At 43.8% G+C, this 115,343-nt stretch carries 98 protein-coding genes, 1 pseudogene and 1 riboswitch (2 of these 100 cut by a window edge); of the genes and pseudogenes, 62 read left to right on the forward strand and 37 right to left on the reverse strand.

Going from position 1 to position 115,343, the window contains the following annotated elements; translation table 11 throughout:
* On the reverse strand, positions 1–379 hold the 5' portion of the coding sequence (locus AC3CKG_RS21745; RefSeq protein WP_102313847.1) for a response regulator transcription factor. Its footprint begins 416 nt before the window's first position; the window shows 379 of its 795 coding nt (coding positions 1–379); it begins with the start codon at positions 377–379; its stop codon lies beyond the left edge, outside the window.
* A gap of 304 nt (positions 380–683) precedes the next feature.
* Here AC3CKG_RS21745 and AC3CKG_RS21750 point away from each other — a divergent pair, with 304 nt between their 5' ends.
* The 3 genes from AC3CKG_RS21750 to AC3CKG_RS21760 all read left to right on the forward strand — a co-directional run bounded on the left by AC3CKG_RS21750 (position 684) and on the right by AC3CKG_RS21760 (position 3,212).
* Positions 684–1,556, forward strand: coding sequence for a DUF3187 family protein (locus tag AC3CKG_RS21750; RefSeq protein WP_065104552.1), 873 nt, complete (start codon positions 684–686; stop codon positions 1,554–1,556).
* A gap of 158 nt (positions 1,557–1,714) precedes the next feature.
* Positions 1,715–2,755: a porin family protein gene (locus AC3CKG_RS21755; protein WP_099165751.1), complete on the forward strand. Its 1,041-nt coding sequence runs from the start codon at positions 1,715–1,717 to the stop codon at positions 2,753–2,755.
* 145 nt (positions 2,756–2,900) lie between these two features.
* Positions 2,901–3,212: a hypothetical protein gene (locus AC3CKG_RS21760; protein ID WP_102280590.1), complete on the forward strand. Its 312-nt coding sequence runs from the start codon at positions 2,901–2,903 to the stop codon at positions 3,210–3,212.
* A 121-nt stretch (positions 3,213–3,333) separates the two neighbouring features.
* On the opposite strand, the gene AC3CKG_RS21765 is transcribed toward AC3CKG_RS21760, so the two are convergent.
* Positions 3,334–5,181 carry a M3 family metallopeptidase gene (locus tag AC3CKG_RS21765; RefSeq protein ID WP_372205174.1) on the reverse strand — a complete coding sequence of 616 codons (1,848 nt, stop codon included), beginning with the start codon at positions 5,179–5,181 and terminating at the stop codon, positions 3,334–3,336.
* Positions 5,182–5,435: 254 nt separating this feature from the next.
* Between AC3CKG_RS21765 and AC3CKG_RS21770 the strand changes: the two genes are divergently transcribed.
* The 9 genes from AC3CKG_RS21770 to dbpA all read left to right on the forward strand — a co-directional run bounded on the left by AC3CKG_RS21770 (position 5,436) and on the right by dbpA (position 26,640).
* Positions 5,436–16,739, forward strand: a complete 11,304-nt coding sequence (locus AC3CKG_RS21770) for a T1SS-143 repeat domain-containing protein (protein WP_488529338.1) — start codon at positions 5,436–5,438, stop codon at positions 16,737–16,739.
* A gap of 33 nt (positions 16,740–16,772) precedes the next feature.
* A complete protein-coding gene (locus AC3CKG_RS21775; protein WP_488529339.1) occupies positions 16,773–18,932 on the forward strand; it encodes a type I secretion system permease/ATPase in 2,160 nt (719 codons plus the stop codon).
* Complete coding sequence (locus tag AC3CKG_RS21780) at positions 18,925–20,250, forward strand: HlyD family type I secretion periplasmic adaptor subunit (protein ID WP_488529340.1); 1,326 nt, start codon at positions 18,925–18,927, stop codon at positions 20,248–20,250. Before AC3CKG_RS21775 ends, AC3CKG_RS21780 begins: the two co-directional genes overlap by 8 nt.
* Positions 20,251–20,283: 33 nt before the next feature.
* On the forward strand, positions 20,284–21,597 hold the full coding sequence (locus tag AC3CKG_RS21785; protein WP_065104559.1) for a TolC family outer membrane protein: 1,314 nt from the start codon (positions 20,284–20,286) through the stop codon (positions 21,595–21,597).
* Positions 21,597–22,235: an OmpA family protein gene (locus AC3CKG_RS21790; protein ID WP_488529341.1), complete on the forward strand. Its 639-nt coding sequence runs from the start codon at positions 21,597–21,599 to the stop codon at positions 22,233–22,235. Before AC3CKG_RS21785 ends, AC3CKG_RS21790 begins: the two co-directional genes overlap by 1 nt.
* A complete protein-coding gene (locus AC3CKG_RS21795) occupies positions 22,235–23,179 on the forward strand; it encodes a PstS family phosphate ABC transporter substrate-binding protein (protein ID WP_488529342.1) in 945 nt (314 codons plus the stop codon). The genes AC3CKG_RS21790 and AC3CKG_RS21795 overlap by 1 nt, the downstream gene beginning before the upstream one ends.
* A 212-nt stretch (positions 23,180–23,391) precedes the next feature.
* The gene (locus AC3CKG_RS21800; protein WP_488529343.1) at positions 23,392–23,985 is read left to right on the forward strand and encodes a hypothetical protein; all 594 of its coding nucleotides are present in this window, start codon (positions 23,392–23,394) and stop codon (positions 23,983–23,985) included.
* Positions 23,986–24,202: 217 nt separating this feature from the next.
* Entirely contained in the window at positions 24,203–25,111 is a 909-nt protein-coding gene (locus AC3CKG_RS21805; RefSeq protein WP_065104563.1) for an aldo/keto reductase, read from the forward strand.
* A gap of 149 nt (positions 25,112–25,260) precedes the next feature.
* On the forward strand, positions 25,261–26,640 hold the full coding sequence (gene dbpA, locus AC3CKG_RS21810) for an ATP-dependent RNA helicase DbpA (RefSeq protein ID WP_017109063.1): 1,380 nt from the start codon (positions 25,261–25,263) through the stop codon (positions 26,638–26,640).
* 83 nt (positions 26,641–26,723) lie between these two features.
* Here dbpA and AC3CKG_RS21815 read toward each other — a convergent pair whose 3' ends face one another.
* On the reverse strand, positions 26,724–26,897 hold the full coding sequence (locus AC3CKG_RS21815; protein ID WP_016798853.1) for a hypothetical protein: 174 nt from the start codon (positions 26,895–26,897) through the stop codon (positions 26,724–26,726).
* A 304-nt stretch (positions 26,898–27,201) separates the two neighbouring features.
* Here AC3CKG_RS21815 and AC3CKG_RS21820 point away from each other — a divergent pair, with 304 nt between their 5' ends.
* Positions 27,202–28,038 (forward strand): DUF6279 family lipoprotein, encoded by an 837-nt coding sequence (locus tag AC3CKG_RS21820; RefSeq protein ID WP_065111391.1) that lies wholly within the window; start codon positions 27,202–27,204, stop codon positions 28,036–28,038.
* Between the two features lie 90 nt (positions 28,039–28,128).
* Here AC3CKG_RS21820 and AC3CKG_RS21825 read toward each other — a convergent pair whose 3' ends face one another.
* From AC3CKG_RS21825 to AC3CKG_RS21835, 3 genes are all read right to left on the reverse strand, one after another.
* On the reverse strand, positions 28,129–28,752 hold the full coding sequence (locus AC3CKG_RS21825; protein ID WP_099165743.1) for a 3'-5' exonuclease: 624 nt from the start codon (positions 28,750–28,752) through the stop codon (positions 28,129–28,131).
* A gap of 84 nt (positions 28,753–28,836) precedes the next feature.
* Positions 28,837–29,241, reverse strand: a complete 405-nt coding sequence (locus AC3CKG_RS21830) for a PPC domain-containing DNA-binding protein (RefSeq protein ID WP_102487069.1) — start codon at positions 29,239–29,241, stop codon at positions 28,837–28,839.
* Between the two features lie 113 nt (positions 29,242–29,354).
* Complete coding sequence (locus AC3CKG_RS21835) at positions 29,355–30,551, reverse strand: DEAD/DEAH box helicase (protein ID WP_102487070.1); 1,197 nt, start codon at positions 30,549–30,551, stop codon at positions 29,355–29,357.
* 167 nt (positions 30,552–30,718) lie between these two features.
* On the opposite strand from AC3CKG_RS21835, the gene bluB reads away from it, so the two are divergent.
* The gene (bluB, locus tag AC3CKG_RS21840) at positions 30,719–31,387 is read left to right on the forward strand and encodes a 5,6-dimethylbenzimidazole synthase (RefSeq protein WP_065104568.1); all 669 of its coding nucleotides are present in this window, start codon (positions 30,719–30,721) and stop codon (positions 31,385–31,387) included.
* 132 nt (positions 31,388–31,519) lie between these two features.
* On the opposite strand, the gene AC3CKG_RS21845 is transcribed toward bluB, so the two are convergent.
* A complete protein-coding gene (locus tag AC3CKG_RS21845; protein ID WP_017098685.1) occupies positions 31,520–33,151 on the reverse strand; it encodes an NAD(P)/FAD-dependent oxidoreductase in 1,632 nt (543 codons plus the stop codon).
* 254 nt (positions 33,152–33,405) lie between these two features.
* On the opposite strand from AC3CKG_RS21845, the gene fdxA reads away from it, so the two are divergent.
* Complete coding sequence (fdxA, locus tag AC3CKG_RS21850) at positions 33,406–33,729, forward strand: ferredoxin FdxA (RefSeq protein WP_050650887.1); 324 nt, start codon at positions 33,406–33,408, stop codon at positions 33,727–33,729.
* A gap of 97 nt (positions 33,730–33,826) precedes the next feature.
* Here fdxA and AC3CKG_RS21855 read toward each other — a convergent pair whose 3' ends face one another.
* The 3 genes from AC3CKG_RS21855 to AC3CKG_RS21865 all read right to left on the reverse strand — a co-directional run bounded on the left by AC3CKG_RS21855 (position 33,827) and on the right by AC3CKG_RS21865 (position 36,302).
* Entirely contained in the window at positions 33,827–34,561 is a 735-nt protein-coding gene (locus AC3CKG_RS21855) for an RNA methyltransferase (protein WP_017099786.1), read from the reverse strand.
* 193 nt (positions 34,562–34,754) lie between these two features.
* Positions 34,755–35,807 (reverse strand): aldo/keto reductase, encoded by a 1,053-nt coding sequence (locus AC3CKG_RS21860; RefSeq protein WP_017099787.1) that lies wholly within the window; start codon positions 35,805–35,807, stop codon positions 34,755–34,757.
* 348 nt (positions 35,808–36,155) lie between these two features.
* A complete protein-coding gene (locus tag AC3CKG_RS21865) occupies positions 36,156–36,302 on the reverse strand; it encodes a hypothetical protein (protein ID WP_004731758.1) in 147 nt (48 codons plus the stop codon).
* Between the two features lie 350 nt (positions 36,303–36,652).
* On the opposite strand from AC3CKG_RS21865, the gene pepT reads away from it, so the two are divergent.
* From pepT to AC3CKG_RS21880, 3 genes are all read left to right on the forward strand, one after another.
* Positions 36,653–37,885, forward strand: a complete 1,233-nt coding sequence (gene pepT, locus AC3CKG_RS21870) for a peptidase T (RefSeq protein ID WP_488529344.1) — start codon at positions 36,653–36,655, stop codon at positions 37,883–37,885.
* A 76-nt stretch (positions 37,886–37,961) separates the two neighbouring features.
* On the forward strand, positions 37,962–38,429 hold the full coding sequence (locus tag AC3CKG_RS21875) for a DM13 domain-containing protein (protein ID WP_372149285.1): 468 nt from the start codon (positions 37,962–37,964) through the stop codon (positions 38,427–38,429).
* A 182-nt stretch (positions 38,430–38,611) separates the two neighbouring features.
* Positions 38,612–39,454, forward strand: coding sequence for a mechanosensitive ion channel family protein (locus AC3CKG_RS21880; protein WP_017109072.1), 843 nt, complete (start codon positions 38,612–38,614; stop codon positions 39,452–39,454).
* Between the two features lie 155 nt (positions 39,455–39,609).
* Here the strand turns inward: AC3CKG_RS21880 and AC3CKG_RS21885 are convergent, their stop codons facing one another.
* On the reverse strand, positions 39,610–40,053 hold the full coding sequence (locus AC3CKG_RS21885; protein ID WP_004731749.1) for a dCMP deaminase family protein: 444 nt from the start codon (positions 40,051–40,053) through the stop codon (positions 39,610–39,612).
* Positions 40,054–40,312: 259 nt separating this feature from the next.
* On the opposite strand from AC3CKG_RS21885, the gene AC3CKG_RS21890 reads away from it, so the two are divergent.
* From AC3CKG_RS21890 to AC3CKG_RS21900, 3 genes are all read left to right on the forward strand, one after another.
* A complete protein-coding gene (locus AC3CKG_RS21890; RefSeq protein ID WP_102340556.1) occupies positions 40,313–41,440 on the forward strand; it encodes an efflux RND transporter periplasmic adaptor subunit in 1,128 nt (375 codons plus the stop codon).
* An 11-nt stretch (positions 41,441–41,451) separates the two neighbouring features.
* Positions 41,452–44,604, forward strand: a complete 3,153-nt coding sequence (locus AC3CKG_RS21895; RefSeq protein ID WP_065111384.1) for an efflux RND transporter permease subunit — start codon at positions 41,452–41,454, stop codon at positions 44,602–44,604.
* Positions 44,605–44,942: 338 nt separating this feature from the next.
* On the forward strand, positions 44,943–45,629 hold the full coding sequence (locus AC3CKG_RS21900) for a MaoC family dehydratase (protein ID WP_065111383.1): 687 nt from the start codon (positions 44,943–44,945) through the stop codon (positions 45,627–45,629).
* A gap of 182 nt (positions 45,630–45,811) precedes the next feature.
* Here AC3CKG_RS21900 and AC3CKG_RS21905 read toward each other — a convergent pair whose 3' ends face one another.
* Complete coding sequence (locus AC3CKG_RS21905) at positions 45,812–46,627, reverse strand: phosphate ABC transporter substrate-binding protein (RefSeq protein WP_065104576.1); 816 nt, start codon at positions 46,625–46,627, stop codon at positions 45,812–45,814.
* A 266-nt stretch (positions 46,628–46,893) separates the two neighbouring features.
* Here AC3CKG_RS21905 and AC3CKG_RS21910 point away from each other — a divergent pair, with 266 nt between their 5' ends.
* A complete protein-coding gene (locus AC3CKG_RS21910; RefSeq protein ID WP_065111382.1) occupies positions 46,894–47,256 on the forward strand; it encodes a DUF3024 domain-containing protein in 363 nt (120 codons plus the stop codon).
* A gap of 97 nt (positions 47,257–47,353) precedes the next feature.
* On the opposite strand, the gene AC3CKG_RS21915 is transcribed toward AC3CKG_RS21910, so the two are convergent.
* Both AC3CKG_RS21915 and rnb read right to left on the reverse strand, forming a co-directional pair.
* Positions 47,354–48,184, reverse strand: a complete 831-nt coding sequence (locus AC3CKG_RS21915; protein WP_065104577.1) for a helix-turn-helix domain-containing protein — start codon at positions 48,182–48,184, stop codon at positions 47,354–47,356.
* 118 nt (positions 48,185–48,302) lie between these two features.
* Complete coding sequence (gene rnb / locus AC3CKG_RS21920; RefSeq protein ID WP_488529345.1) at positions 48,303–50,309, reverse strand: exoribonuclease II; 2,007 nt, start codon at positions 50,307–50,309, stop codon at positions 48,303–48,305.
* 392 nt (positions 50,310–50,701) lie between these two features.
* Between rnb and AC3CKG_RS21925 the strand changes: the two genes are divergently transcribed.
* The gene (locus tag AC3CKG_RS21925; RefSeq protein ID WP_479241551.1) at positions 50,702–52,702 is read left to right on the forward strand and encodes a DEAD/DEAH box helicase; all 2,001 of its coding nucleotides are present in this window, start codon (positions 50,702–50,704) and stop codon (positions 52,700–52,702) included.
* Positions 52,703–53,459: 757 nt separating this feature from the next.
* Positions 53,460–54,653 (forward strand): acetate/propionate family kinase, encoded by a 1,194-nt coding sequence (locus AC3CKG_RS21930; RefSeq protein ID WP_065111379.1) that lies wholly within the window; start codon positions 53,460–53,462, stop codon positions 54,651–54,653.
* A 189-nt stretch (positions 54,654–54,842) separates the two neighbouring features.
* Here the strand turns inward: AC3CKG_RS21930 and AC3CKG_RS21935 are convergent, their stop codons facing one another.
* The gene (locus AC3CKG_RS21935; RefSeq protein WP_017109081.1) at positions 54,843–55,058 is read right to left on the reverse strand and encodes a hypothetical protein; all 216 of its coding nucleotides are present in this window, start codon (positions 55,056–55,058) and stop codon (positions 54,843–54,845) included.
* A gap of 170 nt (positions 55,059–55,228) precedes the next feature.
* Between AC3CKG_RS21935 and AC3CKG_RS21940 the strand changes: the two genes are divergently transcribed.
* Positions 55,229–56,278, forward strand: a complete 1,050-nt coding sequence (locus tag AC3CKG_RS21940) for a cysteine synthase A (RefSeq protein ID WP_372201324.1) — start codon at positions 55,229–55,231, stop codon at positions 56,276–56,278.
* A 95-nt stretch (positions 56,279–56,373) separates the two neighbouring features.
* On the opposite strand, the gene AC3CKG_RS21945 is transcribed toward AC3CKG_RS21940, so the two are convergent.
* Positions 56,374–56,940: a helix-turn-helix domain-containing protein gene (locus AC3CKG_RS21945; RefSeq protein ID WP_488529346.1), complete on the reverse strand. Its 567-nt coding sequence runs from the start codon at positions 56,938–56,940 to the stop codon at positions 56,374–56,376.
* Positions 56,941–57,041: 101 nt separating this feature from the next.
* Here AC3CKG_RS21945 and AC3CKG_RS21950 point away from each other — a divergent pair, with 101 nt between their 5' ends.
* Positions 57,042–58,235: a benzoate/H(+) symporter BenE family transporter gene (locus tag AC3CKG_RS21950; RefSeq protein ID WP_488529347.1), complete on the forward strand. Its 1,194-nt coding sequence runs from the start codon at positions 57,042–57,044 to the stop codon at positions 58,233–58,235.
* Positions 58,236–58,405: 170 nt separating this feature from the next.
* Positions 58,406–58,795: a hypothetical protein gene (locus AC3CKG_RS21955; protein ID WP_017107843.1), complete on the forward strand. Its 390-nt coding sequence runs from the start codon at positions 58,406–58,408 to the stop codon at positions 58,793–58,795.
* Positions 58,796–58,971: 176 nt separating this feature from the next.
* On the opposite strand, the gene AC3CKG_RS21960 is transcribed toward AC3CKG_RS21955, so the two are convergent.
* Complete coding sequence (locus tag AC3CKG_RS21960) at positions 58,972–59,862, reverse strand: LysR family transcriptional regulator (protein ID WP_488529348.1); 891 nt, start codon at positions 59,860–59,862, stop codon at positions 58,972–58,974.
* Between the two features lie 143 nt (positions 59,863–60,005).
* On the opposite strand from AC3CKG_RS21960, the gene AC3CKG_RS21965 reads away from it, so the two are divergent.
* Positions 60,006–61,133, forward strand: coding sequence for an alkene reductase (locus tag AC3CKG_RS21965; RefSeq protein WP_065104584.1), 1,128 nt, complete (start codon positions 60,006–60,008; stop codon positions 61,131–61,133).
* A gap of 144 nt (positions 61,134–61,277) precedes the next feature.
* Here AC3CKG_RS21965 and AC3CKG_RS21970 read toward each other — a convergent pair whose 3' ends face one another.
* On the reverse strand, positions 61,278–62,210 hold the full coding sequence (locus AC3CKG_RS21970) for a LysR family transcriptional regulator (protein ID WP_488529349.1): 933 nt from the start codon (positions 62,208–62,210) through the stop codon (positions 61,278–61,280).
* 269 nt (positions 62,211–62,479) lie between these two features.
* On the opposite strand from AC3CKG_RS21970, the gene AC3CKG_RS21975 reads away from it, so the two are divergent.
* Both AC3CKG_RS21975 and AC3CKG_RS21980 read left to right on the forward strand, forming a co-directional pair.
* Positions 62,480–63,247, forward strand: a complete 768-nt coding sequence (locus AC3CKG_RS21975; RefSeq protein ID WP_488529969.1) for a glycine betaine ABC transporter substrate-binding protein — start codon at positions 62,480–62,482, stop codon at positions 63,245–63,247.
* A 156-nt stretch (positions 63,248–63,403) separates the two neighbouring features.
* Entirely contained in the window at positions 63,404–64,429 is a 1,026-nt protein-coding gene (locus tag AC3CKG_RS21980; protein ID WP_102487080.1) for a zinc-binding alcohol dehydrogenase family protein, read from the forward strand.
* A gap of 113 nt (positions 64,430–64,542) precedes the next feature.
* Here the strand turns inward: AC3CKG_RS21980 and AC3CKG_RS21985 are convergent, their stop codons facing one another.
* The gene (locus tag AC3CKG_RS21985) at positions 64,543–65,151 is read right to left on the reverse strand and encodes a CIA30 family protein (protein ID WP_488529350.1); all 609 of its coding nucleotides are present in this window, start codon (positions 65,149–65,151) and stop codon (positions 64,543–64,545) included.
* Between the two features lie 37 nt (positions 65,152–65,188).
* Positions 65,189–65,455, reverse strand: a complete 267-nt coding sequence (locus tag AC3CKG_RS21990) for a DUF3081 domain-containing protein (RefSeq protein ID WP_488529351.1) — start codon at positions 65,453–65,455, stop codon at positions 65,189–65,191.
* A 379-nt stretch (positions 65,456–65,834) separates the two neighbouring features.
* Between AC3CKG_RS21990 and AC3CKG_RS21995 the strand changes: the two genes are divergently transcribed.
* Complete coding sequence (locus tag AC3CKG_RS21995) at positions 65,835–66,251, forward strand: VOC family protein (protein ID WP_488529352.1); 417 nt, start codon at positions 65,835–65,837, stop codon at positions 66,249–66,251.
* A gap of 192 nt (positions 66,252–66,443) precedes the next feature.
* Here AC3CKG_RS21995 and AC3CKG_RS22000 read toward each other — a convergent pair whose 3' ends face one another.
* Positions 66,444–67,343 (reverse strand): DMT family transporter, encoded by a 900-nt coding sequence (locus AC3CKG_RS22000; RefSeq protein ID WP_065104591.1) that lies wholly within the window; start codon positions 67,341–67,343, stop codon positions 66,444–66,446.
* Between the two features lie 267 nt (positions 67,344–67,610).
* Between AC3CKG_RS22000 and AC3CKG_RS22005 the strand changes: the two genes are divergently transcribed.
* Positions 67,611–69,011, forward strand: a complete 1,401-nt coding sequence (locus tag AC3CKG_RS22005) for an alpha-amylase family protein (protein ID WP_102291384.1) — start codon at positions 67,611–67,613, stop codon at positions 69,009–69,011.
* 98 nt (positions 69,012–69,109) lie between these two features.
* Here AC3CKG_RS22005 and AC3CKG_RS22010 read toward each other — a convergent pair whose 3' ends face one another.
* Positions 69,110–70,231, reverse strand: a complete 1,122-nt coding sequence (locus tag AC3CKG_RS22010; protein WP_488529353.1) for an FAD-dependent oxidoreductase — start codon at positions 70,229–70,231, stop codon at positions 69,110–69,112.
* Between the two features lie 133 nt (positions 70,232–70,364).
* Positions 70,365–71,336, reverse strand: coding sequence for a LysR family transcriptional regulator (locus tag AC3CKG_RS22015; RefSeq protein WP_488529354.1), 972 nt, complete (start codon positions 71,334–71,336; stop codon positions 70,365–70,367).
* Between the two features lie 100 nt (positions 71,337–71,436).
* Here AC3CKG_RS22015 and AC3CKG_RS22020 point away from each other — a divergent pair, with 100 nt between their 5' ends.
* Positions 71,437–72,789, forward strand: a complete 1,353-nt coding sequence (locus AC3CKG_RS22020) for an MATE family efflux transporter (RefSeq protein ID WP_488529355.1) — start codon at positions 71,437–71,439, stop codon at positions 72,787–72,789.
* Positions 72,790–72,975: 186 nt separating this feature from the next.
* Here AC3CKG_RS22020 and AC3CKG_RS22025 read toward each other — a convergent pair whose 3' ends face one another.
* Complete coding sequence (locus tag AC3CKG_RS22025; protein WP_017107831.1) at positions 72,976–73,413, reverse strand: Spy/CpxP family protein refolding chaperone; 438 nt, start codon at positions 73,411–73,413, stop codon at positions 72,976–72,978.
* Between the two features lie 225 nt (positions 73,414–73,638).
* On the opposite strand from AC3CKG_RS22025, the gene AC3CKG_RS22030 reads away from it, so the two are divergent.
* Positions 73,639–73,884, forward strand: a complete 246-nt coding sequence (locus AC3CKG_RS22030) for a hypothetical protein (protein ID WP_488529356.1) — start codon at positions 73,639–73,641, stop codon at positions 73,882–73,884.
* A 28-nt stretch (positions 73,885–73,912) separates the two neighbouring features.
* Here AC3CKG_RS22030 and AC3CKG_RS22035 read toward each other — a convergent pair whose 3' ends face one another.
* Positions 73,913–74,140, reverse strand: a complete 228-nt coding sequence (locus AC3CKG_RS22035) for a hypothetical protein (protein ID WP_488529357.1) — start codon at positions 74,138–74,140, stop codon at positions 73,913–73,915.
* A gap of 81 nt (positions 74,141–74,221) precedes the next feature.
* Between AC3CKG_RS22035 and AC3CKG_RS22040 the strand changes: the two genes are divergently transcribed.
* From AC3CKG_RS22040 to AC3CKG_RS22055, 4 genes are all read left to right on the forward strand, one after another.
* Positions 74,222–75,226: a response regulator gene (locus AC3CKG_RS22040; RefSeq protein WP_017074861.1), complete on the forward strand. Its 1,005-nt coding sequence runs from the start codon at positions 74,222–74,224 to the stop codon at positions 75,224–75,226.
* 1 nt (position 75,227) lies between these two features.
* Positions 75,228–75,665 carry a PAS domain-containing protein gene (locus AC3CKG_RS22045; RefSeq protein ID WP_004731659.1) on the forward strand — a complete coding sequence of 146 codons (438 nt, stop codon included), beginning with the start codon at positions 75,228–75,230 and terminating at the stop codon, positions 75,663–75,665.
* Between the two features lie 865 nt (positions 75,666–76,530).
* The gene (locus AC3CKG_RS22050) at positions 76,531–77,574 is read left to right on the forward strand and encodes a GMP reductase (protein WP_061038094.1); all 1,044 of its coding nucleotides are present in this window, start codon (positions 76,531–76,533) and stop codon (positions 77,572–77,574) included.
* Positions 77,575–77,770: 196 nt separating this feature from the next.
* On the forward strand, positions 77,771–78,949 hold the full coding sequence (locus AC3CKG_RS22055; RefSeq protein ID WP_488529358.1) for a DNA cytosine methyltransferase: 1,179 nt from the start codon (positions 77,771–77,773) through the stop codon (positions 78,947–78,949).
* A gap of 15 nt (positions 78,950–78,964) precedes the next feature.
* Here AC3CKG_RS22055 and AC3CKG_RS22060 read toward each other — a convergent pair whose 3' ends face one another.
* From AC3CKG_RS22060 to AC3CKG_RS22080, 5 genes and pseudogenes are all read right to left on the reverse strand, one after another.
* Positions 78,965–80,830, reverse strand: coding sequence for an ATP-binding protein (locus tag AC3CKG_RS22060; RefSeq protein ID WP_488529359.1), 1,866 nt, complete (start codon positions 80,828–80,830; stop codon positions 78,965–78,967).
* Positions 80,831–81,091: 261 nt separating this feature from the next.
* A complete protein-coding gene (locus AC3CKG_RS22065) occupies positions 81,092–82,039 on the reverse strand; it encodes a pentapeptide repeat-containing protein (protein WP_488529360.1) in 948 nt (315 codons plus the stop codon).
* Positions 82,040–82,120: 81 nt separating this feature from the next.
* Positions 82,121–82,252 carry an HNH endonuclease gene (locus tag AC3CKG_RS22070; protein WP_488529361.1) on the reverse strand — a complete coding sequence of 44 codons (132 nt, stop codon included), beginning with the start codon at positions 82,250–82,252 and terminating at the stop codon, positions 82,121–82,123.
* Between the two features lie 398 nt (positions 82,253–82,650).
* Positions 82,651–82,887 (reverse strand): annotated as a pseudogene (locus AC3CKG_RS22075) (S24/S26 family peptidase); the annotation flags it as partial.
* A 293-nt stretch (positions 82,888–83,180) separates the two neighbouring features.
* Positions 83,181–83,855, reverse strand: coding sequence for a glutathione S-transferase family protein (locus AC3CKG_RS22080; RefSeq protein WP_237288739.1), 675 nt, complete (start codon positions 83,853–83,855; stop codon positions 83,181–83,183).
* Positions 83,856–84,352: 497 nt separating this feature from the next.
* Here AC3CKG_RS22080 and AC3CKG_RS22085 point away from each other — a divergent pair, with 497 nt between their 5' ends.
* From AC3CKG_RS22085 to thiM, 10 genes are all read left to right on the forward strand, one after another.
* Positions 84,353–85,450 (forward strand): YdcF family protein, encoded by a 1,098-nt coding sequence (locus AC3CKG_RS22085; protein WP_017090565.1) that lies wholly within the window; start codon positions 84,353–84,355, stop codon positions 85,448–85,450.
* Positions 85,451–85,580: 130 nt separating this feature from the next.
* Entirely contained in the window at positions 85,581–85,832 is a 252-nt protein-coding gene (locus AC3CKG_RS22090; RefSeq protein WP_009844829.1) for a DUF2999 family protein, read from the forward strand.
* Between the two features lie 244 nt (positions 85,833–86,076).
* Entirely contained in the window at positions 86,077–86,817 is a 741-nt protein-coding gene (locus AC3CKG_RS22095) for a helix-turn-helix domain-containing protein (RefSeq protein WP_488529362.1), read from the forward strand.
* A gap of 73 nt (positions 86,818–86,890) precedes the next feature.
* Positions 86,891–87,808 (forward strand): DMT family transporter, encoded by a 918-nt coding sequence (locus AC3CKG_RS22100; protein ID WP_488529363.1) that lies wholly within the window; start codon positions 86,891–86,893, stop codon positions 87,806–87,808.
* Positions 87,809–87,906: 98 nt separating this feature from the next.
* Positions 87,907–88,018, forward strand: a riboswitch (TPP riboswitch).
* Positions 88,019–88,114: 96 nt separating this feature from the next.
* Positions 88,115–89,008, forward strand: coding sequence for a bifunctional hydroxymethylpyrimidine kinase/phosphomethylpyrimidine kinase (gene thiD, locus AC3CKG_RS22105; RefSeq protein ID WP_488529364.1), 894 nt, complete (start codon positions 88,115–88,117; stop codon positions 89,006–89,008).
* On the forward strand, positions 88,998–89,756 hold the full coding sequence (locus AC3CKG_RS22110; protein WP_488529365.1) for an ABC transporter ATP-binding protein: 759 nt from the start codon (positions 88,998–89,000) through the stop codon (positions 89,754–89,756). The genes thiD and AC3CKG_RS22110 overlap by 11 nt, the downstream gene beginning before the upstream one ends.
* Positions 89,749–90,564, forward strand: a complete 816-nt coding sequence (locus AC3CKG_RS22115) for an ABC transporter permease (RefSeq protein WP_488529366.1) — start codon at positions 89,749–89,751, stop codon at positions 90,562–90,564. Before AC3CKG_RS22110 ends, AC3CKG_RS22115 begins: the two co-directional genes overlap by 8 nt.
* A gap of 119 nt (positions 90,565–90,683) precedes the next feature.
* Positions 90,684–91,640 carry an ABC transporter substrate-binding protein gene (locus AC3CKG_RS22120; RefSeq protein WP_065104608.1) on the forward strand — a complete coding sequence of 319 codons (957 nt, stop codon included), beginning with the start codon at positions 90,684–90,686 and terminating at the stop codon, positions 91,638–91,640.
* An 8-nt stretch (positions 91,641–91,648) separates the two neighbouring features.
* Positions 91,649–92,329 (forward strand): thiaminase II, encoded by a 681-nt coding sequence (gene tenA / locus AC3CKG_RS22125; protein WP_488529367.1) that lies wholly within the window; start codon positions 91,649–91,651, stop codon positions 92,327–92,329.
* 28 nt (positions 92,330–92,357) lie between these two features.
* Positions 92,358–93,143, forward strand: a complete 786-nt coding sequence (thiM, locus tag AC3CKG_RS22130) for a hydroxyethylthiazole kinase (RefSeq protein ID WP_488529368.1) — start codon at positions 92,358–92,360, stop codon at positions 93,141–93,143.
* 137 nt (positions 93,144–93,280) lie between these two features.
* Here the strand turns inward: thiM and AC3CKG_RS22135 are convergent, their stop codons facing one another.
* On the reverse strand, positions 93,281–95,224 hold the full coding sequence (locus AC3CKG_RS22135; protein WP_289888153.1) for a methyl-accepting chemotaxis protein: 1,944 nt from the start codon (positions 95,222–95,224) through the stop codon (positions 93,281–93,283).
* Positions 95,225–95,484: 260 nt separating this feature from the next.
* Here AC3CKG_RS22135 and thiE point away from each other — a divergent pair, with 260 nt between their 5' ends.
* Entirely contained in the window at positions 95,485–96,102 is a 618-nt protein-coding gene (gene thiE / locus AC3CKG_RS22140; protein WP_488529369.1) for a thiamine phosphate synthase, read from the forward strand.
* A gap of 128 nt (positions 96,103–96,230) precedes the next feature.
* Here thiE and AC3CKG_RS22145 read toward each other — a convergent pair whose 3' ends face one another.
* Together AC3CKG_RS22145 and AC3CKG_RS22150 are read right to left on the reverse strand one after the other, a co-directional pair.
* Positions 96,231–96,575 carry a hypothetical protein gene (locus tag AC3CKG_RS22145; RefSeq protein ID WP_009844840.1) on the reverse strand — a complete coding sequence of 115 codons (345 nt, stop codon included), beginning with the start codon at positions 96,573–96,575 and terminating at the stop codon, positions 96,231–96,233.
* 417 nt (positions 96,576–96,992) lie between these two features.
* The gene (locus AC3CKG_RS22150) at positions 96,993–97,895 is read right to left on the reverse strand and encodes a LysR family transcriptional regulator (RefSeq protein ID WP_488529370.1); all 903 of its coding nucleotides are present in this window, start codon (positions 97,893–97,895) and stop codon (positions 96,993–96,995) included.
* Between the two features lie 138 nt (positions 97,896–98,033).
* Between AC3CKG_RS22150 and AC3CKG_RS22155 the strand changes: the two genes are divergently transcribed.
* From AC3CKG_RS22155 to AC3CKG_RS22175, 5 genes are all read left to right on the forward strand, one after another.
* On the forward strand, positions 98,034–98,462 hold the full coding sequence (locus AC3CKG_RS22155; RefSeq protein ID WP_488529371.1) for a PACE efflux transporter: 429 nt from the start codon (positions 98,034–98,036) through the stop codon (positions 98,460–98,462).
* A 179-nt stretch (positions 98,463–98,641) separates the two neighbouring features.
* Complete coding sequence (locus AC3CKG_RS22160; RefSeq protein WP_488529372.1) at positions 98,642–99,664, forward strand: helix-turn-helix domain-containing protein; 1,023 nt, start codon at positions 98,642–98,644, stop codon at positions 99,662–99,664.
* 233 nt (positions 99,665–99,897) lie between these two features.
* Positions 99,898–101,277 carry a metal-dependent hydrolase family protein gene (locus AC3CKG_RS22165; protein WP_102308491.1) on the forward strand — a complete coding sequence of 460 codons (1,380 nt, stop codon included), beginning with the start codon at positions 99,898–99,900 and terminating at the stop codon, positions 101,275–101,277.
* Positions 101,278–101,331: 54 nt separating this feature from the next.
* A complete protein-coding gene (locus tag AC3CKG_RS22170; protein WP_102487104.1) occupies positions 101,332–101,991 on the forward strand; it encodes a DUF3299 domain-containing protein in 660 nt (219 codons plus the stop codon).
* A 76-nt stretch (positions 101,992–102,067) separates the two neighbouring features.
* Positions 102,068–103,315 (forward strand): carbohydrate porin, encoded by a 1,248-nt coding sequence (locus tag AC3CKG_RS22175; protein ID WP_488529373.1) that lies wholly within the window; start codon positions 102,068–102,070, stop codon positions 103,313–103,315.
* 108 nt (positions 103,316–103,423) lie between these two features.
* Here AC3CKG_RS22175 and AC3CKG_RS22180 read toward each other — a convergent pair whose 3' ends face one another.
* Positions 103,424–103,891, reverse strand: coding sequence for a hypothetical protein (locus AC3CKG_RS22180; protein WP_017105127.1), 468 nt, complete (start codon positions 103,889–103,891; stop codon positions 103,424–103,426).
* A gap of 343 nt (positions 103,892–104,234) precedes the next feature.
* Between AC3CKG_RS22180 and AC3CKG_RS22185 the strand changes: the two genes are divergently transcribed.
* Both AC3CKG_RS22185 and AC3CKG_RS22190 read left to right on the forward strand, forming a co-directional pair.
* Complete coding sequence (locus AC3CKG_RS22185; RefSeq protein WP_102343964.1) at positions 104,235–105,239, forward strand: Solitary outer membrane autotransporter beta-barrel domain; 1,005 nt, start codon at positions 104,235–104,237, stop codon at positions 105,237–105,239.
* 118 nt (positions 105,240–105,357) lie between these two features.
* On the forward strand, positions 105,358–106,425 hold the full coding sequence (locus AC3CKG_RS22190; RefSeq protein ID WP_488529374.1) for a sensor domain-containing diguanylate cyclase: 1,068 nt from the start codon (positions 105,358–105,360) through the stop codon (positions 106,423–106,425).
* Positions 106,426–106,461: 36 nt separating this feature from the next.
* Here AC3CKG_RS22190 and AC3CKG_RS22195 read toward each other — a convergent pair whose 3' ends face one another.
* Complete coding sequence (locus AC3CKG_RS22195; RefSeq protein WP_488529375.1) at positions 106,462–107,457, reverse strand: helix-turn-helix domain-containing protein; 996 nt, start codon at positions 107,455–107,457, stop codon at positions 106,462–106,464.
* Between the two features lie 159 nt (positions 107,458–107,616).
* On the opposite strand from AC3CKG_RS22195, the gene AC3CKG_RS22200 reads away from it, so the two are divergent.
* From AC3CKG_RS22200 to AC3CKG_RS22215, 4 genes are read left to right on the forward strand one after another with little or no spacing between them, the layout of a single operon-like run.
* Positions 107,617–108,738 carry an HlyD family secretion protein gene (locus AC3CKG_RS22200; protein ID WP_017109123.1) on the forward strand — a complete coding sequence of 374 codons (1,122 nt, stop codon included), beginning with the start codon at positions 107,617–107,619 and terminating at the stop codon, positions 108,736–108,738.
* On the forward strand, positions 108,728–109,747 hold the full coding sequence (locus AC3CKG_RS22205; protein ID WP_488529376.1) for a DUF2955 domain-containing protein: 1,020 nt from the start codon (positions 108,728–108,730) through the stop codon (positions 109,745–109,747). The genes AC3CKG_RS22200 and AC3CKG_RS22205 overlap by 11 nt, the downstream gene beginning before the upstream one ends.
* A 23-nt stretch (positions 109,748–109,770) precedes the next feature.
* Positions 109,771–110,871, forward strand: a complete 1,101-nt coding sequence (locus tag AC3CKG_RS22210) for an AI-2E family transporter (RefSeq protein ID WP_102340571.1) — start codon at positions 109,771–109,773, stop codon at positions 110,869–110,871.
* The gene (locus AC3CKG_RS22215; RefSeq protein WP_017109126.1) at positions 110,872–111,531 is read left to right on the forward strand and encodes a potassium channel family protein; all 660 of its coding nucleotides are present in this window, start codon (positions 110,872–110,874) and stop codon (positions 111,529–111,531) included.
* Between the two features lie 102 nt (positions 111,532–111,633).
* Here AC3CKG_RS22215 and AC3CKG_RS22220 read toward each other — a convergent pair whose 3' ends face one another.
* Positions 111,634–112,173, reverse strand: a complete 540-nt coding sequence (locus tag AC3CKG_RS22220) for a DUF3332 domain-containing protein (RefSeq protein ID WP_102291365.1) — start codon at positions 112,171–112,173, stop codon at positions 111,634–111,636.
* 638 nt (positions 112,174–112,811) lie between these two features.
* Between AC3CKG_RS22220 and AC3CKG_RS22225 the strand changes: the two genes are divergently transcribed.
* Complete coding sequence (locus tag AC3CKG_RS22225; RefSeq protein ID WP_488529377.1) at positions 112,812–113,405, forward strand: hypothetical protein; 594 nt, start codon at positions 112,812–112,814, stop codon at positions 113,403–113,405.
* A 240-nt stretch (positions 113,406–113,645) separates the two neighbouring features.
* Here AC3CKG_RS22225 and AC3CKG_RS22230 read toward each other — a convergent pair whose 3' ends face one another.
* Positions 113,646–113,855 (reverse strand): hypothetical protein, encoded by a 210-nt coding sequence (locus tag AC3CKG_RS22230; protein WP_004731601.1) that lies wholly within the window; start codon positions 113,853–113,855, stop codon positions 113,646–113,648.
* A gap of 997 nt (positions 113,856–114,852) precedes the next feature.
* Between AC3CKG_RS22230 and AC3CKG_RS22235 the strand changes: the two genes are divergently transcribed.
* Positions 114,853–115,343: the 5' portion of a siderophore ABC transporter substrate-binding protein gene (locus AC3CKG_RS22235; RefSeq protein ID WP_488529378.1), read on the forward strand. The gene runs 442 nt beyond the window's last position; 491 of the gene's 933 nt are visible here — the first part of the coding sequence; it begins with the start codon at positions 114,853–114,855; the stop codon falls past the right edge of the window.

The raw sequence follows: 115,343 nt of genomic DNA on the forward strand, positions 1-115,343 counted from the left end.
GTATGATGCAGTGCCATCGGCCGCCTTCTTTATACAGTTGCTTTAATACGTAATTCTGAGTGTTCTTAAGCTCGTCTTTCGAGAATGCGAGATAAGTTTCGTTGGTCTTTAGCAACTTCAAATAATCAAGATAGTTGCCACCAATGAGGCTCTGTTTATTGACTGGTGGGATGTGTTTTTTGGATACGGAGAATGTTTTGCCATCTTCGACCAAAACCATTGAATTTGGGTAAAGTGTCAAACGATCAATGCCAAACCAATCAAGCACATCAAAGCTCGCTTCTGACCAAGTGGCTTGAAAACACTTAGGATCACTATTGATGAGGGTCGAGGATTGCTTCATCAATAACTGTTCAAAACTTAGGTTAGTAGCAGACACATCTTTCCTTTAGCAATATATTCATCAGATTAATATCCCGAAGACTATGCGTTCGTAAAGCACAGTGCAAGATAAGATGTTTACATTTTCGAGTGGTTCTAATTTTCGTTTTTTTATAACTCTTTAATCTAAATATTAGGATGATAAGCGGTAGATCTACTGCATTAATTGAACAGTGTTTTTTAATAAAATCGGGCATTTATACAACCGAGTAAACACTGTGATAAGTTTAAGGGCGTTACTGAGTATTTCAGTCTCGATACTGACTTTTTTTCATCCTACTGCAAGCGCGAACGCATCCCCAATGTTTGTGTATGCGCAGTCACCTATTCATTCAAATGTGCTTTCAACACAACTTCGTTCTGCTCAGCCCAAAAGGGTGGGGACTATTGAGTTCAAGTCCTCTTATACCCAAGCCAGTATATGGGCACACACGAGTGCGTATTCGCTCGACTATTATCAAAACCAGTCAAATATTGCGATTGAGTGGCAAGCATCTCCAATTTGGAAAACCGAGCTGGATTATCGAGTTGTGACTGCAAAAGATAATGGTTTAGACAGCTTTGTGATGGGTTTTCACGATCTGTTTGGTATTGGGCAAAATGGCCGTGATGAAGTGGCGGAAGATCAGTTCACCATGGGTTTTCATAATGCAGGTGTGCATGTGTCTGACTTTGAGGGTGATGATTTGACCAATGCGCTGACTTTTTACAATGAGCTTCTGTTGCATTCTAGAGGGCCGATGTCGCTCTCTGCTGGTGGCTCTTTATTTTACAACAACGTAAAAAGTGGCCAGTTTGCCAGAACTAGCTTCGAACAAGGCGTCCAACTTAACTACAGCTTTATCACTTTAAGACATAACTTTTTTTCAACGGTAGGTTTGGTTCACCGTAACGGTGATGACTACCTAGTTAGTTTAGAGGGTTTCAGCGCAAGTTGGGCATTAGGGTATGAGTATATGTTTAATGCTCGGCACAGTTTGTTAGTTGAGTCTTTAAATTATCAAGGGTGGGCAACGGATGAACCAGATTTCTCAGAACCTTCCAATGAAGTGGTTGTTGGTTATCGATATCGTTTTAATCAACTCGCCATTGAAGCTTTAATGATCGAAAACATCCGTAATATGGACAACAGCACCGACATTGGGTTTACGCTCGGCTTGCGCTTCTCTATATAAAAGCCATATCAACATATCATTATGTAATTTAATTCACCAAAACTATAAAATTTTCAGTAATTTTACGGTATATCAATATACGAAATTTTTGAACAATAGCACCACTCCAAAAGGCCGGATTAACAAGGCCAAATCAATATAGACAGGTAGTGGTTATCATGAAAAAGACATTAGTAGCACTTGCGATTGCGAGCATCTCAAGTTCAGCTTTTGCTGTAAACACAAGCAGCCAGAACAGCCAAAACGAAGACATGTTTGCATTCGATTCAATGCACAAAGATCAATTCTCAGTATCAGGCTCTTTCGGTGTTGGTGGTTACTACGACACGGGTTCTAAAGCGTTCTACGATGACTGGGCAACGGGTCTTACTCTTGCCGTAAACTACCGTAACAACCGTATTGTTGGTTACTTCGAAACTGACATGATGGTGAACTACACGACAGACAATAACGTTTCAGCGAATGATTCAGCTAACTACAAGTGGACAAACGGTATCGATACGGGCCCTGCAACAGATGTAGATAAAGCGTGGCTTGGTTTTGACACTGGTTTCGGTATCGCTTCATTCGGTTGGGAAAACGATACAGCACTAGATAAAGTTGATGGCGCAGGTGACAACACTTACGAGTTTGGCGCTTCTGCTGGTGATGCTTCTGACGGCTTTAACGTTGTTAAATTCCAAGGTGCAACAAGCGGCATTGCTTACGGTATCTCTTACTTCGAAACGAAAGACTCTCGCAACGATGAAGGCTTCGACAAAGGCGTGAACGGTTACATCGGTCTAGAGCAAGAAGTGTTCAACCTATACGCAGGTTACGAAAACCGTGATTACGAAGCTGATTATGAAGTTTACACGGTAACAGGTAACTTGAAAGTCGGCGCTCTTAAGTTAGGTGTGAACTCTTGGATTGAAGAGAGTGACTCTGTTAAGAACACAGGTTACTACGTTTCAGGTGGCTACACAGTTTCTGAAGACCTAACAATCGCAGCGGGTTACGCATCAAGCAACAACGAACTTGACGGCCAAGCGGATGTAGACGCTTCTTACATCAACATCGCTGCAATGTACCGTATCTCTGATAACGCTGACATGGGTATCGATATCAAGCAAGATCTAGACGGTTACCGTATAGGCGAAACTAGCGCGCAATACGACGAAGAAACACACGTATTCGCAGCAGCTTATTACTACTTCTAAGAGCTTTGAATTTGATTGCTATGGTGTAATCGCTTGCCCGGTCGTTACGCCATATTCTCTTCTTTATGCAGTTTAAGCATCCACAAATCGACATGTGGTATGCCACTCAAGTGTTATGAGTGGAATTATTATTTGGAGAAATGTAATGGTTAAGAACATTACTGCCAAGGGTGTTATTTACGGAAATGATACCCTGTTTACATGTAAACCGAATCGAAACGGACTATTTGAATTGGCACGTAAACATGGAAGAGTTGCAGGTACTCGCCCACAAGATCTCAAGAACAAGGTTTATGCTGAATCTCTTGATGAAGCTTGGAAATTACTCAAAACAGAGAAGTTTTATATTGTTTTGACGGGGCAGGTATTTGGCATTCATCGAAAATCACTAAGAAGCGCTGATTCTGTTGATGTTGAGTTTGATACTGAAACTCGCTCGGCATGTGTCACGGTATAGATCCAAAGCTGAATAAAAAAGGACGATAGATTATCGTCCTTTTTCCGTTTCAGTCTTGAGCTCAACCTTGCTTACAGAGGCTCAAACACATTCTATCGACTGTTATTGTTGACTATTGTTATTATCGACCGTATTGCCCAACGATAAATTGCTCAAACTCATCACACATCTTGTTGTTTGATTCATCATTATTCGCCAACTCTGTCGCCCCATCCACGATCGATATCTTTGCATTTAAATCGGCGACTGGCGCGCGTTTTCTTGTCGACAGCTGTTTAATCTTTTGCTCTTCAATAGCCCAAGCTTCTTGCGGTGATAAGTTACACTCGTCAGCGAGATATTTGGCATTAAAACCTTCCCCAGTCAGGCTTTCGATTGTACCGTTATGGTTCACGCTATTGCCTTTATGCCAATAGTGTTTCGCCAACAAAGGCCCGATCTCTGGGTTATCTGTTAAGTAACCAAACTTGTCGGTGAAATAAGCACGTGTTTGATACACCGCCATGTGAGCCAATAGATAACCTTGGTATGAGCAAGATGCTTCATCAGACAATAAGTGAGGGATCGCCATCAGTGGACGAGGGCTGCAAGCCAATCCAAGAATTGCCTTTTCACTGCTACGAGCAAGTGTCGTGATTTTTTCCGGCGTGAGGTCTTCATCAGCTAATTCGTACAGCGCTCGCTCGAAATATGGAACCACAAGAATGCTGCGCTCTTGGTAAGCTCGAAAGGGCTGTTTGTTGTCGATGATGGCTTTAATTAGATCATCTGGCACAGGTTGCCCGTCCGCATTTAGCGCGTACTGTTTTAGCCAATCAGCGTCATTTAACAAGCTGTCGCAGAACATGGATTGTGTTTCAGCATAAGCCATTGAAGTCGGCGCGAACTCTTGAGAGAAACAAGGTGCGTTCATTTTTACGTTAGCAAAATGCGCGGCGTGACCACCTTCGTGAAATAGCGTGTTAATCCCATCATAGCCACTGCCTATTTGATCAGGCTTAGCGTTGCTAGTGAAATTAACTTGAGCCGCAACCCAAGCATCTTGGTCATAGAAAGAAGGGATAGGGCCATGACAGAAACCGTTAGGGTATTTTCCTTTGCGATCAAGCAAATCGAGTTTCAATGTCGCTTGAGAGTATTCAATGTTGAGGCGACCAAAAGACTCTATCCAGCGTCTCAGTGATTTTGAGAAGGGAACATACGGGTCTAAGTCATTCATAACATCACCAGCAAAAGAGTAGGTGAAATTATGAGCTTCGAGTGCACTTTTTCCTTTCTGCTTAGCTAAATTCGCTAGGCTTTGTTGATGGCTGTCACGCGTACGTGCGTCGAAGTCGTCTAAGATCGTAAACAGTTGCTCTGTTGTCATCTGTTCAGTTTTAACTACTGAGTAATCAAAAAAGGTGTTGAAACCCAGTGACTGAGCAAATTGGTTACGCTTTTTGATGAGCTCAATGAAACCATTCACCAATAGCCACTGTTCTAAATCGAGCAATGTTTGGTGTGCAGAAAGCCTGACCTTTTCATTACTATTGGTTCTAACTGTTGAACCTAGAACGGGCAACGAGCCTTCTGTTTCTTCACCCGCCTCATTGACGTAAGTCATTACGTGATTTTGTTTTTTCTCAAACAGATCGGCTTCGAATTTGATGAGGTCGGCTTTCAGTTTCTGAGATTGTTGAGACTCGATCGCGTGAGATTTAAAGGTTGCTAACCAGCCATTTAGTCCAGTCAATGTGCTCTCTTTTTCTTCCACGTCTTGAATTTCGTCAATGGCAGAAATGTGCTTTTCGATAGTGGTTATCTGTTCAGCCGCGCTAAGAAATTCGGTCCACTGAGTTTGCGCTTGTGTTGACCCATTATGGTCGTCACTTATCCCCATGTAAGTATCCCAAAAGAAGTCTTCTTTGGCTTTATGAGTTGCAAGATACTTTAGATTTAATTCGTTGAGATAGTTCGTAGCAGTCATGATATTCCTTGAAAATAACGCTTGAATTTCAAGATTATGACACATTCATAAGGTGTATTGTGTGACAAAACATATAACTGAATGCAAGTCACAGCATATCGGTTTACTTTACGGCGTATCAGTGATAATTAATTAACTGTTAAAGATTTGTTTTTTGCTAGTATTGTTTAGGGGATGTTCGCTGACTTTTCTCCCCTTTTATTGAGTAAATTGATGTTCTCAATGTCAGCGTTTTTGTAAGGAAGAGGTTTAGGATGGATCCTATTTTATATATCGAAGTTGGTGGCGTTGTTTGGCAGGTGCTTGCAGATGGTACTTGGCTTCAAGTGCCCGCATCACAACCCAAAGTTGAAGGTGTGCAAGTTGTGAGCATTGAGCCTCAGAATTTGGATCAAACTCAACCTCTCACTGAGCCGCAAATAGCCGCTGTTGAGCAACAGTTGGAAGAGGTGGTCTCCCAACTCGTTAACAATATTGAAAGCGCACCTCAACAACAGAACTCTGCCAGCGATCAGCCCAGCTCCAGCGCTTCTTTTATTGCTTATGTTCGCTCCACATTAGACGAAACACTCGCAGACGCGGGCTTTGATACTCGTCCCACAGAATATGAAGAAGAAGACACCACTTCAAACGATGGCAACCTAGATGCGCTGTCACCTAGCGCAATATTAACCGTCGATATATTAGATGGCGGTGACGGTTACGAAAACCAGTTCGAAGTACCAGGTGTCACGATTACGGGCACGGCTGTGGATGTTCGAGACGGGCGTACCGTTGTTCTGACCATCACCGATGTTAATGGCAACACAGTCACCACTTCCGCAATCACAAATGACGAAGCTTATGTCGTCGATGGCGTCGATCTTTCTTCGCTCGCGGAAGGTGACCTAAAGGTTGACGCGATTATTGCAGATGACTTTGGAAATAGCATTACCGCTAACGATTCCACAATCAAAGACACCCTAGCCACAATCGATGTCGACTTTGATGGCTTTGGTGACGAATTTTATAACCAATTTGAAATTTCCAACGGAGTGCTAGTCGGTACTGTTGCCAATGTCGAAGATGGCCAGACGATAAGCATTTCTATTACCGACAGCCAAGGTCTCACACAAGAATACACAACCACCGTTTCAGGCGGCACGTGGACACTAGTTTCTCAAGATTATTCTAGCTTTGCCGAAGGTGATCTCACTGTCGTTGCTAGTACCGTCGATATTGCAGGAAACCCTACAACAGCGACCGATACCATCGTTAAGGACACGCTTGCGAGTATTGATGTTGACTTCGATGGCTTTGGTGATGAGTTTTATAATGAATTAGAAGTAAACAATGGTGCTTTGGTTGGTACTGTTTCAAATGTCGAAGATGGGCAAACTATCTCGATCACAATAACGGATAGTGAAGGCTTATCCGTAAATTATTCGACAGTTGTGTCTGGCAACAGTTGGACATTAGTCAATCAAGATTACTCAAACTTCGCAGAAGGTGAACTTACTGTAGTCGCAAGTACCATTGATATAGCGGGAAACCCTACCACCGCTACCGATACCATTGTTAAAGATACTCTGGATAGAATTCTAGTTCGGTTCGATGGTTTCGGTGACAACTATTACAACCAAAGTGAAGTGAATAAAGGAGCCCTTGTCGGTGCCACCTTCAATATTGAAGATGGTCAGACGATAAATATAACGATTACTGATAGTAATGGACTGTCTGTCGACTACACCTCGGTTGTTTCTGGCAATTTATGGAGCCTAAAAGAACAAGATTATTCAGCCTTCGCTGAAGGTGAATTGACTGTTGTCGCAAGTATTACAGATATAGCGGGTAATACTATTTCGTCCACGGATACCATTATAAAAGATACGCTAGTGGAGATTGGAGTTGAGTTCTCTGGATCTGACGATGAGGTTTATAACCAAACAGAAGTCCTAAATGGAGTGTTGGTTGGTACTGTTGGTTATGTTGAAGATGGTCAAACAATCTCAATTACCATCACCGATAGTGCAGGCACATCGTTAGATTATTCAACAACGGTTTCAGGCGGTACGTGGACGCTTACTAATCAAGATTATTCAGCCTTCGCTGAAGGTGAATTAACTGTTGAAGCCAGTGTCACTGATATCGCAGGAAACACGGCGACTTCAACGGATACAATATTAAAAGACACGCTGGCGACTATTGATGTCGATTTTGATGGTTTTAGTGATGAGTTTTACAACTCTGCTGAGGTTAATAATGGTGCATTGGTTGGCACGGTTGCTAATGTTGAAGACGGTCAAATAATTTCAATTACCATCACTGATAGTGCAGGCACATCAGTAGACTACTCAACAACTGTGGCGGGTGGCACGTGGACTCTTACCAATCAAGATTATTCCGCTTTTGCAGAAGGTACCTTGACAGTAGAAGCGACGGTAACCGATATCGCAGGTAACGTAGCGACATCCAGTGGCACCATAGTTAAAGATACATTAGCGGACATCAATGTCGATTTTGATGGCTTTGGTGATGAGTATTACAACTCCGCCGAGGTAAATAGTGGCGCTTTGGTTGGCACGGTGACCAATGTTGAAGATGGCCAAGAAGTTACCATCACCATCACGGATGTTAATGGCAAGTCAGAAAACTATACCGCTACAGTCACTGCTGGTGAATGGACATTAGTCGATCAAGACTATTCCACTTTTGCTGAAGGCACTTTAACGGTAGAAGCTACGGTTACGGACGTTGCAGGCAATACTGCTACTTCTAGCGATACCATCGTCAAAGATACGTTAGCGGACATCAGTGTCGATTTTGATGGCTTTGGTGATGAGTATTACAACTCTGCCGAGGTCAACAAGGGCGCATTGGTTGGCACCGTGACCAATGTTGAAGATGGTCAAGAAGTTACCATCACCATCACGGATATTGATGGCAAGTCAGAAAACTATACCGCTACAGTCACCGCTGGTGAATGGACATTAGTCGGTCAAGACTATTCGGATTTTGCAGAAGGTATTTTGACCGTTGAAGCAAGTGTTACGGACGTTGCAGGCAATACTGCTACTTCTAGAGACACCATCGTCAAAGATACATTAGCGGACATCAGTGTCGATTTTGATGGCTTTGGTGATGAGTATTACAACTCTGCCGAGGTCAATAATGGCACATTGATTGGCACGGTGACCAATGTTGAAGATGGTCAAGAAGTTACCATCACCATCACCGATGTTGATGGTAAGGCAGAAAATTATACGGCGATAGTTTCTGGCGGAAACTGGACACTGACAGGCCAAGACTATTCGAATTTTGCAGAAGGTATTTTGACCGTTGAAGCAAGTGTTACGGATGTTGCGGGAAATACGGTCACTTCTAGCGATACGATCGTTAAGGATACGCTGGCTAGCATCACCGCAGAATTTGATGATGCCGATAACATACTCAATACTGAAGAAGTGAAATCTGTTCGTCTACAGGGTGTGGTTCAAAACGTCGAAGACGGTCAAACCGTAGATGTCACTGTCACTGATAGTAATAATCAATCTATAACGTTACAAACCGTGGTTGTTGCGGGTGCTTGGAGCATCGATGATGTCGATCTGTCTGCATTTGCGGATGGCAACATTACCGTAGAAGCAGTTACCATTGATATTGCAGGTAATGAAACAACGGGCACTGACTCGACAGGGCAAATTGATACCGCCCCACCTGTTATCGATATTGATACCTTATCTGGTTTCAACATCTTAGATTTTCGTAGTGGTGATTTAACCACCATGCAGGGAACGACCGATGTTTCCGAAGGTTTGCCTGTCTATATTGAAGTTAACGATGGCACTCAAACGCTGACTTTTGTTGGAGTCGTGGATGCGTCAGGTGGCTGGCTAGTCGAGAATATTGATGTTTCTAGTCTAGATCCGTCTTCAGAATGGGTCATTGATGCAAGAGTTGCCAATTCAATTGGTAATGAAGCCAGTGATGATATGCCAAGTATTATACTGCCTGGTTCCGTCTCATTTTCTGAAAGTACCGTTGGAATCTTCGGAGATCAAACCCAAGCCACTGACATTAATATTCAGTTCGCTGATGAATTTGCTTTTAGCGCAAGTCAAGCCTCTGCTGAAGCAGTGACATCTCAAGGTTTATCTCTTGCGATAACATTAGAATCTGAAGGGCAAGTACTTAAAGCCATTCGAACTGATGGGAAACTGGTTTTCGAAGCGAAGATCGTTGGAGATACCGTTGAAATCACTTTCTACCAAGCGGTTGACCAACAAGCTGGGGAAGAGTTGCTGCAAACGTCGCTCATTATTGAAGGGCTTCAAATCGATGATGATGGTACCGAAGAGCTCGTTTTAGGCGAATTACCGATCACAATTCTAGATTCCGAACCTGTGCTGTTCGGTGAATCTTACTCGATGGTTGAAGGTGAAACATCGTCTGGCAACGTTCTCAGCAATGACATTGACCTTGATACCGCACTAACCATTAGTAGCGTCGAAGTCGGTGGAGTCAGCAAAGATGTTTCAGGTGCAACACCTGCAGTGTTCAATACCGGGGATGGTGTATTAACCGTATTTGCCAATGGCCAGTGGACCTTTGAAGCAAATCGAAATCTAGACCATAACCAAGACCACACCGTTACCTTCAATTACGTTGCCGCTGACTCTAGTGGTGATTTTGGCTCTGCGACGGCGACCATTGATATTACGGACGGCGCAGCCGGGCAGATAACAGATAGCTCTAAAACGGTAGCAGAAGTTGACGTTACATCCGGCGCACAAACTATCAATGCTCAATTTACTGTATTAGGCGGTTCGGATAACCCTGACCCCGACTCTATAACATTCAGCGCAGAGACCGTAGCGCAACTAGAAGCGTTAGGTATTACTTCAGGTGGTGATTCCACGGCACTTACTTATACGCTCAGCGCAGATGGTCGTACTATTACAGCTAAGCAAGGTGATGATGATGTGTTCTCGTTTTCAATGACGACAACCGTCGACGGGAATAATGTGCTTGCCGATATTGTGTTGGTTATTGAGCGCCCATTAGATCATGTACTCACTAGCGACTTACTCACGATTCCATTAAATATTGTTGGTACCGATACCGATGGTACTGCTTTAGAAAGCGGCCAGATTTCATGGGTAATCGAAGACGGTGATGATCCGAGCTTAGTTCTTGGTTCGAATGCGGCTGTCAACGAATCGGATTTAAATAATACTCCTGTCGGTGAAGTGAGCAGCACGGGCTCATTCAGTGTTGGGATTGGTAGTGACTACCTAGACAGTGTGTACTTTGATTTAGCAGATCAACCTCAGCTCTTCAGCGGCGGTGAACAGATTTATTACACTGTCTCTGATGATGGCACCGTTTTGACTGGCTATGCAGGGCCAGTAGTGGGTGGAGATGTGGCTTTTACAGTGAGTTTCACTGCCCCCGGTTCTGGTGATGTAGACAGTAGCGTGGATTATGTATTCACACTTTATAAAGGTTTAGACCAAACCAATGGTACGGATTCGCTTCCTTTTACTGTTACTGCTCGTGATTCTGATAATGATAAAACCAAACTGGATCTTGATGTCACTATTACAGATGGTGGTGAGCCTTCCATTGGGAGTGGCACGGTTGAATTGTCCGAAAACCCTATCGCAAATACCACTCCTGACGGCGTAAAACAAAGCGCAGTGGTGAACTTAGATATAACAGCTTCTCATGACCCGATCGTCTATCTTGGTATTGATGTGACAAACGGTCAGGCTGTTTTGGATGGTGATGGTGAAGCGGTTACGCACAATGGTGAGGCTTTATCCTGGAGAGATAACGGCAATGGTAGTTTTGATGCGATATTGAGTAACGGCGATGTCATTCTTCAGATTCGCCTACCTTCTGATTATTTCCTCGAAGCAAATGCCTCCGGAACGGTTGCTGTTGAGATTGATCTATATCGCTCCATTGACCACGGTACAGGGCTAAAAGATACTGAATTAAATATACCGACCACAGTTGTTGTTATTGATTCTGATGGTTCGCGTTCAACTCAAGAATCCGACATCAAAATATACGACGGTAAGGACCCTGCATTCTCAATTGTAGGTAGTATATCTGTCGATGAAGACGGCCTCATTGGTGACAATGAACAACCTGGTACTGAAGAGCCAAGTCCGTCGATATCAATTATCCAAGGCTCAGATGATATCGCATCAGTCTCAATTAATACCGCTGCTTTTGATGCGCTTGGTTACAGCAGTGGTGGACGAGCGATATCCTTGCAAGAAGTGAATGCCGATGGTTGGTATTACGCTCAAGATTCGTCGGGTAACGATATCTTCCGAATTCGTTTTAACAACGATGGTACTACAGAGTTCAATCTGTATGCGCCGCTCGATCATGCAACTGGTGGTGGTGAAAACAACCTAGCTGTGAATTTTGAATTGGTTGTCACTGATGTCGATGGTGACAGCTCTGATCCTGCTATTTATTCAGTCAACGTTACGGATGCGGTTCCGACCTCTCGAAGCGGCTCGATTGAAATGGTTGAGGGCGATGATCTCAATGGACAGTTCTTAACGGAAGAGTTTGCAGGGGCAGATGGTGCGGAAATCATTAGCTTCACCTATCGAAATGTCACGTATACCTTTGATGATGTCGGTACTCCTATCACGATCAATCTTATCAACGACTATGATAGTGGATCTACTTATGGTCAGTTTACTCTTTCACCAGATGGTAGTTACCAACTAACCACGAATCCAAACGTATCGACAGATCCTACTAACCCTAAAATAATCGATGATATTGACTATTTGGTACGAGATGCAGACGGTGATGAAGTAATAAGTAACGCTGAGCTTGTGTTAGATGATAACGAAGGTTTTATTCGTTATGAAGATTCAGAAACCACAGAAGACAACGATGCGATTATCGTCGTGAGTGTGGCAACCGGAGATGTGGACCAAAGCGAAACCGTTACTGCTATTGAGTTCTCTGAAGCTTCTTTGCAAGGCGGTAGCTTGTACTTAGATGGCGTATTGCTTCAAGTGGTTGATGGCAAGGTGACGCTTTCAGGTAATCAGTTAACGGCGATTGACAATCAGTTTACCGGCCCTAATGGTCAGTTGACTTATCGACCTGCACTCCATGAATCGAATACGACCTCAACGGTTATTTTAGCGATCAACGCCATCATTAGTACTGACACGGTTCCAAAAGAGCTGACCGCTGATGTATCGGTTTCTGTTTTACCCGTAGCGGATGCCCCGGATTGGTCAGATTCTGTATTTACCTACCAATCCGTAGAAGATGACGCAGACCCAATTAAATTAGATATCACCGCTCAGTTGGTTGACCAAGACACATCTGAAGAATTGTCTTACACCATTAGTGGCATTCCAGATGGGCTGAATATCACCTTGAACGGTAACGCGGTTAAAGAGGGCAAAGAGTACACCCAAGCTCAAATCGATAAGATGGAAATCAGAGCCGATGAAAATCTTGCGGGTCGATTCGAGTTTGAGATTACTGCGATTGCAACCGAAGCGGGAAACACCTTCGCTGACCCCGATGATAAAACGGCCGATATTGTTAATACTGTCGTTGTCGAGATTTCGCCGGATGCTGATACTCCACATGTATCCGTTAAAGACTACAAAGGCTTAGAAGATGAAACCATCTTCCTTAAGAATGTGATTGATGGTGCGCTAACGGATACTGACGGTTCTGAATCATTGAGCTACCAAATCGAAGTGCAAGATGGTTGGTCTCTTCAAGGCGGACTCTTTGACCTAATTGGTCCCAACACTTACCTTGTGTCGGCGGAGGCCATTGAGAATAACGTGGCTTACCTCATACCAAAAGAAGATATCAGTTCGTTTACTGAAGACCTGTTTATCAAGGTAACTGCGGTAGCCACAGAATCGACGGTTGATTCACTTGACCCTGTTAATATCACCGCACTTAGCGACACCAAGACCATCAATATTTTCCTTAAAGGGGTAGTGGACGAGCCTATCGTTGTGGATGGCGGTAATGCTCACTGGGAATATGACAGCGATACTAAAGTCATCAGCAACCAATCTGTTCTCAATGAAGATGGTCTGATTCGACTTGATTTTGTGGTTCAAACTTCTGATGACGACGTTTCAGAAGAGATCAATATACTTCTGACCAATATCCCTGACGGCACCTTGCTAGTGGATTCGTTGGGTGAGCCAGTGTCGCTGACGATCGCGTATGTTGATGATGTGACAGGGCCTGTATTCCAAGTCTCTAACGCTCAACTGAATGACCTATACCTCAAGCCTGTTACTGATTTCAGTGGCGAGTTAGAGCTAACTGTTATTGCTATTTCAACAGAGCCTGATGGTGATTCGGGTGAGTTCCCGATGACGTTAAAAGTAGAGTTAGCGCCTGTTGTTGATCAAGAAGATGGTCAAACAGTCAGCACTCAAGGTATTGAAGACAGCCAAATTGGATTGAACCTAGAGCCATCAGTGAATCAAGATGTTGATGGAAGTGAGTCTTTAACTGGTTATGTGATTGACAGTCTTCCTGCTGATCTGACTCTTTATTTTGATGGTAGTGTTATTGATGTGCCGGTTTCCGGGTTAGATTTAGAAAGTTTATTAGACTCTACGACGCCAACACTGTCCGAGCTTTTAAGTAGCGGAAGACTGTCCGTCACCGCTACTGAAGATTTGAGCGGTACATTTTCGATCCCAATTACCTATGAAGTTACCGATACTTCGCCGACAGGCGCGACGGATGTAAAGGATATTTCAGGATCAATCAGTGTCACCGTAGATGCAAGGGTCGAGTCAGATACTCGTTTGGAAAGTTCTGGTCAGCTATACCTCAGTGATGACGGTTCTCCAGTCAACGTGTCGGATGCGGTTACTTTTGTTGATGCAGATATGGATGGTTCAGAGTACTTGGATTATATCCTGATCGATGTGCCTGATGGTTATTCGCTGATTATCGATCACCCCAACGGAGCCGCTCAAGATGTTTCAGGAAACTGGATTATCTCTGCCAATGGCCTGACGAGTGACTCTATTCAAGAGTTGGCGCAAGAGATCTTGAGCGGTATGACGATCTCCAGCCCAAGCGACACACCTGTGTTAGATATTGTGGTGCGTGCTCGTGTTATCGATGGAGAAGATTCAAAGTATATAGATACTTCATTCCAAATTCAGATCATTGGCCATGACGGCGGTGGCGGTACTTGTGATCCTGTAGGTCCACCAAGCCCGATTCAACCGGATGGTGAGATTAAGACACCAGAAGGGGAAGATATCGATCTTACGGGCTTGCTCAATACCAATGTAGCCAGTGACCCAGACAATACGATCTCTTTCTATATTCCTGCCGATTCTCTTCCTGAGGGCGTCGAGATTTCTGGTGATGGCGTTATTGCTGAATATGACGCATCTGGCGAAGTAGTCGGTTACTCGATTACTGCCGATGGTCTCTCGAAACTGACGTTAACTGGATTGGATGAGGATTTCGCTGGATGTATTGATTTCACGATAGAGACAGTCGAAACCTCACCGTGTAACGGCGACACAGTAACAACACAACAGACGATTAGTATTCAGGTGTTACCAGTCGTGGATGACATTACCGTGGCCACAGATTCGACAACAATCCAAGAAGATATCGCGACAGACCTTAATCTCGAACTCGTTCTTGGCGATAGCGTTGAAGATGGTCAGCTAATCACGGGTGAAGGCAATAGCGCTACTGGTAAAGAAACCGTTAACTCTCTGACGATTACGGTATCAAATGGTGGCACTCTATCAGAGAGCCCTGCTGATACTGGCTTGTTGGTTGATAACGGCAATGGTACTTGGACCGTAACCGATCCTAGCCGACTGAGTGATGTGTTGGTAACACCACCTGAGCATTACAGCGGCGAAATCACCTTAACAGTAACCGCCAATATTACCGATGAAGCGGATTGCGTGACTGAAACGGATACGCAAGATAAAACGACCGTGGTGACGATCACCGTTGAACCTGTTGCTGATGCAGCAAACTTGGTAACGCAAGATATTGTCGGCGACGAAGATAACTACATTTCATTGTCATCGCTGAGCGCGGAATTGATTGACCAAGATGGCTCTGAAAATATGTCCTTGGCATTGAAAGGCGTGCCTGAAGGTGCGGTTGTTGCGATAAAGGTGGGTGACAGCTACCAATTAGTTCCTAACAATGGCGTCGATGGAGGTACATTTGATGGCAACCCTACTTACGAGTGGCAACTGGATCCAAGTCAGCTTGCTAACTTAGTTATTTTGCCTCCGCGAGACTTTAGTGGTGATATTAATCTGTCTCTAGAAGCCATTACTCAAGAAATTGGCACGACTGATATTCGTTATACGGCATCTGAATTCACCGTGGGTGTGAATCCTATTGGTGATAAAGTTGAGTTCTTCGATTTACCAGAACAGCTCACTGGAAGTGAAGATGATGGCATTGCTATCCCACTTGATGCCAATAGTTTTGAAACCAACAGCGATGAATTCTTATCAATTACTGTAACGGTTAATGCAACTTCGGATCCGTCAGGGTTAGTCGGATTAGACCGAATTCGAATTGGCTCAGAAACCAGCTCTTTTATCCGTGTTGGCGATATCGCGCAGGCGACGATTCTCGTTAAAGCAAGTTCTGTTGATGAGCTAGAATTCTTTGCTGGTGATGCGTTTGGTAATCTCGACATTACGATTACCGGCCGAACGGTTGATCAAAATACCGTACTTGGCGAGTTAGTGGTCGACACGGGTGACCCAAGCTCACAAGACATGACGCTTATTATTACACCAGAACCGGATGCGCCTTTACTAAGCGTTGAATACTCTTCAATTGTGGCTGAAGCAAGTGGCACGATTCCTCTTGGTTTAGACCTTTCTCTTGTAAATCCTGCCGATTCAGAAGTGGGCTTCATTACTATTTATGATATTCCCGCAGGTTTGACGTTCTCACACGGCTCTATGGTTGATGGTCAATATGTGGTGGATTTAGCAGATGTACCTAATTTAGCAATTACTGGCGGTTATGATGGCGTTGACCCATTTGAACTCACCATCGAGCCTTCTGCTGAGATAGGCAACAACCAAGCGGTAGGGTTGCCTCAAACGGTATCGGTTGAATTTGTTGCTGACGGCGACTCTACCATTACCGCGACAGACGATAACGACTTGTTGATTGGCGGTACCGGTTCTGACAATTTTGTGTTTGAATCATCAGGTTTGGGCAGCGCTGAGGCACCAAGCTACGATGTGATTCAAGATTTTGATGTGTCTCCAAATACGGATGCAATTGACCTCTCGGGTATTTTGGGAAGCCTAGGGCTTAATACAGGGCTAGGGGCAACACAATATCTAGATTTAGAAGAATCTGGTGAGGGCGTGACCATTTCTATTAAGCCAAATGGAGATGATGACGTTCAACAAAACATCTTATTAACCGATGTTACGTACGACGATCTGTATCAAGGCGACAGTAGCAGTGCATTAGAAGCACAAATTTTGCAAAAAATGATAGAAGACAATAATTTAACGCTGTAAGTTAGATGTACGGTCTATAAAAGGAAGTTTAGATTGGTAGAACAAAAAGACAGCTGGCTAGGTTGTGTTGAGTGGTTATGTGAGCATTTTAATGTTCGAAGCCATCCTTCTAAAATAGTGTCTGGCCTACCTTTAGTCGAAGGAAGGCTCAATGAGTCCCTTTTCCCAAGAGCGATTGAGAAATCGGGCTTAACTCTGAGCCACGTAAAAAAAGAATTACTGACTCAATGTCAGTTCCCCGTTGTTGCTGTTAATTCCGCGACAGGGAGCCCCCTTGTCGTCACTCAAGGTTCCGGTGACGACTTTCAAGTATTGGATTGCGAAACCAACTCAAACCAACAAACTTCATTAAAAGAATTGGTTACTCAAGTCGAATCGTATGTTTGGCAAGTGGGTGCTCAAGCTCTCGATGATGCTCGCGTTCAATCCCATGAACGCAGCGAAAATAAGTCCAACACCCGTTGGTTGTGGCGTGTCGTAAAAGAAGTAAAACCCTGGTACAGAGATCTGTTTATCGCGTCATTCTTGATCAACTTGCTCGCGCTAGTCGTGCCTTTGTTTACCATGAACGTGTACGACCGCGTGGTTCCGAACCAAGCGTTTAACACGCTTTGGGTTCTGGCGGCAGGCGTTGGTATTGTTGTTATTTTTGATTGGGTATTGAGAAGTTCACGAAGCTCTGTGACTGACATGGCTGGGCGCTATATTGATAACAAGTTGTCTTCTCAACTGTTCTCTAAAGTCCTTGGTATGAAATTGGAAAATCGACCTCAATCGGTAGGCGCATTTGCCAGACAGCTTCAAGATTTCGATAGCGTTAAAGATTTCTTCACTTCTATTTCTTTGGTTACTTTAGTTGACCTGCCATTCACCTTGTTATTCCTATTCCTTATCGGTTGGCTCGGTGGTGCGATGATGTTCATCCCTGTCGCGATCATGTTGGTCTTGATTGTGCTGAGCATTGCGATGAAAGGTAAAGTCGAGAAAACATTCGATGAAACCGCACGTTTGTCGACACAAAGACAAGCCCAGTTGTTTGACTGCTTAACAACCCTTCCTGATATCAAGCAAAACAATGCTGAGGGTATAACCCAGAAACGTTGGGAACAGACGATTTCATCGCTCTCTCAATGGCAGACTCAATCTCGTCATTACTCTAACATTGTGACTCATTCCATTCAGTCGAGTCAGCAGATCGTCACCATCACTCTCATCATATTCGGTGTGTATCAGATCTCTGAAGGCTTGCTGAGCATGGGTGGCTTGATAGCGGTGGTGATGTTGAGTGGACGTGCTGCGAGTTCAGTAAACCAACTTTCTCTTTTAATGCTGAGATTTCAACAAACCCGTTCGGCCGTTGAAGGCCTCAACCAGATCATGGACTTACCGCAAGAAGAATCTAAGCACCAAGTGATCGACAAGGGTGATTTTGCTGGTGGAGTCAGATTAGATGAGGTTACGTTTACCTATCCTGATACTCAAAGCCCTGCGTTGAAAGAGATTTCTCTTGATATTAAGCCGGGTGAGCGAGTTGGTCTTGTCGGTGCGGCAGGTGCCGGAAAAACCACACTTTTATCGATTGTGGCTCGTCAGTATTTACCAACAACAGGGCAAGCTTTTTACCAAGAGATTGATGGGCAATTATGGCCTACCAGTGTCTTGCGTAGTGGTATGGGGTGGGTAGGGCAAACCACGAATCTTATCTTTGGCAGTGTTTACGACAACGTCACCTTAGGTGCGACTAACGTTGATGAAGAAAAGCTAAGGCAAGCGCTGCAACAGTCAGGGCTGAACGGTTACATGGGGCGCTTGAGCAACGGCTTAGAAACGCCAGTCGGCGAGGGTGGTCGATTGCTTTCAGGAGGCCAACGACAAGCTGTGGCAATAGCGAGAGCATTGTATCACTGTCCAAAACTATTGATCATGGATGAGCCTACTAGCGCACTTGATAATCAGGCTGAGATACAGTTCTTCAATGCACTTCAAAGTATGCCAAGAGAAACTTCAATGCTGATCAGCTCACACAAATCTTCATTCTTGATGATGTGTGACCGAGTGGTTGTGTTGGATAAAGGTCAAATCGTAGCTGAGGGTGAGCCAAAAGATATCCTCTCTCTACAGAAGAAAAGTGTACCCAAAGGGGCGAGTCGATTTAAGACGGTTTCAGTGGTGAAGGGAGGCCGTCATGAGTAATGATATTCAATGGACCAACAACCACTTGGCATTCCGTTCTCGTAAGCTGATTTGGCTAAGCGCTCTACTCATTGTCTCTATTATCGGTTGGGCGACGTGGGCAACATTGGAAGAAGTGGTTATCGGCGAGGGCAAAGTCGTTCCTAGCCTTTCTGTACAAACCATTCAGAGTTTAGAGGGCGGTCTTGTCCAAGAAATCATGGTGCGACAAGGCCAATCAGTGGTGAAAGGACAGCCTCTGGCTAAGCTCGAAGATACACGTTTTAAAGCCGCGTTTTTAGAGTCGGCTCAACAAGCCGATACCTTACTGGCCCAACAATTAAGATTAAAAGCGGAGCTGGCGACAGTCGTTTTAAATAATGATGCCAAAGAGTGGTTTGAACGAGTGGTTTTGGTACCGCAAAATATTGTTGTTGATGTATCAAGCCACCCCGCATTAATGAATGCCAAAGCGAACTATCGAGAGCGTTTAGGACAGTTGAAGTCTGAACTGGAAGAGGCGGCACTTCGCATCGAGCAGCAAGATCAAGCACGTGTCGATACGCTCAATAATATTCAGACTTTAGAGAGCAGCCTAGATATCGTGATTCGAGAACGCAACATGTTGAAAGACGTAGTGGCGAGTGGTGCTGTAGCAGAAGTCGAGTTGCTGAAACTGAACCGTGATGTGGTTAAACTGAAAGGTGATATTGCCAGCTCGAAAGTGGCGGCTCAGAAACAGATAGCGGCTTACTCAGAATCGATAGCCGACCACCGCAGCATCGCGTTAGATTTTCGTGCCAAAGTACAAGGCCAACTGAACGAAGTTGCCAGCAAAATAGCGCAATTGAATGAAAGCCAACAAGCGATCGCCGACCAACTTAAACGAACACAAATCTTAGCGCCAGTTGACGGAACAGTTAAAGAGGTCTTTGTACGTACCATTGGCGGTGTTGTTCGTCCCGGCGAGCCGATCATTGAGATCATTCCATCAAACAGTGATTTGATTGTTGAAGCGAGGATCTCTCCGCAAGATATCGCGTTTGTTCATACGGGACTGGGGGCAACAGTCAAATTCACGGCCTATGATTTTGTCATTTATGGCGGACTTAAAGGCGAGGTGATTTATGTCAGTGCCGACGCCTTACAAACGGAAGACGGCAACGCCTATTATCGCGCCCATATTCAGTTAAACGAAGACCAACAACAAAACTCTGCTTTTAGCATTATCCCAGGGATGCAAGTCGCGGTTGATATATTGACCGGAGAGAAAACAGTATTGAGTTATTGGTTAAAACCTATTTTACGAGCTAAGGAAAACTCACTTCGCGAACGATGAAGTGCGTTGAGCATAAATATAAAAGGAAGTGTAATGCATTCAAAATTCTTACTCTCTTCTTGCTTACTAATGAGTGGACTGTCTCAAGCAGCGTCATTAGAAGAGTCCGTGGCCTTTGCCATCGACTATAGCCCAGAGATATTGGCGCAGTACTCCCGATATCAATCGGTGGTAAGAGACGGAGACGCGGCGAGTGGTTTGTATATGCCACAAGTGAACTTGTACGCAGCGGCAGGCTATGAAGAGACACGCTACAACAGTGGCAGCAAACTCGATAGCGATGATAGAGGCCTAACGAGAACGGAAATTGGCGTTAAAGTTTCCCAGTTACTGTTCGATGGTTTTAAAACGACGTCGAATGTCGACCGATTAACCTTCGAAGCGGAAGCTGAGCGTCTAACTCTGATTTCACGAGCTGAAAACGTATCGTTAGATGTGGTGAGAAACTATCTCGATATTCTCAAGGCAGAGACGTTACTTGAACTGTCTAAGCGTAACGTAAAAGAGCACCAAGAGATCTACCAAGATATTCAAGATAAAAAGAGCAAAGGGTTGAGTAGTAATTCGGATTTGGCTCAGATCTCTGCGCGTGTTGCGACGGCGCAATCTTCACTAATCGCTGCTCAAAACAACCTGTTTGATTTACAAACTCAGTACCTACGCTTAGTAGGCAAGCCTGCTGTGAACTTGGTTTATCCACGTTTTGATTATGCTCTGTTACCAAGCTCAGCACAGGTCGCGCTTGAACAGGCTGTCGAGAATCACCCTGAAATCCAAGCCTCTTTGCTTGATATCGATGCGGCTCGTAAAGAGATGCGCCGTGAGAAGGGAGATTACTACCCAGAGCTTAAACTCGAACTTCATGCTAACAAAAATGACAACGTGTCTAATCCTCCGGGTGGTGTCGATGAAGATGCGCGTATCATGTTAACGATGGATTACGACTTGTTTAATGGCTTCTCTACTGACTCTCGCGTGGAATCATCGGCTTGGCGAGTTGAAGAAGCAAGAGCAATCAGATTAAGAACGGAGCGTGAGGTTAAAGAGGGCACTCAGCTCGCTTGGAACGCCTACAAGATGCTTGAACAACAAAAGTCTCTTCTTCAACAGAACGTGGATGCAGCAAAAATTGCAGAGCTTGGCTATATCCAACAATTTAATGTTGGTAGACGAAGCTTGTTGGATGTGCTCGATGCAAAAGTGGAAGTGTTCTTGGCTCGAAGAAACTTCATCAGCACCGAATACGATCAAACGTTGGCTGCATACCGTGTATTGAACGCGATGGGCATGTTGACCTACGCATTAAGGGTTGAACACCCAGAAGAGTGGCAAGGGGAGAACAAGTAATGAGATATTTTAAACTAGCACTACTGAGTTCTATCTTGCTAATGGGTTGTGCAGAAACGCCTGACACGACAATGACTCGCCATCAAATTGATGATCTCGCGGATGATGACCGTGATGGTGTGATTAACCAACGAGATCTGTGTGCTGATACACCAGAAGGTGTGACGGTAGACATTAAAGGCTGTGCAAACTGGAAAATTGTCGAAGATGTTGAAGTGTTAAGCGTGGCATTTGATTTCGATAAATACGTTCTAAAACCTGAACACACGACCGTTCTCAACGAGTTAGTGCGTTTACTGGGTGAGCAACCAGATGCATCAGTGACCTTAGTTGGTGATACGAGCTCAGAAGGTACTAACGTATATAACAAAGCACTGGCCAAGAAAAGGACTGGGGTGATTCGAGACGCTCTGATTGACAGAGGTGTCGATGGAGAGCGAATTTTCGAACAAGAATTTACTCAGATAACCAGCTTAACGCAGCATCTTCACAAGCGTAAGCGTAGAACCATTGCGGTGTTAAAAACAGAGAGTATGGAAGTAAATCCATCTTGGAATATCTTTACCTCAGAGATGCAGCTCGACAGCAATAGTGATGTTGAATCTAAAACATCGATTGATCCAGTAGGAGGCCAGTAATGAAACGTCTATCTAATAAATCGAGCTTACTGCTTGCTGCTGTACCTGCATTTTTTTCTGTATCAACGTTAGCGAATGACGTGAGTGATATTGGTTTGGTCGCGATTGAACCGAACATGGAAGGGCTTGTTAAAGATTTGCTTGAGAGCCAAGAGATCGATCTAGAGATTTTACTGAGTGACAGTGTCCCAGAGCAGATGATCATGCAACGCTCGCGTGTTGGTATTACTTCCAAAAAGTGGACTGACAAAGAGATGGCTAGGTTCGACATGCGCTACGGCTACAGACCGACTGAGCTAATGTTTACCGCCGACGTAATAGCTATTCTGGCGAATGAGAATAACCCCGCCACATCCATTAGTGTTGCTGAACTTATCGATGTGTTTGGTTGTTCTAACGATCCCAAGCACCCTAAATGGTTACCAAGCAGTGATATTCGTAACGGTGAAAGCCTAGATACTCATATGTTGCCTTTTGCTATCGATCACAACCTAAAAGGGCACACCACCTTTTCAAGCTGGGTCGAATGTGGAACGGAAGGAGAATATGCTCATACTCAATTCTTAGCGGATTTACCTGACCTCATTAATAAGATTGAAGATGAAGAAGCTGCCATTGGTTACACGGTTTACTCAGACCAAATCTCCGATGTGAAATGGCTGAGCGTGGTTGATAATTTAGGCGTGAACTACGACTTGAACAAAGAAACGATTCTCTCAGGTCGTTATCCATTAGCAACGGTTTACTACATGTACCTGAATATTCCAGCGCATCGCAAAGGCTTTACGGAACAAGAGAAATTCTTTGTGGGGCTTACTCTGTCGGAAGAGCATCAAGGCGTGTTGAACCAATACGGTTTCATCAGTTTGCCGCCAGAAGCTATTCAGCGTAACAAAGTTAGGTTATCGCTTGAAGAGCCTGCAATAGAAGGTGGTTATAAATAATTGGTATGACGTATTGTATGTAAGCCGTCGGAATGGTATTGTTAGTTCCGTAATGGTTCTCAACGTGACGGATTACGTTATTCGGCAATAGAATTTATCTAGCGGGCATGTATGCCCGTTTTTTTTTCGCCTAAAATTTGTGGCTTGAGCGGTTGTTTGTTGATTGGTCACGTATAATGGACGCTCCGTACCGCGTGAAATAAGCACAAATAATGAGAACTCTTCCTGTCTTAATCCTACCTTTGTTATTGGCTCTGAGTACCTTTTCATTTTCTGCGCAAGCGAGTGAAAGCTGGTGGTTGCGAACGTTATTCAATAGCGACCCAACTCAACCGAGTTCTCAAAACTATATTAACGATATCGATCTTATGGATTGTGGCGAAGTTGAAGGCACTCTGTTGTGCAGTGACTTAACCCAATATTACGATCTGGATGTTTATGTTGAACTGGAGTTGGGTGACTCAACCGTCGAAGTGGTTCGCCTTAATCTGCCATATTCGAACCTAAGTTACACAAAGCTTCAGGCATATCTTCGTCAAGATGGCTTTGCTCTCAGTTCAATTCGCATTGGAGAGGATGATTTTGATGTCGTCGCTCAACTCGAACAAGCAAAACGTGAGGGAGTTGGTTACGACAAGGTAGATAAACAACTCGTCGAATTCATCAACTCACAACATCAACCCTCTGAACAAGTGAGTGTATGGAATGTGCCTAGTTCTTCCTCATCTTCTTCTCGTTCGTCTTCTTCTTGGGTTCAGCTACATAGTGATGGTGACAACTTAACGGTTGAACTAAATCGCTTTTAATTGCTCAAATTTATAGATGGTTTCGTCATTCATCAGAGTAAACAAGCCTTTCAGGAGAAAGGCTGACGGGCAGACAGCAAGCTATTATTCATTTAAGTGTTCGTTTTTCTGTGGCTCTCACATTTTTAGTAAGCGTTTACCTTTGCCATTTGTTATACGTTGAGCCTTCGGTAAAACGAGCTTAGGATACGTGCAGTATTGATAAAGGAGACAACCCATGGTTGCAAGAGTAACGACAGCGCCACAAGGCCCAGAACTTTCTGAGCTGGTGCAAGGATACTGGCGTACAGCAGAGTGGGGCATGACCCCGCAACAACGCCTGACTTTCCTGAAGCAGCACATTGATCTTGGTATCACAACTGTTGATCACGCGGATATTTACGGTAACTACCAATGTGAAAAGTTGTTTGGTGAAGCATTAGCGCTTGAGCCAAGCCTCCGTGATGATATTCAAATCGTCACCAAGTGCGACATCAACTTGTGTGGTGACCACACTCCAGATCGTAAGATCAATCACTATGACACCAGCGCGCACCATATTTACCAATCAGTAAATAATTCTCTAGAGCGTTTGGGTGTAACCGAACTTGATGTATTACTCATTCACCGCCCAGATGTACTGATGGATGCAGATGAAGTAGCAGAAGCGTTCGCTGAATTACATAAGGTAGGTAAAGTTAAGCATTTCGGTGTTTCTAACTTTTCACCGCGTCAGTTCGACTTACTGCAATCTCGACTAGGTAAGCCACTGGTGACTAACCAAGTTGAAATCAATCCATTGAACTTCGAAGTCGCCCATGATGGCACGCTGGATCAACTGCAGATGAACCGTATTCGTCCAATGGCCTGGTCTTGTCTCGGTGGTGGTAGCATCTTCAGTGGCGATTCAGCGCAAGCAATTCGTGTTCGTGATGAGTTAGAAGCAATTCGCCAAGAAGTGGGTGCAGATAGCATTGACCAAGTAATTTATGCTTGGGTTCGTCGTTTACCATCGAATCCGATCGCGATTATTGGTTCAGGTAAGATTGAGCGCGTGAAGACGGCCGTTGATGCACTGAAAATCGAGCTGACCCGCGAACAGTGGTATCGCGTATGGGTCGCATCTAAAGGCCACGGTGTGCCATAGGAAACGATTCAAAATAGAAGTAAAAGCCAGCTAACAAAGCTGGCTTTTTTGTGTTCGCCTAACATGTTTCTCCAAAACTGTGATTAAGGTGGAATAATTTTCAAAAACACTCATAATGCACTCTGTTTTTCACCAGTTGGATATTTCCATTGAGCACTTCAAAATTCTCTTCAATCGCCCTTAAACCAGAGCTTCTAAATACGTTAGATTCTCTTGGTTATACTGAAATGACGCCTATTCAAGCGTTAAGTCTTCCTACTATTCTGGATGGCAAGGATGTTATCGGTCAGGGTAAAACGGGTTCAGGTAAAACAGCTGCGTTTGGTTTAGGTGTGCTGCAGAACCTACGCGTTAAGCGTTTCCGTGTTCAGTCTTTAGTGTTATGTCCGACTCGTGAGCTTGCAGACCAAGTAGCAAAAGAGATTCGTACTCTTGCTCGTGGTATTCACAATATTAAAGTGCTGACACTATGTGGCGGTATGCCAATGGGCCCACAAATTGGTTCATTAGAGCATGGCGCACACATTCTTGTGGGCACTCCTGGTCGTATCCTTGACCATCTAGAGAAAGATCGTATTGACCTGTCTGAGTTGAACACACTTGTGTTGGATGAAGCTGATCGCATGCTAGAAATGGGCTTCCAAGATGCACTAGATGCTGTTATTGAAGCAGCACCAAAAGATCGTCAAACGTTATTGTTTAGTGCAACTTTCCCTAAACAGATTAAATCTGTTGCAGACCGCATCATGCGTAACCCTGAAATGGTGAAGGTAGAATCAACGCACGATCACTCAAGCATCCAGCAACATTTCTACAAAGTTGAAGGTACTGAAGCTCGTGATGATGCATTAGAACTACTGCTTCTTCATCATCAACCAGAATCAGCGGTTGTGTTCTGTAACACTAAGAAAGAAGTACAGAACGTAAACGACGAGCTAAGCCACCGTGGCTTCAGTGTTATCGAGCTTCATGGCGACATGGAACAGCGTGAACGTGACCAAGCTTTGGTTCAGTTCTCAAACAAAACCATCTCTATTTTGGTTGCAACGGATGTTGCTGCTCGTGGTCTTGACGTTGATAACCTAGATGCTGTGTTCAACTTTGAGTTGTCTCGCGATCCTGAAGTTCACGTACACCGCATCGGTCGTACTGGACGTGCAGGAAGCAAAGGTGTCGCTATCAGCTTCTTTAGCGAAAAAGAGATGCACCGTGTTGCTCAAATTGATGAGTACATGGATATGCCAATCGAACCGTCTCAGATGCCAGCAAAACCAATTGCTAAACCATACTACTCAAACATGGTTACCATCCAAATTGATGGTGGTAAGAAGGCTAAACTTCGTGCAGGTGATATTCTTGGTGCGTTGACAGGCCAAGGCGGTATTGATGGTAAATCAGTAGGTAAGATCAACTTGTTCGCGATGCGTGCTTACGTTGCTGTAGAAAGATCAATGGCTAAGAAAGCATTAGGTAAAATCGAATCAGGTAAAATGAAGGGCCGTCAGTTCCGCGCCCGAATTCTGAAGTAATTCGAGATTGTCTCCCTTTACTGCTAGTCATGCTAGTGATAACGCAGTAAAGGGTGTTCCACAGTTAGTAACGTATCAAACGTTTATTCGTCGGGTCTGATCGAATAGAAATCGTTGATATGTCCTCCTTCGCTAAGATACCAAGTCATCGCTTCCTGTCGATTATTAGCGGATATCGTAATTGTGGTTAGTCTTCCATCGTCAAAATAACAAAGCTCGTACTCTAACTCGCTTGTATAATGAGGAGTAGCGGCCATAGCTTACCTCCCAAATATTAATCATTTGAAAATAAGAAAACCATTCGTTTATAGGGTTCGTATTACGTCAAATGAGCAATAAAAATCAAGTTACATCACTGCCATTAATTATTTTTAGTTTAATCATTTGCCGAAATAGTTAGATTAGCAAGTCTGAGTCTCAATTTATCTCAAAGTTTTTACGGCCACCTCCTATTAAGGCTACTTTTATAAGAGCTAAAACTAGCGTTATAAGAACCAGAGCTAACCTTAAAAGGGTGAGTTAATGGATTTGTGGCTTTACTGGATATCGTGAGAGGGTTAAATGAGAAAGTGTCGATGGTTAGTCTTATTAGTCTGTTTTGTATTCGCTGGCTGCGGGACTAAATTTGCCTATAACAATATAAGCTGGTTTGCGATTAGCTATATTGAAGACTTTGTTTCTCTATCGAATAGTCAAGAATCCGAGCTCGAAGAGCGCCTCGACTTATTACAGCAGTGGCATAAAGAAACTCAACTACCGCTGTATATCTCGCAATTAGAAGCGATTCAAAATCTAGATCGTTCTGATATGAATTCAGTTTTTATCATTGACCAAAGTGAACAAACTAAAAATCATATTCGCTCTATCGTTAATAAGTTCTCTCCTGATATTTATGCATTAAGTATGCAGCTTACCCCAGAGCAAGATAACGAATTCTTAAAGAGCTTTAGGGAAAAACAGCAAGAATATTACGAAGAAAGATTATCATTGAATGATGAAGATTCGAGAGAACGTTATCGAAGTCGAATTGAAGATCGGTTAGAGCGATGGCTAGGGACTGTATCGAAAGAGCAAAAACAGATTATTTCGACTTGGTCTCAAGAGTGGGTAAATACCAACGATAACTGGCGCCAATATCAAAATAATACATACCAAGATCTCACAACACTCATGCAAAAGAAGACTGACTTACATATTGCGCAGCCAATTATTATGAACCTGCTTTTGAACAATGAAGCATATTATCCGCAAGAACTGGATTCTCAACTTGATAAGAATATGCAGACATCAGCGAAGTTTTTGGTGGATATCGCGGCAGTGAGTAGTGATAAGCAATGGTCTTATTTTATGAATGAGTTAGAAAGCCTTAAATCAACGTTGGTAGCACTGCAGGAGTAGTACGGCTCTAAATAACATCGATACATGTTAAGGCTGACCTCGTGAAACGAGTCAGCCTTTGTTTCTTTCTATGTTTTGAGCTTTAGGGTTTTAATTGCGATTGCTCATCAGCAGCTTTGGAATAGAGCCTTTAGCGGTCTTAGATATTTTCTGCATCAGTTGAAAGCTCGGCTGTTGAATGCCGTGGTCACTTTGAAGCTCATCAATCATCAATAACCACAACCGTGCTGTCATTTCTGAATCGGCTAACGCTCTGTGGAAAGTACCGTCGTTGTCAATATTCTTAAAACGCACAAGGTCGCCTAGCTTATGAGTCGGCGCGTCTTGGATTAGACGGCGAGCAATCAACATTGAGCAAGCGAACTTGCCTGTGTAGTCTCGGCCAATAAAGTCTAACTCCGCATCGAGAAAGCGCTTATCAAATGACGCATTGTGAGCAACCAGTTGGCTGCCTTGGATAAAGTCTGCAAACTCACCCATTACTTCACTGCAACTGGCCGCTGTGCTTAACATACGGTTACTGATTCCGGTATAGCTTTCAATGAACCCGCTAACACGAAACCCTGGGTTCATGAGTTGCTGAAAGGTGTCGACGACTTCGCCGTTAACTAATTTAACCGCACCGATTTCAATCGCTCGGTCACCCATGTTTGGTGATAAGCCTGTGGTTTCGAAATCGAGAACGATAACGGAGTCTGCGGAGTTTGGAGCCATCGTGTTTCCTAATGCTATTTGGTTGTATCGCTTTATATGGGGCGCTTAGTGTTGCTATGGGGCGATCTATTGCGTGGTGTTGTTCTATTTCGTGTTGCTGCTGATCGTGAGCTCAGTGTAACCCGTCGAATCATCATGCTCTCTGTTGAAGGTCAAAGTATCGTAGCGGTGAACAATCAATTCAGCGGTGGTGGCGATAATCGTTCCTTCAAGCAAATGCCCACCAATTACATCGCCAGTTTCATCAGCAACGGATATATGAACGTGCTGGTGGTTAGGTGTTAGCGTTGCCATTACAGACACAATTTCGAACGGAGCTGTGATTAGCTTGGTGTTGTTTGCATTAGCCAAACGAATATTGAGCTGAGAAACACACCCGACACACGACGCGACAGAGCCCGCTGAGATATTGTGCGTTGTCACTAGCTTTTGGAGCTCAAGCTTCAGGTCTTGGCCTCGGGTTAATCTCGTAGCGATAGGAGTGATCATCTTATTGCCTCAACGTTATATGTATTTCAAAGAACAAAACGAAGCCACATAGGGCTTCGTTTTATTTTCATGTTGGCTAACGCGACTTTTGTATTTTCTGTCGCTGAAATTACTTAGTCTTGTTGCTGTTCTCTTTTCTTCTTAGGCACGAAGTTCAGTACAGAGATTGGCACTTCTTTGCGTGGTTCGAAACCTTCAACAACGCGACGCTCAATCAAGTGACCAAGACGTTTTTCGATAATGCACAGGTTCTTGAAGTTGTCTTTCGATAGGAAAGATATTGCTTCACCAGACGCATCAGCACGGCCTGTACGACCAATGCGGTGAACATAGTCGTCCGCTGGGAATGGGATGTCGTAGTTCACTACGCGGCTTAGATTATCGATATCGATACCACGAGCAGCAACACCTGTCGCAACTAGATACTTTAGACGACCTTTTTTGAAATCAGCCAGAATCTTTTCACGAATCGCTTGGCTACGTCCACTGTGGAAAGCTTCCGCTTCGATACCACGCTTTTCAAGTTGAGTAACCAACTTAGCCGCGCCGTGCTTAGTCTCGATAAAGATAAGCGCTTGGTCCCACTCACCGTCAGTGATCATGTGGCTTAAAAGTGCAGATTTGCGGTCTTTATCTACAGTAACTAGCCATTGTTCGATGTTCGCTTTAGAAGCGTCAGTTTTGGCAATTGAAATCTCTTCTGCTTCACTGATTGCGCTTTTCGCTAGCGCACGAACTGGCGTTGATAGCGTTGCTGAGAACAAAAGGTTTTGAATGTTTTGTGGCAAACGCGCGATGATTTTGTTGATGTCTTCGATGAAACCCATGTCTAGCATGCGGTCAGCTTCATCAAGAACCAGTACTTCAACTTCATCAAAATGAACGGCACGTTGTCCGTACATATCGATTAAACGACCTGGAGTTGCCACAAGAATATCGACACCTTCGATCAAGCGGTCTTTCTGGTGTTGGTAAGATACGCCACCGTACATCGCTAGTGATGTTAGGTTTAGGAACTTCGCGTACTTAGTAATGTTCTGGTCAACCTGAATCGCAAGCTCACGAGTTGGTGTCAGAATAACAGCACGAATACGTTTTTTACGTTGTGTTTCACCTTTACTTAGCATTTCTAAGATAGGGAGAACAAAGCTCGCAGTTTTACCTGTACCTGTTTGTGCAGCAGCAATTAGGTTCTTACCAGAAAGCACAATCGGAATTGCTTTTTCTTGAATAGAGGTTGGCTTTTCATAGCCTTGTTTTGCAACGGCTTTAACAATAGGTGAGCTTAATCCAAGCTTGGAAAATGGCATAAGTTTCTCGGTATGATTTGGCTAAATAGCGATGGAAAGGTTCAACAATCTTATACAAGGATAAGATTAATGGCGGCATTCTACCATGTTGCTAGTGTACCGCTAGTAACATAGACACTTTAGTTGGATAATACTGGTTCAATAAAACGACGATAAGACAGGGATGTATGGAAATTACGCCGAATGAACGCGATGCAGTATATAAAACGATTTTTTCTCGCCGAGATGTTCGTGGTCAGTTTCTTCCTGATGAGATCCCAGAAGATGTGTTGATGCGTGTACTAACCGCAGCGCACCATGCGCCCAGTGTTGGCTTTATGCAGCCTTGGGACTTTGTCGTTGTCCGTGATATCGAAACCAAACAACAAATCAAAGCCGGTTTTAATCAGGCTCATGCAGAATCCGCGGAAATGTTCACCGATGAAAAGCAGGCAATGTATAAGCGTCTAAAGCTTGAAGGCATTGTTGAATCACCTATCGGTATCTGCGTGACTTGCGATCGCAACCGAACCGGAAAAGTCGTTTTAGGAAGAACCATCAAACAAGAAATGGATCTCTACAGCACCGTGTGTGCGGTTCAAAACTTGTGGCTCGCGGCAAGAGCCGAAAATCTCGGATTAGGGTGGGTGAGTATTCTTCACGACTCAACACTGCGAGACGCATTAGATATCCCAGAAAATATCGATATCGTGGCGTACTTATGTATCGGCTACGTTGACCACTTCAAAGATAAGCCCGAACTCGAAACCATGGGCTGGCTACCAAGAAGAGACGTCAATTCAGCGATTCATGAAGGGAAGTGGAATTCAGACCAAATCAAGTCAAACGAAGAGTAATTGCATCTGCCAGTATTAATCTCGATGGCTAGTATCAAGATCTAAAAAAGGGCTCATTGAGCCCTTTTTGATATTTGCTAGCTGTTATCTGATTTAGATATACAAACCAATTTAGATAAATAAACCGAGAACCTAAGCGATCTCAATTTTCTCAGCTTGGTTCTGTTCTACCATAGACAGTGCTAGCGCTTCCGCAGCCTTAATACCATCGATACCAGCAGATAGGATACCTCCAGCGTAGCCTGCGCCTTCACCAGCAGGGAAGAAGCCCTTAAGGTTGATGCTTTGGTAGTCTTTGCCACGTTTGATGCAGACAGGAGAGGACGTACGCGTCTCAACACCTGTTAATAGACCGTCTGGCGTAGAGAAGCCTTTGATCTTCTTCTCGAACGCAGGGATTGCTTCACGAATTGCTTCGATAGCAAAATCAGGTAGCGCCTTTGAAATGTCTGTTAGGTGGATACCCGGCGTGAATGATGGTTTTACTTCACCGATTTCACTTGGATCGCGACCTTTCAGGAAGTCACCGATTTTCTGTGCAGGGGCGTCGTAGTTCTCGCCACCTAGAACATAAGCGGCACTTTCTAATTCACGTTGTAAACGGATACCTGCTAGTGCGTCACCTGGGTAATCACGCTCTGGGTCGATACCCACAACGATGGCACTGTTTGCGTTACGTTCTGCACGAGAGTATTGGCTCATGCCGTTGGTTACTACGCGACCTTCTTCAGAAGTCGCGGCAACCACAGTACCACCCGGGCACATACAGAAGCTGTATACAGTGCGGCCATTCTTACAGTGGTGTACTAATTTGTAGTCCGCTGCACCTAAGATAGGATTACCTGCGTTTTTACCGAAGCGAGCTTCATCGATCATCGCTTGCTTATGTTCGATACGGAAACCAACAGAGAAAGGCTTAGCTTCCATGTAAACGCCACGTTCGTGCAGCATTTCAAACGTATCACGAGCACTATGGCCAACAGCCAGTACAACGTGGCGAGATTTGATCTCTTCACCGTTAGAAAGCGTCAAACCAGTGATTTGACCGTCTTCCATGTGAACGTCATCAACGCGAGTGCTGAATCGGATTTCGCCACCTAGCTCAATGATAGAAGCACGCATCTTCTCGATCATGGTAACCAGTTTAAAGGTACCGATGTGCGGCTTACTTACGTATAGGATTTCTTCAGGTGCACCTGCAGCAACGAATTCTTCGATTACTTTACGGCCGTAGTGCTTTGGATCTTTAACTTGGCTGTATAGCTTACCGTCAGAGAATGTACCTGCGCCGCCTTCACCAAACTGTACGTTTGATTCAGTGTTCAGTGTACGCTTACGCCAGAAACCAAAGGTATCTTTCGTACGTTCACGAACTTCTTTGCCACGCTCAACGATGATTGGATTGAAGCCCATTTGAGCAAGCACTAGGCCAGCGAACAAACCACAAGGGCCAAAACCGATAACGACAGGGCGCTCAGTTTGGTTCTCAACCGCTTTAGCCACGAATTTATACTCCATGTCAGGAGTCACTTTTACGTGCGGGTCGCTAATGAATTGCTCTAACAACTCAGCTTCGTTTTCAACGAGAACATCAAGCGTGTAGATAAGTAAGATTTTTGATTTCTTACGAGCATCGTAGCCACGTTTAAAGATATTAAAAGAAAGTACCTGATCAGAATTAATGCCAAGTTTCGCTTCAATAGCGTCTTGAATGGCTGATTCTTCGTGGTCTAGAGGGAGTTTAATTTCGGTTAAACGTATCATTTCGATGTCTCGTCTTTATAGGTGTCTTAGCTAGACCGCTTCTAAACGCAGAGTTTGATGAAAACGCTGATGTTGAAAGAAGCGATAAGCTCACAATGGCGCGCATTTTACGAGAAATTGATTTATCTGTCATACTAATTTGGAAACTTGGAGCAAATAGACACGATATTAGAGCCGTATGATGTTGAATTTTGCCTTGGGATGAGTATTATCCTCCATTCTTCAATTTTGACTAACTTATAGAGCAGAGCATCATGGCATTTGTCGTAGGCGATAACTGTATTCAATGTAAATACACAGACTGTGTGGCGGTATGCCCCGCAGATGCGTTCCATGAAGGCCCGAATTTCATGGTAATCAACCCAATCGAATGCATTGATTGTGGTTTGTGTGTACCTGAATGCGACGCTCAAGCGATCTTCCAAGAAGATGAACTGCCAGAAGATCAAAAGATCTTTATTGAAGTGAATGCCGAGCTTGCCGAAATCTGGCCGGTACAAACTGAAGTCAAAGCACCGATGGATGAAGCTGAAAAGTGGAATGGTGTCGCTGATAAGTTGGCAATGCTAGAAAAGTAATTGTTGAAAAGAACTCAAATAAAAAGGCGTACTGATTTAATCAATACGCCTTTTTTAATATCTGAGCACTGTCGACTGGCTCGTTAGCTTATGAGATCTAGCTATGCTGACGACGCATGTTGTCGAGAATAATACCTGTCGCCATTGCTACATTCAGAGACTCTGCGCCACCGAATGCTGGGATCGTAATTTTATCAGTCACGTATTTAGCGGCGTGTTCACGAATGCCGTGAGACTCACTACCCATCAGCAAAATACCGTTGGCTGTAAACTCCGTCTTATGAACACTTTCGCCTTCTAAGAACGCCCCGTAAACAGGCAGGTTCGCTTGCTCTAAGTATTCAGGTAAGTCTGTTTGACTTACGTGTACTCGGCCAAAGCTGCCCATGGTCGCGCTGATCGTTTTCGGGTTGTATGGGTCTGCACAGTCGCTGCTCGCCACGATATGCTTAATGCCATACCAGTCTGCGACGCGAATAATCGTACCTAGGTTGCCTGGGTCAGATACACCATCCAGTGCAATCATTAACCCAGTAGCTTTTGGTAGTTCAAATGTTGGGATCTCAACAACAGCAATCGCCGCATTATTACTCACCAAAGTACTCGCTTTGGTTAGATCATCTAGTGAAGCTTCAACACAATCAAACTCAAACAGTGACGCGTGATTTTCAGATAAGAAATCAGCCGTAGCAAAGACGTTCTTTACGACTAAGTCACTATTGAACAGCTCAAGAACGTTCTTTTCACCTTGAACTAGAAACAGGCCGTGGGCTTTACGCTGTTTCTTTTGGCCCAGAGCACGAAGGAGTTTTAATTGGTTTTTTGAAATCATGTTTTTATCCTAGATATAAGCCCGCGCATTATAGAGCAAAGGTTGGAGAACCAAAAGCGTGATAACTCAATGCGATCCACTAAAAAGCAAAAGCAACCCACTTAAAAAAGAAAAGCGCACTAAATAGCGCGCTCTTATCTGATTTACTTGCCTAAGTTTCGCTGAGCCGAGAAGGCTAGGCTAAACCGATTATTTAATATGGGGCAGGGTAGCGCTTAAACACGGTGTTGATATCAGTAAGGATCTCTTCTGACAACGGTTTGCTGAACGCTGCTACGTTCTCTTTCAGTTGTTCCATGGTGGTTGCGCCAATAATAGTGGAGGTGACACCATCAACTTGATTACACCACGCTAATGCTAGTTGGCTCGGTGTAAACCCGTGAGCGTTCGCAACTTCGACATATCCTTTTACGGCTTCATTGGCAGACTCAGTGTCGCGGAAAATACCTTTACGCTGCATGTACGTCCAACGGCTTCCTTCTGGTCTCGCACCATCAATGTATTTGCCACTCAGCATGCCCGCTGCTAACGGTGACCATGGCAGGTATGCAACGTCTTCATGCACACAGTTTTCAATCAAATAAGGCCAGTCTTTCGCGTGCAACAGGCTAAATTCATTCTGAATAGAGACCATTCGCGGTAAATCATGCTTCTCACTGAGCTTAAGGTAAGTGTTAATACCCCAAGTGGTGTCATCAGACAAACCAACATGACGGATTTTTCCTGCTTTAATGCAGCTCGCCAGTGCTTGGAGGATCTCTAGCATCTCCGCTTCATGCTGCTTTCGGTCGATATCACTGAATCGAATATGATTCGGGAAATGTTTGCCAAAGTGAGGCGTGGTTCGATTTGGCCAATGCAATTGGTAAAGGTCGATATAGTCCGTTTGTAAACGCGCTAATGAAGCGTCAACCGCTGCAATTACAGCTTCACCCGTGATTGGCCCGCCATCTCGAACCCAAGGCAATCCCGGACCTGCAATTTTGCTGGCGATGATGACTTCTTGGCGGCGCTGCGGATTGCGAGCTAACCAGTTACCGATGATTGCTTCCGTTTTACCGTAGGTGTCTGGAGACGGCGGTACTGCGTACATCTCTGCGGTATCGATAAAGTTAATACCTTGGCTTAGCGAGTATTCGATTTGTTGGTCAGCTTGTTGTTGCGTATTTTGCAGCCCCCAAGTCATGCTACCAAGGCAGATTCGGGAAACGGGAATTTGACTACTTCCTAGTTTTGAGTATTCCATTAAATTCGGGGTTCCTGTAGTGAGGCTCGTCAGTGCTCGCATTGTGGATACTGAAAAAGGGCGAGTGAGGAATGAAAACGAATATGAATTATTAGCACAAAATGGCAGCACAGGGTATGGCTTGGGCGAGTTTAATGAGTCATTTCTCAATGCAACAAATGAGTCTGCTTGATGATTGAGAAACAACATACAAAAGACGCGATAGATAACAAGGTGTTAATAGATCAGGCGCCTGAATGAAGCTGCATTGGGATAGAAGAAAGGTCCAGAGACAAAAGAGCTCTACATCAAAGTGAAGTAGAGCTCTTTTTTAGGGGTTCTATAAACAAGTTCTGAGTATTGATTAAGTTACGAGGTCGCGTTGGTGTCAAACCCACCTTGAGATTGCGCCTGTCTTAGAGCTTCCTGCCTTTGAACTTCTTTCTCAGTTAATGCTGGTTGAAGTGTTTCCTCAGAGGCTTGAGGAGATAAAATGAAATATTTATTAATCGTCATAACTGTGTCTCCGTGTAACGTATGACAGATTCTGCATCAAGGATAAAAGGTGATCATCATCCACTTTGTACTTTTTTTAGGCTGAGAGCGGAGGGCGTAGAATGCGTACAAAGCGATCGCTTATCATCCGTATGCAATGTTGAACTGACGAAACCCTCTTGCTTTCAAGTATAGGAAGCTCGTCTAATTTCGCACAATAATGATTTAGAGCAATTACATACATGGTCAGGGGCGTAAGATGAAAAGCCTCGCGACTGACTCTGCGTACGTATTAACTTAACAATACCTCGCTTATCTACATGAAGAATCAAGTCAGTAAATCAATTACTTAATCCATGGTGAGATGAATTATGGAAAAGCTTGTCGAACGTTTTCTGAATTACGTTACTTTTGATACCAAATCCGATCCTTCTAATCAGCAATGCCCAAGTTCACCGGGTCAAATCACGTTTGCTGAAGCCTTAAAGTCAGAATTGATCGCACTAGAGTTAGTTGATGTTTCTTTAGATGAAAATGGCTATTTGATGGCGAAACTGCCGTCGAATGTCGATTACGATGTGCCTGCCATTGGCTTTGTCGCACATATGGATACCGCCCCTGATGCATCAGGCGCGAACGTGAAACCTCTGGTGATTAAAGATTACCAAGGTGGAACGATTGAATTAGGCACGAGTGGCGAATGTTTAAACCCAAGCCAATACCAAGACCTTGATACCCTGCATGGTCATGACCTAATCACGACGGATGGCACGACTTTACTTGGTGCCGACAACAAGGCGGGTATCGCTGAGATCATTAGCGCGATTGCCCATCTTAAAGCGAATCCAGACATCAAACACGGCGACATTTGTATTGGCTTCACACCGGATGAAGAGATTGGTCGTGGTGCGAACCTGTTTGATGTTGAGAAGTTCGGTGCTGAGTGGGCGTATACCATTGATGGTGGTCCAGTCGGTGAGTTGGAATTTGAGAACTTTAATGCCACGAGTGCTGATGTGATCTGCCATGGCGTAAATGTTCACCCGGGTACCGCAAAAGGCAAAATGGTGAACGCGATGAATATTGCGGCTCAATTCCAATTGATGATGCCAACACAAGAAACACCCGAGTGCACAGAAGGTTATGAAGGTTTCTACCACCTGAAATCCGCTGAAATGGGCGTAGCGCGTTCTGAATTAGGTTACATCATCCGTGATTTTGAGCGTGAAGGTGTAGAAGCACGTAAGGTATTCATGCAACAGAAAGTGGATGAGCTGAACGAGCGCCTAGAGAAAGGTCGTGTTGAGTTGGTGCTCACCGATAGCTACTTCAATATGAAAGAGATGGTTGAACCGCATCAGCACATTATCGAGTTAGCCAAGCAAGCAATGATCGAGTGCGATGTTGAGCCTATGATCAAGCCTATCCGAGGCGGCACAGATGGCGCTCGCTTATCTTTCATGGGGCTACCGTGTCCGAATATCTTTACTGGTGGCTACAACTTCCATGGTATTCATGAGTTCATTACCATTCAAGGCATGGAACAAGCGGTAAAAGTGATCGTGGAACTGTCTCAGCGTACCGCTATTCACTATCAAAAATAGCCGCCTAAAACGCGATATCTCTTTGTATTTTTGAGAGTATTCATTAATACTCTCTTTAAGCATAAGGGAGTACGCGATGAAAAAGTTAGTTTTACTTTGCACCCACTTAGCCGTGGGTGCTTTTGGTTTTGGGCTTGGTGTCTACGCACTACCTATCTTGATTGAGCCTGATTCTCCTTCCTCAAGTTCTGTTGAAGCGATCAGTCAGCAGGCGATCTATACAGGTGAGTTCACCAAAGACCGACAAGACAGTGACTTTTTGCATTGGGGAGAGGGCACCGTCTCTGTCTCTGAAAGTGCGATAGCTTTTGAAGGTGAATTGGCGCCGGGGCCGGATTATAAGGTTTACCTATCACCTAAGTTTATTGAAACCGAACAGGCATTCAATGACAGCAAGAACGAGTTACTGAGAGTCGGAGATGTGAAAACATTCGACCGATTTATGGTTGAACTTCCCGAAGGTACTGATCTTAATCGATTTAATACCGTTGTGATTTGGTGTGAAACTTTTGGCCAATTTATTACTTCTGCCAAGATAAAATGATAGCCTTACCTAAGCTGATAAATGCATGAAAAGGAGCGCTCTATTTTTGAGCGCTTTTTTATAATGCGTTTTTTGGGTTGAGTCAGTCGCTGTGTCGTTGTCAAAAGCTCATCATTATAGAGCTAATCGTTTTAATGCTCGTCGTTATAAAGTTTAATGGTTGTAATACAAAGGAATAAATAATGGAAAAGATGTGGCAAGTAATAGATTTCCTACTCGCGCATAAGTTTATTTTTAGTGCACTGATTATCTGCATTATTTTAATAATCCGACGAATCACTTTGTCTCGAATCCGTGGTGATGTCGCTTTTCTAAGTGAAGACCAACGTAATTGGATGTCACGCACCAAAAACGGTACGTTTGCCATTATTATGGTCACTTTATTTGTGCTGTGGAAATCTGAAATCAGCGAATTTGCACTGTCTGTTACCGCTATTGCGGTTGCGATAGTCGTGGCTTCAAAAGAGATCATTCTCTGTTTTACTGGCTCTATTCAACGTGCGAGTTCTCGCTCATTTAGAATTGGTGATTGGATTGAAGTGGGTAAAATCAGCGGTGAGGTGATTGAGCACAACTTGATGGCGACTGTGATTCAAGAAATCGATTTGTATCACGGGCAATACCACTTCACAGGCAAGACTGCTACGCTGCCTAATAGCATGTTCTTCACTTATCCGGTAAAGAACCTCAACTTCATGAAGCGTTATGTCTACCACAACTTTTTTGTGACGGTAAAAGACTTTGTAAACCTATACCCTATGGTGCCGGATCTTATCGTGAAAATTGAAGAGCATTGTGAAGAGTTTATTGATGTTGCCCGTCGTTACAATGGTGTGATTGAGAAGCACGCTGGTGTTGACCTTCCTGGCTCTGAACCGCATATTCATATCACGAGCAGCTCAACGGGTGAGCAAGAAGTCCACTTCATGATTTTCTGTCCGACAGAGAAAGCGATTCACCTTGAGCAGGATATCCGTAAGGATTTCATGGAAGCTTACGCTCTGGCGTTCCCAACCAACGCTTAATTTACTCATCAGTCGATTGCGATCAAGCCACAGCGTCCAAATTATAGTTTTCAAACTATAGCGCCTGAAAAAAGAAAGCCGAGAGCGATAATATCGACTCTCGGCTTTGTTGTATTTGAGATCTAGACTTAGACCTTGAGACCTAGCGTTAGAGATTAATCCAAGTCAGCGAGTGGCAACCAGTCTACTTCTACACCAGCTTGCTCAAACATATCTTGGCTTATCTTGATCTTATCTCCCCAACGAGAAAGGAAATCTTCACTTTGCTCTGGGCAATGTACCGCTGAAATCCCCGTTTGGATGATTTTTGCTGCACAGTTCGGACAAGGGAAGTGAGTGACCCAAACTTCACAACTGTCTAAATCACGTTTAGCAAACAAGATTGCATTTTCTTCAGCGTGAAGTGTCTTGAGGTATTTCATCTCGCGATCGTCAGTATCAGCACTATCAGACACGCCATGTGGGTAGCCATTAAAACCAACCGAGACAATACGGTTGTGCTTCGTGATTACGGCACCGACTTGAGTTGAAGGATCTTTACTCCAAGAACCGACCAATTCCGCCATTTGATAGAAACGCTTAGCCCATTTTGAAATCATGAGAATTCCTTAACAATTAAATGTGAATGCTTATCTGCCCGACAATACATTATGTTAGACAATATCCATAGAGAACAAAAGCTGAGAGGTTGATTTACCTAGAGATTGTAACGTGTTTGTAACCACTTTATAAGCACTTGGTTTCAATTAACATATTGATACACTTTGGCTAGTTATAATTGATATTCCTCGGACAATGGTAACGGGTGTGTTACGTAAATTTTATACTGTTCAAATACTAATAAGTGACGGTATAACCATGCGTAAAAAGTTGATCCTTACGGCTCTTGCAAGCTCTCTTATTCTTGCTGGATGTGGGCAAGATGCTCAAAATGCCAAGCAAGCGCCTCTACCTCTCGTAGCTGTACAGGATGTTAGCGTTGTTTCTCACCAGCAAAGTAAGTCGTACATCGGTCGTATTGAAGCCGTTGAAGACACGGCTATCACAGCGCAGGTTTCTGGCTATCTACAAAGCCGTCATTTCAATGAAGGTCAAATGGTCGAAAAGGGCCAATTACTTTACTCGATCGAGCCATCTTCTTTTGAAGCTGAAGTCGCAAGCGCAAAAGCGTCTGTTGCTCAAGCGAATGCAAACCTTAAAAAAGCCGAACTTGATTTCAACCGTGGTAAGAATCTACTTCCTAAAGGCAGTATTTCTCAATCGGAATTCGATGCATTGACGGCAAACTTATTAGGCTCTCAAGCACAGCTTGAAGCAAGCCAGGCTCAGTTAAATGCTGCGAATGTCCAGCTTTCACATACTCAGATCGTAGCGCCTTTCTCTGGAAGGATCAGCGACACCAAAGTGAGCACGGGTGACCTAGTTTCACCGTCTTCAGGTGTATTAACTACGTTGGTTAGCCTTGACCCAATTCATGCTTCATTCAGCATCAGTGAGCGTGAACGTATCGAGTTAGGTATGGATCGCATTGAAGGCGACGGCAGCAGCGATTCTGCGGGTGTTGAAGTTCAGATCATGCTTGAGAATGGTGAAGCGTTCGAACATCTAGGTCAGCTTGATTTCTTGGGCAACCGAATCAACCTAAATACTGGCACGATTGCGATGCGTGCTATTGCCGATAACCCAGAACAGCAATTGTTGCCGGGGCAACACGTTCGTGTTGACTTGCGTGAGAAGCAATCTATCGACGTAGTTACTATTCCTCGCCGTGCGGTTCAAACCGATCTAGAAGGTGATTTTGTGATGGTGCTGGTGGAAGGTGAGGCTGCCCCAGTAGCTGAACGTAGAAACATCGAGATGGGCCGACAAGTTGAAGGTGGTGTGATTGTTCACTCTGGATTAGAGAAGAACGACGCGGTGATCACTCAAGGCTTACAGCGTGTGCGTAATGGTATGTCTGTTCGCATTCAACCTACTGCTGAGTAAGGGGCTTATTTATGTTGAGTCGTTTCTTTATTCAAAGGCCTAAGTTTGCCCTTGTCATATCCATAATCTTAACACTGGCGGGTGCGATCTCTCTCGCTATCTTGCCAGTGGCGGAATATCCAAAAATTAGTCCGCCTTCTGTTAGTGTTACAGCGTTCTATACAGGTGCAAGTGCTGAAGTAGTAGAACAGGCGATAGCCGACCCCATAGAAACGTCGGTTAACGGCGTTGAAGATATGATCTACATGTCTTCTAAGAGTGCTAATGATGGTTCATACAACCTTAACGTGACCTTTGATGTTGGTACTGATGCTGATATGGCTCAGGTCAACGTTCAGAACCGAGTTGCTCAAATCGAATCAAAGCTTCCTCAAGAAGTTAGAATGGTGGGCGTCACCGTTAAAAAGCGTTCACCTGACCTTTTGATGGTATTGAACTTCTATTCGCCAAACGGTGAATACGACGATCAATTCTTGATCAACTACGTGAACTTAAACATTAAAGACCAATTGGCTCGTGTAAAGGGCATTAGTGAAGTTAACGTTTTGGGTGGTGGTGAATACGCGATGCGTGTTTGGTTAGATCCTGAGAAAATGGCTAACCTGAATATAACCACCTCTGACGTGAATCGCGCGTTGGCGGAGCAGAACGTTCAAGTCGCTGCAGGCCGTATTGGAGCCGCGCCTTATAACGACGCGCAAGAAGTGCAGTTCAACTTGGTAACAAAAGGCCGACTAGAAACGGCTGACGAGTTTGAAAATGTTGTGCTTCGTGCAAATCAAGACGGTTCAACGGTTTACCTAAAAGACATTGCACGCGTTGAGCTTGGTAAAAAGTTCTACGATGGTAATGGTAAATACCGTGGTCAAGATGCTTCAATCGTAACGCTGTCACTTCAGTCAGACGCTAACGCACTGGAAAGTGGCAAAGCAGTCATGGCGATGCTAGACAATCTAAGCAAAAACTTCCCTGAAGGCGTTGCTTATGAGGCGAGTTATGACACCACACTCTTCGTTGCAGAGTCGATCAAAGGCGTAGTCAAAACACTTATCGAAGCAATTTTGCTGGTTATCGCGGTAACGTATCTGTTCTTAGGTAGTGCGCGTGCGACCTTGATTCCGGTGGTTGCGATTCCGGTATCTTTGATTGGTACTTTTGCGATCATGCAGATGACAGGCTTTACCATCAACACGGTAACCCTGTTTGGTTTGATATTGGCGATTGGTATCGTAGTAGATGATGCGATCTTGGTTATCGAGAACGTAGATACCACGATGGCCAAAGACCCAACGATCTCACCGCGTAAAGCAACATTGATCGCGATGAAAGAAGTAACGGGTCCAATTGTGACATCTACATTGGTACTACTTGCCGTGTTTATCCCTGTAGCGATGCTTCCGGGTATTACAGGCATCATGTATCGCCAGTTTGCTCTGACTATCTGTATCGCGGTTGTTATCTCGTCAATTAACGCACTGACCTTGTCTCCGGCATTGTGTTCATTGGTTCTTAAACAGGGTGGTGGTAACACAGCACGTTGGTACCAAGCGTTTAACCGTGGTCTTGAATCTGTCACCAACAAATACGGTCAAATTGCAGGCTTCCTTGTGAAAAAGGGTGTTCTACTGTTTACCTTCTTTGTAGTCGCGCTAGCAGCAGTAACTTACTTTGCGAAAACCACGTCTACGGCATTTGTACCTCAAGAAGATAAAGGTATCTTGCTGGTTAACGTGCAACTTCCTGACGCAGCATCACTGTCTCGTACAGAAGATGTGACAAAGCAATTGTTAGAGATGGTTGAGCAAGAGCCGGGCGTTGATGGTGTGACACTGGTTAACGGCTACGCATTCATGACGGGCGCTTCTGCTTCTAATGGCGCGTCGCTATTTATAAAGCTGCATGATTGGGATATGCGTAACGCACTGGATGGTCAACATTCCGCACAAGCTATCTCGCAACGTATTAATGGCCGAGCAGCCACTGAACTGCCTCAGGCGATTGTATTTGCGATGGGACCTCCAGCCGTTCCGGGTATGGGTGCTGCTTCTGGTTTCGAATTTGTTCTTGAAGATACATTAGGCCGTAGCCGAACTGATCTGGCGATGGTAATGAATGACGTGATTGCTGAGGCGAACAAACAGCCTGAGATTGCACACACGTTCAGTACTTTCCGTGCCAACGTTCCTCACTACTATGTCGATATCGACCGTGAGAAAGCGCAGCAATTAGGCATTCCGTTGTCGGAAATATTCCAAACGCTACAAGGTAATCTTGGTTCACTGTACGTGAACGATTTCACCATGTTTGGTAAGAACTTCCGCGTGACCATGCAAGCTGATAGTGAACACCGTAGCAGCATGGATGATCTCCAACGATTCCACGTGCGTTCGTCTAATGGCGAGATGATCCCGTTAAGCACATTGGTGACTTACGACCAGATCTTTGAACCAGATGTAGCATGGCGTTACAACATGTACCGCAGTGCGGTGATTCAAGGCCAACCAGCTCCGGGTTACTCAAGTGGTGATGCAATTGCAGCGATGGAACGTGTCGCAGCTGACGTGCTGCCTCAAGGCTACCAGTACGAATGGACAGGCATGGCTTACCAAGAAGTACTAGCAGGTAACCAAGCGATCTTTGCTTTTGCACTGGCTCTGATCTTCATCTATCTGTTCATGGTGGCGCAGTACGAGAGTTGGACAATCCCTATAGCGATTATATTAGTGGTACCTGTCGCGACCTTAGGTTCTTTCTTGGCGCTGAACCTAACTGGAACGCCGCTTAACCTCTATGCGCAAATTGGCTTAGTACTCTTGATAGCATTAGCCGCGAAGAACGCAATCTTGATTGTGGAGTTCGCGAAAGTTGAGCGTGAAGAGAAAGATGCATCAATCGAAGATGCGGCAGTGAAGGGCGGTACGCTGCGTTTCCGTGCTGTGAACATGACCTCTTGGTCGTTCATCTTAGGTATCTTCCCGCTTATCTTCGCCGCGGGTGCTGGTCACGTGAGCCAGAACTCGTTGGGTATTTCACTGATCGGCGGTCTGTTATGTGTGTTGTTAGCGGGTACGTTCCTAATCCCAGGCTTCTATGCATTCGTTCAACGTAAGCGTGAGAAGGCACACGGTGGTAATACTAAGTTGATTCCACTCGACGATGAGTAAAGGAACTTTTATTTATAGGAACGGTTTTTTGGTAAAAACCGCTTCCTTATAAAAATTATTCCCTTATGAAAAATAAGGCTTAGTGTGATGCTAAGCCTTATTTTTATTCCAATCATGAATGAAAAAAGTCGTTTATATAATCAAATGTTCATTGTGTGATGGAGTTAACACTCTAAAAGTAGGTGTCTAATAAAATGATGTTTTATTTTTAACTTGTTGATATTTAATAATAAGTAATGGTTCAGCTAACGTTTGTACGCTCGAAAACATTTGCACAATAGTGTGAAGTGTTTCAAAATTAACACGTTATATTGAAATTTTTGTGCACTGAGGTTCTTATGAAGGTCATTGATTTATTTAAACACCGAGGCGATAGCGTTTCTTCGCAACACTCAGAGTTTATGCAATGGATGTCTCCAGCTCTTAGAGAGTATTGGGGCGACTTCCTGAACCGCACGCAAAATAGTCATTTCTTCGCATGGGTTCGTGATCACCACCAACCTGCAGTTAATGAAGATGCACCAGTTATGCCGATCGAGAAGCCGATCGAAATTAAGCCTGAAGCACAACTTGTGTTGAATGAGCTTAATCAGCAGATCGGTGAAGTTATTCATACTGGCGATTGGATTAATGTAAGTCAAGAGCGCATTAACCAGTTTGGTTTAGTGACTGAAGACATGCAGTGGATCCATACTGAGCCTTCTAAGGCAGAAACGGATTCACCTTTCAAAACAACTATCGCACATGGCTTTTTGACCCTGTCTCTTCTTCCAAGATTGACTGACAGTGTTGATCCAGATAAATCTCAATTCCCAACAGCTAAAATGGTTGTGAACATTGGTCTTAACCAAGTTCGTTTTCCTTACCCTGTTAAGTCTGGCAGTAACGTTCGCGCTAAGAGCACGTTGACAAAAGTAACGCCAATCAAAAAGGGCTTAGAGATTGAACGCGAAATCCGCGTAGAAATCGAAGGGGTTCGTCGCCCTGGTGCAGTGATAGTGTCGGTGATTCAACTTCACTTTTAATACTTTGCTTTTAAGAGAAATTATTCTTAGACGAAGATTATAGATTCCAAAAAAAGAGAGAGCTAAATGCTCTCTCTTTTTTGTTTGTGTCATATCAAATAGACATCACAGCATTACTAACATAACTAATAGCTCAATAGCTCAATAGCTCAATAGCTCTTTGCTACTTAATGTGTGTGTAGCTACTTAATGCGTGTATAGCCGTATTCTTCGATAAGATCTTGCCCTTGCTTTGACTTCACGAATTTAATGAAGTCTTTGCTTTCATCCGACACTGCGTCTGTTTTGTGCAGCAACAAAAATGGACGAGCCAGTTCATAGCTGTGGTTCGCAATGTTCTTTGATGTTGGTTCAACGCCTTCAAATGTGATTGCCTTAATCGAACGATCGACAGAGCCAACAGAGATAAAGCCAATAGCGTGTGGGTTATGGTTAACGATTGTTTTTACCATGCTGTTGCTGTTTACAACCAAGTTATTTGGATTGATGTCAGACACTCGACGGTCATTAATGATCTTCGTTAAACCAAGTAAGCTTTCGAAGCTGTAGCGTGAACCAGAAGAAGCTTCACGAGTTACGACCGCGATAGGTTGGTCGGCACCACCCACTTCCTTCCAATTCGTTACCTTACCTTTGTAGATATCGAATAGCTGTTCACGAGTGATGTTATTCACGGCGTTCGAACGATTGGTTACGACTGCTAGGCCGTCAAAGGCAATTGGGAATACCTGTAACTCTTCGCTCTGTTCACGGTTGGTTAAGTAACGTGAGCTCATACCCACGTCAGCGACACCTTTATTCACCATGGTAATGCCAGCTGTAGAGCCTATGCCCTGAACTGCAATGTAATTATCAGGATGAGTCTTGTTGTACTCCTCTGCTAATACATCCATCACTCGAGCAACAGAAGTGGAGCCCGAAATATTGGTTTCTTGTGCATAAGCAGCATGAGAAGAAAGGGCTAAGGATAAAAGAGAGGCAAGCGCGACTCGTAACATAAACAACTCCTAGTTAATAACATTTGTCGCATATGATAGGTCGGTTATATGACACTTTTGTGAAAATTCATATTCGTGATTTAGTGTCCGGAATCTTTAAACCAATACCGCTAACGTTGGTTCATGAGCGCGAGACGGCTTTACGAAAGAAGATCGGATATGAGAGCGCGGTTGGTATTTTGTTTGCCCTTGTTCGCTAAAGTGTTTGTTGAGTCCTAAGCTAATTAGAGACTGATTGAAATTTCTATTAAGTTAGAAGGGGTGTTATGTCCGTCATTCATATAGAACTTAACCGGCTTTTAATTGGGGCTGAAAAGCTCTGTACTTCTCGAAATCGCAGTTTACCTGTCGAGCTAGGTAAATCCTTATATGAAGAGTGTGAGGGTGGTGTCTTGTTCTCTCAGGCCCACTATTTGCTCGACTCATCCCATAGTGATTATACAAACGAAATCGCCTGCGTTACTTTTGATGAGTCGTTGACTTGTTGGCTGGTTATGGTGCCGCTTGAAACCGAAGTAAGCACCGATTCCATTCATTGGGGACCTTATCCCTACCTTCCTAAATCTAAGGATCTTGATGCTATTTTGTCTGAAATAGAAAAAGATCCTAAGTCTTATTTTTGGTCTTAGTTAAGGCAGTGGTCTTAGGTCATCCACCTATCTAGTTGGTTTTAACCCCGACAACCTCTTTGTTAAACCAAGGCTGTTAAACTTTAAACCATACAACTTAAGTTTTGAAACGAGTTTGGGGTTGCTGAGCTTGAGCAATCAGTGATCTAAAGTCTTTTGGTGTCTTGCCATGATACGTCTTAAAGGCGGTGCTGAAGTGTGCTGCACTCTTAAAGCCAGACTCATAAGCGATCTGTGTGATCGATTTAGCGGATGTTCTGAGTTGGGTGGCAGCATGAGCAATACGTTTGATTTTCAAAAGGTTTGAAAAAGAAAGGTCTTCAGCGGATAGACGTCGCTTCAGTGTCGCGGGAGACATGCCCATGTAACTGGCTAACGTGTCTAACGAAATATTGTTTTCGATGTTTTGTTCTATGTAGTGGATAACTTTCTGCGTGACGGTAAGCCTTGCAGCTCGAGCAATGATCACGAGTAGAGCAGGGTGCTTCTCAACCATCAAAGAAAGCAGAGCTAAGCCCAGTTGGGTGAGTGCGTAGTCATTTTTAGGAGAAGAATCAGCGAGAGACATAGTTAGCTCTTTCAGCTCACGTATTTGGATGTCAGCTCGGTCGAACTTGATGTATTCCTGAGGGACGCGTAACGACTCAAGATCTCCAGACTGGTTGATGAATTTTTGGAATATCGATAAATCGAAGTCTAAACACGTTGCGCTGAATTCACCGTTTTCAGTATCAACGTCGATGTCTTTAATTTGGCCGGAGTTGTATAACGTGAAATCGCCGGCTTGAAGTGAAGCTTCAGTACCATCAGGTAGGGTGAAAGAAATACTGCCTTTCGAAACGATGAAAATACCGTTTTTAGAGGCGGGGTAACGTTCCCGTTTTCTGGGAATAAAGTTTCTAAATTGAGTAACTGTTATCGATGACATAGTGCGCTTCTTTGACGTTGTAAACGAGTTGCTTATTGGTTTTAGTATTGTTTAAGCATGAGACATTTACAAAAAAGGCGCTAATAATTAGCGCCTTTAGAAGTAAACCTATCAGAAATTAGGCTTTGGTTTCGTTTGTTGTTTCAGGCTCGCTAGGCAAGTCCGCAAATACTTGTGTAGGTTTTGCTACCAAGTTACGGTTTTCCTGATTAACTTCTGAGAGAACTACTTCTAAAACGTCTCCCAGTTTGTATACCATTTCTTTATCGATAGATACAGTACCCATATCACCGTTGCACTCTATTCTTTCTTTATTATTAAGAATGAGAGAGCCAGGGATAAATGCAGCCGCACCATTTTCAAGTAGACGTACACGCATACCAGCACGGTTAATGTCGAAGATCTCTGCTTGGAAACGAGTTTCTTCAACTGGAGCGTTCGCTAGAGTACGAGCATACAACCAATCGCCAACGTTACGTTCAGCCATGCCGTGGTGACGGCGGTGTAGAGCAAGTTCATCACCAATGGTTTCGTCGGGTGTTTGAATTGGTGCTTTACCTAAGATGTGTGCTTTAAGCATACGGTGGTTAATCATGTCCCCGTATTTACGAATTGGAGATGTCCACGTCGCATAAATGTCTAATCCCATCGCGTAGTGCGGCGCAGGTTCATTGCTGATCTCGCTATACGCTTGGAATTTACGAATACGGTTGTCGTAGTAGCTGTTGTCTAAAGAACCTAACCAACGACGCAGAGTAGCAAAACCTTCCAGAGAAACGATCTGCTCTTCTGTAAACGGTGTTTCTGTTTCTGGGTTAACCAGCTCTAGAACGTCTGTTAATTTCTCAGCTTTAAAACCAGAGTGACAGTTAAAGACGCCTTGGTTAAAGCTCTCTTTTAATACTCGGCCTGCACAAATGTTCGCGCTGATCATAGACTCTTCAACCAACTTGTTCGCACTGCGACGCATGTCAGCGTGGATAGCAACAACATCGTTATCTTCGCTAAGCTCAAAGCGGTAATCAGGGCGGTCTGGGAACACAACCGCATTTGCAGAACGCCACGCTGAACGAGCTTGAGCAAATTGGTGAAGGTCAGAAACAATCGCAGCGATCTCTTCTGACGGTTGCCACTTCTCAGATGCGCCAGTTTCTAGCCAGTCAGATACATTGTCGTAAGCAAGACGAGCGTGAGATTTGATGTTTGCAGCGAAGAAGTTAATGTCATCACCGATAACGCCATCTTTAGATACCGTTACTGTGCAGCAAAGTGCAGGGCGAACTTCGTTCTCGATCAGTGAACATAAGTTGTCAGCCAGATCACGAGGCAACATTGGAATGTTACGGCCAGGCAGATAAATAGTGAAACCACGCTCACGAGCCACTTTATCCATCGCATCATCTGGAGAGATGTAAGCCGTAGGATCTGCAATCGCGATAGTCAGTTCAAAATCACCGTTCTCTTTCTTCTTCGCGTAAAGCGCATCGTCCATATCTTTTGTGCTTTCACCATCAATGGTCACAAAAGGGACGTGTGTCATGTCGATACGTTCAAGATCGGCGTCATCATTGATCTTCCAATCATCGATACCTTCAGGCTCGCTGTTAGGTAGGTCGTTTTGTGCCAGCGTTACCCACCAAGGTGCGATCTTGTCGTCAGCGTCTGTGATTTTCTCAGAGATTTGAGCCAAGAATCCGTTGTCACCTTTTAACGGGTGTTGAACGATATGAGCAACAACCCAGTCGCCTTCTTTTAGCGTTTCAGGGTTTAGACCCTTCTTTGCTTTCGCTTTAAGTTGTAGCTTTTTCAGTTGCGGGTGATCAGGAACTACGTTCAAACGACCTTTAAACAACTTCACTCGAGCAATAAAACGAGTAAGACCCTGTTCAATCAATTCCTCAGGCTCTGCTACTTCGCGATCCTTCTCGGTGCGAATGATGGCAATAACTTTGTCACCGTGCACACATTTCTTCATGTATGGAGGTGGGATAAAGAAACTGGTCTTGTTATCGACTTCGAGAAAACCAAACCCTTTTTCTGTGGCTTTGATTGTACCTTCCTTTTTAGGGAGGGTTTCTTGGATTTGCTGTTTGAGTTGAGCGAGTAGAGGATTATCTTGAAACATTTGACTTTTATCTATCGAGGACAATTGAGCACACTATAATCATTGCGAGGCTTGATTACTACTGAAAGGCGAAGTGAGCGTAAATTAATTGCCCTCTTATTTAACTAGGTCAATTTGCTCGAAGTTTGGTGCTGTGACGAGATATTCATCAAGTTTTGACGATATGATAGCCAGTATTGATGTAAAACCGAAAAATATGTGATGTATTTCAATTTTTTCTGGCTTTTTTTATGCATTTAGGGAATAATCCGCCTCCCTTAGACGTCCCTAATGGCTTGAAGTGTTTTATTACTGCTTCGTAACTCTGAATGGAATCAGTATCTGATTGGATCAGTATTGGAATTGATAGAGCTCCCGGGACCTTTTGTTTACTTATATATAGTGGGATCCCAATGTCCGAATCTGTAATTCAATTTAATGAATTAGCCCTTAACGATAACATTCTTTCAGCTCTTGATAGCATGGGTTTCGTTTCTCCGACTCCAATCCAAGCAGCAGCTATTCCTCTTCTTCTTGAAGGCCGTGACGCACTAGGTAAAGCACAGACTGGTACTGGTAAAACAGCAGCATTCTCTCTGCCTTTACTTAACAAAATCAACCTGAACCAACACAAACCACAAGCAATCATCATGGCTCCTACTCGTGAGCTAGCTATTCAAGTTGCTGCGGAAATCAAAAACTTAGGTCGTGACATCAACGGTCTTAAAGTTCTTGAAATCTACGGTGGTGCTTCAATTGTTGACCAAATGCGTGCTCTAAGCCGCGGTGCTCACATTGTTGTTGGTACTCCAGGTCGTGTTAAAGACTTACTAACTCGTGACCGTCTACACCTAGATGAAGCGCATACATTTGTTCTTGATGAAGCAGATGAAATGCTAAAAATGGGCTTCGTAGATGACGTTACTTGGATCCTAGAGCAAGCGCCAGAATCTGCACAACGTGTACTTTTCTCTGCGACTATGCCTCCAATGGTTAAGACTATTGTTGACCGTTACCTACGTAACCCGGCTAAAGTTGACGTTGCTGGTACTAACCACACAGTTGACAAAGTAGCGCAAAACTACTGGGTTGTTAAAGGCGTAGAAAAAGACGAAGCAATGTCTCGTCTTCTTGAAACTGAAGAAACTGACGCGTCAATCGTATTCGTACGTACTCGTCAAGACACTGAGCGTCTAGCTGATTGGCTATCTGCACGTGGCTTTAAAGCTGCTGCACTGCACGGTGATATTCCTCAGTCTCTACGTGAGCGCACTGTTGATCACATCAAACAAGGTGTTATCGATATCCTAGTTGCAACTGACGTTGTAGCACGTGGTCTTGATGTTCCACGTATCACTCACGTATTTAACTACGACATCCCATTCGATGTTGAATCTTACATCCACCGTATTGGCCGTACTGGCCGTGCTGGACGTAAAGGTAAAGCGATCCTACTAGTTCGCACTAACCAAATCCGTATGCTTCGCACAATCGAGCGTGTAACTAAGTCTCAAATGGAAGAAATCCAACTTCCACAACGTGACGAAGTTGCTGCTGCACGTGTTGCTAAGCTTGGTGCTGAGCTTGAAACTGAGAAAGAGAGCAAAGCTCTAGAAAACTTCGCAGGTTTAATCTCTACACTACAAGAATCTCTAGAAGTTGATGCTGCTACTCTAGCTGCAATGCTTCTTAAGCGTCAGCAAGGTAAGAGCCCTCTATTCTACGTTGGCGAAGACCCAATGATCGCTGCTATTGAGCGTGATAAGAACCGTCGCAAAGAGCGTCGTGAAGACCGTGACAATGGTCGTGGCGATCGTAACTTCAATACGCAAGATTGGGATACGTACCAACTACAAGTTGGCCGTGAGCAAGGCGTTCAGGTTAAAGATATCGTTGGCGCACTAGCAAACGAACTTGGCCTAACTAAAGGTTCTATCGGTGCTATCAAGCTAGACCAAGGTTCTACTTACGTTCAACTGCCAAAAGCAATGAACTCTGAAACTGCTGGTAAGCTAAGCAAACTTCGCATTCGTCAAAAAGAAGCTGGCGCTGTAGTTGTTGATTTCAACGACTTCCGTGAGCCTCGTCGTGGCGGCGGCGGTCGTGATGGCAACCGTGGCGGTCGTGATGGCGGTCGTGGCGGTCGTGATGGCGGCGGCTACCGTGGTAACCGTGAAGGCGGTAATCGCGAAGGTGGTAACCGTGAAGGCGGCAATGGCGGTCGTGGTGGCTACCGTGGCAACCGTGACGGCGCACGTGATGGTAACTCAGCTGGCGGCCGTGATGGCGAGCGTCGTTTCGACCGTAACCGTGGTGGCGATCACCGTGGTAACCACCGTGGCGAACGTGGCCATGGCAACGCAGCAGGCAATGGCGGCAACCGTGGTCGTCGTCCAGAGCGCAGCGAAGGTTAATCAACCTTTAGTTTTAAGCTGAAGCTTACAAGCCAAGTGCTTATAGACGAATAGCTTAAACAGTGAATTTAAAAGCCGAGCATAATGCTCGGCTTTTTTGTGCCTGTTATTTTATTTGTCGCGCCTGTAGCACGTTCTAAGCCCAAGTTTAGACAATGCCTCGTATCACATGGCAATCCACTCACATGCGCTGAAAGCGTTGTTTAGGATACTTAGTTAGGGGATATGGGAGTCGTTCGCTGTCTAGCAAAAGAAATGCACAGCTATAATGAAAATGAACTTTGAAGTAAGAGCTGCTCAACCTTTCGAGCTAAATAAGTGATCTCTCTAAATTATGAGGCGAAGTGAAACGCCATAAATTCTATTCGCGGGTATTGGTAACCAACCGCTCTATATTTAAGTGTCGTGCTGTATTTTTTAAGTCGCAGCGTAGAACGCTAGCTTGTTTTTTGGCTTTATGGGCTTAATTCATGAATTGGACTCTGGGATAAGGTTTCAATACAAGATGACTTTGCTCTCAATGTAGTTTGTATGAACCTATCAGTTTCATAAGTGCATTTACTTCATCTAATTCAACTATTTTTTAATTTTCGTTCTCGAAAGAAATGAATTGATGACTAAGATCAACTTAATTGTGTTCATTTGGTGGTTTTTGCAAAACAAAAGTTGAAAGATTCAAAAATTATTGAATAATAGACTTAACTAAAATTGAAGCGCAAACTTCACTAAATTCGTACTGAAACAGGATCCATATCCAATGTCTAATTCGTTTGTTCTGGTTATTAACTCGGGTAGTTCTTCCCTTAAATTTGCTGTCATCGATTCTGTTTCTGGTGACGCAGTATTAAGTGGCTTAGGGGAGTGTTTTGGTCTTGAAGATGCTCGCATGAGCTGGAAGTATCAAGGTCAGAAAACAGAAATTGCTATTCAAGGTGAGGGTAACCACCACAAAATTGCCATTGGCAAGTTGGTAGGCTTGATGGAAGACCTAGGCTTTACGGCAGATATCGTCGCTATCGGTCACCGTATCGTTCATGGTGGTGAAAAGTTCACTCAGACTGTTCGTATTACTGAAGAAGTAACGAATGAGATTGAAAGCCTGTCTGATCTAGCTCCACTTCATAACCCAGCAGGTGCTATTGGTATCCGTGCTGCGATCGAAGCTTTCCCTTCTCTACCTCAGTTCGCTGTGTTTGATACTGCTTTCCACCAAACAATGCCACAACGTGCATTTACCGGTGCCATCGCAAAAGAGCTATACACAGACTTTGGCGTTCGTCGCTACGGTTTCCACGGTACTAGCCACTACTTCGTTAGCCGTGAAGCAGCGAAAATGGTCAACAAGCCAGTTGAAGAATCTAGCTTCATCTCTGTTCACCTAGGTAACGGCGCTTCAGTATGCGCAATCAAAGATGGTAACAGTGTTGATACATCAATGGGCTTCACACCGCTTTCTGGCCTTATGATGGGCACACGTTGTGGTGACTTAGACCCAGGTATCATCGAGTACCTACTTAAGAAAGGTTGGTCACAAGAGCAAGTATTCAACTCTCTAAACAAGGAGTCTGGCTTCCTAGGCGTGTCTGGTCTTACGAGCGATGCTCGTGGCATTTTAGAAGCAATGGAAGAGGGCCACGAAGGCGCGAAACTGGCTTTTGAGGTGTTTACTTACCGCGTAGCGAAATACGTTGCTTCTTACCTTGCAACGCTAGATTCTTTAGACGGCATCATCTTCACAGGTGGTATTGGTGAGAACTCACTACCAATTCGTCGTGAGATCCTAAGCAACCTTAAGATTCTTGGTTTTGTTGAAGATGTAGCTGGTAACGAAGCCGCTCGCTTTGGCGCTGAAGGCATCATCGCTAAATCAGAAATGCTTGGTGCAGTAGCAATGGTTATTCCAACCAATGAAGAATTCGTTATTGCTCAACAGTCGGTAGAACTTCTGTAATCGAAGCTAAAGCCTAAGCAAGACAAATATTAAAAAGCGAGCCCAAGTGGCTCGCTTTTTTGTGTCTAGTAAAGATGCGTCTGAACGCTTTAACAGGGGGGCCAAATTAACTATGCCATTACATAGTCCACATGGCTATCGTCAAACGCTGTTAGAACAGAGTTTTATAGTGTTCCGGAATCGGTAAAGTTATTTAGCCTCTGAGCGGTAGTTTGGATCTGTCCAACATCGAGGTAACTCTTCACCCGACATAAACACCAGTTCGGACTTTTTAAACATCTCAGGGTCTTGCTGCTCCTCGCCAGCTTGAAACCGACCTTCGATGCTGTCCTGAAACAAGTTGGTCAATTTGGTCATTTCAGTAACATCTACGAGGTCACCGCTCTTTTTCTCTTTTAGAAACATTTTGCTACCCTCAATTTAATCGATCACCCCTAATTATAATTGCTATTTAGAAAATGAGAGTCTTTTCAAATCCGGCACTCCTTGACTAAGCAGGGCTCAGAGCTACGCTTATGATCATCGACAACTCAATCGATGAACAAACTCACCCTTAACAAATAAATGGAGTCGCGATGTCATCTGCCCATATTGCAAACAATCTCAGTGAACTCATTGGCGATACCGATCTTGTTAGAATCAACAGCCTTTCAGAGATATCAGGTTGTGAGATTCTTCTTAAGTGCGAACACCAGAACCCGGGTGGTTCGATTAAAGATAGAGCGGCACTTCAGCTTGTGATGGATGCAGTAGAAGCCGGTAAGCTTAAGCCGGGAATGACAATCGTCGAAGGTACCGCAGGAAATACGGGGATTGGCCTTGCTCTAGTGGCTAAATCTCTCGGTTATAAAATGTTGGTGGTGATGCCAAAAGGGCAGGCACAAGAGAAAGAGCGTATGGTCTCGCTTTATAACGCTGAATTGTTATTGGTCGACCCTTGTCCTTTTGCAAATCCTGAACACTTTTACCACACGGCTAAGCGGATTGGTGTCGAAAATGAGAATTTCTGGTGGGCAGATCAGTTCGAAAATCTCAGTAATTATCGAGCGCACTATTTAAATACTGGCCCGGAAATATGGCAGCAAACACAGGGTAATATTGATGCTCTAGTTTCAGTGGTGGGGACTGGAGGAACTATTGCTGGAAACTCACACTACCTATCTGAGCAGCAACCCAATCTCGAAACTTGGTTGGTTGACCCAAATGGGTCTGGCATTTATTCGTTTCTCCGTAATGGACAGTATCAATCCACAGGAAGTTCGTTCACGGAAGGCATAGGGATCATGCGAACGGTTGAAAATTTCAGGCAGGCAAAAATCAATCGTGCAATCACGCTGCCCGATCAGGATTTGGTTACGATATCCCGCCTTGTTGCGGAACATGACGGTATTCTTCTAGGAAGCAGCTCGTCGTTGAACGTAGCAGGAGCGCTATACGCCGCGGCTAGAATGGGGAAAGGAAAAACCATCGTTACATTTAGCTGTGATCTTGCTGAGCGCTCGTATTCGAAGCTGCACAACGAAACGTTTCTGAAAGAAAAAGAGATACAGCTTAATAAAGAAAACCTTTCTCAACTATGGGCTCGTTATCAAGCGGAAGATGGCAGTATGGTCGTCAACGTATAGTCATTCTAAGTTAATACTAGCCAGTGGTTTGCCACTAATCCGTTAGAGCTAAGCATCCGGTTAGCCCTAAACACCCGCTATCGACAAATCCGGCACTATTGCTTGCTGTAAGGGTAGTGAATTACGTTGTGGAATACAGCATTTCCTTCCCCAACATTTTTGTAGCCATGGCTCTGGTTGGCATTGAAACGAACGGCTTGCCCTGCTCGTAACGTTTGCCACTCACCATCAAACAGCACAGCCATCTCTCCCGAAATACATAAAATATGCTCAGTGACGCCTGCGTTATGTGGTTCGGATTCATGGTGGTAATCTGGTACTAGAGTGAGTTCGAATATTTCAAACCCTAGTGCCTCCTCAAAAGGAAACAACAAACTGACGAAGAAACCAGCGTTGTATTCCTCATGCCTTAGTTCGTTTGCATCTCTGAATAAGCTCGTCAGTTCACTGTTTGAACTAGCAGCGATAAAACTCGAAAGTGACACCTCGAACCCAGAAGCTATCTGCCAGAGCTTAGCGACTGTTGGGCTTGATTCTCCACGTTCAATTTGTCCTAGCATTGCTTTACTCACGCCTGTTGCTTTTGCCGTTTTGTCTAAGCTCCAGCCTTTCTCTTGGCGAAGGCGTTTCAAGTTAACGCCGACCTTAATTTCTGTTTGCATCTTTTCTCTACAAATTTTTTTAAAAAATCAGTTGTGCGTTATAGCGCACAGGTGCTAAGTTCAATCTATGGACGTTATAACGCACACGGGAATAAATTAACATGACTAAGCTAAAATTTTCTCACGTCAGTACCGGCTTTATTGCTGTTTTCATCGGTTATGCGAGTGCTGCTGCGATCATTTTCCAAGCGGCAATGAGTGCAGGAGCAACTGAAGAGCAAGTCGCGTCATGGTTTTGGGCGTTGGGAATTGGCATGGGCGCCACTACGATATTGCTCTCGCTCTATTACAAGAAACCTGTGGTTACAGCTTGGTCGACCCCTGGAGCGGCGTTGTTAATTACTTCTTTGGAAGGGCTAACAATGAACCAGGCGGTTGCGGTGTTCTTTTTTAGCTCTTTGTTGATCACGCTGGTTGGCTTAGCGGGAATCTTTGAGAAGGTACTTAAACAGATCCCAACATCAATCGCATCTGCCATGCTGGCGGGGATTTTGTTGCAGTTTGGTTTGGGGTTATTTACGTCGTTAATGGAAGAAGTTCAGATAGTAGCGGTCATGCTTGCTGTATTTATTTTGGCTAAAGCAAGGTTAGGAAACTTACTGATCCCAAGTATTTTCGTTATTGCTTTGGTGATGTGTGTCGGTTTTGGCAAACTTGATGTCAGTCAGGTCACAGTCGGTTTAACTGTACCGGTTTTCATTATGCCTGATTTTGAGTTCTTCTCGTTGGTTAGCGTCGGTATCCCACTGTTTATTGTGACTATGGCTTCGCAGAACTTGCCAGGTTTTGCTGTGCTTAAAGCGAACGGATACCAAGTTGATTCATCTAAGATCATCACCACCACTGGTGTAACCGGGCTACTATTGGCCCCGCTTGGTGGCTTTGCGTATAACCTTGCAGCTATTACAGGAGCAATCTGCATGGGCCCTAATGCAGATGATAATCCAAAAACACGTTATATGGCTGGGGTCTCGATGGGTGTATTTTACCTGTTAGCTGGTGTGATGGGGATGTCATTCGTGTCGTTGTTTAGCGCGGTTCCCTCATCGGTTGTGATAGCTGTCGCGGGGTTAGCGGTGATGCCTACATTGATGAATTGTTTAGCCGTTTCGATGGCAGACAACCACTATCGAGAGCCTGCACTTTTTACTTTCCTATTCACGGCTTCTGGCACCAATTTACTAGGGATCGGCAGTGCATTTTGGGGTCTGTGCATCGGGTTATTTTGTTGCTGGTTACACAATTACAAGGCTAAGTCGCGTGGAGTAGACAAGACTTCGCAAACTTCGTCGTAATGGGATGATCTCCCAAGTGAGCGTAGCCTCAAATTTATCAGTAGTCACTATGGTGCTCTGTACTTGATAAAAATATTCAGATCGAATCAGCCTTAGGTTGTGATTGAGATAGTATTTTGCTACAAAACGCGCATAATCTCGCTATATAACATTTAAAGAAGAAATTACTTATGACTAGCTTTCAATACTACTTTCACCAACTGCCTTGCTTCGACTGTAAAAAAACAACGGTAAGTACTGATCTTGGTTGGTTAACGCCTGCGATGAAAGAGGATGCTATCGCTCAACTGACAGCGACTCTTGCGCAAGGTGAGATTACACCTGATCTTTCAGCAAACGTGGTTTGTACTAAAGATGAAGCTCGTGAGTACCTACTACTAAACTTCTTCGGTTACTCAGAAGAAGAGCTAGCAAGTGACATCGAAGCGGATGATGAGAAAGAAGTCGCGGATGAAATCGCAGAGCTACTGGAAGAAGGCAAAGACACCATCACTTTCGAGCATGAAATCGCTCTTCAGTGCTGTGCAGATTGTGACGTTGTTGAAGACGAGTCAAACTAAGCTCTTGTATTAAGAGTATTAAACCAAGTACTTGTAATACAGTCAGTATGTTCATCATACCCATATGATGCTCAAATGATTAAAAGCGTTAGCGAATTGAAGTTCGCTAACGCCTTTTTTGTTTTGGTTTCAGCCCTATTGATTTTGAGCGTAATAGTTAATGGCACTAGTGGTTTTTACATGTATAAATCTTGCAGTAAACTTTTTATCCACGCATGAGTTTGATCTTGACTCGATCTTGGATGCCATGCAGCTATCACTTCAAACGTTGGTAATGGTTCAGGCAGTGCAATTTCAGCGAGCTTATCGTTCGGTAGCATACGCGAAGGCAAGAATGCCAATACTTCCATCGCTGCAATACAATCGGGCGCAGCAGAAAAGCTCGGCAGAGACATGATGGTATTTCGTTTATATCCTTTATTCGCAAACCATTCATCCGCCGATCCTTTTAAGTTAGCTCGCGACGGTGATATAACAAGTTGCGGTGCTGCTGCAACCTCTGCCAAGCTCAAACCAGTAAAAAGCTCGGCGTGACCTTTTGCTGTAACACCGAGGTGTCTCTCTTCGTATAACAACATTGATGGACAAGTCTCAGGAATGAACGCTGGAAATGTTAGTGCAAGATCCACATCACCTGAGGCCATTAATTGATACAGGTTATCTGACTCAAAACGACGAATAATAATTTTCAAGTTCGGTGCACATTTACGTATTCCAGCAAGTAATGACGGTAAGATAACTTGGATTGCATAATCTGATGCACTGATCCGGTACACACCGTTTAAGTTTGCTGGATTAAACTGGCTTGAATCACTCAAGGCACCAATTGCGAGTAAAATCTGCTGAATTTTAGGTTCAAGTGCTTGCGCCTTTGGGGTTGCTACAACCCCATGGCTACTGCGAATAAATAACCTATCTTGAAATATCTCACGTAACTTACGCAACTGTTCGCTGACAGCTTGCTGAGTAATACCTAACTGTGTTGATGCTTTTGTTAAACTTTGGTGCTTCAGTACCGCCGAAAGAACACGAAGTTGTTTTATTTCTAATTTACTGATATCAGCCATACTTGTAACTTATACATGGTTGTCTTTATTTTAATTGTATCTGTTCGGAATTATATTGCGAGTCATATTCATTGACGTGAAAAGGATATTCATCGAAATGTACCTACGATTCGAACATTACTTTTATTTATATTGAGATCACGATGAAACACGACGCATTATTTTCACCAATAAAGATGAGTGACAAAACGCTGAAAAACCGCATTGTCATGCCACCACTAACTCGTTCTCGCAGTACACAACCCAATGATATTCCTAATGACTTAATGGCAGATTATTACGGTCAACGTAGCTCAGCCGGTTTCATGGTAACCGAAGGCACGCAAATAGAACCTCGTGGCCAAGGTTATGCTTGGACACCTGGTATTTACTCTGCTGAGCAAGTCGAAGGATGGAAAAAAATCACGAAGTCAGTTCATGACAAAGGCGGTATTATTTACGCGCAGCTTTGGCATGTTGGTCGTGTATCACACACTAGCTTGCAGCCAAATGGAGAGGCGCCTGTTGCGCCGTCAGCAATTCTAGCTGATGCTGTGAAAGTGTTCATTGAAACAGCACCGGGTGAAGGTGATCTCGCTGATCCAAGTATGCCGCGTGAGCTATCTACAGCTGAGGTGAAAGCGCTTGTTGAAATGTATGCTCAAGCGGCACGTAATGCTGTCGAAGCGGGTTTTGATGGTGTTGAGCTACACTGTGCCAATGGTTATCTTGTTAACCAGTTCATTTCTGCTCACACAAATCATCGTACTGATGAGTACGGCGGAAACCTTGAAAACCGCTTACGCTTCTTAAAAGAGATCACTCAAGCTGTCGCTGATGTAGTCGGCAAAGATAAAGTCGGTGTACGTTTTGCACCACTTTTCGAAACAACAGATGAAGTACGTGTTTATCTTGGTATGGTTGAAGAAGACACTCATGAAACTTACGTTGAAGCAATTAAACTCATTGATGAAATTGGGGTTGGTTACCTTTCTCTTGCTGAGGCTGATTGGGATGGTGCACCGGACCTACCGGATAGTTTCTATCAAGCGGTAAGAGCTAATTTCTCAGGCCTTGTTATGTATGCTGGTAAATACACAGCAGAAAAAGCAACAAGCATGATAGCAAAAGGTTACGGTGATATATTTGGTTTTGGTCGCCCGTTCATTGCAAACCCTGATCTACCGGACCGCATCAAAAATGGTTGGTCATTAAATGAAGTAGACCCAAATACTATGTATGGTGGGACAAATATTGGTTATTCAGATTACAGCTTTTATAACGCTGAATAATCGTCATAGCATAAACGGCAATTCTGCCGTTTATGCTAGTTAACTATTCTATGGGGCATGTCTTCTAAGCTCTAGAATTTAAGAAGTCTTGGCTTTTAGGAACATTGTTTTTTAGGAATGTTGTTTTTGAAGAGGGCTCGATCCCTAGGTTTTTGCAGGTTCTATAATACCTTGGTCACCCAATTGAGAAAGGATCGCTGCGGTTTTCTCTCTGAATAAGTCTCTTAACAAGCGAACGGTCGGTGTAATGGATTGACGGCTTGGACACACTAACCAAAGTTCGGTTGGTGTTGGTTTGAATTCAGGCATAACATTGATGACCTCACCAGAGAGCAAGTGCTTCGACATATCTAAACAAGACTTTATTGCGATACCTTTCCCTGCAATACACCAACGTCTCACAAGGTCAGCATCGTTCGATGTACGATTCCCTTTAAGCTTCACTTTATGATCTTGATTGCCATCGTGAAACACCCATTCGTCTTGCAACATGTCGTGGAGTTGGTAAAGCAAACCATTGTGCTGAGCTAAGTCACTAGGTTGTTTTGGTGCTCCCATTTCAGCCAAATATTCAGGAGCAGCACACAATGCCCTCGGCACATCGCATATCTTAAAACCATACATGTTGGCGTCAGTCGGGGAACCGTAACGCAGCGCCATATCGACGGAATCTCGGTAGAAGTCGATATTGCTATCGCTGATGCTAGTGCGAAGCGTCGCTTTTGGGTATTCAAGTAAGAACTCATCTAACCAAGGTATGATTAGGTTACGCCCTAGATCCGATGAAAGCGCAATGCGAATTTCACCGTCAAGAATACCGAGCTCTTCTCGCATGTTGAGCTTTGCTTGATCCAACATTTTCAATGCTTGTTCACATTCAGGTAGATAACGCTCACCCGCGGTAGACAATCTAAGGTGGCGCGTGGTCCTGATAAACAATTCAGCACCTAACGCAGCTTCAACACGTTTAACTGCAGCACTGGCAGTGGCCGTTCGCATGTCTAGGTTGGTGGCTGCTGCAGTGATACTGCGAAACTCCGCTACTTTCAAAATGACCTGTAAGTCTTCAAGAAGCATGTTATCTACCTGTATTTAATTATGTTCTAAACATGGAGCTGGAATGTTTCCCAATCACAATCTGCAAATGGGTTATCCCTACTTATCGCTTCTAAGTTAGCTTCAAACACTTAATTGTCAAAATTAATTTGATAATAATTCAAATGTGAGGCTGTTCTTCATTAGTAATTTTCTCACTATCATCTTCCCATATCGACAACGTAGCGCAGTACGCACTGTATGGACGAAGCCTACGATCTAGGGGAAGTAAGATGACTAAGAAAATCACAATGGGTGTAACGGATTTGTCATTCCACCGTACGACCGCATCACTGGTTACCAATGTATTAAAAGCCATGGGGTTTGAGGTAGAGCGTATTTTCTCTCCACATCAGGAGAACTTTGAAAAGCTGAAAGCAGGCCAAGTGGATATGCTTTCTTCTGCGTGGTTGCCATCAAGTCACGGTATCTACAAAGCGGGCGTTGAAGACGTTGAACCGCTTATCGAGCTTGGGCTTCATTATGAACCTTACGCGTTGTGGGGCGTACCAGACTATGTACCTGAAGAGGCGGTTTCTGAAATCTCTGATTTATTAAAGACCGAAGTGATCGAGAAAATGAACTCGACTATCCAAGGTATCAATCCCGGAGCTGGTATCACACGTTTCTCTATCCAAATGATGACAGACTATAGCCTGAACGATGCCGGTTATAAGTTCTTTCCTGGCAGTGAAGACGATTGTTTCAGTGCATTTGAAAGTGCGGTCGCAAACAAAGAGTGGGTCATCGTGCCCCTATGGAAACCGCAGTTTCTGCATTATCGCTACGATATTCGCGAACTCAAAGAGCCTAAAGGCTTGCTCGGAATTGTTGATAGAGCGGTACTGCTTTTAAGAGATGACAAGAAGCTCTTGTTCAGTGAAGAACAGATTCAGAAGTTGGATTCACTGCGTTTCTCGAACGATATTATTGCCGAACTGGATTACAAAGTTTGCCGTGAAGGTAAATCACAAGATCAAGTCACACATGATTGGTTGATTGAGAATGGCCTAATTTAACCTCTAAGCCGTTGGCAATGCAGTTAGATGTCTGCATTACCCAGATAGCGGCAATACTATTATCAAAAATTATTTGAGAATTATTCAAATATTAGGCGGTTTATCTCGGGTGGGAATTAACTAAGATTAACTCGTCTAATTCAAGGAGAAAGCACAATGTCACTACCATCAAAAATGAAAGCTATTGGATTTACTCAGTCACTTGCGATTACCGAGCAAGAGAGTTTGTTTGAGTTTGAAACGAGTCTGCCAGAACTAAAAAATAATGACTTGCTGGTAAAAGTGAGCGCGACTTCTATCAACCCTGCAGACGCTAAAATTCGTATTCGTAATGCTAAGGATAAAACACTCGAACAACCTAAAGTACTGGGCTATGACGCAGTCGGTGAAGTTGTTGGTAAAGGCACAGACGTTGAAGGCTTCGAAGTGGGTGACCGTGTGTACTATGCGGGTGACGTAACACGTATGGGTGCTAACGCAGAATTCCAAGCTGTGGATTACCGTATTACGGCTAAAGCGCCTAAGAGCCTTTCTGATGAAGCTGCAGCCGTTATGCCACTAGCAACGCTTACGGCTTGGGAAGCATTGTTTGACCGCTTGCGTGTTCGTCCTGAAGAGAAAAAGTCTATCCTGATCATTGGTGGAGCAGGCGGTGTTGGTTCAATTACGATTCAATTGGCGAAGCAACTGACTAATCTGAAAGTTATCGCTACAGCTTCAAGACCTGAAACTGAACAGTGGGTTAGGGATATGGGTGCAGACCATGTGGTGAATCACCGTAACTTGGTTGAGTCTGTACGAGAGCAAGGTATCCAACATGTGGATTACATCTTCAATGTTGCTGATACAAAAGGGCATTGGGATTCGATGGTAGAGCTAATAGCCCCTCAAGGCATGATCAGCTCGATCGTGGAGTTTGATGGCGGAGTTGATTTGTCTGCGTTACAAGGTAAATCAGCAGGCTTTATTTGGGAACTGATGTTTACACGTTCACTGTTCAACACTGATGATATCCAGAAGCAACAAGACATCTTATTCCAAGCTGCAAACCTGATTGATGCGGGTCGTATTAAATCTACGCTTACCACCACATTGAATGGCTTTAGTGTTGAGACACTGAAAGATGCACATCAACGTATTGAAAGCAGTGCATCGATTGGTAAAACGGCCATCAAATACTAATTGCTGATGTTTTAATCCGCCGTTGTTTTGAGTCGTTGACGGTTTAAATAGAAGAAGCCCCTGATATCTGATTGCTAGTCAAAAAGTATCAGGGGCTTTTGTTTAGCTGTGATTTACTCAGATTTTTTGGATGCTTTGAATTGAATCTGAATTAGGTTTAGCTCGAAGGGCAGGGGCTGTTTGTCTGCAATCAAAAAGCCGATCTGTTTGATGTCTTGTGCTTTAAGTTCTGGCGCATCGCTAAGTAGCCGACCTCTGAACTCGGCTTTAAAGTCGTTTAGTTGGAAGACTTTCTTGAGTTGTTCACCCTTGATGGTTTCAAAGCTGAGCTTGTAGTTAGTTCTATTTCCATCTATCCAAGTTGTGAACCGTAATTGATAAGTTCGGCCGTCACCAACAAACTTCAGCTCTATACTGTCCACATCAGAGTTTACGGATTCAACGGAGCGGTTGATTGAACTGAAACCACCGTTATTCTCTAACGATAGCTCACCCCTGAATTGACCTATCCCATCATCATAAATGAACCCGCCTGTTGAGATGCCGCCCATTACATTGTCGTTGATCGCAGACCATTGCTGGTGTTCGCTCGCTTGCGTGAAATCAATCATCTCTGTTCCTGCTGTTGACGCTTTAGACCATAAAAAAGAAAGGCAGAACATTAAGCATAAAGGCGCTGTTCGCTTACGCAATGAATGCGTTCTAAAGTCGGATTCGTTCATGATTTTCTCCATTATTTCCTCGTTAGCTATGGATAGTTTACGGAGAAGGTTCAGTTTCAAGCATAGCTAAACAACGGTTGATGAAGTCTTCATAGTTCGATGCCTTGTCGTATTCGATCTTCAATGAACCATGGAACATCAGTGTTACCGTGACGCCTCTGTAGCTTAACCAACAGGTGTAGCCATCGTAATCGTGCCAGGCTACCATCTCACCCAATTGATATTTACTGTCCAATTGCTCGCCAGATGATCGAATGCAATCGAACACTCTGAGAAATTCAATAATGGTGATTCTGTTGTCCATGTACCACTCCCGTTGCGCAGTCGATGAAATATGCTAAGTGCTTGTATTTGAATTAACTACGGTTTAGTTCTGCATTGCGATCACTGTGGGGAGGCCTGCATACAACATCCATTTCATCGGCTCACTTTGTGGGAGGTGTGGCTTGGAGAGAACACCTCCCATAAAGTGACTGGTATTAAGTACAAAGAACATAATACGAGGCAAGAGAGTCACATTAGATTAGGTCGTCTAAACTTAGATTTGTATGGCATTAAAAGCCGAACAATTTAGGCTCTAAAAACGTTCTCGAAAATAAACGTAAATTAATCCTTTACCTCAACTTAACTTGAAGTATTAGCATGAACTCCGTTGCTTACGAGAATACTTTAAGGAGAGAAGAATGATCCAACTTGAACATGTGAATTTAGTCGTTAAGGACATCCCTGAAATGCTGACTTTCTACAAAGCGGCGTTCCCTCATTGGTACGTCCGTGATGAAGGAAAAGGCGAATGGTCGGGTAAGCCACGTAACTGGCTGCATTTTGGCGACGAATACCAATATATCGCGATGAGTGATCATGGTGAGGGTGAAAATAGAGACTTAGCAGGGCATTCGGTTGGCCTCGCGCACTTCGCTTATGTGACCAATAATATTGAGAGCGTCATTCAACGCCTTATCGACGCGGGCTTCCCAATAGCCAAACCCGGTGCCGAAGAACCTTATCGAAAAAACGTCTACTTTGTGGATCCGGCTGGTTTTGAAATTGAGTTCGTTGAATACCTGAGCGATGCTCCCAAACTACGCAATGCCACGTAATAAAATTCGTTAATCGAGTTGGTGTGCTAGAGCGAGTTTGTTCGAAATAAAACGTCTAAGAAAGGGTGCTAGGAAGACTTACAGAAAAGGGCATTGTGGAATATTCCGCAATGCCCTTTTTAGATCTATTGACTAGCTGACTAGCTGACTAGCTGACTAGCTGATTAGCTAACTGATCTTTCGTTCGGTTATCTACTTAGCTTTAAATGGCACTAATAGTTGTTTGCCAAACACATTGATCAGCGCGCCAGTCACGATTAGGCCACCGCCTAGATAAGTCCAAACTGATGGAATCTCATTGAAGATCCACACGCCTAACAGTGCCGAGAAGACAATCTGAACGTATGAGTAAGCCGAAGCTTTGCCCGCGGCTTGTGTCTGCATTGCTTTGGTCAAGCCATATTGGCCGATTTGAGTGAAAATCCCAACTAGCACCAGCATCACGGTTAGGAATAAGCTCGGCCATACAAAGTCGTTCCAGATAAGAGCTGTGGAGATCGGTAGGGCAACCAGTGGGAAGTAGAAGATGATGACAGAGCTGTCTTCGGTTTGGCTCAGCTTTCTTACAATCACGTAAGCAATTGAGCTACCAAACGCACCGCATAGCGCCACCATAATGCTGAATAGAGGTAATTCGCTGCTCGCGCCGCTGTTCATACTTGGTTGCACCATCACCAATAATCCCGCTAGGCAGAATGCAATGCAGATCATGGTCGATTTTTGGACGCGCTCTTTGAGGAATAACACACCGAGCAACGCAGTAAACACAGGATGCACGTATTGCAGGATAGTTGCTTCTGCTAACGGAAGAGTGGTTACAGCGTAGTAAACGCACATCAGTGCTACGGTACCTACCGCGCCACGAACAAACAACAAAGGTTTGTTATTACCCCAGATTGAAATGCCTTTTCGTTTTACGTCGATGTAGCTGATGATCAAAGACACCAAAGCCCTTGCTGCAACGATTTCAAATACAGGTATGCCATAGTTGCTGATGTATTTCACACAAGCTGACATCAGTGCGAATCCAAAAGCGGAGAGGATCATGAATCGAACCCCAACAGGGATTTGTGAAAAAGAGAAAGAAGACATAAAAATATCAATAGGCTGAGGGAAAAGGAATCATAGCGTAGTTTAGGATCTTCGACCAAAGTCTTTGTCCGTTTATTGTTCTGAAAATACTAATCAAAAGTCAGGATTGCCATCATTCAATCGGCCTCTACGTAATATCTACCATGACTCAGTTTTATAAAATCAACCCCAACAGAGAGTGACCTTAATTCAACTCTGACTTATTTTGGTTTCAATTGGATTTAGTCTTCTTATTATTTCGATGAATAGATAATAAGAGACATTTTTATGAAACCAATAAATACCCTACTCATATCCGCCCTTGCTGTTTGTTCTTTCAGTTCCGCGACTTACGCCGATACTATTTTGCACGCGTTCAACTGGAAGTATTCAGATGTGACGGCCAACGCGAATCAAATTGCTCAAGCTGGCTATAAGAAAGTACTTGTCGCGCCTGCAATGAAATCGAGTGGCAGCCAATGGTGGGCTCGCTATCAACCTCAAGATCTACGCACTATCGATTCTCCTTTAGGCAACAAACAAGATTTAGCCGCAATGATTGCCGCACTCAAAGGTGTGGGCGTCGATGTGTATGCCGATGTGGTACTGAACCATATGGCGAATGAAAGCTGGAAGCGAAGTGACTTGAATTACCCTGGCACAGAAGTGCTAAACGATTATGCTAGTCGTTCAAGCTACTATGCTGACCAGACTCTGTTTGGCAACCTAGCACAAGGTTATGTGTCAGCGAACGACTTTCATCCAGCGGGCTGTATTTCCAATTGGGAAGACCCTGGTCATGTTCAATATTGGCGTTTGTGTGGCGCCGATGGCGATGTAGGTTTGCCTGACCTTGATCCAAATAACTGGGTAGTGTCACAGCAACGTTTATATCTGAAAGCGCTAAAAGATATGGGCATAAAAGGGTTCCGAATTGATGCAGTGAAGCACATGAGCCAATACCAAATCGATCAGGTATTCACGTCTGAAATTACAGCGAACATGCATGTGTTTGGTGAAGTGATTACTAGCGGTGGAGCAGGGAACAGTGGCTATGAATCGTTCTTGGCACCTTACCTGAATAACACCAATCACTCTGCTTACGATTTCCCGCTGTTTGCGTCGATTCGATCGGCGTTCTCAATGAGCGGCGGTTTAAATCAACTGCATGATCCTAAAGCGTACGGTCAGGCACTTGATGATAACCGCTCGATCACCTTTGCGATCACACATGACATTCCAACCAATGACGGCTTCCGTTACCAAATTATGGACCCACAAGACGAGCAGCTCGCTTACGCTTATATCCTTGGTAAAGATGGCGGCACACCGTTGATCTACAGCGATGATCTTCCTGATTCTGAAGATAAGGATAACGGTCGCTGGGGCAATGTGTGGAATAGCTCGACAATGAAGAACATGTTGAGTTTCCACAACGCGATGCAAGGTAAATCAATGACGATGATTTCGAGCGACCAATGTACTTTGCTGTTTAAGCGTGGCAAAGAAGGCGTTGTTGGTATTAACAAGTGTGGCGAAACGCGTGGCGTGACAGTCGATACTTACCAGCATGAGTTCAATTGGAATGTTCAATACAAAGACGTATTAAGCAGCGCGACAGAAACCATTTCTTCTCGCTACCATACGTTCAATCTACCACCACGCAGTGCGCGTATGTTTAAGCTGTAGCGTCTGGCGTAGTTAGAGAGCAGACCCAATAACCTAAAAAGCCGCAGTTAATACTGCGGCTTTTCTAGTAGAGAAGGCATTGCTAGCACATCAAGCCGTTAGAAAGGCGAGCGACTATTGGCAATGGCAAACTGTTGATAAAGATCGGCCACTTCAACTGGGTTGAACTCATCTTTGTAAGTCAGCTCACTAAGTCGGTGTGTGATATTTTGTAGTTCATGCGAACGTTGCTGAGCACGCTGCTGATAGCGTTTGAAGGCTTGCTCTGTTCCTTCAAAGTTAGAAGCAATGCTTTGTGCCAACACGTAAGCATTCTCAATGCCCAAGCTGAATCCGATACCCATGGTCGGGAGCACTGCGCAACAGGAATCTCCCAGTAGAACAGCATTGCCACGATACCATGTATCAAATGGTGCAACATCGGTGAGTGGAGAAGGCAAGATCTTCGATTCAGGCGTATCTCGGATCATATTCAGTAGGTAGCTCGGATAGTGGGAGAATTGCTCTAACACGGTTTGTTTAGATAGTGTTTCACCTTCTTCAACGGCGCATGCAGCAAACCAGTACTTGCCTTGGGTTTCTCGATCGTATGTGTAGGTTACGATACGAGATTTATCACCCGCAAAAACATAGCATTCATCATCGCTGATTTCTGATGCTTTGAAATCAATCTCACCGCGGCAGCAGTAGACGTTCGGTTGTCTTAAAGACACATCAGGCGCAACAAACTTTCTCACTTGAGAGAACACACCATCGGCACCGACAATAATATCTGCATCAAGTGGTTCGCCATTGACCAGAATCTGCGGCTCATCGTCGTTTTGAACAACAGTGCAGGTTTGGTTAGTGACGATGCAGTCATCTCCTAGCTCATTTAATAGCAACTGGTATAAACGGCTGCGATGAAACAAACCAATTGGCGCGTTGGCTTTGCTTGGGGAGTCACTCATATTGAGCGTGTTGATTGGCAATCCTGTCGCCGTTAATGTCGAGATGGTATCGACTTGGTTGCACGAAGCTTTTACTTTGTCGACCCCAACCAGTGCCGCAAGTACCTGCATGCCCTCTGGCCACATGATGATGCCCGTACCGTCAGCACGCGGTTGTTCAGCCTTCTCGTATATTCGAGCTTTAATGCCAAATTTACGCAGTGATAAGGCGAGTGCCAAACCATTTAGTCCTGCGCCGATAATCGCGACTTTTAGACGTTGTTGTTCCATGACTTTCTCCTAAGAATAAGATGCCAATATCTGTGTACTGGTTCATAGGGCGTAAGATAGGTCATTCGAATCAATAAATAAACGTTATGGATTATAAGGTTAATGCGATTTTTAAATCTTAGGTGCAGATCCCTTAATGATCTTGGATGACTCCAGACCAATGGTTTTGATGGGATAGCGCTTTCAGTAATTCAATCTCTTTCGCTGTTTCGCCTTTCAGCCATTCAATTAGGTCATTTATTACCGGCGAATGAGTACGCTGGTGGCCAAAGTAAGTCCAAGCACTGTGTTGGATCTTGGCGTTTTTAGGGCAGTATAAAAAGCCTCGTTGAAGTTCTTGTAATACCAAAAGCAAATCTGTCACCGTGACACCTTCCCCCGATAAACATGCACTGAGCGCTAAATCTAACGACAAGAAGCTGGTGTTTCTGACGGGCTTTTTCGGCGGGAACTCGACATCGGCTAGCCATACTTTCCAGTCATGATGATCTAAGGTGGGATGGAGCCTTGGCATGGTTAAGATCGAATCGAGGTCGGTGTCTTGCGTCGTTAAACTGGCAGAATTCGTTAAGCTAGTAGAACAAACCGGCGCCATGAACTCCTCGCGCAAGAAAGTGATATCAGGTGTATTGTCATAGCGTTTTTTGAAGCGAGTGTGGAAGATCAACAAGTCATACTCGCTGCTGTTGATCGCTTCATCTTCTTCAATCACAGGAACAATCACGATCTCGTAGTCGGGGTAACGCTCGTTTAATTCACGAACCTTAGATATCAATACTCGCGTTGCAAAACTCAGGGTCGCTTTAATTACAATCCGCTTCTGTTTTGGTTCACTCCAAGAGGCGATCACCGATTCGATATTGCCGTAGCTATCACGCAAAGCCACATACAAATCATGACCTTGTTCTGTTAATTCAATCGCTCGATGCTTACGAATAACCAGCGATGCGTTTAAGTCATCTTCAAGCTGTTTGATCTGACGGCTGATCGCACTCTGTGTCACGTTGAGTTCATCAGCGGCCAAGGTAAAGCTCATAAGCCTTGCGGCCGCTTCGAAGGCTTTTAAGCCATTATGTGAGGATGGCAAGCTAGGATATGGGGTCATAATTCGTTCGCATGAGTTTATGGAATGTTAGAGTCGCAAATTTATCAATTGAACGCCAGCCTCATCGATCGTATTTTGGGCGGAATTAACTGAGGCGCTCATGAAAAAAATACTCACTCTTGCATTCCCTTTGATCATTTCACAGCTGATATCCATGGCTTTAGTCCTTACCGATGTTTGGATGATGTCGCGTATCAGTGTGTCAGCCCTTGCGGCTGGTGGCTTAGGTGTCTCTATATACTTCTTCATCTTCATTATTGCGAGCAGCACCGTAGGGTGTGTCGCGAACTTGATTGCGATCGCTTGTGGTCAGCGCGTCGCTCGCCCAGAGTTTGGTAATACACAAATTAGGTTGGCGGTGAAAGGCGCAACTATGCTGGCATTCGTCCTCAGCGTGACCCTAATGGCGAGCTTCTGGTTTGCTCCGTTGGTATTAGAAGCAGCAAAACAGCCGCCAGAAGTGATTGCCTTAGCCATGGAATACGTACACGCCTTGAAATGGGTGATGTTGCCTTCGCTTATCTTGCTAGTACTTCGCGGGCTAACCAGTGCGTTCGGTAATGTGCGCTCCATTCTTGTGATGTCTGTTATTACCGTAATTCTGAATGTGCCAGTGAGTTATTTACTGACGTTCCAGCTCGATATGGGCTTAACGGGCCTAGGCTTAGGAACCGCCATTGCTGCGTTTATCGTGATGGTTGGATATACGGTTTGGGTGTTTAAACGCGACGAGTTCAAGCAATTCGCACCATGGCTTCATACTGAAGAATATTCGATTAAGTTGATGAGTCCTTTATTGATGATGGGCTTGCCGATTGCAATGGCGGCTTTACTTGAGCATGGCTTAATCTACGGCGGCACCTTAATGGCGGGCACGATCAGTATTGCTTCGTTAGCTCTGCACCAAATCCTGCTGCAATGCTTAAGCTTCACTTGGAACTTCAATTTCGGCTTCTCACAGGCTGCCGCTATTTTGGTTGGGCGTGACTATGGTGCGGGCAACTACGAAGGAATCAAAAGAACATCCGTTCTAAGCTTTATTTTGGTGTCTGTGCTGAGCGTGGCGTTGTCTGCTGTGTTTATCATATGGCCTGAAATGATCGCTTCTCTCTTTAAGTTAGACGACGGCACTGGCGCGATGACTTCGTTATTGGCTTCTGTTATCTGGGTGGTCGCGTTGTGCTTCATCGTTGATGCTTGGCAGTTACTGGCAATTAACCTATTGAGAGGGATGAAGATTGTTTCAATGCCAACCGTGATGACAGCCATTGGTTACTGGGTATTTGGCCTACCTGCTGCTTGGTATTTGATGCATAAGTTCCAGCTTGCAGGGATTTGGGGCGGAATCGGCGTCGGTTTAGGTGTAACGGGTATTCTATTGCTTATCCAATTAATGCGTGTCATCCAAAAGAATAACCAATCTCCAGATTTGTCGAATCATGCTTATACGTGATTGGCTAATGGCGCACTGGACAACAAAAAGCCGCAATCATTAAGGTGACTGCGGCTTTTTTGTTATCTATTCCGATTCTTCTCTTTTGGGGGAGAGGGGAAGAATCAATATCAGGATTAGGGGCAGCTATTTTCTGCCAGACGATTTATTGCCAAGCTACTTTCTACCAAACTATTTTCTACCAAACTACTTTCCACCAGAGAGCGCAGACTTCATCATGGTTTTAAATTGCTCTTTCTGCTCTTCAGTCAACACGTTATAGATGTTGTTCTTAAGACGCATCTCCTGCATCACCATCGACTTCTCTGTTGCTTGAACCGTGTCGATGACCTTTTCCATTTCGGCTTCATCAAAATCTGGTTGAGTCACAAGGCTGATCTGTTTCTTTTTAAGCTCTATGGCTTTATCCATATCAATCTCTGTTCTATCGGATTGATACTCTTGTACAAGAGAGAACACTTCCGCTTGTTGCTCTTCGGTTAGATTCAAAGAAGCAATAACCATTTGCAGTGGGCTAAGCGCTGGCTGTGGCGGTTGTTGTGGTGTTGACGCACTCACAAACGGAGCGGTAACGAGTAAAGCTGAAGCAGTTAATACACAAAGCGACTTTTTCAGTGATTTCATTGAGTTTCTCCTGTTAGTGGAAACAAGAGTATAGACGGCGGAGCTGAACTCGATATGAACACGCTGTTCAGTTAAATGAGATTAACGATTTACGTTCACTTAAGTACGTCCAGATAAGTACCTCAAGTAAGTAGAGAGTGGGTTAGACCTTGGTCTTACAGAAACCTACGGCAAAGGTGACTAGAATGATTTGAGTTGCTCACCGTTTTATCAAGGAATACACAAATGGAAGTTGGATTGTTCTGGGCTGAGAAAGGGATGTTAGTGCTTGGTGCACTGTTTGTTTTGACGAGCATTATGCAGTACGGAAGACGCAGTAGCGATTGGAAAGGCGTGATTACGATGTTCTACAAGCGTATCCCAATGAATATTGCAGAATACAAATGGTACCGTTTGGGCATTGCTCTGTTGGTGTTTGCTGTGGTTATACGTTTCGCATTACTGATTCTATGGCCTTCATACCAGTTTTAGCCCTTTGTATTCGCTATTTTATATAGATTTATATAAAGCATATAAAACCGATACATTCATGATGAGATTGAGCCTTAATAAACTCACTTATTAAGGCTGTCATTTCATAAACTAGCGCTGTTGTTCCATAAAAAAGTGCTATTACTCTATAACGACGAACGGTTATTACCTTTGTAGCATATTGTTTTTCATGAAGAATAATGCTGGATAATAGCTTACCTGCTTGTTTCATCATTCTTACTAATAATCTACACATAAATCCATTCACCCCGTACCTGATACCATAATGTTCTGTTACACTCGACCGAATTAGCTTTAATTTGTCGGTGGTGCATTTATGTCGTTCCCAGTTCTTATATGTGATGATTCTGCGTTAGCAAGGAAGCAGATGGCTCGATCACTGCCTAGTTCTCTAAATGCAGATATAACTTTTGCTGTTCATGGGCTTAATGCACTTGAAGAGTTAGCTCAAAACCAATTTAAATTGATGTTCCTCGACCTCACCATGCCGGAATTAGACGGCTATGGCACATTGGAAGAGATGCAACGTTTGGGTGATACCACGCCTGTTGTCGTTGTTTCTGGTGACATACAACCAAAAGCACAACAGAAGGTGATGGATCTCGGCGCTAAAGCGTTTTTGCAAAAGCCGATCGATAAAGAAGCGTTAAAAGCGATTTTACGTGAGCACGTCGAGCCACCAAAACAACCTCAACTGTATACTCCTACTGCTCTCGAACTTCCAATATTGCGCCGACGCGATATTTATATGGAAGTCGCGAACGTAGCGATAGGCCGTGCTGCTGATGCACTGGCTCGTCATTTTAATGTATTTGTCCACTTACCACTTCCGAACGTCAACATCTTCGAAGTGAGCGAATTGCACATGGCGCTTCGTGACCTAGCCGACAACGACCAAGTGTCGGGTGTTTGCCAAGGCTTCAGCGGAGAAGGCATTGCAGGCGAAGCATTAGTCTTACTGAGTGATTCTAGCGTGAGCGATCTTAAGAAGCTCATGAAGGTGCCAACCGAAAGCGAACAGCTTGAAGAACTAGAACTGCTGATGGATGTATCGAATATCCTAGTTGGTTCTTTCCTTAACGGGCTAGGGGAACAATCTGAGGTTCGTTTCTTCCAGAGTTCTCCGGTTCTGCTCGGGCAACACATATCGATTGATTCTGTCATTGAAAATACCAGTGGTTCGTTTAAGAAGACCATGACCTTTGAAGTCAGTTACAACATTGATGGCACTTCAATCCGTTGTGATCTTCTGTTTATGTTCGTTGACGAATCTCTGCCTCTTCTAGACAACAAATTGGCCTACCTAATGGAGGAATTTTAATATGCTGAATCTTCCTGCTGAATTTGAACAGTTCCACTGGATGGTGGACATGGTTCAAAACGTCGATATGGGGCTGGTGGTCATTAACCGTGACTTTCAGGTACAAGTTTGGAATGGCTTTATGACGCACCATAGCGGTAAGCAATCGCACGATGCGATCGGTAAGTCTATCTTTGAACTGTTCCCTGAGATCCCTGAAGAGTGGTTTAGGCTCAAAACCAAGCCTGTCTACGATCTAGGTTGTCGTAGCTTCATTACATGGCAACAAAGGCCTTATCTATTTAAGTGCCGCAATGTTAGGCCTGTAACCCAACAAGCCGACTTCATGTATCAGAACGTGACGCTAAACCCAATGCGCTCACCAACAGGGCAAGTCAGCTCATTGTTCTTGTCGATTCAAGATGCGACCGCTGAAGCGTTAGTCTCTCAAAAGAACTAGCACCGCTCTATTTACTAAACAGCACTTTTTTATGTGTGTATTAGCATCAGTCTAATCAGCGAATAAAAATGGCTAAGGTTAATTACCTGAGCCATTTTTTTGCTTTTTATTCTTCAAATCTAATCTTCCCCCTCGCTTTTCACGTCAACCAATCTTCTTTTTCTATGCGCTTTACTCAATATTCCAGGTTACATGAACGACCGGGAAGCCACGAAACGTGCTTTCGGCGCGCAATGCTACGGGTTAATAGAAATTGGATTTATAAAGTTTGAGCTTGAAAGCATTATTTAATGGAGTGCGAGGGCTGAATTTTCAAACCCAAGTGAATCTTGGTCTCTAGATCGAGTCGTTATCACTCTACTTTTCCAAGTGACCACAAAATAAAAAAGTGACGAGATTGGCCAATTTGGTCAAAAACAGATAAAAATTAGAAAAAAATCTAATTTATTTAAGAAAAAAGGCATTTTTTTGTTGGAGAAAAGTGTGGTTTTTATGTGATTTCGAGGCACTTTCTTCACATTATTGCTTTATGAGGGGGACATTACGTAGAAAAGGGAGGAAAACGATTGCGCAATAAACCAACAGTGTTTGCGTGAATGGTTCGCTAAGTTATTAATTAGTAAGAATTTAGTGGGAAAGTGTAGCTAGGGAAGTTTTAGCGGATATGGAATCTTTGAGAGGATAGCATAAAAAAAAATGAAATATCAGACTTGCTGTTACTAAATCACGACCTATAATGCTGAAAACCGGAGCGTCTGCCAACGCTCCGGTTTTTTTGTGTCCGAAGAAAAGTAAACTCGTCTGCCAACGGTTTTACTACGCATTTCGCGAGAGACACATAATTTTATGAATCAAGGAAAACACCATGCGTATCGAACAAGAACTAAAGTTAGGTTTCAAAGATGTACTCTTCCGTCCGAAGCGTTCTACCCTTAAAAGCCGTTCTCAAGTTGAATTAACCCGCGATTTTACATTCAAGCATAGCGGTCGTCAATGGTCTGGTACTCCAGTAATTGCAGCTAACATGGATTCGGTAGCAAGCTTTGAAATGGCAGCTGCTCTAGCAGAGCACGGTGTTATGACAGCAGTACACAAGCACTACACAGTAGAACAGTGGGCTGAGTTCGCTAAAACAGCAGACAAGAAAACTCTGAACAACGTTTTTGTATCAACAGGTACGTCTGAAGCTGAGTTCGAGAAAGTTAAGAAGATCATGGCTCTTAGCGAAGAGTTTGTATTTATCTGTATTGATATCGCTAACGGTTACTCAGAGCACCTTGTTGAGTTCGTACAGAAAGTACGTGCAGAATTCCCGACTAAAGTTATCTCTGCGGGTAACGTTGTAACAGGTGACATGGTTGAAGAGCTAATTCTAGCTGGCGCAGACATTGTTAAGGTTGGTATCGGCCCTGGTTCTGTTTGTACTACACGTGTTAAAACAGGCGTAGGTTACCCTCAACTTTCTGCAATCATCGAGTGTGGCGACGCAGCACACGGCCTTGGCGGCATGATCATCGGTGACGGTGGCTGTTCATGTGCGGGTGACGTATCTAAAGCGTTCGGCGGCGGTGCTGACTTCGTAATGCTAGGCGGCATGCTAGCAGGTCACTCTGAGTCAGGCGGCGAAGTTGTAGAGCAAGACGGTAAGCAATTCATGAAGTTCTACGGCATGTCTTCACAGTCGGCTATGGACAAGCACTCAGGTGGTGTTGCTAAGTACCGTGCTGCGGAAGGTAAAACTGTTTTACTTCCATACCGTGGTTCTGTTCACAACACAATTTCTGACATCCTTGGTGGTGTACGTTCAACTTGTACATACGTAGGCGCAGCAAAGCTTAAAGAGCTAACTAAGCGTACGACTTTTATCCGTGTACAAGAGCAAGAGAACAACGTATTCGGTAAAGAGTAATCTGAACGAATTCGATTAGTTTGAAAATCAAGAGCCGCTTTTTAGCGGCTTTTTTTTGTTTTGAATAGAAGCAATAGGTCGAATTATCCCAAGCGTATGTGTTCCGGTTGTTTTGTAGTCTATTAGAACTCCAAATAATGGTAATTTATTAGTAAGTCGGTAAAATGTGCCAGCTAAGTTTCTTTGAGTATTTTTAATGACAGTAAAAGCGATAGATTTGTTTGCCGGTGCCGGTGGTTTTACTCTTTCTGCAATCGATGCAGGGGTAGATGTGCTTGCGGCTATCGAGTTTGATAAAGCCGCTGCTAATACTTATAAAGAAAACTTTATAAATACACGTAAATTTAAGATTGATTTACGAGCTGGTGAAGAAGAGGGTGACATCAACAATGTAGAGCCTTTAGAACTAAGAACTAGCTTAAAACTTAAGAAAGGTGAATTAGACCTTATTCTAGGTGGACCTCCATGTCAGGGCTTTTCAACTCACCGAATTAATAATGCTGGCGTAAACGATCCTCGTAACGCTCTGTTACTTAGGTACTTTGAATTCGTAAATGAGTTTAGCCCTAAAGCTTTCCTTGTTGAAAATGTTGCAGGCCTACTGTGGAAGCGCCATAAAGACTTTTTAGATAAGTTCATTTCACTTGCTGAGAATGCTGGGTACGTCATAAAGTTTTGCGATATTGTCAACGCGAAAGACTATGGTGTACCGCAGAATCGAAAGCGTGTATTTATTTATGGTCTGAGAAAAGATTTAGATTGTGAAATTGTCGATTTTCCACCAAACCCTACACATTTTTCACCTAGCTCATCAGAGCAACCTCATTGGGAAACCGCATCTAGTGTTTTTGAAAAAGTCCCAACAGAACTCTACGAAAAGTACTGGATCGATTATTTCAAAGATAAAAAGAAGCTATCATATGAGCAAACGTATGAGTTGTTAGACTCTTTAAAGTTTGGCTATCCATTTAAACAGAAAGACCCTTGTGACACGAATATGACCCCATCTGAAATGATGGTAGAAAGATTTGTAGACACACCGCTGAATGGCAGTAGAGAGGACGCTGGTGAGAAGCATAGACTAAAGTGTCATTCTAATGGATATAAAGGTCATAAAGATGTTTATGGTCGGATTCTTATTCATTTACCAAGTAATACCATAACAACTGGTTGCCATAACCCTTCGAAAGGGCGGTTTGTTCACCCGTGGAAGAACCATGGAATGACATTACGACATGCAGCACGGTTTCAAACTTTTCCTGATTGGTTTGATTTTTATGGTAGCTCTACAGAACAGGCGAGGCAGATAGGAAATGCAGTTCCTCCAAACTTAGGAACCGCACTTATTGAGTCTATAGTTTCAAAATTTAAATAAGAGGTTTTGAAATTATCATATCAGATTGAGACTAAGCTTTAATGTACTTAATAGTTCAGCCCATTTAGGATGACTTTTATTTCTATTCCGAATGAATACTTTTTGTAGTTGAAGTATTGTTTCGCTATTAGTCTCTTCTTCTCCATTCATATTAATACAAGCGCTTTTAAATTTGTCCTTAAAGTCAGCTTCTAGAATAGTTTCTTTGTAAATATTAGGTAAAGTACCATCTGCTACATCCCAAATAAGTTCTTCTGGTGTATCTGTATCCATGAAATGAAACTTTTCATGGTACTTATCAAGGATGCTGAGTTTTAGTTCTATTGCCTGGGTCTCGTTTGATGCATTGCCTCCATTTAGTGGAAGAGGGAATGTTGAACCATTAACACCAGTCTGCTTACTCAATATATTATCTAAATTTCTATATTCTGATGGTGAAATATTTTGGCTAAAGAGTTTTACTTCAAGTATTCCACTTTGAATCTCTGGCGTATATTTGTGTTTGTGTTTAGGGTGAACTGACTTACGCTTATCACCATCCAATAAGGCTATATCTTGGCTAGTATCATTTGTTACAGCTAGAAGCACTGGCAGTTGTTTGACTATAGTATCTGCGCCACCCGGATATGGGATTACGACATAATTATTTGAAATTGTGGCATCTATGTCTTGTAATGCTGCTTCAATTAGGGATTGTGCTAACAAATCTTCGACATAAATTTTGACTTTTGTGTCAGTTATACCTCCTAATCTACTAAATGCCTGCTCAGGAGAGCATTCGTTAGATATTGAGTATCTTCCACTTACGTCTTGCTGGAATAGTTTAATTGCATTGTTCGGCAGGTTTTTCAAAAAATGTTCAGAGTGCGTTGAAATGACTACTTGTGCACCTTTTTCGAGAATAGCTTCAAATAGTAAATTTCTTAATTCGTTCTGAGCTCCAGGGTGTAAAGACACTTCTGGTTCATCTAGAAGTATTAGTGCATTTTCAGGTGCTGAAAGTACTTTGCATACACAGTTAACAACTGCTACTTCCCCACTACCAGCAGCAGCTTCGGAGTACTGGTTTGAACCATCATTAAAGAAAATTGAATAACCTTTATCTTCAAACATCGTGTGAAGTACACGTGTTGCTGAAATGTAGTGCTTACCTAGAATTTTATTAGCCCAGTATAGCTGCTTTTCAGTTAGAACTTCGATTTTACCAATTTGCTGGCTATACCATGAAGTTGGAAGGCTAGATGGACTATTCAATTTAGTTTTCAAATAGCGAGAGCGATCTCTTAGAAAATCTTGTACGTGTGAATAGTTATTGCTTGCTTGCATGTCTTTAAAATAGAAAGCTATGTCAAATGCACATAACTCGCTTCTAAAGTCTATGTAGACTACTTCTTTGTTGACTGCTTTCCAGCGAGTACTAGTTCTATGCTGTTCATGTTCTGGTAAAAAAATATCTGGCATCCTATCCATACCATCAGCTAACCTAGGCTTTGCAGTTTCCCAATAATCAGGGTTTTCCCTTTGTCCTGTTCTCGCTGAGCGAATTCTTAACTTAATCACCTCAACTTGTTCTTCCATGCCGTCTGGTATGTATTTGTAAATAATTCGGGCTGAACCACCGCTCTCGTCATTTTGAATCGGGTCTAGTTCCGTTGAAAACCAAAAATCGCCAAGGGAGTTTCCTCTGGCTGCACCGTATAAAGACGTTAAAACTGAAGACTTTCCTGAGCCATTAGGGCCGACTAAAGCAGTAAAAGCCGAATCAAAAGTAAGAGTGCTATTTAGTTGCAGTTTTTTATAGAATGGGTACCTAATTTCTTGAATGAAATTGGCCATTTTGTGGGTTTTTATTTTTGATATTTTTTTTATTTGGTCAGACATGAATATATTAGTCAATGATGCGATTTAGCACGATTCTACACGAATTATTACGTTATAAGAAATGTTGATATCTCAGTTAAGCAATTGATACTTTTGACATTAGCAATGTCTATTGGGAGGCGTTTTTTGTTGATTTAGAACATTAGAATTGCAACATGAATAGTTGATTTGGTATAATCTGGTTATAGCGGAAGCCAGGATGGTTCAGTGTCTACTTCTAAAGTGGGGACGGGGGTTCGATTCCCCCATGGCCTGCTGTTATCAAGCTACTCTATTTAATCTTTTCGCCGTTTTCATTTCAGGTTTTAAAGTCTTCAATTTTTCCAAGTGTTGATCACTTATCTTTAGATAGTTCAATGATTCTGCTTTGCTTAATTGCTCCAGATCTAATTCATGAGCATTTCTAAAGTCGGCTCGATCAAGTATGGCTCCATCAAACTTGACATTCGTTAATTGTGATCCAGTAAACTCAGCTCCGGTAAGATTGGTATCCCTTAAGTCAGCGTTTGTCATGTTGCAATTTATAAATTTGGCGCCTTTGGCATTCGACGTATCTTTGAGCACAAGTTTCGTAATATCAGATTCAAGCCAAGTACATGAAGTTAACTTACTACCATTGAAGTATGATGAACGCATTTTAACGTTATTAAACATAACGTTAGTCATGTACCCCTCTTGGAGTTGAAAACCGATCAATCTCGAACCGCTTTCAAACGAAAAATCTTTTACATTACAGCCATTGAGAGTCAGTTGCGTTAGATCTATGACTTTCACGTTGTAATGTTGTAATCGTTTAATATGACCAAACTTCTTTCGATTCACCTCTGGTAAATCTAAGTCGGCGTAGTCTGATAGCTCCTCAAGCATGCGCTCAATCTCATCTTTTTTCCTCCTTTCTGCTTTTGCTTTAGCTAGTTTCTCTGCTTCATCTTTTTGATTCTTAATCTCTCTTCTAGCTCTTAAGTGGTCAAATCCGAATACAATTACACCGAAGATGATGAAATCTAGTAGAAAGCCATGAGCTTCAACTAAGAAGTTTTCCCAAAATCCTTTGTCATAAAGTCCAAAGGTAATATTAGACATAGGAGTAATATTACTAAAAAACGGCCAAAATCCAGTTATCCCCACTATTACAATAAGCAAAATAACCAAGAATCCAGCCATCGATTTTATGGGATTCTCTAGTATATAGTTGGTTAGTGGGTTCACATTGTCATTCATAATTCTAATGGGCTTATTTTTGTTAGTCGTATTGATCTATTTTCACGATCTTTCTCAAGGTTCAGTATTCTATGGCAACCTATGGCAGATACCAGCACAGTTTTCTACTGTGTCTCTACCACCATCTACCAGCGGAAAGAAATAGTGAACCTCTAGATAAGGTCTGTCTTCTTCAGTCCTAATGGAGCATCTTCGTTGCAATGATGCTCTTTAGAACTACATGTAGTGCTTGATTACCTTAGTTAGGTGAAAACTTTGCCACTTATTGAGAGCGTTATTCTGCGCTGAATAGTCGCTATTTGATAAGTTATTACCCTTACAAAAAACCTCTAGTTCGGAAGTCAAAAGCGATGCCAACTCAGGCACTTGAGTAAAAGCAAGTAGCATTATGTCCTCGTACGAAGTCTTTGTATCCATTGTAAACTTGGTTAGAACCTCTTTACGGATAGAATCATCTAACGGACTATTTTGAATATATAGTGCCGATGAAAAGAAGTTATAAGCACCGTAAACCTTTGACATTTCGTTTAGGTAATCGTACTCCCGCAGATAATCCAATGTATGTATTAAAATAGTAATTACATATACGAGATTATGTTTCAGCATTTTTTCTTCATAACCAATGTCACTCTACCTACAACCCTTACTTCATTTTTTTGGACTGTTAGAGTCGGGCCACTAAAGCTGATCGCTAGCTTCTTGCCTGGTAAACGCTGAATGTCGTTTAGAGACAGTAGGCCGTCCATATCGACTAGGTACGTACCGCTTACTGCTTGGTGAACTTTTTTATCGACAATGAATGTAGTCCCATCGTGCTCGATGCTCATCATATACAAACCACGCTTAGATTGACTTAAAGGCTCGTTTCAAAGCCTATGAAATATTTAATGATGTATAGAATATCATTATGATCTCATATCAAGTAGCCCTAAAACCGTACTTCATGATTTGTAACAGTTAGTTATGGCTTTGAGAATAGTTAAAAAATAGGTTAGTTGGTGTCACGGAATCAAGGTAGAGGATGTTGAATTAAGGCGGAGAGATGTAGTTTGAGTTCAAATTGGGATGAAACCAGAGAAAAGAGGCCCAGTAAATCACTACCGAGCCTCATTGTCAGACTTTATCACTTCTACTTCGCATAATTCGAAGGAAACAGTGCTCGTTTCGCTTCTTCATCACGTTCGGTTTTAAATTCAATGCCTTTACCAATCTCGCGAGCGCGCAGTGCAGCTGGACGAGTGTTGATTGCGTTAAACCAGCGCTTCAAGTTCGGGTAAGGTTCTAGGCCTTCTTCACCAAGCACGAAAGGTGCTTTATCAATCCAACCCCATGCAGCGACATCGACAATGGTGTACTCATTTCCGACGATAAATTCACGACCTTCCATGTGCTTTTCTAACACTTCGTAATGACGTTGTGCTTCACGTAGGTAACGGTTCACAGCGTAGTCTAGGCCTGCTGGCGCAGCATGACGGAAGTGTACCGATTGACCCGAATAAGGGCCAAGGCCGCTCGCGATAAACATCATCCAAGAGAGCAGTTCAGCTCTGTCTTCTGGTTGTCCCCCAAGCTTGCCTGTTTTCTCTGATAGGTACAGAAGGATAGCGTTAGAATCGAACACGCGCTGTCCATCGTCTTCAATGGCTGGTGTTTTACCGTTCGGGTTAATCAAACGATATTCCGGTGTGTGTTGCTCGCCCTTTAAGGTATCAACAGGAACGAGTTCAAAATCTAGGCCTGTCTCTTCTAGAAACAGAGCGATCTTCATTGGGTTGGGTGTTTGGTGAAAATAAAACTTAAGCATGGGGTAACTCCTTGTATTGATAATTCATTAAAGCATTGCTTGAACGATCGTTCAATAATTGATTTTGAATTATTTGAAAATACGTCGATTCGCATTTAGCGGCCATATGTTTAGAGCTTCGTTATCTGTGGGGAGGATCAACATCGAACAATTCGGTGTGTTGGATTTTAAGTTGTTGAAAAATGAGCTTAAAGTTGCTGTTTGGGCGTGTTGTTTTCTGCGGAGCTCGGGTTTGTGATGGGTGGTTTTCGGTGGAATAGGGCGTATGAAATCCGCAGTCAGATATTCCAACAAAAACGTTGAGCACTGGTTCAAACCAGAATTATCTGAATACACAGGCTTATTGGTAAGTTCAAAATCGTGATCTGTTGCCACATCTTATGCAACAAATGAATATTAGCCTTGGAGAGTAAGGTTTGGTTCACAGTTTTTTAATCTTGGGGGCTTACATTGGGGAGCAAATCTGATGTGAACACTTAACGACACAGGATCTTTCCATGAAAAAGAACATTATCGCCCTCGCTCTTGGTGGCATGCTAGCCTTTGGCACAACACCTTATTCTTTTGCTGCTAACGATGGCGCAGTACAAGCTTCTGCCGATTACGCGCAGTTGGTGACAAAGCGCCAAGTTGTCGACCAATTACTTCTTGATGCGTTGCAGGCGTTTAAGTCTCCGGCAAGAATTTCTCACGCGGGCTTCACGGCTAAAATGCCAAGCAACATGGAAATTGTGACTAACCGATTGTTAGAAGCGTACCAGTTAGAACCTTACCGTACTGACTTGTTGATCTCGGCAGCGAACGCTCAGATCTACAACAAGAACGCAGAACGCGCTATTGAGTTGTTTGAACAAGCACTGACGGTTGCGCCAGACGATGTCGACCTTCATGCGTATCTAGCGGTTTGGCAGCGATTTGAAGGCAATGAAAGTGAATCCAACAAGCACATGGAGAAACTGGAAAGCCTGAATAAAGGCAAAGCAGAAGACATCAAACGTATTTTTGCAACGGTCGACCGCGTGTTAGAAACACCTCTTAAAGAGTCTGCGGATAAGGGACTGTTGAGCGACCACGGTGCTATCGTTACTTTGGGTTACGCGCTTAACCCTGATGGCTCTATGCATGAAATCTTGATTGAACGTCTTGAAACAACACTAGCAATGTCGAAAGCTAACCCAGACGCGATGATCGTCTTAACCGGCGGCGTGCCAAAGAACCATAAGACAGAAGGCAAGCTAATGGCGGATTGGCTTATCTCAAAAGGGGTAAGCAAAGACCGCATCATTGAAGAGAACTACGCGACCAGCACGGTAGGCAATGCCTTGTTCAGTAGCTATGCGCTTGCTCGTCATGATATTAAACATGCGACCATTATCAGCTCAGCAAGCCATGTTCGTCGTGGTCAAACTCTGTTTGAAATTGCGAGCTGGCAAACTGGCCCTCAGGGCATTACCTTCGATACGGTCTCTTACCCGGATAAGCCGCTAGAAGATCTTAAGAAAGCGAGCAGTGGTGAGCTTCTAGGCATCTACCGTGACGCACTGAGAACGTATGGTATGTGGAGCTACCGCTCTTACCCACTAGAGTCTCGCTAAGCCCAAGCATTATTTGCGTTTGGGAAAAGCACAGTTCGTGTTAAACCAAAGCTTCACTTGCTAGTACAATCGAGCACAGCTAGATGGTATGCTGTGCTCCTACTTAATTTAGTGTTTCAAAGGCAAAAAAATGAACCCGATTTTAGCGATGTTGAAAGAGAACAATATTAGCGACGAGCAGATCAGCGAGATATTCAAAACGTTGACCGAGAACCCTCTTGCAGCAATGGCGACAATCAGCCAACTTGGTTTACCACAAGATAAGCTTCAAATGCTGATGGGTCAGGTAATGCAAAACCCTGCGCTAATCAAAGAAGCAGTTGAAGAGCTTGGCCTAGATTTTTCTAAGGTTGAAGCCGCTAAAGAGCAACTTCAAAAATAAGTGAGTGTGATCTAGCGATTGAGCTCATGAGCGATAGCCGGTTTGGCTAACGGTTCTTGGCAGCGCTAATTAGACTCTAATAAAAAGCCGTTTGAGCATTGTGATTGATGCTTGAGCGGCTTTTTTGATCGCCATTAGAATGGGTTAGGGTACTAACAAATGCCAACCCGATGTGACTCACTTGTTCAAATCATGTACTTTCGTGTTTTAACTCGTTCTAAACCGATCTACTCAGGCGTTGATCATGAAATCTAGCTTAAGCATTCGATCTTACACCAAGCAATTTAATACCCATGCTCATGAGGACCATCATCAATTGGTATTGCCGATCCAAGGCAGTATTAATATCGAAATGGTGGGGTATGTTGGCAAAGTGGCCGTGGGCGAATGTGTGGTGATTCCGGTAACCACAGCGCATGCGTTTAAGGCGGATGAAGCAGCGCGGTTTATTGTCGCAGATATGGCAGAGTTGCCGCAGCACTTGTTAGAGCATGAGCTCTCGGTTTTCACGATCACGCCACCTTTAATGAGCTTCTTGCTGTTTGTTGAAAAGCAGCTGGAATATCAGGTCGATAGTGGCATTGAGTCATCAGTTTTGGATGTGTTTTCATTGCTGTTAGAGCAACAACAAGTCAGCAAGAGCATCGACCCAAGAATCCGTGCGGTACAAAGGCTGATAGCGGATAATTACGCCCAACCTCTCTCTATTCCACAACTTGCAGAAACGGCCTGTTTGAGTTCTACTCAATTCAAAAAACGCTTCAAAGAGTGCTTGGATATCAGTGCGCTTAAATACATCACTCGATATCGTATGGAGAAAGCTCAAGCCTTGTTAACTCATACCGATTTACCGGTTCAATTGATTGCTGAAAATGTGGGCTATAGTGATGTGTCTGCTTTCAGTCGTCGCTTCTCTCAGCACTTTGGGATGTCCCCAAGGACGTTTCTAGGCTCAATGAAAGACAGTCTTTCGAAACAACAATAGCGTCCTTTTAGCAAACTAACTTATATCAATCTTCACTATTATCTATTTCACAACTGAAAATTGGATAATAGATATGAATCTTGCCATCAATCGCGTTAACGAATTCCAAACGGGCACTTTGGCCATCTTGTTTGCTTCTATTTTATGGGGCACGACAGGCACCGCCGCAAGTTTTGCGCCTGATCTCAGCCCATTAGCGATTGGTGCTTTCTCTATGGGGGTCGGTGGCCTAATGCAAGCGGGCTTGGCGTATCGAAAAATCCTATTCGCTTTCGACAAACTTTTGCAGAACAAGAAGCTGTTGGCAGTGAGCGCTTTGGCTTTGGCGGTCTATCCTTTAGCTTTCTATTCCTCAATGAAATTATCAGGTGTGGCGATTGGTACCGTGGTTTCGATTGCTACCGCACCTTTCTTTTCGGCACTATTAGAGTGTCTGATTAGCAAAAAGAATAATATCAACAAACGTTGGCTTACTAGCTTTGCGATTGGTGTGGTAGGTATTGGGCTGTTGGTGTTTTCAGAATCTTCATCGGCGAATGAATCCGGTGATGATCTCAAGCTGTTAGGTATTGGCTTAGGTCTGGTCGCTGGGTTGTGTTACGCCATTTATTCTTGGGCGACCAAAGCACTGATCGATAAAGGGATTAAGTCACAAGCGGCGATGGGCAGTATTTTTGGCCTCGGTGCGATGCTGTTGCTGCCAACGCTCTGGTTTACTGGTGATAACCTGTTTTCCTCACAGACCAACGTATTAGTCATCAGTTATCTTACGCTGATTCCACAATGCTTGGGTTATATCGCGTTCAGTTTTGGTTTACGTCACGTCACTGCGAGCAGTGCCAATCTGCTGACCTTGTTTGAACCAGTAGTCGCAGCGGTGCTTGCCGTTTGTGTTGTCGGTGAGCTGATTCCTTTTACAGGCTGGTTAGGTATGTCTCTGATTGTGCTGTGCTTGTTTATACAGTCGAAGCCATCTAAAGGAACGTTATAAGTATTTGTTTTGTTTTGCCTAATTGAAATTTTTTCATGTGTAATTCTTATAATTGAATAAAATCAGTATCTCAGTTGTGAGAGTGCTGTTACTATCGCTATCAATAGTCGGGGGGCACATACCTTATTTGGTGTTTGCTGAGATCGTTAATCGAGACCCGTTGAACCTGATTCAGTTAACACTGGCGTAGGGAACTATAAGCACTCGATCTACGTCTGCACCCATGAAAGCTTTCATGAGCCTAATGCGACTTCTCCTTCGATCAGTGTTCGTTCTCCTACGTCTTGTAAGATAGTAGGAGCGACAATGACACACAGTTCTATTTCAAAAGCCTCAACTCCAAAATCCTCAACACAGCAGCACTCTGCTGAAGACACGATTCGCACGAATACTCCGATTGTTTTAACCATCGCGGGTTCTGACAGTGGCGGCGGTGCCGGTATCCAAGCTGATATTAAAGCCATGTCTGCTACCGGTAGTTTTGCTTGTTCTGTGATTACCGCTATCACTTCCCAGAACACGCAAGGCGTGTCAGCAATTTTTCCTATTCCACTCGACCATGTCGCTAGCCAGTTAGATGCGGTTTTTACTGATCTCAATATTGTGGCAGTAAAAGTCGGCATGTTGGCGGATTCGCAAATCATCAAAGTCGTTGCAGACAAAATTAAGAAGTACCAACCTAAACACTTAGTGATTGACCCTGTCATGGTCGCGACAAGTGGTGATCTGCTGTTAGAAAACTCAGCAATTACGACGCTGAAACAAGAATTAATTCCGCTGGCAGACATCATCACCCCTAACTTGCCAGAAGGCGCTGCACTTACAGGCAAAGCGGTACCTGAAAGCGAAGCCGAAATGCAGGGCATGATTGAAGACTTACGCGCACTAGGTGCTAAAGCTGTCCTGCTAAAAGGCGGTCACTTAGAGAAGGATGAGAACAGTAACGACTTACTGATTCTGCCAACCACATCTGCTTTGATTAGCGCGAAGCGCTTTCCTACCAGAAACACCCATGGCACGGGCTGTACGCTCTCTTCTGCCATTGCTTCTTTCTTGGCTCAAGGCAACACGCTTTCAGAGGCAGTTGACCTAGGCAAACAATACATTTCGCGCGCGATTGCCCATGCTGACGAACTTCAAGTAGGTCAAGGTCATGGCCCTGTAAATCACTTCTTCGCTGGACACGGCAATGTCCGTTAATACGGTTGGCGTTCAACTCAGCAATGCCTCCTTACGTTATAACGACAGCGAGCACGCAACCTTATCGGGATTGTCGCTTAGCTTAAACGCAGGTAAGTGGACGGTATTGTTGGGTAGAAGTGGCTGCGGGAAAACCACGGTATTGCGTTATCTGGCAGGCTTGTTGGACGACAAGGTGGAGTGGCAGGGCACATTGGTAACCTCTGATGAACTGCCTTTAACGGATCGCATCGCTTACATGGCGCAGCAGGATTTGTTACTGCCATGGCTGTCGGTTATCGACAATGTATGCCTGAGTCATCGCTTTCAAAATCCAGCTTCTGATAAAGCACAGCAAACCAATCAAGCACTAGAGTTGCTCGCTGCGGTTGGCTTGGTCGATTATGCGAATGCGATGCCGGATCAATTGTCTGGCGGTATGCGTCAGCGTGTTGCTTTGGCTCGCACCTTAATGCAAGACAAGCCAGTGGTGCTGATGGATGAGCCTTTCTCTGCGCTGGATGCGGTAACAAGACACAAGCTGCAAAGTTTAGCGTGTGAATTGTTAAGAGATAAAACCGTTGTGTTGATTACTCATGATCCACAAGAAGCGGTGCGTTTGGCAGATAACTTGTATGTGTTGCAAGGCACACCGGCGAGTGCACAGTCACTGTCTGTGCCTAATACAGCGACACCAAGAGTGTTAGACGGTGAATGTGCTGAGTTACAACAAGCGATCTTAGATCAGTTGGAGCGTGATTATGAATGATCTAACGCGAAGTGAAGCTGTGACTCGTTCAACTAACGCGCAAGCTAGCACAACACATCCTCGTCAGATGAATCCCGTCATGCGCTTGGTTATCAGCAGTGCTGTGATTCTTGGTTTATGGCAAATGGTGGTGGTTATCTTTGAGATGCCTAGCTTCATTCTGCCTGCGCCTGCAGAAGTCTTTTTAAAACTTACTGAACGTTACGATGTGCTACTCAAACACACTTGGGTGACTGCGCAGGAGATCTTACTTGGTCTATTGCTCGGTTTATCCATGGGGCTGTTTTTCGCCCTACAGATGTTGATGTTCGAGCCGCTGAAACGTTGGTTGTTGCCTATCTTAATTGCTAGCCAAGCCATCCCTGTGTTTGCGATCGCACCAGTGTTGATGTTGTGGCTGGGTTATGGCATCGCGTCAAAGGTCGTCATGGCGGCGATCATTATCTTCTTCCCCGTGACCACTTGTTGTTACGACGGTCTGCGAAATACTCCGACGGGTTATCTTGATCTTGCTAAGACCATGGGTGCCTCGAAATGGCAATTGCTCCGTTATATCCAACTGCCTGCTGCGCTGCCAACTTTGGCGTCTGGCATTCGTGTCGCTGTGGTTATTGCTCCAATTGGCGCAGTCGTCGGCGAGTGGGTGGGTTCGAGTGAAGGGCTGGGTTACCTAATGCTGCAAGCTAACGCACGCATGATTATCGATGAGATGTTTGCGGCCTTATTCATCTTGGCGGTGCTGTCCATCTCGCTCTACTTCATCACAGACAAATTACTCAAAAAAGCTATCCCTTGGGAGAACCAGTGATGGTTAGCTCGATAACTCTTTGTTTAATAAAGCTTCGCTCAAGGCTATTTATCTAAACAAACCTAGTTAAAAATTAGATCGATACACACAATAATAATATTCAAAAGGAAAGGTTAACTATGAAAAATACCAAATTGGTAGGTGCAGTGGCACTGCTTGCTTCGCTAGTTTCAGGTCATGCATTGGCGGATTCTGAACAAAAGAAACTGACATTGATGTTGGATTGGTTTGTGAACCCTAACCACGGCCCAATTGTGATTGCTCAAGAGCGTGGCTACTTTGCTGACCAAGGCCTAGAGGTGGAAATCCAAGAGCCAGCTGACCCAAGCACACCAGCAAAATTGGTTGCTGCCGGTAAAGTCGATTTAGCGGTAACTTACCAACCAAGTTTAACCATGGATGTAGCGGCAGGTTTGCCTCTCGTTCGTGCATCTACTCTTATCGCAACGCCACTGAATACGTTGATGGTTTTAGATAATGGCAAGAACGATTCACTAGCGGATCTGAAAGGCAAAAAGATCGGTATTGCGATTGCGGGTAACGAAGAAGCAACCATCGGCACCATGCTAGCTCAAGAAAATGTTGCGTTTACAGACGTGCAAACCATCAATGTCGGTTGGGCACTTTCATCTTCATTGGCATCAGGCAAGGTAGATGCAATCTGGGGTGGCTTACGTAACTTCGAAACCAACCAGTTAGCCCTTGAAGGTTTTAAAGCGAAAGCATTCTTCCCAGAAGAGCACGGCGTACCCGCTTACGACGAGCTTATCTTTGTTGCGAACGCAAAGAAACACGACGACGAAGCAATCAAAGCGTTCAACAAAGCACTTGAGCAAGCAACCACTTACATTGTGAACCACCCACAAGAGTCATGGAGCGAATTTGTGGCGTACTCACCAGATACGTTGAACAACGAACTTAACCAACGCGCATGGAACGACACGCTGACTCGTTTTGCACTTCGCCCTTCTGCAGTGGATATGAAGCGCTACGACGATTACGCACAGTTTATGTTCGACAAAGGCATTATCAAATCACTACCAAAAGCCGCTGATTACGTACCGACTTTTGACTAAGGAATATCATGAAATACCAAGACTTAATCCAAGCCTGTCAGCAAGATTGGCAAGACTACACCGAGCATGATTTTGTTAAAACGCTGGCAAACGGCACCCTTGCTCAGCCGTGTTTTTTGCATTACCTGAAGCAAGATTTTCTGTTTTTGAAGCAGTATGCTCGCGCTTATGCATTGGCAATTTACAAGGCTAAAACCTTGGCTGATATGCGTCGTGCACTGCCAAGTGTTCATGCGCTGCTAGATTCTGAAATCTCTCACCATGTGACTTACTGTGGTCAATGGGGTTTAACCGAGTCTGACTTAGAAAACGAACCTGAAGATTTCGGCACTGTTGCCTACACACGCTATGTTCTAGATGCGGGGATGACGGGTGATCTTGTCGACTTATATGCGGCATTGGCTCCGTGTTCAATTGGTTATGCCGTGATTGGTAAAGCACTGTTAGAAAGCAGTGATACTGTTTTGGAAGGCAACCCATACGCAAGCTGGCTGCAGCTTTACGGCGGTGAAGAGTTCCAGTCTGGCGTAGCAACGGGCGCGGAATACTTCAATCAACTGCTTGCTGAAATTGATATCAGCAGCGAGCGCGGTCAGAACATCGTTCATATCTTCAAAACCGCAACACGTATGGAAGTGGCTTTTTGGCAGCAAGGTCTGAATGCACTTAATGACTCAACAGCGGCTTAGAGCGACTTTCACGAATAAGGATTTATCTATGCTAACTGAACAAATCATCCAATCGCTGCGCGCAGTAAGAGAGCAAAAACCACTGGTTGTGAACATCACCAACTATGTCGTGATGAACAACACGGCCAACGCGTTATTGGCGATTGGCGCTTCGCCTATCATGGCGCACTCACAGCAAGAGTTGGCAGAGATGATGTCTTTCTCTGGCGCTTTGGTGATCAACATCGGCACGCTCGACAGTGTGTGGACGCCAAGAATGCGTTTTGCTGTTGAACAAGCGAATGTAAACAACAAGGTTGTGGTTCTTGACCCTGTGGGTTGCGGTGCTAGTACGCTGCGTACCGAGACGTCTCGTGAAATCGCACGCTTAGCTGACAAGTTGATCATTCGTGGTAACGCGTCTGAGATTATCGCGTTAGCGGGCGAGCAAGCGCAAAGCAAAGGTGTTGATGCGCTAGATAGCAGTGATGCAGCATTAGGCGCAGCGCAATGCTTAGTGGCTGAATACGGTGCGAATGTGGTGATTTCTGGTGAGACGGATTACGTTGTCACCAAAGACAGTGTTGTGACGTTAAACAATGGTCATCCAATGATGCCGTATGTCACCGGCATGGGCTGTACCTTAACGGCATTGACGGGCGCATTTGCTGCTGTTGGTGAGGAAAGTGGTTTGGCTGCGGCGGCGGTATTGGGTGTGGTTGGTGAAATCGCGGCTGAGAGCTCACGCGGCCCAGGTAGCTTGCAAATGAATTTACTTGATGAGCTGTATCAGCTAGATGAAGATACACTGATTCAACGTTTGAAGATTCAGTAGATTCAATCTAGATCTGTATTCCTAGCTTATTAAAAAGCCCTCAACACATATGTGTTGAGGGCTTTTCTATTATTGCTTCAAAACCGTATTAACTCGTCGTCGTGTTAGTTATCTCGTTATATGAGCAATTGGTTTCGTTAGGTTCTAAATCGATTCACTTGGCTCTCTAAGTGATGAGCAACTTCGGTTAAGTCGCTCGCTGCGCCAGAAATGCTGCTGACAGACTCTTGGTTGCTCTGCGCGATGGTATTGGCACCTTGCGCGTTTTCACCTAGAGATTTTGTTAGGCAATCTTGTTCATCGACGGACACTGCTATCTGGCTATTCGCTTGGTTCAGATCTTGAATGTGTTGGTTGATCACATGTAAGTTCTGAGAAGCTTGCTGTGCCTGAGTTGAAGCATCTGAAACCGTGCTGTGGCTCTCTTTGATCGACTCTAACGCATCTTTAGCGCCACGTTGCAGTGAGGTGATGAGTTCGTCAATCTGGCTTGCAGAATCTTGGGTACGCTTAGCGAGCGTTCTCACTTCATCCGCAACTACCGCAAATCCGCGACCTTGTTCACCCGCACGAGCAGCTTCAATAGCGGCATTCAATGCCAATAGGTTGGTTTGCTCAGATACGCCTTTGATTACTTCAAGAATAGCGCCAATGTTCATCGACTCTTTGTGTAGGTCAGTCACTTTCTGGCTACTCACCTGCATGCTTTCATCGGCGCTGCCAATTTCATGCAGTGTTTTATCGACTTCTTTGAGGCCCATCGCCACATTTTCGGTCGCTTGATTTGCAACTTGAGAGGCGTGGTTAGCACTTGAAGCAATTTCTGATGTGCTGGAAGCCAATTGATCAACGGCAGAAGAGATATTGATCATTTCATTGTTCAGCTGTGTCGCGTTGGTCGAGCTGTTATTGGTCACTTGATTGAGTGACTCCGACATCTCACCAATACGCACGCTAGAGCGGTTCACTTGACCAACAATATCGCGCAGAGATTCAATGGTGATCTCCATGTTGGTCAGCAGTTCGCCAATCTCGTTCTTGCTCTCAATGTTCACCTCAACATTTAAGTTGCCTTGAGAAAGCTCATTGGTGATCTGTTTAACCTGTGCGATGCCTTTGGTAATAGAACGAGTCACCAACACAGCGCTCGTCATGCCAATCACCAAAGCCACACCCGTTAGCAAGAAGATGATTTGAACTGAACGTTTTTCACTGGCTTGCAGTTCTGGCGTTAATGCTTGTTTCTGTTGCTCTAGAATACTTTGAGCATCCGCTACTGCGATAGCCAAGCTGTCACCAATCGAGGCAAGCGTTGCAGTTCTTTGAGTGTTTTCAATCATCTGCTGATGAACTTGCTCAAAGCCTTTTGCATACGCTTCACGTTGGTTTGAGAAGTCTTCGATCAACTCGCTTTGGTAAGGGGATGATTTAAGAGACTCAATGTCGCCTTCAATACCTGGCAACGCGTATTCAAAGATATCTTTACCCGCTTCATAGGTTTTTAGGTCGTTGTTGTTTGAGTAACTCAGTACAGTGATCTTGGCTGCGAGGAAGTTCTCCATCAACATACCCGCGTATAAGCTCGCGTTTGGATCGTTGTTGTTGTACGACTCATACAACAAGCTCTGAGCGGCTTTGAGGGCGTTGGTTTCTCGTTTGACCATCTCGACATTCACCAATTGGTCGATGAGCAGCTGGCTCTGTTTCATTGAGCCATAAGCCGTGTCAAATGCCGCCACGCTGTCTTGCACTAATTGCAGGCTAGCTAGGCTATCGGTTTTGGTGGTGGTTTGGATTAAGTTGTTCAGCAGTTCATCAATCGCGAGTTTGCTTGATTGATAATTCGTTTCGTATTGCTCATCCAATGACTCTAAGTAACGTTCAGAGGCTAAACGCATCTGAAGAAAGTGCACTTGAATGTTGCCTGATAATGTCGCCTTGTGGCTGAGCTCACTGTACTGGCTAAAGCCGTTCGACAAAGTTTGGATACCTTTGTAACTCACAAGGCCTGAAATGACGAAAAAGAGTAAGCAGATGGCATAACCCAGCTTGATCTTAAACGCTATAGAAAGGTGGCGCATAACTATCCCTATATTTACCTGATTCCTTCATAGCGAAGTATTCCATAAAACAGCGTTCTGGACAGGCTTAAGTGAATAGTTTGTGTAATAAGTAACGCTTTCGTTAAAAATTTCAGGATTTTCGGTATGCTTTCAACGAGTTGTATATTCAATGGTGCGCGCTTAATTGAGCTAATTTAGTATTAACTTCCATGCACATGATGCGAATTGTCGGTAAAATGGTAGCAACTCAATTTAGACTCCGACTCCAAAGGCACGATATGAACCCTTATAAGCTCTACTTAGTAACGGATGACCAACAAGATTTAGAAACGCTTAAGTTCGTGGTTGAACAAGCGGTCGCTGGTGGTGTCACTATGGTTCAAGTAAGAGAGAAGCATGGAGATGTGAGATCTTTTATTGAACGAGCGCAGACCGTTAAATCGATTTTGGCTGGCTCTGGCGTATCGCTGATCATTAACGATCGGGTAGACGTTGCGTTGGCTGTGGATGCTGACGGCTTGCATTTAGGACAGTCAGATATGCCGGCTGAGTTAGCCCGTCAGTTGATTGGTCCAGATAAGATTCTTGGTCTTTCGATTGAAACTGAACAACAGCTTCAAGAAGCCGATAGTCTGCCTATTGATTACATTGGCCTCAGTGCACTTTTTGCCACACCGACCAAGACGAATCTTAAGAAACATTGGGGTTATGACGGCATTAAAATGGCGTTGGAGACAACGAAGTTACCGATTGTCGGTATTGGTGGAATTAACGAATCGAACATCCCGCAGTTAGTTGAGAGCGGTATTCATGGGTTAGCACTGGTATCTGCGATATGTCACGCTGAAGATCCAAAACAAGCGACGCGTGATCTGTTGTCTCTAATGGGGGAGTGAAGGGGTTATAGACTAGAAAACAAATGAGGTTAACCATTTGTTTTCTAGTTAAACAACAGGCTCATAAAAAGGCTAAATTGGCCTATTGATTGAGCTTTTAAGACAATTTATTGAATACACAGTTTGGTTTACTGAGCGCATAAAGCAACAGTTCCGATGATCATAAGAACGATCGCGGCATACCAGCCGTATTGTGCGGTTTTATCAGCAACAAACACCTTAATGTAGTTAAGTTCTTCATGCGCCATTGCAATGAAGTCTGTGTAGTTAATCGATAACTCGCGGCTCGCTTCTTTCAAGTCTTGCTGAAGTTTGTTGAAAGCCTCATCGATGAAGCCTTTTGTTTCTGAAACAGACGGAGTAGCAACCAAAGTTAAGCTATTCCAAACTGCCATACGCGATTCATACTCGCTTTCACTGACACAATTAAGTACGCGTAAATCATACTCTCGTTTGTTACGCTCTTTGCCCATTTTCTCAGGGCAAATATTTCTTAAAACGTTCACGACAAATTTTCCAAAAGGTTCATTTAGATATAAAAAAGCACTCGAAGAGGGCTCATAAACTGGGTGCGAATCAATATTCAAAGGTGATCTATTTGAAGCTTTCACAAGTGGTTGCAGGGCAGGGGCACTTATGTGGGAGATTTGAAGTTGGGTCAGTGGTGTTAAAGAGCGATTTGGTTTTGTCGATATCAGTTTGATAAGACAAACCCTTTGGGATCGCATACTAGTTATGTCACTTTGGGATATCAACTAGGGTGTTTTATCCACACGACAAAGAAAATTATCGGCACGAAGAGCGGAAATGAGGTAGTGCTGGAGAAAACACCACCGTCATTGATTTAGGATTCCGTTGCTGAAATAGGTGAACTCAAGGATTGGGGGAGATTAGTTGGCTTGCCATTGATTGTTCTCTAATGAGTGGCCTTTTAGTTTTTCAAGTAAACTTGTTAACACTGGGCCATTGATATGGCTGCGAGACACTAAGCAACCCACAGGAGTAATCCAACCACCATGCTCGTGTGCCACTGGCAGTGCAACGAGATCGCCTTTCTGAATTCCTTCCATCACCATCATTTCAGGCACATTTGCCCAGCCTACGTTTTGTTCAACGAGATCGATGATTGTTTTGTGGTTGTTTGCATACCAAAGCATGGAGCTGATGCCATAGGTGAACCACAATTCGCGCTGCTTCGAACTGCGATGCACACATTGGCGGTAGCGCTTTAGGTCTGAGTCTTGAACGACGGGCATTTGGCTCAGCTCGTGTGTGGCAGAGCTAACCGTAAGAAAGCGTGCTTGGCCCAGTAAGAAAAAGTCCATATCTACTTTAAGTTCACCGTCCGCATAGATGATGCCAATCTGTGCTTTTCCGCGTCTGACTAAGTCTTCAACATCGAAGGTTGAGGTGGTAATAATATCGAAGTGTGTGATTGGAAACTGAACGGCTAGTGAGCTGATTATCTTAATGAAATTCTTATCTATGATGCTCTCATCAATGGCAATGATCAGTTCGTGTTCATCTTCTTGTGTCAGCGACTCTACTTTTTGGTCGAAGTACTTTTGTTGGTCGAGAATCGACTTAGCGACAGGCAATAACGCTTTACCGGTGTTGGTCAAAACAGGGATGTTTTTCTCGCGGTTAAACAGCTCTTGGTCGATGGCAATTTCTAGGTTGGCGATCGACTGGCTGACTCCAGACTGAGCGCGTTTCAGTTTGCGAGCGGCGGCAGAAAAAGAGCCACTTTCACACACGGTGACGAAGACTTTTAGTTGCTCAAAACTGTACATGTTACCTCTCGCTCAATACCAAATGGGATGATAACGCTCAGGCTATCACTAATCGTGATGACTGTTAACTTTCTCTTATTATTTCCGATGACATAATCCGAGCTAATCCAACACAGACTAGATTATTTAGAGGAATGTATGAGTACGTTAGAAAGAGTGTTCCACTCAGTGTTATTCGAAATTTTGGCCGTAACACTTTCAATTATAGGCTTGGCGATATTTACCGATCATGATGTGAATGCCTTATCAGGAACCATGATAGTTGTTGCTACAATCGCTATGATTTGGAATTACTGTTTTAACCGCATTTTTGATCGCTACTTTACGGGTGAAAAATCTCAGCGTTCACTTAAGCTGAGAATATTCCATGTGGTTTTGTTTGAAGCAGGCTTGTTGATAGCGACGATCCCAGTGATGGCTTTCTTGCTTAATGTGGGGATTTGGCAGGCATTCTTAATGGATATCGGCGTGACCATTTTTATTACCATATACGCGTTTGTGTTTAATCTGATTTACGATCATGTGAGAGCCTTCTTGGTGAGAAGACGCGAGTTAGTTTTACTTTAGTGATTAGTGATTAGTGATTAGTGATTAGTGATTAACGTTGAGTGTTAGCTAGCGACTCGCGAGAAAATACGGGGTGTATCAAGGTTTCGGTCGAAATTACGCCTCCGTTAGTCGTGATAAAGTCTGCTATCTTGTAACGTAAGCTGAATCACTTTTCATGGATTGCTTTAGAGGAACGGATGCCAATGAGTCACCAATCACTTGCGATAGTGAGCAAAGAAGAAGTTGAACTCTTTCTTGGGTTATTCCAACACCTAGATGGTGATATCTATTCTTTGCTCCGCGATGCAAAAATCCCTAACGATATATTAACCAATCGTCAGCACTATCAATATCTTCCAGAAACCACGATCAAGAACGTACTGGATCTTATGGGTCGCTCTTCGTCCAAAGAAGAATTTGCGCTGTATATTTGGAATTTTTGTAAACAGGTTTATGTTCCAAGGTTTGTCGCTCAACTCTCCCAAGAAAGTTCATTGAAATCGGCTTTAGAACAGTTTTGTGAACAGATAAAGCTGCAATCCAGTGACGCCAATATGTATGTGACTCAATCGGGCGGAAAGTGGTGGTTTGTTCGTGAGAAGCAACACAACGACAGTGTTTGGGCTCATTTTTCAGAACTGTTTGCCGTGGTGTTCATGAATGAATTGCTACTGAAATTGACACAAGGGCAGTGGGCTCCAACCGAAGTGGGCATTCAAGGGGATGATATAGAAAGCTTTCAATGTTTACCGCAAATGGGGCCGGCTCAGCTTTTCAGTGGAAGGCCCGTGACGGCCTTTTGTATTCCGGAAACAATGATGTTGTCGCCGATAGTTTTGGCGAGGCAAGCCCAGGCTCGTCCCAAAGCAGAGGATGACGCTAAAGGTAACTCGGCTTTTCCCAACACGTTTGTCCCATCATTTTGTTTGGCGATAAAACCTTACCTATCAATGGGTAAACTTCCAATAAGTTTAGCCTCTGATATTCTCAACATTCATGTTCGTACTATTCAAAGACGACTTGATAAGGAAGGTGTCACCTATAAAAAGCTCATTGAAGATATGGTGCTAGAGCAGACCTTAGAGTTGCTAAAGTACTCTGACCTTTCCATTACCAGTATCGGATCTAAGATGGGGTATTCTGACTCATCTCACTTCACACGCGCTTTCAAACGCCAAATGAACATGACACCTAGACAATACCGGAAGTCATACTGCTGAGCATCACACAATCTCCATAGAATTCCCCTGTGTCATCAAATGGCAGTTTTTCAACCTTGAAGAGTGGCAACATCACTACTAAGTTATTGAATGTTGATGAGATGTTTTAGTGCTGTCGTTTACGCTTGTCGTAATTCCTAAAAACACCTTTGAAACCTCATGACACTCAATCGTAGTTATGGACTCGTTATGGGAAATGGATTCCACTCATTTACGGATAACAAGGTGTGAAAATGAAAAATGCAGGCTTAAAGCTTTCTATGGTAGCGCTTTCGTGCTCATTTGCTCTCTCGGCAAACGCGGCATCAACGCTTTTTACGAATGTTGATATTTTCAACGGCACAGAAAACAAGCTTTATGAAAACCATCATGTTCTCGTTGAAGACAATCTGATCAAACAGATCTCAGCAAGCCCTATTGAAGCAGGCGAGGCTGCCGTGATTGATGGTGAAGGGAAAACCTTGATGCCAGGCTTGATTGAAGGCCACGGGCACTTATTGCTGAACGGCGGAAACCTGAGCGATCATGAAAACAACCGTACTATCGAAGAGCTAGCGGCGCGTTCAACGGTTAACGCAAACGCAGCATTCCAATCGGGCTTTACTACTTGGCGTGATGCTGGTGGTTTGAATACAGGCCTGCGTAAAACGATCGATTCTGGGATGATAACGGGGCCACGTCTTTACACGTCGGGTGCCTTTATTGGTCCAACCGGATCTCACGCCGATTTTAGTAACCTAACCACGGCTAACCAACATTTCTTTGGTTCAACAACCAGTATGGCTCGCAATAGCGTGAGCTTTAATGCGGATGGTATTACTGAAATTAAAGCGGCGGCACGTCAGAACTTTAAGCAAGGTAACAGCCAGATAAAGATCATGTCATCGGGCGGTGTTGCATCATCTTTTGACCCGTGGCAGTTAAATGCGATGTCAGCGGAAGAGATTGAAGCTGCGGTTGAAGTCGCAGATGCTTATGGCTCTTACGTGATGTCACATGCCTATAGTAAAAAAGCAATTATGCGTAACCTCGACGCAGGGGTTAAAACCATTGAACATGGCTTTATGTTCGATGGCGATATTGCCGACAAAATGGAAGACAAAGGCGCGTATATCACCACCAATATGACCGCGTTCTCACCATATTTAACTCAGATAGAAGCGATCAACTCTAACCCAGCCTCTAAGCGTAAAGCAGAGTCTGCAACTAAAGCATTCAAAGACTACATCTCGAACGTAAACAAGTATCAGCCTAAATGGGGTTTCCACACGGACTGTGTTGGTGACATGGTTTCTTGTATTAAACAAACCGACCACACGATTTACCTTGCGGGTAAAGAGCTTGGTAACTTCTTCACCTTGAAAGGCATGACATCAGTAAATGGTGAAATCATGAAGTTATCTGGCGTGATGGACCCGTATCCAGACGGTAAATTGGGTGTGGTGGAAGAAGGTGCGTACGCCGATCTACTTATCGTAGAAGGTAACCCACTTGAAGACTTATCCGTGATTGGGGCAAACGAGAAGTGGTTTGACGCAGAGCCACGTAACCCTGAAATCGATACCATCAAAGTCATCATGAAAGATGGCAAAGTCTACAAGAATACACTTTAACTTCGTTTAATTGATGGCCTGCTCCGGTAGGCCTCTTTCTTCAAGGTGCACATCATGCAAAAAACACTTTCTCTTGTCTTGTCAGTGTTATCACTTACTGCTGTCTCTCTACCAACTTATGCCAATACGGCCGTTGCTCTTGAGTGGCAAGACCTTAATTCTGCTGCACAGGAAGTGACACTCGAAATGCCTGATCTGACCGATCAACAAATGCGCCTATTACAAGGTGTGATAGCGATGAGTGCATCAAAGGAAGAACAAGCGCAACAACAGGCTGTGGAATTCAAAGAAACGTTAAAAGAGCAAGGCATCAACGCAGATGAAGTGATCGCACTTCGTGATGAGTATATGCAAACCATGAAAGCAAGCGCTGAAACGATCACCACTGAGTTTGATGGCAAGAAGGTTCGAGTACCCGGTTTTATTGTTCCTTTAGAGTTCTCTGAAGGAATGACAGCAACAGAGTTCTTATTAGTTCCCGTGGCTGGAGCGTGTATCCACATGCCACCACCACCTGCAAACCAGATTGTGCGTGTGTCTTTCCCTGAAGGCTTTCAGGTACAGAACGTTCAGTATCCTGTATGGGTTGAAGGCGATTTTAGCTCAAACAAAGTGACCGAAGAGGTTTATCTCGTTGATGGGAAAAGTAACCTCACTATGGGCTATGAAATGAATGCTTCAATGATTGAAGACTATTACGAGAAAGAAAATTAATGGTTGTCATCAAATGACAATTTTCGATGTGAGCAATGAATAAAATAGAACGAACTTAAAAAGCATTGGTGACAAGATGAATTCAAGATTATCTAAAGTAAGTATGGCAGTGATGGTGGCGGCAACCTCATTGAGTCCTGCGGTTTATAGTGCAAACTTTGAAGGTCCAGACTCTGTTGAAAATACCATTGCACAACAAAAAGATCAGCAGCTGAATTGGCGCGAAAAGCTTGCCGCAGATGGCTTTACATTTGGTGCGGATTACTTTGCTTTAGGCCTTACCTCTGGAGATGGGGTTGGTGGCGATAGCGTAGATGCCTCATCGGGTGTGGCACGACTGTACGGTTCATGGCATCTACTAGGGAACGGCACGCAGAACTCAGGTAGCTTGGTATGGAAGGTCGAACATAGGCATGCCTATGGCAATACTTCACCAAAAGAGTTTGGCTTTATAGGTTCAGACCAAATTGGATATGTAGGCTTGATAGCTCCAGCTTTCAGTGACCAAGGTTTTCGAGTTACTGACTTAAATTGGAAGCAGAAAATCAACGATGGTAAAGGCACCATTATTGTTGGCTGGCAAGATGTGACGAACTATGCCGATGTTTACGCTTTAGCAAGCCCTTGGTCTGGTTTTACGAATTTAGCATTCTCGACAGGTTCAGGTGCAATGGGCTTGCCGGATGATGGTGTGCTTGCGCTTTCTGCTGGTCATATGCTCGGCGAGAATTTTTATGTGGTCGGTGGTATCGCCGATGCAAATGGTCAGTCAGATGATATCTTTGATGGCTTTGACACCGCTTTTGGTAGCGATGCATCTTACTTTACAACCTTGGAGTTAGGTTGGACGGCTTCGCAAGAGCAAATCTATACCGATAATTTCCATGTGACCTTCTGGGATTTTGGCGACGATACTCGTCATAGTAATAGCCTTGCAACGGAAGGTGGTTCAGGGGTTAATTTTTCATGGAGTCAGTTTATGACTCCTCAAGTGATGCCGTTTGTTCGTGGTGGTTTCTCTGAAGGGGATGTTGCCCTTTACGATAAATCAATTTCCGTTGGTATGGGCTATTTCGGGTTAGGAAAACCAACCAATAACCTAGGTGTCGCGCTGAACTGGGCTGAAGTGAACGGTGATTCTTTTGAAGCTGATGCTAAAGCGATAAGTGGTGGTACAGAGCAGTGGACAGCTGAAATCTACTACAACATGCAGTTTGGTGATCACCTTCAAGTTACGCCAGATATTCAGTACATCAAAGATCCTGCGTTCTCTAGTGAAAGCAGCGCTTGGGTATTCGGTATTAGAGCGAGACTGTTTATCTAATTTCGCTTAACGTTATCTTGTTTAGACTTAAAGCTAAACGTAAAAAGTGAGCCCTTAGTGGCTCACTTTTTTGTTTCTCGTTCGATTAAACCTAATCTATTCGAGTGCTTAGGCTTTTTCGGTTTTCTGCGTGTCATCCAGTGCAAAGTAGATTTTAGAAACAATCACTTCGGCAACCAGAATGGTAAAGACCACAGCAAAGAAGGCGATGACACCGTTCCAAGGCCCTGTGAAATCGACTTTGTCACCAAATAGAATATTGATAGCTTCTAGCATCACGAATTTTGAACCGACGAGAATCACGTAGCTCGACAGGCCTCTATAGATCTTAGGGGCAGTGCCGGGTTTCGACTTGAAGTAATCCGCGAGCTTATGTTCTAAGCCGATGGATAACTTGAGCAACAGCTGTAGCAAAATCGCGGCAGCAAATGAGATGGTGAAAGACTCGATATTGACGAAGTCCCAGTATTCATCAAAAAAATTGAGAACGGTTAAATCAACGAGGACGGCGAGTGTGTAACCGACAAAGAGCCGTTGGGGCGTATTAAATCCATATACTTTTTCTATATTGCTCATCTACATCTTCCTGAGTAAAGGGTTATAAAAAACTTAGGAGATAAACTTATAATTTTCAAACGCTTATTCTTTTATATGCGAAACAGCTCTTAAACCGGGTGTGGCGTATTATGGTAAGTATCCCTGTCGAGATTGATTCAAGATGGTACTTCGACTTAAAGAGGAGTACGTATGATTATTTATTTTAGGATACAAGACGTAGAAGAGCTTTGGGGCACGATAGATTTAGCGACACTATTACAACTCGAACTTAGAGGGATATCAACACCTTCATTAACTATCTGATTGAAATAGTGATATTACCAATTACACTTGAAGCATAAGTTTGAATGGAGTCAACTTAATGCTTTCACCCCGCACGTTATGTCACACCTTAATTCCCCTTATTCTTGGTAGCTTCATGTCTTCGACTGCGTATGCTTCAAATGAAGCGATAAAGGATCGTTTAGAGAAGATATTCGCCGCATCGATTGCCCTTACAGACAGTGACGCTGTTTCGATTGGCTTTGTTGATTTTGATCCGAACTCGTTTATTAACCTCAATGACAACGGTTTTGGTTCTGACAAAACCATTGATACCCGTAGCCAGGTGAGCGTTGGTTCCATTCCTTATTCGTCGACCATCAAAACCGACAATCCTGATCTCGATGTGATTTGGTCTGTGCGCGCATCTTATGTGTTGTCAGAACAAGACATTGAGTTCTCAACCGACGTGACTTCTGATCGTCGTCTGAATCCAAATAAAGACACCGTGTTGGGCCTGTATGGCTTTATGGGGCTTCAAAACCAGTTAGACCGACATTGGTCTATCGGTTATGGCTTAGGCGTCCACACACTCTATTACCGCAATAAATACGAGTACAAAAACAGTTACACCAGAACCTTTCAATCGCAACTCGATGGTTATGCGTTGAACACGTCAGCATGGGCATTAATCGGTGAGCCTTCCGTTAAGTTGCAGTATTTAAAGCCGACCAACTGGGGAAGCTGGAACGTATCTTCTAGAGCTCGTTATTTTTATGGGACAGGGTGGGGAGAAGCCAACGACGGTGATATCGGTAACCCTGAAGGTTTCCGGTTTATTAATGAGATTGAATTCAGACAAAACGTAAAGTGGGAGTCACTTTCCCTAAATAACCCGCAGGTTCACTATAACTTCAGACGAATCGATATCGCGGGTGATCTCGAAGATCCTTTTGACACCCATTATTACTACGAATTTGGGGCTGGTTTGGTATTTGATGTTCCTTACGATTCTTACTTCTTTGATAACTTTGGTGTCGGAATCAACTTCAATTACGGAAGTTCATTGAGTGGCGGTAGCTTACTCTTTTTACTCAATAATTAGCATAAGTCGTTGATCCTAAAAGTATGCATATAATTTGAATTTGTATGTGTCGTAAAATGGTAAATATCTTAGTGGAAACTTAGCCATCATAGCGATTCGCCCATCACCAGAGCAAACTATGAACAAGTTAAGTTTTGACCGCAAAATTCCGCTATACGTGGTGTCTACACTTGCCCTCAATATGGCCGTTAGTCTGTGGTTATTGAGTGTGGTTTCTTCGGCAGTCATGGCTTTTTCTGTGTGCGCTTTATTTGTGCTCAGCAGCCTCATTACTGCACGCCTATATCGACATGAAATGGCTCAAAGCAAGAATAGCTTGTCTGAAGCGATCATTGATGGCGTCGCTGGTTTTATCATCCTCGACAGTCAATTGAGGGTAATACAAGTCAATCAACAGTTCTCTCGAGTGTCAGGCTATGCCTTTGACCAAGTCCAGTCTCGCCCGATTTCTGATCTCTGCTTCATGAATAACAGCAGTTTGATATCGACTATCACTCGTTCACTTAAGGAAAATCATAGGTGGAAAGGAGAGTTGAGTGGGGTCAGTCGACTTGGCGAGCAGTTTACTGTCAACGTTGTAGTGGAAAAGCTAACCGAAATCCTGCCGCACAATAATAAATACGTTGTGACCTTTACGGATATTAGTCGACGCAAAGTATTAGAGCGTCGATTAAGAATGCTGGTGGACACCGATTCTCTAACAGGGTGTTGGAATCGTCGCCGTTTTGATAAAGATCTCAACCATTATTCAAACTTAGCGGAGCGTTATGGTTACACGCACTCTTGTTTGGCGCTAATCGACTTGGATCACTTTAAATCCATTAACGATAACCACGGCCATGACCAAGGTGACGCGGCACTTAAAGAGGTCGCTGAACTGCTGAGAAATAACAGCCGAGACACTGACATCGTAGCGCGAGTTGGCGGTGAGGAGTTCGCTATCTTAATGCCAGAAACTAACTTGGCAGAAGCGTTTGAGGCGATGTATCGATTGAAAGAAGTGATAGCCAAAGGCACAAGTTTGAATTTAACCGTGAGCAGTGGTGTGTCTGAAATACAGGCACAAGCCGAAGCGACTTATCGCAGTGCAGATAAGGCGCTTTATTGCGCCAAAGATAACGGGCGAAATAGGGTGTGTAGCTCTAGCTTTAGCTCAGGTTACGCGACACCAATCGTCCTTAGTTAGGCGTGTGTCGCTCTGGCTAATTGGTTAGATCTGCATCTAAGCCGAGATCGAGCGTTGGTAAATCTTGGGCGTGAGGCCTGATACGCGTTTGAAGGCTCGCGAAAAATGAGAGATGTTGGTGTATCCCAACTGGCTCGAAATGTAAGTCAGCGTGTGACCTTCTTCCATAAGCTCACATGCGACTGAAAACATAAGGTTTTCTTTGATCTTTCGATAGGTCGTATTTTCATATTTGAGTTTGCGTTGAAACGTTCGCACAGAAAAGTTGAGTAGTTCAGCCGCTTCTTCAAGTGAGAGGTCTTGTTCTTTCATATAGGGCTTGAGTAGCTCATAAACGCTGTCAGTAAAGCTCGTGTGCCACTCAACAATCGCAGGCTTGTTACTCAAATCTTTGGCCGTGAGACGAATAGGGATTTGTAAGATCTCGTCAGGGATCATAATGGCTGTAGAGCTATGGTCGATAAATAGTTGGCAGTGACTTGAAAGCAGTGTTTTAACGATGTCTGTGTTATGTCCTTGTAAGCGGACTTTGGTTGGTTGCCAAGGTGATTTAGATAAAATGGTTATTAGTTCAATGATATAGGTGATAGCGAAAACTTCACCCCATTGGAACATCGGAGAACTATCTTCAGGGGCGGTTCGACAAAACCAACTTTGCCCATGCTCTTGGATAAAATCGACTTTGCTGCCGGGAGAATCGTACGTGAAAATCGTGTTGATGTGTTTTAACGAATCTTCAATCGTTTCGAACTCGGTAAATTGATGCAATACGTATGGGATGATTCTTTGTTTAAAGGCGAGGGCGAGTAGGTCTGTAAAGCGAGAGACGCCAAGTTGTGACGACGTTAGATAAATCAGTCGTTTAATCGATTCTGATGGCACAAAGTCGCTTTCAGACTCAATAAGATCAGGCGGCAAACCCGAATCCTTTAGCAATTTATGTAGGTCAAGTCCGTAGTCAGTAAAAACTTGAACCAGTATTTTTGCGTAATTGGTTTGAATTACAGGCACTTGGTAAGTGGCGTCAACCATATTTCAACAGTCCTTGTATGCAATTGCATTATTTAGACACGCGTATCATTTAGCGTGTTTAGTTTAATAAATCTAACCCTATTTACTTGAGTTTTCCATGGTCGGGTTTATTTTTAAGGTATTAATTTTGTTGATGTTAGTTATTTAGAAGGGAGTCCCATGTCTGAAGTCACAGGGAACAAGCAAGACGATAGTGAAGAAGTTACTCAACCAAAAAACGGAAAAGACAGGGTAAGAAAGGTCACGAACTACCTCCTATTTTTTGTGGCATTTACACTGCTATTCAGTGTAATCGCAGATCGTATTATTCCTATCACTGATAATGCACGCGTGAAGGGTTATATCGTCCCGATAAAACCAGAGGTGTCGGGCAAAGTTTTGGATATTTTAGTCCAACCGAATCAATTGGTTAATCAAGGTGATACGCTCGCCATTCTTGATGAATCGGATTACCGAATTGCCGTTGCACAAGCTGAACAAAACCTTGAAATTGCCGGACAAAATGTTGGCGCACAAACAGCGAGTATTGCTTCTGCACAGGCCAAGCTTACGTCAGCGATTGTTGAAAGACAGAACACCAAGTTGCAAGCTAAACGTGTATTGGAGATGGCCGACAAAGGTGTGGTCTCTAAATCTGATGCAGACAAAGCTAGGGCAGCTCTAGCAACTTCTCGAGCGGCTGTTGTCAATGCAGAGGCGGATCTTGAAGGTGCGAAACAACAAATGGGTAAAGAAGGCGAAGAAAACAGCCAAGTGAAAGCCGCATTATTGGCGTTGGAGCAAGCTCAATTAAACCTAGAACGTACGGTTATTAAAGCGCCGACTCAAGGTGGTGTGTCTAATTTCAGTTTGTCAGAAGGTTTCTATGCATCTGCAGGGCAAGCCATTATGACGTTTGTTTCTACTGAAGATATTTGGATTGAAGCCTACTTCCGTGAAAACAGCCTGGGTAATGTCACTGTGGGTGATGAAGTGGAAGTCGCTCTCGATTTTGCTCCGGGGCAAATCGTTAAAGGCCGAGTGAGCAGCATCGATTGGGGCGTAGACTGGGGGCAAAATGATCAAGCGGGTAAACTTGCTCAAGCGAGTCAGCAAACAGGTTGGTTACGTCAAACTCAGATGCTTCCTATCATGATTGAATTTGAACGAGACGATATGCAAGGAATGTTGAGAGTTGGTGGGCAAGCGGACGTGATTGTTTACAGTGGTGATAACTTTGTTTTCAATGCGATAGGCAAATTGTGGATTCGATTTATAAGCGTATTGTCTTATGTCCGATAAGCCCATTCTTGACCAACAAACACAGCAACGGATCCTGCGTTACACCGTCGGGGTCACGTTGGCTGTATTTTTGGCGGCGTGGATCAATTGGCCATTGGCATTTGTGGCTCCTGTATTCACAGCCAAGTTCTTAATCGACAAGCCAGATCTCCATAAAGAAACCGTCTACGAGCTGTTATTGGCCGTGGTGGTGACCATGGGGCTGGGCTTGTTGTTGTCTCGTGGAATCACACACTATCCAGTCCCTCTTTTGATTTTAGTGGGCTTGATGATGCTTTGGGGTTACTACTTATTCGTTGACCCTAAATGGAACTTGTTCGCGACGATTCTGTTGATCGCAGTGCTCATGTTACCGTTCATGGCCATTTCTAATCCGGGTGTTTCCGTATTATTAGCATCGGGCTTAGCAACCTCAGGTGTGGTTTCAGTGACGATTTTTGCACTCGTACATTTCTTTTTTCCGGAGCCTAAATCTGAATTCTCAGGGTTCGCCGCAGCGCCACTCGAAAGGAAACAGCGTTGGTATGCGGCCTTTAGGGCGATGATTATCTCCTATCCAGTAGTTTGTTTTTTCTTTATTTTTCAAATATCTGAAGCTTTACTGACAATGATGTTCATTGCCTTGCTATCGTTGATGATTACGTCAGAGAAGTCGATAAAGTTGAGCGCTTTTCTGGTGATAAGTAACGGTATCGGGGGATTGCTGGCGATTGCTGCTTTTTCAATTCTTTCGATAGTACCCAACATTGTCTTCTATTCTTTGTTTATAGGACTCATTGCCATTCTTATAGCTACCAAGATCTACACGGTTCCTGAAAAAGCACCTATTTTTGCCACTGCATTTAGTACCTTACTGGTACTGGTTGGTAGCACATTGATGAGTTCCGGTGACATCGATAGCAACACATTCATACGCATATTCCAATTAGTGTTAATTGGCATATACATGATTTTGGCTTCACTCTTCCTTGAAACCAGGAATTGGAAGTTCTTACAAAATCAGCCTTAATTTTGCCCTTACAAGGACGTCTCATGAAGTTAACCGATGATTTTTCTAAACAGGCGATTGATGCCGCAATTAAGATTGCTGCCATTGCCATGCTCGTCTATTGGTGTTTTTCGATTTTGCGCCCATTCATTCTTTTGGTGATATGGGGCGCGATCATTGCGACTGCGTTGTATCCAGTGGCGGTCGCAATTTCAAATAAAACGGGGATGTCGAAAGGTAAAGCCAGTGCATTACTGAGTCTCATCGGCGTGTTATTACTGTTGATTCCGTTGGTTGCGCTTTCTTCAGGTATCTACACAAGTGCATCCGATTTGATGGCGGGGCTACAAGATGGAACTTTGTCACTGCCTAAACCGAAAGAATCTTTGCAAGACATCCCTTTGATTGGTGAAAAGGTCTATGCAACTTTGGTTCATGCCTCGAACAATATCGAGGGGGTGTTCATTAAGTATGCTGAAGAACTCAAGATATTCGCTTCAAAAGTGGCCTCAGTTTTAGGCTCACTAGGTGGTGGTTTCATTCAATTTATTATATCGACCATTATTGCTGGTGCGTTCATGAGTAATGCTGATAAATGCCAAACAGGAGTCACTCATTTAGTGGCGCGTTTAACGGACGGCAAAGGTGAAGAATTGGTTCAGCTTTCTAAGTCGACCGTGCGCAGTGTTGTGCAAGGCGTTATCGGTGTTGCTGTGATTCAATCCATGATGTCGGCAATCGGTTTGGTGATTGCAGGCGTTCCTGCCGCTGCGTTTTGGGCGCTCGCTGTTCTGCTCATTGCAATCATCCAACTTCCACCGATTCTTGCTCTATTACCTGCGATTATTTACATGTTCAGCGTTGAATCGACGTTAGCGGCGAGCTTGTTCTTAGTGTGGTGTATTTTGGTCAGTGGTAGTGACGCTATCTTGAAGCCAGTATTGCTAAGCCGCGGATCTCATATTCCAATGTTGGTGATTCTGTTGGGCGCATTAGGTGGCATGGCGATGTCGGGCATTGTCGGTTTGTTTGTCGGTGCTGTGATACTGAGTTTAAGCTATGAGCTGATGATGGCGTGGCTTGGACTTGAAGAGAAAAACCAAGAAGAAACTGAGAAAAAAACCGCAGAGGTTGAGGAAAAATAGATGAAGCCAGTCTCTAAAGACGACAACTTCTACTTCTTATTTTATGCATTGTTAGTGCTGTTTTTTGGCTGTGCAGTGATGCAACAGTTTTATCCGCAGGGTCAAAAGACCATTCTGTTTTTGATCATTATTACTTTGGCTGTTTCGATTGTGGGCATCCATAAAGAGCGAGCCTTGTATCGCTCTTGGTATGGTCTGCTATTGATAACCGCTACGGTGTCGGGGGTATTCTCTTTTTTGGAGGACTATAATCTTTCGATAGTGACGTTAACGGCATTGGCTGTGTTTCTGTTCTCACACATTTATTCTGCTCTTAAACAGGTGATGCAAGCCACGAAGGTCACGCCCAATCACATTATTGGTTCTATCTGTATTTACTTACTGATAGGGCTGGCTTGGGCGACCATATACTTGTTGATTCTGGAAATTTTACCCAATGCATTTAATGGCTTGGAAGAAAAAATTTGGCTGACGAATCTGTTTAATGCGCTGTATTTTAGTTTCATCACGCTAACCACCGTTGGATATGGTGACATTTCACCGGCTTTGCCCGTCGCACAGTTCTTTGTGTTTATGGAATCCATTATTGGCAGTTTTTATTTAGCTATCATGGTCGCGAGCTTGGTGAGTATCCGGCTTGCACAGTCTCAATCTCAATAGAACACATACAAAGAAGCCCAGCAGTAGCCGGGCTTTTTTTTGTTTTACGTTCTTCAAAGTCAAACGTAGCTTTGAGATTGAACTCCTTATGAGCTACAAATCTTAAGCTTCAGTGCCTTGAATCTTCTCTAATTCAGCGATAGTCGTTTGCGACACAAGCTGACCATCCATGTAATAGCTCACGTTCTGACCATCTTTGATTCCAGTCAGCGTCGCGGTTTCGCCACTTGTGTAAACAATGTCCATTTGAATGGTGTTTTCGTCGATTTTCATCATCTCACCAGTCTCAATGGCACGATTGTTTGAAATCGGTCCTACAGGCGCTTCTTTGAGGCTTGGATCAAGCTCATCATTCACTTTGAAGTGGGTATCTGTTTTGGTATCAAAGATGTGTGGCGAACCACTGATTGGGTTTTTACCCGTCCAGAACTCCAATGAGTTGAATACCACATAATCGGCCGCGGTAGTAATACCGTATACAGGCGCTAATAAGAAGTTCACACCAGCACGAGCATAACGGTTGTCGACAACTTCGACGTTAAATTTCATCACTTTCCCTGTTACGGCGTTACTACCGATACAACCAGTTAGCGCAGAAGCCAAAACCGTTAGTCCTACAATTTTAAGTGCAATCTTTTTCATTTAAGTACCTGTATAAGTTAGAAGTCTGTTTTGTTGGAACAGGTGTAGTATGGATTTTAATCGATGATCAGTTTTACCATTTAACGCCATCGGCGATATAAAATGGATTCGACTTTAGACACCAAAAGCCAGGTATAAAACGTTGGGTATAAAAAAAGCGCGACCTAAAAGGGCGCGCTTCATGTTTTTTAAAGGAGTGTCGTGCTAATAACAACGGCTACTTCATGACATAGGTATAAGTCTTCACCGCAAGCCAGCGGAAAAATCGGAATAAAAGGGTTGTGGCTTTAACAGTAAACTTGGTGATGGCAACCATTGCTTCTGCAGCAATGCTCATGCATTTATGTAAGTCAGAATCTTTGTATTCAGAATAAGTCATGGTTATTTCTCATTGTTATCTTTCATAAGTAAGTAATGACTCCTGTCTGGCTCTATACCCTGTGCGACTAATGTACGAATATTCGCCGGTTGAGACTTACCATTTAATGCCATATAGATTGAAAGTTAGCCGAAAGAGAAGACGTTGAGATAATTTAAGAACATACCTAGGTGTAACTCATGAAGTTACCGAGAAATCGTGGATAATAGTGGTATGATCGCGGGCTCAGCACCGTGAGTTATCAAGAATAGGAAAGAGAATGACTAACCTTACAGAGCAGCAAGAAGCTGCAATGGCGACGTTTAAGGAAAACTTACACCTTCCAAATGGTGGTTTTCATAAACTGATTATCGAGCTAAGTAAGGAATATCAGCTGCCTTTCCAAAAGGTTCGTGGCGTTTTAAAGAAAGCTCAAAAAGACGTTGAACGTCAAATCCGCGAAGATTTTTCGAGTGTCGATGATGGGGTTCTTAGCAAAGCAAACTGGTTGAGTATTATTAAATCGAAGCTGGTCGAACTGGCGGAAGATAACCAAACGGTGATGGATAAGCTGCAACTCAATCTGAAATATCAAAAAGTACTGTCGGCAACCAATGGTTCAATCGCAAGTGAAGACGAGCGTGACGAATTGATTGAAGAGTTGATTCAAGCTTATGAAAAAGAGGTGTTCAAACCTTTACTTGCGATGCTGCATACAACAAAGCTGTATTGGAAGTTAATGCTGGTGGATGAGACATGTAAGATGAATGAGGAGAATCGTGAGAAGTTCAGTGATTACCCTCAACACATGCAAGCTGCAGAACACTTATATACTCTTGATCAAAAGCTAAGGTCGATGCCGTTAACTTATTAGTCCATGAACGCAATGATAATGACTCATTGGTGATTCAGAGTTTGATATAAGTTGGTTTCAATAGAAGTACGATAACCTAGCTAGCGTTAGCCGCGTGTGAAATGCAAAAAGGGCTAGGTTTCTAATCTGTTTTACTTCTACTCTATTTTGTTCTGCTAGAGCGAATTGAGGGTGACATCTTTGACTTTTTTTATATCTGTCGAACTAGACAGTGTTTCTTTATGTAGCCTATGGGAAATGCTATAGGAGTGTGAAATGTCCTAGGGTGTTTCCGTTGCCTGAAACGATAGTTCCGATGCTTTCTCGTTCATTAAATTCAAAGTCGATGAGATAACTGTGATGTTGTAGCTTGGGCAATATGTGGCGGTGGAGTATATCGCTATTGAGCTGTCGAATCTCGGTGACCCATGAAATCTCTTCTTTGTGTAAGTCTATTTTAATCTTGAGCATTTATTACCTTTTAGTTTATTGACTGTTTTTTCGCGTGATAGTTGGTACCAATGGGTTTGTCGTGTTGTTCTGCGTGACATAACTGTGCCTTGTGTTTATTACATTTATATTTAAGTAGTCGATCTATTTTGAATTCGCTAAAAAGAAAGCAAATGATGAATAGAACGGTAGTGGGATCTGATTTAAAAGCTATTGAATGACTATCTAGGTGAAAGCTGACGCAGAGATGGTGTAACGAGGAATCGAGAACTGTCTTTGTGGAACTTGGACTTACTTTAGCATTAACAGCTCTATAGATTAGAGCCAGGAGGCGAACTATACGCCTAGTTTTTTAAATTACAACCCTATTTTCAATTAATTTTAAAAATATTTTTGATTGATTTATCATCATCTGTTGAGGATGAGTGAACGAAGGGGGTGTGATGAGTCATGTGTTTTTAACCCATCTGTGATTTTGCATCTAGTCGTATTCTTTACAATGAGTAATGTCAATTTAACGGCAAATTTGTAGATTCTTAAGTGGCTGTTATATAGCATCTTTACATTGTAAATTGTAATTCGAAATTTTGGCTGAAGTCTAGTGACTTCAGGGGCTATGGTGTGTGTTTACACTTAATGCTTATACACATATTAGTCGTGTTTGCTTTTTACCTGCTCTACGGTTTAGCTTGTTTTTACCATCTTTTTTCCTCTCTAACTTGTGATCATTTTTCCCTTCGCTGCCTTTGTCATTTTTGAGTCACTCTCAATTCTCTCCCGACTACGCAAAACATGAATACCCACTTTTACGTTTCTGAATAACAAAATAGTTGTGCCTCAATTTTATCGCAAATATAATTGATAATAATTATCACTTGCGTTACAAGTTTGTTGTCAATTCCATGGCAAACTTTAAATTATCGTTATTTAGCAGTTGTGTACTCCCCATGCTCATCTATGAGTAGTGTGACTTTTATTGTCATGAGTGGTGGTTTATCTCAATGGCAAAGGAAGAAACATGAAGAAAACTATTAATTCAGTTCGCCAGTTATTGAGCGGACTTGCCATCGTACTTGCATCGTCTTTGATGATGACCGCTCAAGCGGAAACCGTGACTATTGAGCACGTAAAGGGCACTGCACAGTTTGATGAAGTGCCACAACGAGTTGTGGTTCTGGGTTTTGGTAGCTTGGATGTGCTGGATAAAATTGGTGTGAAACCAGTAGGCGCGCCTCACAGTTTAATGCCTGATTACCTTACGTCATACAAAGAAACGACAGCAAACACTGGCTCGTTGAGCGAACCTGATTTTGAAGCTATCTACATGTTGAAGCCTGATGTGATCATCGCAGAAAACCGTATGCTTAAGGTTTACGACAAGTTGGCGCAAATTGCTCCAACCATCATGTTCTCTATTGAGGGTGACAAGTACTGGACTGACGCTCAACAAAACTGGCGCGCACTCGGTCAGCTGTTTGATAAACAAGCAGAAATTGAAGCGATCATCGC

It is taken from the genome of Vibrio sp. QJM3NY_15 (genome assembly GCF_057785995.1).

What these genes read in the sequence shown, in the direction of transcription:
- AC3CKG_RS21750 (WP_065104552.1), top strand. Translation starts at nt 684, where the DNA reads ATGTTTGTGTATGCGCAGTCACCTATTCATTCAAATGTGCTTTCAACA.
- AC3CKG_RS21755 (WP_099165751.1), top strand. Translation starts at nt 1,715, where the DNA reads ATGAAAAAGACATTAGTAGCACTTGCGATTGCGAGCATCTCAAGTTCA.
- AC3CKG_RS21760 (WP_102280590.1), top strand. Translation starts at nt 2,901, where the DNA reads ATGGTTAAGAACATTACTGCCAAGGGTGTTATTTACGGAAATGATACC.
- AC3CKG_RS21765 (WP_372205174.1), bottom strand. Translation starts at nt 5,181, where the DNA reads ATGACTGCTACGAACTATCTCAACGAATTAAATCTAAAGTATCTTGCA.
- AC3CKG_RS21770 (WP_488529338.1), top strand. Translation starts at nt 5,436, where the DNA reads ATGGATCCTATTTTATATATCGAAGTTGGTGGCGTTGTTTGGCAGGTG.
- AC3CKG_RS21780 (WP_488529340.1), top strand. Translation starts at nt 18,925, where the DNA reads ATGAGTAATGATATTCAATGGACCAACAACCACTTGGCATTCCGTTCT.
- AC3CKG_RS21785 (WP_065104559.1), top strand. Translation starts at nt 20,284, where the DNA reads ATGCATTCAAAATTCTTACTCTCTTCTTGCTTACTAATGAGTGGACTG.
- AC3CKG_RS21790 (WP_488529341.1), top strand. Translation starts at nt 21,597, where the DNA reads ATGAGATATTTTAAACTAGCACTACTGAGTTCTATCTTGCTAATGGGT.
- AC3CKG_RS21795 (WP_488529342.1), top strand. Translation starts at nt 22,235, where the DNA reads ATGAAACGTCTATCTAATAAATCGAGCTTACTGCTTGCTGCTGTACCT.
- AC3CKG_RS21800 (WP_488529343.1), top strand. Translation starts at nt 23,392, where the DNA reads ATGAGAACTCTTCCTGTCTTAATCCTACCTTTGTTATTGGCTCTGAGT.
- AC3CKG_RS21805 (WP_065104563.1), top strand. Translation starts at nt 24,203, where the DNA reads ATGGTTGCAAGAGTAACGACAGCGCCACAAGGCCCAGAACTTTCTGAG.
- AC3CKG_RS21815 (WP_016798853.1), bottom strand. Translation starts at nt 26,897, where the DNA reads ATGGCCGCTACTCCTCATTATACAAGCGAGTTAGAGTACGAGCTTTGT.
- AC3CKG_RS21820 (WP_065111391.1), top strand. Translation starts at nt 27,202, where the DNA reads ATGAGAAAGTGTCGATGGTTAGTCTTATTAGTCTGTTTTGTATTCGCT.
- AC3CKG_RS21825 (WP_099165743.1), bottom strand. Translation starts at nt 28,752, where the DNA reads ATGGCTCCAAACTCCGCAGACTCCGTTATCGTTCTCGATTTCGAAACC.
- AC3CKG_RS21830 (WP_102487069.1), bottom strand. Translation starts at nt 29,241, where the DNA reads ATGATCACTCCTATCGCTACGAGATTAACCCGAGGCCAAGACCTGAAG.
- AC3CKG_RS21835 (WP_102487070.1), bottom strand. Translation starts at nt 30,551, where the DNA reads ATGCCATTTTCCAAGCTTGGATTAAGCTCACCTATTGTTAAAGCCGTT.
- bluB (WP_065104568.1), top strand. Translation starts at nt 30,719, where the DNA reads ATGGAAATTACGCCGAATGAACGCGATGCAGTATATAAAACGATTTTT.
- AC3CKG_RS21845 (WP_017098685.1), bottom strand. Translation starts at nt 33,151, where the DNA reads ATGATACGTTTAACCGAAATTAAACTCCCTCTAGACCACGAAGAATCA.
- fdxA (WP_050650887.1), top strand. Translation starts at nt 33,406, where the DNA reads ATGGCATTTGTCGTAGGCGATAACTGTATTCAATGTAAATACACAGAC.
- AC3CKG_RS21855 (WP_017099786.1), bottom strand. Translation starts at nt 34,561, where the DNA reads ATGATTTCAAAAAACCAATTAAAACTCCTTCGTGCTCTGGGCCAAAAG.
- AC3CKG_RS21860 (WP_017099787.1), bottom strand. Translation starts at nt 35,807, where the DNA reads ATGGAATACTCAAAACTAGGAAGTAGTCAAATTCCCGTTTCCCGAATC.
- AC3CKG_RS21865 (WP_004731758.1), bottom strand. Translation starts at nt 36,302, where the DNA reads ATGACGATTAATAAATATTTCATTTTATCTCCTCAAGCCTCTGAGGAA.
- pepT (WP_488529344.1), top strand. Translation starts at nt 36,653, where the DNA reads ATGGAAAAGCTTGTCGAACGTTTTCTGAATTACGTTACTTTTGATACC.
- AC3CKG_RS21875 (WP_372149285.1), top strand. Translation starts at nt 37,962, where the DNA reads ATGAAAAAGTTAGTTTTACTTTGCACCCACTTAGCCGTGGGTGCTTTT.
- AC3CKG_RS21880 (WP_017109072.1), top strand. Translation starts at nt 38,612, where the DNA reads ATGGAAAAGATGTGGCAAGTAATAGATTTCCTACTCGCGCATAAGTTT.
- AC3CKG_RS21885 (WP_004731749.1), bottom strand. Translation starts at nt 40,053, where the DNA reads ATGATTTCAAAATGGGCTAAGCGTTTCTATCAAATGGCGGAATTGGTC.
- AC3CKG_RS21890 (WP_102340556.1), top strand. Translation starts at nt 40,313, where the DNA reads ATGCGTAAAAAGTTGATCCTTACGGCTCTTGCAAGCTCTCTTATTCTT.
- AC3CKG_RS21895 (WP_065111384.1), top strand. Translation starts at nt 41,452, where the DNA reads ATGTTGAGTCGTTTCTTTATTCAAAGGCCTAAGTTTGCCCTTGTCATA.
- AC3CKG_RS21900 (WP_065111383.1), top strand. Translation starts at nt 44,943, where the DNA reads ATGAAGGTCATTGATTTATTTAAACACCGAGGCGATAGCGTTTCTTCG.
- AC3CKG_RS21905 (WP_065104576.1), bottom strand. Translation starts at nt 46,627, where the DNA reads ATGTTACGAGTCGCGCTTGCCTCTCTTTTATCCTTAGCCCTTTCTTCT.
- AC3CKG_RS21910 (WP_065111382.1), top strand. Translation starts at nt 46,894, where the DNA reads ATGTCCGTCATTCATATAGAACTTAACCGGCTTTTAATTGGGGCTGAA.
- AC3CKG_RS21915 (WP_065104577.1), bottom strand. Translation starts at nt 48,184, where the DNA reads ATGTCATCGATAACAGTTACTCAATTTAGAAACTTTATTCCCAGAAAA.
- rnb (WP_488529345.1), bottom strand. Translation starts at nt 50,309, where the DNA reads ATGTTTCAAGATAATCCTCTACTCGCTCAACTCAAACAGCAAATCCAA.
- AC3CKG_RS21925 (WP_479241551.1), top strand. Translation starts at nt 50,702, where the DNA reads ATGTCCGAATCTGTAATTCAATTTAATGAATTAGCCCTTAACGATAAC.
- AC3CKG_RS21930 (WP_065111379.1), top strand. Translation starts at nt 53,460, where the DNA reads ATGTCTAATTCGTTTGTTCTGGTTATTAACTCGGGTAGTTCTTCCCTT.
- AC3CKG_RS21935 (WP_017109081.1), bottom strand. Translation starts at nt 55,058, where the DNA reads ATGTTTCTAAAAGAGAAAAAGAGCGGTGACCTCGTAGATGTTACTGAA.
- AC3CKG_RS21940 (WP_372201324.1), top strand. Translation starts at nt 55,229, where the DNA reads ATGTCATCTGCCCATATTGCAAACAATCTCAGTGAACTCATTGGCGAT.
- AC3CKG_RS21945 (WP_488529346.1), bottom strand. Translation starts at nt 56,940, where the DNA reads ATGCAAACAGAAATTAAGGTCGGCGTTAACTTGAAACGCCTTCGCCAA.
- AC3CKG_RS21950 (WP_488529347.1), top strand. Translation starts at nt 57,042, where the DNA reads ATGACTAAGCTAAAATTTTCTCACGTCAGTACCGGCTTTATTGCTGTT.
- AC3CKG_RS21955 (WP_017107843.1), top strand. Translation starts at nt 58,406, where the DNA reads ATGACTAGCTTTCAATACTACTTTCACCAACTGCCTTGCTTCGACTGT.
- AC3CKG_RS21960 (WP_488529348.1), bottom strand. Translation starts at nt 59,862, where the DNA reads ATGGCTGATATCAGTAAATTAGAAATAAAACAACTTCGTGTTCTTTCG.
- AC3CKG_RS21965 (WP_065104584.1), top strand. Translation starts at nt 60,006, where the DNA reads ATGAAACACGACGCATTATTTTCACCAATAAAGATGAGTGACAAAACG.
- AC3CKG_RS21970 (WP_488529349.1), bottom strand. Translation starts at nt 62,210, where the DNA reads ATGCTTCTTGAAGACTTACAGGTCATTTTGAAAGTAGCGGAGTTTCGC.
- AC3CKG_RS21975 (WP_488529969.1), top strand. Translation starts at nt 62,480, where the DNA reads ATGGGTGTAACGGATTTGTCATTCCACCGTACGACCGCATCACTGGTT.
- AC3CKG_RS21980 (WP_102487080.1), top strand. Translation starts at nt 63,404, where the DNA reads ATGTCACTACCATCAAAAATGAAAGCTATTGGATTTACTCAGTCACTT.
- AC3CKG_RS21985 (WP_488529350.1), bottom strand. Translation starts at nt 65,151, where the DNA reads ATGAACGAATCCGACTTTAGAACGCATTCATTGCGTAAGCGAACAGCG.
- AC3CKG_RS21990 (WP_488529351.1), bottom strand. Translation starts at nt 65,455, where the DNA reads ATGGACAACAGAATCACCATTATTGAATTTCTCAGAGTGTTCGATTGC.
- AC3CKG_RS21995 (WP_488529352.1), top strand. Translation starts at nt 65,835, where the DNA reads ATGATCCAACTTGAACATGTGAATTTAGTCGTTAAGGACATCCCTGAA.
- AC3CKG_RS22000 (WP_065104591.1), bottom strand. Translation starts at nt 67,343, where the DNA reads ATGTCTTCTTTCTCTTTTTCACAAATCCCTGTTGGGGTTCGATTCATG.
- AC3CKG_RS22005 (WP_102291384.1), top strand. Translation starts at nt 67,611, where the DNA reads ATGAAACCAATAAATACCCTACTCATATCCGCCCTTGCTGTTTGTTCT.
- AC3CKG_RS22010 (WP_488529353.1), bottom strand. Translation starts at nt 70,231, where the DNA reads ATGGAACAACAACGTCTAAAAGTCGCGATTATCGGCGCAGGACTAAAT.
- AC3CKG_RS22015 (WP_488529354.1), bottom strand. Translation starts at nt 71,336, where the DNA reads ATGACCCCATATCCTAGCTTGCCATCCTCACATAATGGCTTAAAAGCC.
- AC3CKG_RS22020 (WP_488529355.1), top strand. Translation starts at nt 71,437, where the DNA reads ATGAAAAAAATACTCACTCTTGCATTCCCTTTGATCATTTCACAGCTG.
- AC3CKG_RS22025 (WP_017107831.1), bottom strand. Translation starts at nt 73,413, where the DNA reads ATGAAATCACTGAAAAAGTCGCTTTGTGTATTAACTGCTTCAGCTTTA.
- AC3CKG_RS22030 (WP_488529356.1), top strand. Translation starts at nt 73,639, where the DNA reads ATGGAAGTTGGATTGTTCTGGGCTGAGAAAGGGATGTTAGTGCTTGGT.
- AC3CKG_RS22035 (WP_488529357.1), bottom strand. Translation starts at nt 74,140, where the DNA reads ATGTGTAGATTATTAGTAAGAATGATGAAACAAGCAGGTAAGCTATTA.
- AC3CKG_RS22040 (WP_017074861.1), top strand. Translation starts at nt 74,222, where the DNA reads ATGTCGTTCCCAGTTCTTATATGTGATGATTCTGCGTTAGCAAGGAAG.
- AC3CKG_RS22045 (WP_004731659.1), top strand. Translation starts at nt 75,228, where the DNA reads ATGCTGAATCTTCCTGCTGAATTTGAACAGTTCCACTGGATGGTGGAC.
- AC3CKG_RS22050 (WP_061038094.1), top strand. Translation starts at nt 76,531, where the DNA reads ATGCGTATCGAACAAGAACTAAAGTTAGGTTTCAAAGATGTACTCTTC.
- AC3CKG_RS22055 (WP_488529358.1), top strand. Translation starts at nt 77,771, where the DNA reads ATGACAGTAAAAGCGATAGATTTGTTTGCCGGTGCCGGTGGTTTTACT.
- AC3CKG_RS22060 (WP_488529359.1), bottom strand. Translation starts at nt 80,830, where the DNA reads ATGTCTGACCAAATAAAAAAAATATCAAAAATAAAAACCCACAAAATG.
- AC3CKG_RS22080 (WP_237288739.1), bottom strand. Translation starts at nt 83,855, where the DNA reads ATGCTTAAGTTTTATTTTCACCAAACACCCAACCCAATGAAGATCGCT.
- AC3CKG_RS22085 (WP_017090565.1), top strand. Translation starts at nt 84,353, where the DNA reads ATGAAAAAGAACATTATCGCCCTCGCTCTTGGTGGCATGCTAGCCTTT.
- AC3CKG_RS22090 (WP_009844829.1), top strand. Translation starts at nt 85,581, where the DNA reads ATGAACCCGATTTTAGCGATGTTGAAAGAGAACAATATTAGCGACGAG.
- AC3CKG_RS22095 (WP_488529362.1), top strand. Translation starts at nt 86,077, where the DNA reads ATGAAATCTAGCTTAAGCATTCGATCTTACACCAAGCAATTTAATACC.
- AC3CKG_RS22100 (WP_488529363.1), top strand. Translation starts at nt 86,891, where the DNA reads ATGAATCTTGCCATCAATCGCGTTAACGAATTCCAAACGGGCACTTTG.
- thiD (WP_488529364.1), top strand. Translation starts at nt 88,115, where the DNA reads ATGACACACAGTTCTATTTCAAAAGCCTCAACTCCAAAATCCTCAACA.
- AC3CKG_RS22110 (WP_488529365.1), top strand. Translation starts at nt 88,998, where the DNA reads ATGTCCGTTAATACGGTTGGCGTTCAACTCAGCAATGCCTCCTTACGT.
- AC3CKG_RS22115 (WP_488529366.1), top strand. Translation starts at nt 89,749, where the DNA reads ATGAATGATCTAACGCGAAGTGAAGCTGTGACTCGTTCAACTAACGCG.
- AC3CKG_RS22120 (WP_065104608.1), top strand. Translation starts at nt 90,684, where the DNA reads ATGAAAAATACCAAATTGGTAGGTGCAGTGGCACTGCTTGCTTCGCTA.
- tenA (WP_488529367.1), top strand. Translation starts at nt 91,649, where the DNA reads ATGAAATACCAAGACTTAATCCAAGCCTGTCAGCAAGATTGGCAAGAC.
- thiM (WP_488529368.1), top strand. Translation starts at nt 92,358, where the DNA reads ATGCTAACTGAACAAATCATCCAATCGCTGCGCGCAGTAAGAGAGCAA.
- AC3CKG_RS22135 (WP_289888153.1), bottom strand. Translation starts at nt 95,224, where the DNA reads ATGCGCCACCTTTCTATAGCGTTTAAGATCAAGCTGGGTTATGCCATC.
- thiE (WP_488529369.1), top strand. Translation starts at nt 95,485, where the DNA reads ATGAACCCTTATAAGCTCTACTTAGTAACGGATGACCAACAAGATTTA.
- AC3CKG_RS22145 (WP_009844840.1), bottom strand. Translation starts at nt 96,575, where the DNA reads ATGGGCAAAGAGCGTAACAAACGAGAGTATGATTTACGCGTACTTAAT.
- AC3CKG_RS22150 (WP_488529370.1), bottom strand. Translation starts at nt 97,895, where the DNA reads ATGTACAGTTTTGAGCAACTAAAAGTCTTCGTCACCGTGTGTGAAAGT.
- AC3CKG_RS22155 (WP_488529371.1), top strand. Translation starts at nt 98,034, where the DNA reads ATGAGTACGTTAGAAAGAGTGTTCCACTCAGTGTTATTCGAAATTTTG.
- AC3CKG_RS22160 (WP_488529372.1), top strand. Translation starts at nt 98,642, where the DNA reads ATGCCAATGAGTCACCAATCACTTGCGATAGTGAGCAAAGAAGAAGTT.
- AC3CKG_RS22165 (WP_102308491.1), top strand. Translation starts at nt 99,898, where the DNA reads ATGAAAAATGCAGGCTTAAAGCTTTCTATGGTAGCGCTTTCGTGCTCA.
- AC3CKG_RS22170 (WP_102487104.1), top strand. Translation starts at nt 101,332, where the DNA reads ATGCAAAAAACACTTTCTCTTGTCTTGTCAGTGTTATCACTTACTGCT.
- AC3CKG_RS22175 (WP_488529373.1), top strand. Translation starts at nt 102,068, where the DNA reads ATGAATTCAAGATTATCTAAAGTAAGTATGGCAGTGATGGTGGCGGCA.
- AC3CKG_RS22180 (WP_017105127.1), bottom strand. Translation starts at nt 103,891, where the DNA reads ATGAGCAATATAGAAAAAGTATATGGATTTAATACGCCCCAACGGCTC.
- AC3CKG_RS22185 (WP_102343964.1), top strand. Translation starts at nt 104,235, where the DNA reads ATGCTTTCACCCCGCACGTTATGTCACACCTTAATTCCCCTTATTCTT.
- AC3CKG_RS22190 (WP_488529374.1), top strand. Translation starts at nt 105,358, where the DNA reads ATGAACAAGTTAAGTTTTGACCGCAAAATTCCGCTATACGTGGTGTCT.
- AC3CKG_RS22195 (WP_488529375.1), bottom strand. Translation starts at nt 107,457, where the DNA reads ATGGTTGACGCCACTTACCAAGTGCCTGTAATTCAAACCAATTACGCA.
- AC3CKG_RS22200 (WP_017109123.1), top strand. Translation starts at nt 107,617, where the DNA reads ATGTCTGAAGTCACAGGGAACAAGCAAGACGATAGTGAAGAAGTTACT.
- AC3CKG_RS22205 (WP_488529376.1), top strand. Translation starts at nt 108,728, where the DNA reads ATGTCCGATAAGCCCATTCTTGACCAACAAACACAGCAACGGATCCTG.
- AC3CKG_RS22210 (WP_102340571.1), top strand. Translation starts at nt 109,771, where the DNA reads ATGAAGTTAACCGATGATTTTTCTAAACAGGCGATTGATGCCGCAATT.
- AC3CKG_RS22215 (WP_017109126.1), top strand. Translation starts at nt 110,872, where the DNA reads ATGAAGCCAGTCTCTAAAGACGACAACTTCTACTTCTTATTTTATGCA.
- AC3CKG_RS22220 (WP_102291365.1), bottom strand. Translation starts at nt 112,173, where the DNA reads ATGAAAAAGATTGCACTTAAAATTGTAGGACTAACGGTTTTGGCTTCT.
- AC3CKG_RS22225 (WP_488529377.1), top strand. Translation starts at nt 112,812, where the DNA reads ATGACTAACCTTACAGAGCAGCAAGAAGCTGCAATGGCGACGTTTAAG.
- AC3CKG_RS22230 (WP_004731601.1), bottom strand. Translation starts at nt 113,855, where the DNA reads ATGCTCAAGATTAAAATAGACTTACACAAAGAAGAGATTTCATGGGTC.